This window comes from Streptomyces geranii (assembly GCF_002954775.1).
GTDB classification, from domain to species: Bacteria; Actinomycetota; Actinomycetes; order Streptomycetales; family Streptomycetaceae; genus Streptomyces; species Streptomyces geranii.
Genome location: NZ_PJME01000006.1, coordinates 171,082 through 286,424, shown reverse-complemented (window position 1 = coordinate 286,424; position 115,343 = coordinate 171,082). Strand labels below are relative to the sequence as shown.

92 protein-coding genes, 1 tRNA gene, 2 pseudogenes and 1 riboswitch (2 of these 96 only partly in view) are annotated in these 115,343 nt (G+C 71.2%); of the genes and pseudogenes, 46 read left to right on the top strand and 49 right to left on the bottom strand.

Annotated elements, in window-relative coordinates; genetic code table 11:
* Window positions 1-2,964: the 5' portion of a family 43 glycosylhydrolase gene (locus tag CW359_RS11910; RefSeq protein WP_105969833.1), read on the bottom strand. It extends 2,256 nt beyond the left edge of the window; the window shows 2,964 of its 5,220 coding nt (coding positions 1-2,964); it begins with the start codon at window positions 2,962-2,964; the stop codon falls past the left edge of the window.
* Window positions 2,965-3,258: 294 nt separating this feature from the next.
* On the opposite strand from CW359_RS11910, the gene CW359_RS11905 reads away from it, so the two are divergent.
* The gene (locus tag CW359_RS11905) at window positions 3,259-4,746 is read left to right on the top strand and encodes a family 43 glycosylhydrolase (protein ID WP_105969832.1); all 1,488 of its coding nucleotides are present in this window, start codon (window positions 3,259-3,261) and stop codon (window positions 4,744-4,746) included.
* 72 nt (window positions 4,747-4,818) lie between these two features.
* Here CW359_RS11905 and CW359_RS11900 read toward each other — a convergent pair whose 3' ends face one another.
* From CW359_RS11900 to CW359_RS11885, 4 genes are all read right to left on the bottom strand, one after another.
* On the bottom strand, window positions 4,819-5,883 hold the full coding sequence (locus CW359_RS11900; protein WP_105969831.1) for an iron-siderophore ABC transporter substrate-binding protein: 1,065 nt from the start codon (window positions 5,881-5,883) through the stop codon (window positions 4,819-4,821).
* A complete protein-coding gene (locus CW359_RS11895; RefSeq protein ID WP_105969830.1) occupies window positions 5,883-7,712 on the bottom strand; it encodes an ABC transporter ATP-binding protein in 1,830 nt (609 codons plus the stop codon). Before CW359_RS11895 ends, CW359_RS11900 begins: the two co-directional genes overlap by 1 nt.
* On the bottom strand, window positions 7,709-9,406 hold the full coding sequence (locus CW359_RS11890) for an ABC transporter ATP-binding protein (protein ID WP_105969829.1): 1,698 nt from the start codon (window positions 9,404-9,406) through the stop codon (window positions 7,709-7,711). Before CW359_RS11890 ends, CW359_RS11895 begins: the two co-directional genes overlap by 4 nt.
* A 119-nt stretch (window positions 9,407-9,525) precedes the next feature.
* On the bottom strand, window positions 9,526-10,878 hold the full coding sequence (locus tag CW359_RS11885; protein WP_105969828.1) for a lysine N(6)-hydroxylase/L-ornithine N(5)-oxygenase family protein: 1,353 nt from the start codon (window positions 10,876-10,878) through the stop codon (window positions 9,526-9,528).
* An 84-nt stretch (window positions 10,879-10,962) separates the two neighbouring features.
* Between CW359_RS11885 and CW359_RS11880 the strand changes: the two are divergent.
* Window positions 10,963-11,783, top strand: a pseudogene (locus CW359_RS11880) (methionyl-tRNA formyltransferase); the annotation flags it as partial.
* 370 nt (window positions 11,784-12,153) lie between these two features.
* On the opposite strand, the gene CW359_RS11875 reads toward CW359_RS11880, so the two are convergent.
* Genes CW359_RS11875 through CW359_RS11865 form a run of 3 tightly spaced genes read right to left on the bottom strand, consistent with a single transcriptional unit; the run spans window position 12,154 to window position 15,212 of the window.
* The gene (locus CW359_RS11875; RefSeq protein WP_105969937.1) at window positions 12,154-12,990 is read right to left on the bottom strand and encodes an ABC transporter ATP-binding protein; all 837 of its coding nucleotides are present in this window, start codon (window positions 12,988-12,990) and stop codon (window positions 12,154-12,156) included.
* A 58-nt stretch (window positions 12,991-13,048) separates the two neighbouring features.
* Window positions 13,049-14,185, bottom strand: coding sequence for a FecCD family ABC transporter permease (locus CW359_RS11870; RefSeq protein ID WP_232838355.1), 1,137 nt, complete (start codon window positions 14,183-14,185; stop codon window positions 13,049-13,051).
* Window position 14,186: 1 nt separating this feature from the next.
* Window positions 14,187-15,212, bottom strand: coding sequence for a FecCD family ABC transporter permease (locus CW359_RS11865; protein ID WP_105969827.1), 1,026 nt, complete (start codon window positions 15,210-15,212; stop codon window positions 14,187-14,189).
* A gap of 132 nt (window positions 15,213-15,344) precedes the next feature.
* Between CW359_RS11865 and CW359_RS11860 the strand changes: the two genes are divergently transcribed.
* The 3 genes from CW359_RS11860 to CW359_RS11850 are packed head-to-tail and all read left to right on the top strand — an operon-like array spanning window position 15,345 to window position 17,434.
* Window positions 15,345-15,584, top strand: a complete 240-nt coding sequence (locus CW359_RS11860) for an MbtH family protein (RefSeq protein WP_105969826.1) — start codon at window positions 15,345-15,347, stop codon at window positions 15,582-15,584.
* A 6-nt stretch (window positions 15,585-15,590) separates the two neighbouring features.
* Complete coding sequence (locus CW359_RS11855) at window positions 15,591-17,165, top strand: amidohydrolase (protein ID WP_105969825.1); 1,575 nt, start codon at window positions 15,591-15,593, stop codon at window positions 17,163-17,165.
* On the top strand, window positions 17,162-17,434 hold the full coding sequence (locus CW359_RS11850) for a hypothetical protein (protein ID WP_105969824.1): 273 nt from the start codon (window positions 17,162-17,164) through the stop codon (window positions 17,432-17,434). Before CW359_RS11855 ends, CW359_RS11850 begins: the two co-directional genes overlap by 4 nt.
* Window positions 17,435-17,463: 29 nt before the next feature.
* Here the strand turns inward: CW359_RS11850 and CW359_RS11845 are convergent, their stop codons facing one another.
* Complete coding sequence (locus tag CW359_RS11845) at window positions 17,464-18,054, bottom strand: isochorismatase family protein (protein ID WP_232838354.1); 591 nt, start codon at window positions 18,052-18,054, stop codon at window positions 17,464-17,466.
* Window positions 18,055-18,155: 101 nt separating this feature from the next.
* Between CW359_RS11845 and CW359_RS11840 the strand changes: the two genes are divergently transcribed.
* Window positions 18,156-20,273, top strand: a complete 2,118-nt coding sequence (locus CW359_RS11840; RefSeq protein ID WP_105969823.1) for a penicillin acylase family protein — start codon at window positions 18,156-18,158, stop codon at window positions 20,271-20,273.
* A gap of 14 nt (window positions 20,274-20,287) precedes the next feature.
* Here CW359_RS11840 and CW359_RS11835 read toward each other — a convergent pair whose 3' ends face one another.
* The 6 genes from CW359_RS11835 to iolC form a co-directional block, all read right to left on the bottom strand.
* The gene (locus tag CW359_RS11835; RefSeq protein ID WP_105969822.1) at window positions 20,288-21,073 is read right to left on the bottom strand and encodes a GntR family transcriptional regulator; all 786 of its coding nucleotides are present in this window, start codon (window positions 21,071-21,073) and stop codon (window positions 20,288-20,290) included.
* A gap of 49 nt (window positions 21,074-21,122) precedes the next feature.
* Window positions 21,123-22,616 (bottom strand): CoA-acylating methylmalonate-semialdehyde dehydrogenase, encoded by a 1,494-nt coding sequence (locus CW359_RS11830; RefSeq protein ID WP_105969821.1) that lies wholly within the window; start codon window positions 22,614-22,616, stop codon window positions 21,123-21,125.
* A 54-nt stretch (window positions 22,617-22,670) separates the two neighbouring features.
* Window positions 22,671-24,557, bottom strand: a complete 1,887-nt coding sequence (gene iolD, locus CW359_RS11825; RefSeq protein WP_105969820.1) for a 3D-(3,5/4)-trihydroxycyclohexane-1,2-dione acylhydrolase (decyclizing) — start codon at window positions 24,555-24,557, stop codon at window positions 22,671-22,673.
* On the bottom strand, window positions 24,557-25,453 hold the full coding sequence (gene iolB / locus CW359_RS11820) for a 5-deoxy-glucuronate isomerase (RefSeq protein WP_105969819.1): 897 nt from the start codon (window positions 25,451-25,453) through the stop codon (window positions 24,557-24,559). The genes iolD and iolB overlap by 1 nt, the downstream gene beginning before the upstream one ends.
* 195 nt (window positions 25,454-25,648) lie before the next feature.
* Entirely contained in the window at window positions 25,649-26,527 is an 879-nt protein-coding gene (locus CW359_RS11815; protein WP_105969818.1) for a Cgl0159 family (beta/alpha)8-fold protein, read from the bottom strand.
* 178 nt (window positions 26,528-26,705) lie between these two features.
* Entirely contained in the window at window positions 26,706-27,686 is a 981-nt protein-coding gene (iolC, locus tag CW359_RS11810; protein WP_105969817.1) for a 5-dehydro-2-deoxygluconokinase, read from the bottom strand.
* A 283-nt stretch (window positions 27,687-27,969) separates the two neighbouring features.
* On the opposite strand from iolC, the gene CW359_RS11805 reads away from it, so the two are divergent.
* The 5 genes from CW359_RS11805 (at window position 27,970) to CW359_RS11785 (ending at window position 33,030) form a co-directional block, all read left to right on the top strand.
* On the top strand, window positions 27,970-28,983 hold the full coding sequence (locus tag CW359_RS11805; RefSeq protein WP_105969816.1) for a sugar ABC transporter substrate-binding protein: 1,014 nt from the start codon (window positions 27,970-27,972) through the stop codon (window positions 28,981-28,983).
* Window positions 28,984-28,988: 5 nt separating this feature from the next.
* A complete protein-coding gene (locus CW359_RS11800) occupies window positions 28,989-30,062 on the top strand; it encodes an ABC transporter permease (RefSeq protein ID WP_105969934.1) in 1,074 nt (357 codons plus the stop codon).
* 4 nt (window positions 30,063-30,066) lie between these two features.
* Entirely contained in the window at window positions 30,067-30,981 is a 915-nt protein-coding gene (locus tag CW359_RS11795; RefSeq protein ID WP_105969815.1) for an ATP-binding cassette domain-containing protein, read from the top strand.
* A complete protein-coding gene (locus CW359_RS11790) occupies window positions 30,978-31,880 on the top strand; it encodes a sugar phosphate isomerase/epimerase family protein (RefSeq protein WP_105969814.1) in 903 nt (300 codons plus the stop codon). The genes CW359_RS11795 and CW359_RS11790 overlap by 4 nt, the downstream gene beginning before the upstream one ends.
* A gap of 130 nt (window positions 31,881-32,010) precedes the next feature.
* The gene (locus CW359_RS11785) at window positions 32,011-33,030 is read left to right on the top strand and encodes a Gfo/Idh/MocA family protein (protein WP_105969813.1); all 1,020 of its coding nucleotides are present in this window, start codon (window positions 32,011-32,013) and stop codon (window positions 33,028-33,030) included.
* A gap of 33 nt (window positions 33,031-33,063) precedes the next feature.
* On the opposite strand, the gene CW359_RS11780 is transcribed toward CW359_RS11785, so the two are convergent.
* From CW359_RS11780 to CW359_RS11770, 3 genes are all read right to left on the bottom strand, one after another.
* Window positions 33,064-34,068: a Gfo/Idh/MocA family protein gene (locus tag CW359_RS11780; protein WP_105969812.1), complete on the bottom strand. Its 1,005-nt coding sequence runs from the start codon at window positions 34,066-34,068 to the stop codon at window positions 33,064-33,066.
* A gap of 73 nt (window positions 34,069-34,141) precedes the next feature.
* On the bottom strand, window positions 34,142-34,918 hold the full coding sequence (locus CW359_RS11775; protein ID WP_105969811.1) for an SDR family oxidoreductase: 777 nt from the start codon (window positions 34,916-34,918) through the stop codon (window positions 34,142-34,144).
* Window positions 34,919-34,931: 13 nt separating this feature from the next.
* On the bottom strand, window positions 34,932-36,122 hold the full coding sequence (locus tag CW359_RS11770) for a phytanoyl-CoA dioxygenase family protein (RefSeq protein WP_105969810.1): 1,191 nt from the start codon (window positions 36,120-36,122) through the stop codon (window positions 34,932-34,934).
* Window positions 36,123-36,299: 177 nt separating this feature from the next.
* Here CW359_RS11770 and CW359_RS11765 point away from each other — a divergent pair, with 177 nt between their 5' ends.
* A complete protein-coding gene (locus CW359_RS11765; protein ID WP_105969809.1) occupies window positions 36,300-37,322 on the top strand; it encodes a LacI family DNA-binding transcriptional regulator in 1,023 nt (340 codons plus the stop codon).
* A 104-nt stretch (window positions 37,323-37,426) separates the two neighbouring features.
* Here the strand turns inward: CW359_RS11765 and CW359_RS11760 are convergent, their stop codons facing one another.
* Entirely contained in the window at window positions 37,427-38,584 is a 1,158-nt protein-coding gene (locus CW359_RS11760) for a Gfo/Idh/MocA family protein (RefSeq protein ID WP_105969808.1), read from the bottom strand.
* A gap of 111 nt (window positions 38,585-38,695) precedes the next feature.
* Between CW359_RS11760 and CW359_RS11755 the strand changes: the two genes are divergently transcribed.
* Complete coding sequence (locus CW359_RS11755) at window positions 38,696-39,706, top strand: LacI family DNA-binding transcriptional regulator (protein WP_105969807.1); 1,011 nt, start codon at window positions 38,696-38,698, stop codon at window positions 39,704-39,706.
* Window positions 39,707-39,737: 31 nt separating this feature from the next.
* Here CW359_RS11755 and CW359_RS11750 read toward each other — a convergent pair whose 3' ends face one another.
* Window positions 39,738-41,498 (bottom strand): helix-turn-helix domain-containing protein, encoded by a 1,761-nt coding sequence (locus tag CW359_RS11750; RefSeq protein ID WP_198655185.1) that lies wholly within the window; start codon window positions 41,496-41,498, stop codon window positions 39,738-39,740.
* 207 nt (window positions 41,499-41,705) lie between these two features.
* On the opposite strand from CW359_RS11750, the gene CW359_RS11745 reads away from it, so the two are divergent.
* The 5 genes from CW359_RS11745 (at window position 41,706) to CW359_RS11725 (ending at window position 47,327) form a co-directional block, all read left to right on the top strand.
* Entirely contained in the window at window positions 41,706-43,445 is a 1,740-nt protein-coding gene (locus CW359_RS11745; RefSeq protein WP_105969805.1) for an FAD-dependent oxidoreductase, read from the top strand.
* Window positions 43,446-43,486: 41 nt separating this feature from the next.
* The gene (locus tag CW359_RS11740) at window positions 43,487-44,383 is read left to right on the top strand and encodes an intradiol ring-cleavage dioxygenase (RefSeq protein WP_105969804.1); all 897 of its coding nucleotides are present in this window, start codon (window positions 43,487-43,489) and stop codon (window positions 44,381-44,383) included.
* Window positions 44,384-44,418: 35 nt separating this feature from the next.
* Window positions 44,419-45,459 carry a maleylacetate reductase gene (locus CW359_RS11735; RefSeq protein WP_105969933.1) on the top strand — a complete coding sequence of 347 codons (1,041 nt, stop codon included), beginning with the start codon at window positions 44,419-44,421 and terminating at the stop codon, window positions 45,457-45,459.
* A 71-nt stretch (window positions 45,460-45,530) separates the two neighbouring features.
* The gene (locus CW359_RS11730) at window positions 45,531-46,442 is read left to right on the top strand and encodes a YceI family protein (protein ID WP_105969803.1); all 912 of its coding nucleotides are present in this window, start codon (window positions 45,531-45,533) and stop codon (window positions 46,440-46,442) included.
* 117 nt (window positions 46,443-46,559) lie between these two features.
* Window positions 46,560-47,327, top strand: coding sequence for an NPP1 family protein (locus CW359_RS11725; RefSeq protein ID WP_232838353.1), 768 nt, complete (start codon window positions 46,560-46,562; stop codon window positions 47,325-47,327).
* A gap of 23 nt (window positions 47,328-47,350) precedes the next feature.
* On the opposite strand, the gene CW359_RS11720 is transcribed toward CW359_RS11725, so the two are convergent.
* A complete protein-coding gene (locus tag CW359_RS11720; RefSeq protein ID WP_105969802.1) occupies window positions 47,351-47,818 on the bottom strand; it encodes an excalibur calcium-binding domain-containing protein in 468 nt (155 codons plus the stop codon).
* Between the two features lie 169 nt (window positions 47,819-47,987).
* Between CW359_RS11720 and CW359_RS11715 the strand changes: the two genes are divergently transcribed.
* Window positions 47,988-48,061 (top strand) — tRNA-Pro (locus CW359_RS11715).
* A gap of 73 nt (window positions 48,062-48,134) precedes the next feature.
* On the opposite strand, the gene CW359_RS11710 is transcribed toward CW359_RS11715, so the two are convergent.
* The 11 genes from CW359_RS11710 to CW359_RS47310 form a co-directional block, all read right to left on the bottom strand.
* Window positions 48,135-49,535 carry an NtaA/DmoA family FMN-dependent monooxygenase gene (locus tag CW359_RS11710; RefSeq protein WP_105969801.1) on the bottom strand — a complete coding sequence of 467 codons (1,401 nt, stop codon included), beginning with the start codon at window positions 49,533-49,535 and terminating at the stop codon, window positions 48,135-48,137.
* Window positions 49,532-50,635, bottom strand: coding sequence for an LLM class flavin-dependent oxidoreductase (locus CW359_RS11705; protein ID WP_105969800.1), 1,104 nt, complete (start codon window positions 50,633-50,635; stop codon window positions 49,532-49,534). The genes CW359_RS11710 and CW359_RS11705 overlap by 4 nt, the downstream gene beginning before the upstream one ends.
* Before the next feature lie 313 nt (window positions 50,636-50,948).
* Window positions 50,949-51,437 carry a beta-class carbonic anhydrase gene (locus CW359_RS11700; protein ID WP_105969799.1) on the bottom strand — a complete coding sequence of 163 codons (489 nt, stop codon included), beginning with the start codon at window positions 51,435-51,437 and terminating at the stop codon, window positions 50,949-50,951.
* Window positions 51,428-51,646 carry a hypothetical protein gene (locus CW359_RS45195; RefSeq protein WP_157968523.1) on the bottom strand — a complete coding sequence of 73 codons (219 nt, stop codon included), beginning with the start codon at window positions 51,644-51,646 and terminating at the stop codon, window positions 51,428-51,430. The genes CW359_RS11700 and CW359_RS45195 overlap by 10 nt, the downstream gene beginning before the upstream one ends.
* A gap of 96 nt (window positions 51,647-51,742) precedes the next feature.
* Window positions 51,743-53,713, bottom strand: coding sequence for an alpha/beta hydrolase domain-containing protein (locus CW359_RS11695; RefSeq protein WP_105969798.1), 1,971 nt, complete (start codon window positions 53,711-53,713; stop codon window positions 51,743-51,745).
* Window positions 53,710-54,744 (bottom strand): LLM class flavin-dependent oxidoreductase, encoded by a 1,035-nt coding sequence (locus tag CW359_RS11690; protein ID WP_105969797.1) that lies wholly within the window; start codon window positions 54,742-54,744, stop codon window positions 53,710-53,712. Before CW359_RS11690 ends, CW359_RS11695 begins: the two co-directional genes overlap by 4 nt.
* Entirely contained in the window at window positions 54,741-56,414 is a 1,674-nt protein-coding gene (locus CW359_RS11685; RefSeq protein ID WP_105969931.1) for a dipeptide ABC transporter ATP-binding protein, read from the bottom strand. Before CW359_RS11685 ends, CW359_RS11690 begins: the two co-directional genes overlap by 4 nt.
* A gap of 53 nt (window positions 56,415-56,467) precedes the next feature.
* On the bottom strand, window positions 56,468-57,415 hold the full coding sequence (locus CW359_RS11680) for an ABC transporter permease (RefSeq protein WP_105969796.1): 948 nt from the start codon (window positions 57,413-57,415) through the stop codon (window positions 56,468-56,470).
* Window positions 57,412-58,371 carry an ABC transporter permease gene (locus CW359_RS11675; protein ID WP_105969795.1) on the bottom strand — a complete coding sequence of 320 codons (960 nt, stop codon included), beginning with the start codon at window positions 58,369-58,371 and terminating at the stop codon, window positions 57,412-57,414. Before CW359_RS11675 ends, CW359_RS11680 begins: the two co-directional genes overlap by 4 nt.
* 3 nt (window positions 58,372-58,374) lie before the next feature.
* Window positions 58,375-59,994: an ABC transporter substrate-binding protein gene (locus CW359_RS11670; protein ID WP_105969794.1), complete on the bottom strand. Its 1,620-nt coding sequence runs from the start codon at window positions 59,992-59,994 to the stop codon at window positions 58,375-58,377.
* Window positions 59,995-60,207: 213 nt separating this feature from the next.
* Window positions 60,208-60,324 carry a putative leader peptide gene (locus CW359_RS47310; RefSeq protein ID WP_332874970.1) on the bottom strand — a complete coding sequence of 39 codons (117 nt, stop codon included), beginning with the start codon at window positions 60,322-60,324 and terminating at the stop codon, window positions 60,208-60,210.
* Between the two features lie 34 nt (window positions 60,325-60,358).
* Window positions 60,359-60,472: riboswitch (SAM riboswitch) on the bottom strand.
* 131 nt (window positions 60,473-60,603) lie between these two features.
* Here CW359_RS47310 and CW359_RS11665 point away from each other — a divergent pair.
* The 6 genes and pseudogenes from CW359_RS11665 to CW359_RS11645 all read left to right on the top strand — a co-directional run bounded on the left by CW359_RS11665 (window position 60,604) and on the right by CW359_RS11645 (window position 67,591).
* A complete protein-coding gene (locus tag CW359_RS11665) occupies window positions 60,604-60,840 on the top strand; it encodes a hypothetical protein (RefSeq protein ID WP_198655183.1) in 237 nt (78 codons plus the stop codon).
* A gap of 17 nt (window positions 60,841-60,857) precedes the next feature.
* Window positions 60,858-61,142 (top strand): antibiotic biosynthesis monooxygenase, encoded by a 285-nt coding sequence (locus tag CW359_RS11660; protein ID WP_232838352.1) that lies wholly within the window; start codon window positions 60,858-60,860, stop codon window positions 61,140-61,142.
* 46 nt (window positions 61,143-61,188) lie between these two features.
* Window positions 61,189-61,299: pseudogene (locus CW359_RS47795) on the top strand (DUF427 domain-containing protein); the annotation flags it as partial.
* Between the two features lie 337 nt (window positions 61,300-61,636).
* Window positions 61,637-62,866 (top strand): dipeptidase, encoded by a 1,230-nt coding sequence (locus CW359_RS11655; RefSeq protein WP_105969791.1) that lies wholly within the window; start codon window positions 61,637-61,639, stop codon window positions 62,864-62,866.
* 88 nt (window positions 62,867-62,954) lie between these two features.
* Complete coding sequence (locus CW359_RS11650) at window positions 62,955-65,822, top strand: helix-turn-helix transcriptional regulator (protein WP_105969790.1); 2,868 nt, start codon at window positions 62,955-62,957, stop codon at window positions 65,820-65,822.
* A gap of 140 nt (window positions 65,823-65,962) precedes the next feature.
* The gene (locus CW359_RS11645; protein WP_105969789.1) at window positions 65,963-67,591 is read left to right on the top strand and encodes a S53 family peptidase; all 1,629 of its coding nucleotides are present in this window, start codon (window positions 65,963-65,965) and stop codon (window positions 67,589-67,591) included.
* Between the two features lie 72 nt (window positions 67,592-67,663).
* Here CW359_RS11645 and CW359_RS11640 read toward each other — a convergent pair whose 3' ends face one another.
* Together CW359_RS11640 and CW359_RS11635 are read right to left on the bottom strand one after the other, a co-directional pair.
* Entirely contained in the window at window positions 67,664-68,800 is a 1,137-nt protein-coding gene (locus tag CW359_RS11640; protein WP_105969788.1) for a sensor histidine kinase, read from the bottom strand.
* Complete coding sequence (locus CW359_RS11635; RefSeq protein WP_232838351.1) at window positions 68,797-69,483, bottom strand: response regulator; 687 nt, start codon at window positions 69,481-69,483, stop codon at window positions 68,797-68,799. Before CW359_RS11635 ends, CW359_RS11640 begins: the two co-directional genes overlap by 4 nt.
* Window positions 69,484-69,692: 209 nt before the next feature.
* Between CW359_RS11635 and CW359_RS11630 the strand changes: the two genes are divergently transcribed.
* The 5 genes from CW359_RS11630 to CW359_RS11610 all read left to right on the top strand — a co-directional run bounded on the left by CW359_RS11630 (window position 69,693) and on the right by CW359_RS11610 (window position 75,504).
* Window positions 69,693-71,801 carry a xanthine dehydrogenase family protein molybdopterin-binding subunit gene (locus CW359_RS11630; protein WP_105969786.1) on the top strand — a complete coding sequence of 703 codons (2,109 nt, stop codon included), beginning with the start codon at window positions 69,693-69,695 and terminating at the stop codon, window positions 71,799-71,801.
* Window positions 71,802-71,878: 77 nt separating this feature from the next.
* A complete protein-coding gene (locus CW359_RS11625) occupies window positions 71,879-72,358 on the top strand; it encodes a (2Fe-2S)-binding protein (RefSeq protein WP_105969785.1) in 480 nt (159 codons plus the stop codon).
* Window positions 72,359-72,616: 258 nt separating this feature from the next.
* Window positions 72,617-73,144 carry an RNA polymerase sigma factor gene (locus CW359_RS11620; RefSeq protein WP_105969784.1) on the top strand — a complete coding sequence of 176 codons (528 nt, stop codon included), beginning with the start codon at window positions 72,617-72,619 and terminating at the stop codon, window positions 73,142-73,144.
* A gap of 91 nt (window positions 73,145-73,235) precedes the next feature.
* Window positions 73,236-73,853, top strand: coding sequence for a hypothetical protein (locus tag CW359_RS11615; RefSeq protein WP_105969783.1), 618 nt, complete (start codon window positions 73,236-73,238; stop codon window positions 73,851-73,853).
* 82 nt (window positions 73,854-73,935) lie between these two features.
* A complete protein-coding gene (locus CW359_RS11610; protein WP_105969782.1) occupies window positions 73,936-75,504 on the top strand; it encodes an ABC1 kinase family protein in 1,569 nt (522 codons plus the stop codon).
* Between the two features lie 8 nt (window positions 75,505-75,512).
* Here the strand turns inward: CW359_RS11610 and CW359_RS11605 are convergent, their stop codons facing one another.
* The 3 genes from CW359_RS11605 to CW359_RS11595 all read right to left on the bottom strand — a co-directional run bounded on the left by CW359_RS11605 (window position 75,513) and on the right by CW359_RS11595 (window position 79,191).
* Window positions 75,513-76,820 (bottom strand): aspartate aminotransferase family protein, encoded by a 1,308-nt coding sequence (locus CW359_RS11605; protein WP_408647472.1) that lies wholly within the window; start codon window positions 76,818-76,820, stop codon window positions 75,513-75,515.
* The gene (locus tag CW359_RS11600) at window positions 76,817-77,929 is read right to left on the bottom strand and encodes an SDR family oxidoreductase (RefSeq protein ID WP_105969781.1); all 1,113 of its coding nucleotides are present in this window, start codon (window positions 77,927-77,929) and stop codon (window positions 76,817-76,819) included. The genes CW359_RS11605 and CW359_RS11600 overlap by 4 nt, the downstream gene beginning before the upstream one ends.
* A gap of 122 nt (window positions 77,930-78,051) precedes the next feature.
* Window positions 78,052-79,191: an acyl-CoA dehydrogenase family protein gene (locus CW359_RS11595; RefSeq protein ID WP_105969780.1), complete on the bottom strand. Its 1,140-nt coding sequence runs from the start codon at window positions 79,189-79,191 to the stop codon at window positions 78,052-78,054.
* 180 nt (window positions 79,192-79,371) lie between these two features.
* Here CW359_RS11595 and CW359_RS47305 point away from each other — a divergent pair, with 180 nt between their 5' ends.
* From CW359_RS47305 to CW359_RS11580, 4 genes are all read left to right on the top strand, one after another.
* Window positions 79,372-79,491, top strand: a complete 120-nt coding sequence (locus tag CW359_RS47305) for a putative leader peptide (protein WP_332874969.1) — start codon at window positions 79,372-79,374, stop codon at window positions 79,489-79,491.
* 109 nt (window positions 79,492-79,600) lie between these two features.
* Entirely contained in the window at window positions 79,601-80,470 is an 870-nt protein-coding gene (locus tag CW359_RS11590) for a glutathione S-transferase C-terminal domain-containing protein (protein WP_105969779.1), read from the top strand.
* 205 nt (window positions 80,471-80,675) lie between these two features.
* A complete protein-coding gene (locus CW359_RS11585; RefSeq protein ID WP_105969778.1) occupies window positions 80,676-81,875 on the top strand; it encodes an LLM class flavin-dependent oxidoreductase in 1,200 nt (399 codons plus the stop codon).
* Between the two features lie 22 nt (window positions 81,876-81,897).
* Window positions 81,898-83,274: an NtaA/DmoA family FMN-dependent monooxygenase gene (locus tag CW359_RS11580; RefSeq protein ID WP_105969777.1), complete on the top strand. Its 1,377-nt coding sequence runs from the start codon at window positions 81,898-81,900 to the stop codon at window positions 83,272-83,274.
* A gap of 186 nt (window positions 83,275-83,460) precedes the next feature.
* Here the strand turns inward: CW359_RS11580 and absR1 are convergent, their stop codons facing one another.
* Window positions 83,461-84,546 carry a beta-glucuronidase AbsR1 gene (gene absR1 / locus CW359_RS11575; protein ID WP_105969776.1) on the bottom strand — a complete coding sequence of 362 codons (1,086 nt, stop codon included), beginning with the start codon at window positions 84,544-84,546 and terminating at the stop codon, window positions 83,461-83,463.
* 99 nt (window positions 84,547-84,645) lie between these two features.
* Between absR1 and CW359_RS11570 the strand changes: the two genes are divergently transcribed.
* Complete coding sequence (locus CW359_RS11570) at window positions 84,646-86,472, top strand: LuxR family transcriptional regulator AbsR2 (protein WP_105969929.1); 1,827 nt, start codon at window positions 84,646-84,648, stop codon at window positions 86,470-86,472.
* 252 nt (window positions 86,473-86,724) lie between these two features.
* Here the strand turns inward: CW359_RS11570 and CW359_RS11565 are convergent, their stop codons facing one another.
* Complete coding sequence (locus CW359_RS11565) at window positions 86,725-89,331, bottom strand: CHAT domain-containing protein (RefSeq protein WP_105969775.1); 2,607 nt, start codon at window positions 89,329-89,331, stop codon at window positions 86,725-86,727.
* A gap of 185 nt (window positions 89,332-89,516) precedes the next feature.
* Here CW359_RS11565 and CW359_RS11560 point away from each other — a divergent pair, with 185 nt between their 5' ends.
* From CW359_RS11560 to CW359_RS11550, 3 genes are all read left to right on the top strand, one after another.
* Window positions 89,517-90,959, top strand: a complete 1,443-nt coding sequence (locus CW359_RS11560) for a S8/S53 family peptidase (protein ID WP_105969774.1) — start codon at window positions 89,517-89,519, stop codon at window positions 90,957-90,959.
* 41 nt (window positions 90,960-91,000) lie between these two features.
* Complete coding sequence (locus CW359_RS11555; RefSeq protein WP_105969773.1) at window positions 91,001-91,645, top strand: RNA polymerase sigma factor; 645 nt, start codon at window positions 91,001-91,003, stop codon at window positions 91,643-91,645.
* Between the two features lie 65 nt (window positions 91,646-91,710).
* The gene (locus tag CW359_RS11550) at window positions 91,711-92,244 is read left to right on the top strand and encodes a hypothetical protein (RefSeq protein WP_105969928.1); all 534 of its coding nucleotides are present in this window, start codon (window positions 91,711-91,713) and stop codon (window positions 92,242-92,244) included.
* Between the two features lie 60 nt (window positions 92,245-92,304).
* Here CW359_RS11550 and CW359_RS11545 read toward each other — a convergent pair whose 3' ends face one another.
* The 6 genes from CW359_RS11545 to CW359_RS11520 form a co-directional block, all read right to left on the bottom strand.
* Complete coding sequence (locus CW359_RS11545; RefSeq protein ID WP_105969772.1) at window positions 92,305-93,333, bottom strand: ABC transporter ATP-binding protein; 1,029 nt, start codon at window positions 93,331-93,333, stop codon at window positions 92,305-92,307.
* A gap of 106 nt (window positions 93,334-93,439) precedes the next feature.
* Window positions 93,440-94,477: an ABC transporter ATP-binding protein gene (locus CW359_RS11540; protein ID WP_105969771.1), complete on the bottom strand. Its 1,038-nt coding sequence runs from the start codon at window positions 94,475-94,477 to the stop codon at window positions 93,440-93,442.
* A complete protein-coding gene (locus CW359_RS11535) occupies window positions 94,470-95,438 on the bottom strand; it encodes an ABC transporter permease (RefSeq protein ID WP_105969770.1) in 969 nt (322 codons plus the stop codon). Before CW359_RS11535 ends, CW359_RS11540 begins: the two co-directional genes overlap by 8 nt.
* A 4-nt stretch (window positions 95,439-95,442) precedes the next feature.
* The gene (locus tag CW359_RS11530) at window positions 95,443-96,474 is read right to left on the bottom strand and encodes an ABC transporter permease (protein WP_105969769.1); all 1,032 of its coding nucleotides are present in this window, start codon (window positions 96,472-96,474) and stop codon (window positions 95,443-95,445) included.
* Entirely contained in the window at window positions 96,471-98,198 is a 1,728-nt protein-coding gene (locus tag CW359_RS11525) for an ABC transporter substrate-binding protein (protein WP_105969768.1), read from the bottom strand. Before CW359_RS11525 ends, CW359_RS11530 begins: the two co-directional genes overlap by 4 nt.
* 57 nt (window positions 98,199-98,255) lie before the next feature.
* Window positions 98,256-99,152 carry a proline iminopeptidase-family hydrolase gene (locus CW359_RS11520; protein WP_105969767.1) on the bottom strand — a complete coding sequence of 299 codons (897 nt, stop codon included), beginning with the start codon at window positions 99,150-99,152 and terminating at the stop codon, window positions 98,256-98,258.
* Between the two features lie 267 nt (window positions 99,153-99,419).
* Here CW359_RS11520 and CW359_RS11515 point away from each other — a divergent pair, with 267 nt between their 5' ends.
* A complete protein-coding gene (locus CW359_RS11515; protein ID WP_232838350.1) occupies window positions 99,420-100,133 on the top strand; it encodes a FadR/GntR family transcriptional regulator in 714 nt (237 codons plus the stop codon).
* Window positions 100,134-100,209: 76 nt separating this feature from the next.
* On the opposite strand, the gene CW359_RS11510 is transcribed toward CW359_RS11515, so the two are convergent.
* Window positions 100,210-102,429: an NADP-dependent isocitrate dehydrogenase gene (locus tag CW359_RS11510; RefSeq protein ID WP_105969765.1), complete on the bottom strand. Its 2,220-nt coding sequence runs from the start codon at window positions 102,427-102,429 to the stop codon at window positions 100,210-100,212.
* 234 nt (window positions 102,430-102,663) lie between these two features.
* Between CW359_RS11510 and CW359_RS11505 the strand changes: the two genes are divergently transcribed.
* A complete protein-coding gene (locus CW359_RS11505) occupies window positions 102,664-104,226 on the top strand; it encodes a M1 family metallopeptidase (RefSeq protein ID WP_105969764.1) in 1,563 nt (520 codons plus the stop codon).
* Between the two features lies 1 nt (window position 104,227).
* Here CW359_RS11505 and CW359_RS11500 read toward each other — a convergent pair whose 3' ends face one another.
* From CW359_RS11500 to CW359_RS11490, 3 genes are all read right to left on the bottom strand, one after another.
* Window positions 104,228-105,331 (bottom strand): mechanosensitive ion channel family protein, encoded by a 1,104-nt coding sequence (locus CW359_RS11500; protein ID WP_105969763.1) that lies wholly within the window; start codon window positions 105,329-105,331, stop codon window positions 104,228-104,230.
* Window positions 105,332-105,532: 201 nt separating this feature from the next.
* Window positions 105,533-106,720: a GTP-binding protein gene (locus CW359_RS11495; RefSeq protein WP_105969762.1), complete on the bottom strand. Its 1,188-nt coding sequence runs from the start codon at window positions 106,718-106,720 to the stop codon at window positions 105,533-105,535.
* A gap of 77 nt (window positions 106,721-106,797) precedes the next feature.
* A complete protein-coding gene (locus CW359_RS11490) occupies window positions 106,798-107,760 on the bottom strand; it encodes a lysylphosphatidylglycerol synthase transmembrane domain-containing protein (protein WP_105969761.1) in 963 nt (320 codons plus the stop codon).
* Between the two features lie 143 nt (window positions 107,761-107,903).
* Here CW359_RS11490 and CW359_RS11485 point away from each other — a divergent pair, with 143 nt between their 5' ends.
* From CW359_RS11485 to CW359_RS11460, 6 genes are all read left to right on the top strand, one after another.
* Window positions 107,904-109,790, top strand: a complete 1,887-nt coding sequence (locus CW359_RS11485; RefSeq protein WP_198655190.1) for an ABC transporter ATP-binding protein — start codon at window positions 107,904-107,906, stop codon at window positions 109,788-109,790.
* Window positions 109,791-109,941: 151 nt separating this feature from the next.
* Window positions 109,942-112,239 carry an MMPL family transporter gene (locus tag CW359_RS11480; RefSeq protein ID WP_105969759.1) on the top strand — a complete coding sequence of 766 codons (2,298 nt, stop codon included), beginning with the start codon at window positions 109,942-109,944 and terminating at the stop codon, window positions 112,237-112,239.
* 129 nt (window positions 112,240-112,368) lie between these two features.
* Window positions 112,369-113,646, top strand: a complete 1,278-nt coding sequence (locus CW359_RS11475) for a sensor histidine kinase (protein ID WP_105969758.1) — start codon at window positions 112,369-112,371, stop codon at window positions 113,644-113,646.
* Window positions 113,643-114,323 (top strand): response regulator, encoded by a 681-nt coding sequence (locus CW359_RS11470; protein ID WP_105969757.1) that lies wholly within the window; start codon window positions 113,643-113,645, stop codon window positions 114,321-114,323. The genes CW359_RS11475 and CW359_RS11470 overlap by 4 nt, the downstream gene beginning before the upstream one ends.
* Window positions 114,324-114,496: 173 nt before the next feature.
* Window positions 114,497-114,916 (top strand): aspartate 1-decarboxylase, encoded by a 420-nt coding sequence (gene panD / locus CW359_RS11465; protein ID WP_105969756.1) that lies wholly within the window; start codon window positions 114,497-114,499, stop codon window positions 114,914-114,916.
* 100 nt (window positions 114,917-115,016) lie between these two features.
* Window positions 115,017-115,343: the 5' portion of a GNAT family N-acetyltransferase gene (locus CW359_RS11460; protein WP_105969755.1), read on the top strand. It continues 18 nt past the right edge of the window; 327 of the gene's 345 nt are visible here — the first part of the coding sequence; it begins with the start codon at window positions 115,017-115,019; the stop codon falls past the right edge of the window.

Here is a 115,343-nt window from a genome sequence, read left to right as displayed (position 1 = left end):
CGTCTCGGTCGCGCCGTCCAGCGTGACGGTGACGTGCTGCCACTGGCCGGCCGTGAGCGGGGAGCCGCCGATCATCTGCTTCTCACCGGACCAGGTGGCCTTGGTGATCGCGGAGAACAGCTTGCCGCCGCCGTTGGACGGGGTGGCGAACAGGTACTTGTTGCTGTCCGGGCCGAGGCCGAACAGCCACTGGAAGTTGTCGCCGCCCTTCCACTTCACGTACGTGGAGACGGTGACGCTGGTGGTGTCCTTCAGCACGCCGCCCGGAATCTTGACGTACGGCGAGCTGGAACTGCTGTTGCCGCCGGACATCTTGAAGGAGCCGCCCTCGACTCCCGTACCGAAGTCGGGAGTTCGGACGTAGGTGCCGTGGTAGCCGTGGCCGCTGGAGTCGCGGGCGATGCTGCCGCCGGTCTCGTCGAAGTCGTAGTGCAGGAGCAGGTCGGCCGGGACGTCCGGGCCCTCGGCGGAGACCGTGACCTCGGCGCTGACCGCGATCGCGGAGTCGCCCGCGAGGTCGCCCTTCACCGTGAAGGTGCCGGCCTGTGCGTACTGCGAGGCGTCGACTGCCGCCCAGGTGACGGCGACGGGCCGCTTCACACCCTCCGCCGACTCGGCGATGACGGTGGCGGGCAGGACCGGGGCGTCACCGATGCGCGTGACGACCTTGACGTCCTCGGCGCTGGTGATGATCTGGTCCGGCTGGTAGGTCTTCAGCAGCCGGTCGTACTCGGCCTGCGTGACCGGAAGTACCGTGCCGTGGCGGGGCTTTGACGGCAGGTCGTAACTGGTGGACGGGGTCCAGACGCCGGACGCCAGGTCCGTCGTCTCGAAGGGGATGTAGCCGCGACCGCCGAACTCGTCGAGGAACGCGTACCACTTCTCCTCGGTGTTCGACTTGAACACCAGCGGACCCTCGGCCGCGCTCATCGCGCCCTTGCCGATGCCCTCGGCGACGGCGGTGTAGGACGGGTTGAGGATCGAGTCGCTCTTCTCCTCGAAGATGAACTTGCTGTTCGGCGTCGAGGAGCTGTTGTTCCGCTCGTCCTTGGAGAGCCGGTAGTAGGTGTCCTTGTCCTTGATCATCGTGGAGTCGATGACCGAGTAGCCGCGGTCGATCCACACCTTGGGCGCGCTGAAGGTGCGGAAGTCACGGGTCGTCGCGTACATCATGCGGTTGTACGTGTCGCCGGAGTGGTCGGCGTTGTCGTACAGCTTCGACGCCCAGAAGACGACGTACGAGCCCAGCTCGTCGTCGTAGAACGCCTCCGGCGCCCAGGTGTTGCCCGCCGAGTCGGGGGAGACCTTCACCAGGCGCTGGTCGGTCCAGTGGACCAGGTCGGTGGACTCCCAGACCATGATCGACTTGCTGCCGGTGCGCTGGGAGGCGTCCCAGTCGCCGTTGCCGTAGATCCGCAGGTCGGTGGCGATCTGGTAGAACTTGTCGCCCTCGGGGGAGCGGATGATGAACGGGTCGCGCAGACCCTTCTCACCGAGCGTGGAGGTCAGGACGGGCTTGCCGTCGTTCAACTCCCGCCACTTCAGCGGGTCGTTGCCCTTGCTGAGGGCCGCGTAGAGCTGCTCGCCGTCCGAGGTGCCCTCGCCGGTGAAGTAGCTGAACATGTAGCCCTTGAGGGCTTCCTTCGCGGGGAGTTCGGGGACCTTCGCGGTGAACGTGCGGGTCGTGGTGGCCGTGCCCTTGGTGATGGTCGCGGTCAGGTCGGCCGTCGTACCGCCGGCGCCGTGCGCGGGGCGGTGGACCACACCGTCGGCCGAGATGACGTCCGGGTTCGCCGAGGACCAGGCAACCGCCGTGCCGTAGGCGCCCGTTGAAGGCAGCGTGATGTTGCCTCGTACGTCGTCGATGTTCGGGACGGTCAGCGCGTCCGAGGCCTGCTGGACGGCCGTCGTGTCGTCGAAGGTGGCCGGGACCGTGACGTCGAAGGTCTTGGTGTCGCTCACCGGGCCCTTCTTCAGGGTCGCCGTGAGCGTCGCGTGGCCGTCGGGCTGCCCTGCGGCCGGGCGGGTCACCGTGCCGGTCGCGGAGACCACGGAGGCGTTGTCGGTCGCCCAGGTGATGGCGGAGCCGCCGGCCGGGCCCGCGCTCGGCAGGGTGAGGTCGGTGATGACCGCGCTGGTGTCGCCCAGGGTCAGGGCCGACTTGTCGGCGGCGACGCCCTGCGTGGCGACGGGGAGGGAGAGTTCCTCGACCTCTGTGGTCGCCAACGCCCGGTCGTAGACCCGGAAGTCGCGGATGTTGCCCTTGAAGAGGTTGTCGCCGGGGTAGACCGACTTGCCTATGTAGTTGGCGGTGGTCGTGCCCGAGCCGATGGAGCCGGGGGTGAGGGTGACCGCCGTGTTGCGGCCGACCTCCACGCCGTCCTCGTACAGCACGCCCGTGTTGCCGGTCTGGGTGTAGGTGATCTGCTTCCAGACGGCGCGCTGGAGGTTGGTGCCGGCGGTCCGGGTCGTCTGCTCCGTCGACCAGTTGCCGCTGGCGATGGAGGTCCGGTAGGAGTTGCCCGTGGTGAACAGGTAGCCGTTGCCGACCGTGCCGCTGGTGTTGCCGAAGCCGTAGATGAAGTACGGGTTGGACTGCGTCGAGTCGATCTTCACGTCCATCGAGACGGTGATCGAGTTGAGCCCGCTCATGATGTTGTCCGGCACCTTGACGTAGGTGTCGGAGCCGTTGAAGGCAAGGCCCTCACCGGAGTTGGTCCAGCCGGCGGTGCCGTTCAGCGTGCCCGTACGGCCGTTGCCCGAGGCGTCGGTGACGGTGGTGCCGGAGGCGGCGTCGAGCTTGTACCAGAGGGCCAGACCGTCGGTGATGTCCGACGCGGCGGCCTGGGCGGGGGCCGACATCGTCAACGGGCCTGCCAGGCCCAGCAGAAGCGATGCGGCGGTCAGTCCGGCGAGCCGTTGTGACCAGGGTCTTGTACGGCCGCGCGATCTCGGGAGGTGCATCGTTTCGGCTTCCTCTGCTCAGGCACGGGGGTGTCAACGGAGGTGCTCAGATTTCATCTGTGTGTCCTCGCGTTGCGAGAGTGTCAATCGGTGCGACCAGGGCCGTCAAGAGTTTTCGAACAACGTTCGGCAGGCCGGACAACTTGTTGTTTACCTAATGGATACCAATCGGGACCGATGCTGTCGCAAGCGTTGACGTGTGCACCCCACGTACCTATGTTCTGGTCGAAGTTACGTACAGAGTCCGGGATTTCGAACAATGTGAATGCTGTGGCCACGAGAAGGGGACCTTCTGTGTTCCGTACCCGTCACTGGTTGACGCTCCTGGCAGCGCTGGTGGCGCTGCTCGTGCCCGTCGTGGGCATCCAGCCCGCCGCCGCGGCCGAGGGGCGCCCGTACACGAACCCGGTCAAGTCCCAGAAGGGCGCGGACCCTTGGCTCGAGTACTACGACGGCAACTACTACCTGGTCACCACGTCCTTCACCGGCGTGCTGACCATGCGCAAGTCGCCGACCCTGGCCGGGCTGTCGACGGCGCCGAGCGTGCAGGTCTGGAGTGACACCACCTCGACCCGCAACAACAACTTCTGGGCGCCCGAACTGCACTTCTTCGACGGCCACTGGTACCTCTACTACTCGGGCGCCCCGAGCGGAGCCGCCTGTTGCGACCTGCAGCGGACCTATGTCGTGGAGAGCGCCGGCACCGACCCGATGGGCCCGTACACCTTCAAGAACCAGCTCACCGGGTCCAACCTCGACCCGGGCGGCTGGCTCATCGACGCCACCGTGCTGAAGTACAACAGCAAGCTCTACCTGGTCGGCAGCGGCGCGATCGGCGGCAGCAAGCAGAGCCTGGTCATCGCCCCGATGACCAACCCGTACACGGTCAGCGGCTCCACCTTCAGCCTCATCTCGCAGCCGACGCTGGCCTGGGAGACCTCCGGGGCGCCCGTCAACGAGGGCCCCGAGCCGCTCTACCACGACGGCCGGACCTTCCTCACCTTCTCCGCGAGCTACTGCCAGACCGCCGACTACAAGCTCGGTCAGCTCGAACTGACCGGCACCGACCCCCTGTTGGCGTCCTCCTGGACGAAGAAGCAGACGCCCGTCTTCCAGCGCGACGACGCCGCCGGGGTCTACGGGCCTGGCCACAACGGCTTCTTCACCTCGCCGGACGGCACCGAGAACTGGATCGTCTACCACGCCAACAACACCGCGAACGGCGGCTGCGGCAACGGCCGTACGACCCGCGCCCAGAAGTTCACCTGGAACGCGGACGGCACCCCGAACTTCGGCACCCCGGTCGCCCTCGGCACCACGCTCCCCGGCCCGGCCGGCGAGACCGCGGTGACGCCGACCGCGTACACCCTGGTGAACCGCAACAGCGGCAAGTGCCTGGACGTGGAGGGCGGGAACACCGCCGACGGCACCAACATCTTCCAGTGGACCTGCAACGGCGGCGCCAACCAGAAGTGGCGCATCGAGGACCAGGCCAACGACACCAGCAGGCTCGTCAACGTCGCCACCGGCAAGGTGATGGACACCGCCGACTGCGCCACGGCCGACGGCACCGATCTGCGCCAGTGGTCGTGGCTCAACAACAACTGCCAGAAGTTCAGGCTGGTTTACACGGCCACCGGTGACTACGTCCGCATCGTGAACGAGTCCACCGGCAAGGTCGCCGACGTCGCCAACTGCTCCTCCGCGAACGGCGCCGACGTACGCCAGTGGACCTGGCTCAGCAACAACTGCCAGCAGTGGCAGCTCAGGCCCACCACGTGAGCCGGTAGGGGATTGATCTATGGGTGTGGCCCGGCCGGAACTCCGGTCGGGCCACACCCACATGACGAGGTGTCAGCCGGTCGGCTCGGTCACCTTGGTGTCCGTCCTGCCGTCGACGGCCGCCTGGAGCTGCGGGACGAGCCGCTCCAGCATGTACGGCAGGCTCAGGACCGACACGAACGACACGGAGTTGCCGTAGTCGCTGCTTTCCTTGACGAAGACCTCACGGTCTTCCTTGGCCACCTTCAGGTCCGCGTACAGCGGGTCCTTGCGCAGGGTCGCCCTGTCCTTGGTGGTGTCGGAGACGATCCACACGATCGCGTCCGTGTCCAGCAGGTCGGTGCGCTCCTTGCTGATGTTGGCGCCGAACCGGTCACCGATGACCTTGTCCAGGTCGGTGGGCAGCTTGAAACCGAGGTCCGTGAGGACGCGGGAGCGCGGGTCCTGGCTGCCGTAGACGAAGATGCCCTCGTACGGGGTCGCCATCAGGCCGGTCGCGCCCGCGAACTCGGGGTGCTCGGCCGCCGCCTTCTTGAAGTCGCCCTCGACGCCGGAGACCAGCTCCTTCGCCTTGGCCTCCTGGCCGAGCGCCTTGCCGATGATCTCGGTCTGCTCCTGCCACGGCACGCCGTAGTCGTTGTACTCCTTCGGCTGGGCCACCACCGGGGCGAACTTCGACAGCGTGTCGTACTGCTCCTTCGTCAGACCGCCGTAGACCGCGAGGATCAGGTCGGGCCTGAGCGCGGCGATCTTCTCGGTCTGCGGACCCGTGCCGGTGTCCTTGAGGACGGTCGGGACCGCCGCGCTGCCCAGCTTGTCCGCCGCCCACGGGCCGATGGCGCCCTTGTAGCCGCCCAGCCACTCGGTCGTACCGACCGGCACCTTGCCCAGCGCGAGCACGGAGTCCTGGTCGGTCAGGCCGACCGTGACGATCCGCTTGGGCTCGGACTCGATGGTGGTGCTGCCGAACTTGTGCGCGATGGTCACCGGGAAGGCGGAGTCGGTCGACGAGTCGGTGGCGGCGGGGGCCGCCGTGTCGGAGTCGCTGTCGGAGCCGCAGGCGGTGGCGGTACCGAGGAGGAGCAGCACGGAGGTGAGCGCCGCGGCGAGCCGAGTACCTCTGGGAGAGCCGAACATCAGTGGTCCTTCATGGTGGTGGTCGTTCCGGTGCTGGGACGCGTGGGGGGCTTCTCGGCTGTCGTACGGGTGCCGGACCAGGCCTGCCAGAGGGAGGCGTAGGTGCCGGCCGCCGCGCACAGCTCGTCATGGGTGCCGCTCTCCACGATCCGGCCGCCGTCCATGACGACGATCCGGTCCGCGTCCGCGGCCTGGGTGAGCCGGTGGGCGACCACGAGGGCCGTACGGTCCTCGATCGCCCGGTCGGCCGCCTTCTCCAGCAGCCGTGCTCCCGTGCTGCCTGCCTCGGCGGTCGCCTCGTCCAGCACGGCGACCGGCGGATCGGCCAGCACCAGCCGGGCCAGGGCGAGTTGCTGCACCTGGGCGGCGGTGAGCCGGTGCCCGCCCTCGCCGACGACGGTGTCCAGACCCTCGGGCAGCGCCGACACCCAGTCCAGCGCGTCCACTTCGGTCAGGGCCTTGCGCAGGGCCTCGTCCGACGCGTCGGCGCGGGCGAGCCGCAGATCGTCGGCGAGGGGGCCCGCGAAGACGTGTGTCTCCTGGGTCACCAGGGCAACCTGGAGGCTGTCGGCGGTAGTTGAGGCGCCGGTGAGGTGGACCGTGCCGGAGGTCGGCCGGTGCACTCCGGCGATGAGCTTGGCGAGCGTCGTCTTGCCCGCGCCGCTCGGCCCGACCAGCGCGACCCGCTCCCCGGCCGCCAGCGTGAGATGCACGTCCCGCAGGACGGGACGCCCGGGTACGTACTCGTGGTGGACGCCGGTCACCGTGACCGTGCCGGGCTCCCGGTGCTGGGCCGTGGGCGCCGGGGGAGCGGACTCGGGGACCGGTACGTCCGCGACGCCGACCAGCCGGGCCAGCGCCGCCGTGGCCGACTGGGCGTCGTCGAGCAGGGCGAGAGCCTGGTTGATTGGTCCGAAGAGGCTGTGGAAGTAGAGCGCGGCGGCCGTGGCCGTACCGATGGACACCGAGTCGGCGCGCACCAGCAGGAACCCGGTCACCAGGACGGCGGCCAGACCGGTGTACTCGGCGATGTGCAGCCGGTTGTAGAAGCCGAGCACCAGGCGCACGCCCCGCATCGTCAACGCCACGGCGGTGGAGGACCGTTGGGTGACGGACTCGGTGTGTGGCTCCTCCAGCCGGAACGCCCGTACGGTTCCGGCACCCGAGATGGTGTCCAGGAGCTGTTGCTGCTGGGCGCCCATGGCGATGCGCTGCTCGGCGTACAGGGGGACGGCGTTGCGTACGTACCAGCGCGCGGTCCCCGCCTGGACGGGCACCGCGAGGAGCGCGGCCAGCAGGAAGCGCCAGTCCAGGGCGGCCAGCGCGGCGAAGGTCAGCACGATCGCGAGCAGGGAGCGGGCCAACTCGGGCAGCGCGCCCCGCACCGCCTCGCCGACCACCGAGACGTCTCGGGTGACCCGGGCGTTGAGGTCGCCGGACCCGGCCTTCTCGACCTGCTCCAGGGGCAGTTGGAGCGCTCGCTCGACGAACCGCTCGCGCAGCTGGGCCAGTACGGTCTCGCCGAGCCGGGACACCAGGGGCAGCCCGAGTGCGGTGGTGCCGCCCTGGGCGACGGCCACCAGGACCAGCAGGACGGCGGGCAGGGTGAGTTCGTCCGGCGGGCGGTGGTCGGCGACCAGGTCCACCATGCGGCCCAGCAGTGGCTGGACGAGGAGTCCGATCGCGGTCGCGGCGACCATCACGGCGAAGGCGCCGACGGCGAGCCCACGGCGCGGGCGGACGAGTTCGCCGACGGCGGCCCGGGTGCGCCGGGGCGTCGCCGTGGGCAGCAACTCCCTTGTGGAGAAGGGAAGTTCGAGGTCGCTCATGACAGCACCGCCGCTCGGTAGGTCTCGTGACGGTGTATCAGCTCGACGTGCGTGGCCGTGTCGGTCACCCGCCCGTCCTCAAGGAGGACGACCCGGTCGGTCACCGACAGCAGTGCGGGACTGTTGGTCACCAGCACTGTCGTACGGCCCTTGCGGATCTCCCGTACTCCGGTGGCGATGCCCGCCTCGGTCACCGCGTCGACGGCGGTGGTCGGGTCGTGGACGACGAGTACGGGCCGTTCGGCCGCCAACGCCCTGGCCAGTGCGACGCGTTGGCGCTGCCCGCCGGAGAGGGAGCGGCCCGCCTCGCTCACGGCGGTGTCCTCGCCGTCCGGGAGGGTCTGGGCGACCTGGGTCACCCCGGCCGCCGTCATCGCCGCTTCCGGGTCGGAGGTGTCGGGGGCGGCTGCCGTGACGTTGCTGCGGACGGTGCCCTCGAAGAGGTCCGCGTCGTGCTCGGCCACCAGCAGCGCGGTGCGCAACTCGGCCGGGTCCAGGTCCCGCAGGGGCACGCCGTCCAGTTCGACGGTGCCCGCCTCCGGGTCGGACCGGCGGGCCAGGCAGCGCAGCAGGTCGGTGGCGTGCGCGGGGTCGGTCGCGACGACGCCGAGCAGCTCGCCCGGCGCGATGTCGAGGTCGAGGTCCCGGAGTCCGCCGAGGGTGACGCCGGTGAGGCGGACGGCGCCGCGCACCGGCTCGGTGAGGGTCGCCGTGCCCGGGGTGACGGCGGGCGGGGCGGCCAGCACCTCCGCTATCCGGGTGGCCGAGGCCCGGCCCTGGGCCAGTTCGGCGTTGACCCACGCGAGGACTTCGAGCGGGCCGAGAAGGAAGAGCGCGAGGCCGACCGCCGACACCAACTGGCCGAGGCTGATGTCCCCTTGGGCGGCGAGCCGGCCGCCGACCAGGGCGACGGCCGCGATCAGACAGCCGGTGAGGGCGAGCACCATGCCGCTCTGGAAGGCCTGTGCGCGGGCCGCCTTGAGGGTGGCCCGGAGGGAGTCGCGGCTGGTCGTGCGGTAGCGGGCCAGGGCGGTCGACTCACCGCCGATGCCCTTGAGGACACGCAGCCCGGTCACCAGGTCGGCGGCGACGGCCGAGGCGTGCGCGGCCCGCTCCTGCTCGGCCTCGCTGCGCTCCTCCAGCGGCTTGCTCAGCAGATGGCCCAGCCACAGCAGTACCGGCGTGCCGAGCAGCACGACCAGGCCGAGTGTGACGGACATCCGCAGCAGCACGACCGCGCTGACGACGACACCGGCGAGGGCCGAAACTCCGGCCGTGGCGGCCAGGTTGACAGCGCCGACGCGTTTGGCGTCCTCGGTGGCGATGTTGGCGAGGGCGCCGGGCAGCCGACCCTCCTCGGCACCGCCGCCGGGTGCCAGGACCCGGCGTACGAGGGAGATCCGGAGGGTGTGTTCGGCCTGGGCGGCGGCCCGCTCGGCGCACCAGGCGCTGTGCCGCCAGCTCAGCGCGAGACCGACGTAGCCGACGGCGAGGACGACCAGCCAGCTCACCAGGGAGCCGGTGTCGGAGCCGCTGACGGCGCGGTCGATGACCAGACCGATCAGCACCGGGACCATCGCCTCGCCCAGTTGGTGGCCGGAGCCGAGGAGGGAGCCGAGGGCGACGTCACGACGTTGCCCTCTGACCGACTGCCGCAGGACGTCCCGCCCCGACAGCTGTGAAGGACTACTCACCCGCACCCCTCCGGGGATCGGACTTCGGTCGGAGCCGGTAAGGCCGATCGAGATCAGTAAGTCCTGTCCGAGCGCGTGCGCTTCCACTCAGACAGGCCCATGACTTAGGTGAGGCTACCCTAATTAAATGACGGCTGCCCGGAGGTCGGACCCTCCTCGCTCGTGCGGCGGGTGAGCAGGGAGTCCAGGATCTCGCCCGAGCGCACGGCGGTCGTCGACAGCAGGGTCGAGGTGAGGCCGTGCGTGTGCTCGGTCGCGCCCTGCAGATAGATGCCGGCGGTGACTTCGGGCGCCGCCTCGACCCGGTGGTCGCGGCCGACCCGGACGGCGTCGTTGTCGTCCCGCAGGCAGAGTTTGGCGGCCCGGCCCAGCGTGGCGTCGAGGTCCCGGGGGCGATAACCGGTCGCGTGCACGAGCACGTCGCAGGAGAGCACCTCCCGCTCGCCGGTGGGGAGATACTCGACGGTCACGTCCAGCCGGTCGTCGTGCTGCTCGACGTCCCGGATGCGGGAGACGTTGCGCATCTTCAGCCGCTCGTGCCCCTGGACCTTCTCGCGGTACATGGTCGCGTACAGCGTCTCGATCAGATCCATGTCGACCACCGAGTAGTTGGTGGACCGGTGGTAGTCGTACAGGGACTGTTTTATTTCCGGCCGGGACCCGAAGTAGATGTCCACCGCCTCCGGGTCGAAGATCCGGTTGGCGAACGGGCTGTCGTCGGCGGGCGTGTAGCCGTATTTGGCGAAGACCGCGCAGACCTCGGTGTCGGGGAAGGAGCGGTGCAGATAGTCGACCGCCTCGGCCCCGCTCTGGCCCGCGCCGAGCACGAGGATACGGTCCACCGCGGCACCCCTGCCGGTCAGTTCACGGGTGCGGGGGACCAACTCGCTGTTGTGCCAGATGCGGTCCGACAGCGCGGTACCGGGCGGCACGTGCGGTTCGAGACCGACGGCGACCGAGATGTTGCGGGCCCGCCGGACCACCGTGCGCTCCGGCTCGCCGGGTACGCGGCTGGTGACGTCGAACCAGTGGACCTCGCCGGTCTCGGTCAGCACCGGCTCCACGGACACGACCTCCGCGTCGTACGTGACCTGGTCCGCGACCCGGGCCGCCGCCCACTCGAAGTACTCGTGGAACTCGATCCGCAGCGGGAAGAGGGTCTTCGCGTTGAGGAAGTCCACCAGTCGGCCGCGGTCCCGCAGGAAACACAGGAAGCTGAAATCGCTGGTCGGGTTGCGCATGGTGACCAGGTCCTTGAGAAAGGACACCTGCATGGTCGCGTCGTCGATGAGCATGCCGCGGTGCCAGCCGAACCGTGGCTGGCGCTCCAGGAACTGGGCGTGAATTCGCTCCTCGGGCGCGGCTTGTGCGTTGTGTTCCGCAATGGCTATGGCCAGTGCCAGATTTGACGGGCCGAACCCAATACCGAGCACGTCATGGACTGCGTCCGGTTCGTCGTGCAGTGCGTTCACCGCAACTTCCCTTCCCCTAGGCCCACCGATATTAAATAAGGTTAGCCTTACCTTGCAACGGTGTGTCCTGCGGAAGGATCGGTTATACGGGTCGCCATGTTCGGCTACCAGACCTGGGGGCACCGTACGCTCCAGGCTCTGCTGGACTCCGATCGCGACGTGGTCATGGCGGTCGCCCACCCCAGGAGCGATCACGCATACGAGAAGATCTGGGACGACTCGGCGGCCGACCTCGCCGAGAAATACGGCATCCCGGTAGTGCTGCGCAACCGCCCCGACGATCCCGAACTCCTAGGCACACTAAGGGAGTTGGCGCCGGACCTGATCGTGGCCAACAACTGGCGGACAGCCCTGCCCCCGAGGCCGTCGACCTCCCGAAGCACGGCACGCTCAACATCCACGACTCCCTGCTCCCGGCGTACGCGGGCTTCTCCCCCCTCGTCCGGGCGCTCATCAACGGCGAACGGGAGGTCGGTGTCACCGCCCACCGCATGAACGCGGAGTTGGACGCCGGTGACGTGCTGTTGCAGCGGGCGGTGCCGGTGGGTCCCCGTGACACGGTGACAGACCTGTTCCACCGCACTGTGGACTTGATCACACCGGTGGTCCACGAGTCCCTCGCGCTCATCGCGTCGGGCCGCGCGGAGTGGATCCCGCAGGACCGCAGCAGGGCGAGCTTCTTCCACAAGCGGTCGCCGGAGGGCAGCCGCATCGACTGGAGCTGGCCGGCGGAGTCCCTGGAACGCCTGATCCGCGCCCAGTCGGACCCGTACCCGAACGCCTTCACCCACCACAAGGGCCAACGGATCCGCATAGTCGAGGCAGGGGTGTCGGAGGGCTGCTACGGCGGCACCCCCGGCCGCGTCTTCATCCGCGAGGGCGACGGGATCGTGGTCGTCGCGGGGGTTGTTGGTTAGGCGGGTACTTGACGGCGCGCCCCTGAGGTCGGGGGGATCTCGCCCCCGCCGCCCCTACCCGTCCCATCCCCAGGGGCTCCGCCCCTTCAACCCCACCAGGGGGCGCCGCCCCTTCGCCCCCGGGCGGGGACTGCGTCCCCTGCACCCCTGTTTCGGGGGCTCCGCCCCCAAACCCCCGCTCCTCAAACGCCGGAGGGGCTGGATGGTGCCGGACGGGGCTTGATCTTTCAGCGCCGGTCCGCATCTCCAGCCCGTCCGGCGTTTGAGGACGAGGCCCGTTCAGGGCCGACAGCGGGGGTCTGGGGGCGCAGCCCCCAGGAAGGGATGGGACGGGTAGGGGCGGCGGGGGCGAGAAAACCTACCGATCCCGGTGATGGCGCCCCATCGGAATCACCATCGGGGTGTTGCTCACCGGGTCCAGCGTGATCCGGCAGTTCAGGTCGAAGACACTCTCCACCGTCTCCTCCGTGATCACCTCCGCCGGCGTCCCCTCCGCCACGATCCGTCCCGACTTCATCGCGACCACGTGATCGGCGTACCGGCAGGCCTGGTTGAGGTCGTGCAGGACCATGACGACCGTGCGATTCTCGCGGCGGTTCAGGTCCGTGATCAGGTCCAGTACGTCGATCTGGTGGGCCAGGTCGAGATACGTCGTCGGCTCGTCGAGGAGCAGGACGGGCGTGCCCTGGGCCACCGCCATCGCGATCCACGCCCGTTGCCGCTGGCCCCCGGACAGCTCGTCCACCGGGCGGTCCGCCAGGTCGGTCATGTCGGTCGCGGCGAGGGCCTCGTGGACGGCCTGTTCGTCGGCCTTGGACCACTGGCGCCACCAGGTCTGGTGCGGTGAACGGCCTCGGTTCACCAGGTCGATCACCGTCAAACCCTCGGGTGCCGTGGGGCTTTGGGGCAGGATGCCCAGGCGCTGTGCCAACTCCCGCGTGGGGATGGACTGGAGGGCACGGCCGTCCAGCTGCACCGCACCCGCGCGGGGCGCCAGGAGTCGCGCCAGGGCACGCAACAGCGTTGACTTGCCGCACGCGTTGGCGCCGACGATCGCCGTGATCCGGCCCGGGGGTACGGCCAGGTCGAGGCCGGCCACGACCACCCGGTTGTCGTACGACAGGCGCAGTCCCGTCGCTCTCAGGTCCGGGTCGTGAGCCGGTTCCCCGGGCGTTGGCAGGGGATCGGCGGGCATGACCTCGGCCGCCGTGGACAGGGCGTCAGCCGGCGTCATGGGGTCCGTCGACATGGGATCAGCCTCCTGAACCCGCGCGGTTGGCGCGGACGAGCAGCCAGAGCAGGATGGGTGCGCCGAGCACACCGGTGACGATGCCGACCGGCAGTTCCGTGCCGGAGATGAGCGTACGGGCGATCAGGTCGCTGCCCAGGACCATCAGCGCCCCGGTCAGCCCGGAGGTCAGCGTGGGCGGCCAGGCGGTGCGGGCGAGCCGCTGGGCGATCTGCGGCGCGGCCAGCGCCACGAAGGCGACCGGTCCGGCGGCGGCCGTCGCGAAGGCGATCAGGCCGACGCCGGACAGCAGGATGGCGAGGCGCACCGGCTGGACTCGGGTGCCGAGGCCGGTCGCCACGTCGTCGCCCAGCTGGAGCGTACGCAGCAGCCGGCCGAGCAAGAGGGAGGCCGGCAGCAGCACCACCAGCGCGAACGCCAGCGGCCCTACCTCCGACCACGTACGGCCGTTGAGGTTGCCGACCAGCCAGCCCGTCGCGGCCTGTGCCTCGAACCGGCCGCCCTTGGCGACCAGGTAGTCCGTGGCGCTCGTACAGATCCAGGCGACGCCGATACCGACCAGGATGATCCGGTAGCCGGTGGTTCCGCCCCGCCAGGCCAGCACGTACACGACGAACGCCGAGGCCAGCGCGCCGAGCAGGCCGAGCGACTGGGTGCCGAGGCCGCCGTCCCAGCCCAGGACTATGCCCGCGACCACGAACAGGCCCGCGCCCTGGGTGAGGCCGATCATGTCGGGGCTGGCCAGCGGATTGCGGGTCATGGTCTGGAAGAGCCCGCCGGACGCCCCGAAGGCGATCCCGGCCAGTAGTCCCACCAGCGAGCGCGGCAGGCGCAGTTCCTGCACGACGAGTACGGTCCCGGGGTCGCCGGAGCCGACCAGGGCCCGTACGACATCGGTGAAGGCGATCGGGTAGTCGCCGATCGTCAGGCTCCAGCAGAAGAGGAGGAACGTGCCTACGGCGAGCAGCGCGCCGACCGTCATCAGGCGCGGGCGGAGGATGCCGGAGACCGGGGGGACCGTCAGGCGGAAGGTGCGCTGGGTGCGGAGGGGCGGGGGAGCGGGCGCGGCGGTGGCCGTCGTGTCCACAGGGTCCGCAGGGTTCGTAGGGCCGGCGATGTCTGCGGTCTTGGGGTTCGTCATCTCACACCTCCGCCAGTTTCCGGCGCCGTACCAGGGCGATGAGGAAGGGCCCGCCGATGAACGCGACGATCACCCCGGCCTGCACCTCGATGGGCCGGGCGATCAGGCGTCCGATGATGTCGGCCGTGAGCAGCAGGATCGGCGCGAGGGCGGCGGAGAGCGGCAGCAGCCAGCGCTGGTCGGGGCCGATGCCCGCCAACTGGGCCAGTACCCGGGCGACATGGGGCACCACGAGGCCGATGAAGACGACCGGGCCGATGACCGCGACGGCGGCCCCGGTCAGCAGCGTGACCGCTGTCACGCCCTGGAGCCGGACCAGGCCGAGGCGGCGGCCGAGCGAGGCGGCCACGTCGTCGCCGAGGGCCATGCTGTTGAGGGCGGGCGCGCCGGCGAGGGCCAGCACCGCGCCGACGGCGAGGAAGGGCAGGATCCGCAGCACGGTCTCGCCGTCCTGGTCGGCCATCGAACCGGCCGACCAGAAGCGGTAACGGTCCAGGGCGTCGGGGTCGGTCAGCACGATCGCGCTGGTCAGGGAGGAGAGCAGGGAGGTCACCGCGATACCGGAGAGCGCGAGTTTGACCGGGGTGAGCCCGGACCGCCCGAGCCTGCCGAGCAGGTACACGACGACGCTGGCCACCATCGCACCCGCGAACGCGAACCACACGTACCCGTAGAACGAGGCGATCCCGAACACCCCGACGGCCACCACGATCGCGAACGAAGCCCCGGCGCTCACCCCGAGGATGCCCGGGTCCGCGAGCGGATTGCGGGTCAGCGCCTGCATGAGCGCGCCCGACAGGCCGAGCGCCGCCCCGGCGGTCAGCCCGAGCGCCGTACGGGGTACCCGTGCCGACCAGATGACGTTGTCGACGAACCGGCTGGGCGCGTCACCGAACAGTGCCCGCACCACCTGATCGGGCGGAATGCTGGCCGCGCCGAGGGCGAGAGACAGAAGACACAGTCCGAGCAGGACGGCGCCCAGCACCGCCACCAGAAGAACGGGGCGAACCCTTCTGGCCCGCGTCATCGTGCGGTCTCCAACGGACAACTCCCTTAGGTTAGGCAGACCTTAATCGTAGTGGTGAGAAGAGGGGCTGCCGGGAATTAGAGTCCCTTAGTTAGGTAATCCTTACTTTAGTTACTGAGAGAGGAACACTCCATGAGTGACCCCTTCGAGAGCCCCGACGGCGTCTACTCCGTGCTCGTCAACCACGAGGGCCGGCACAGCCTTTGGCCCGACTTCGTCGGCGTACCGGCGGGCTGGACCGTCGCCCACGGCCCAAGAGCCTGGTCGAGCGAATGGAGAAGGCAGGCTGAAGCCCGATTCGGATCCCATCGCAGCGGGCCCCATCTCAGCGGATCCGATCGGATCGGCTTCGGAACCGGAACGAGAGACTGACTACCCATGCTCACCACGCGACTGACCAACGCCCGCTTCCTCACCATGGACCCCGACCATCCCGTCGCCCACGACCTGGGCATCTGGCGGGGCCGGATCGTGGGCCTGGACGAGGCGGTGACCGGGCTGCCCGCCGAGCGGGTCGTCGATCTCCAGGGCGCGACCGTGCTGCCCGGGTTCATCGACAGCCATGTGCACCTGGCCTGGACGGGGTTCAAGGCGGCCACACCCACGGTCGCGCCGTGCGTCCGGGTCGAGGGCGTGCTCGCGGTCGTGGCCGAGGCAGCGGCGCGGGTGGCGCCCGGCGGCTGGGTCGATGTCGCGGGGTACGACCAGCGGGGGCTCGGCCGGCATCTGACGCTCGCCGAGCTGGACAAGGCCGCCGTCGGTCGCAAGGTGCTCCTGATGCACGACTCCGGACACGGCTGCGCGGTCAGCAGTGCGGTGCTGGACCTGTTGCCCGGCGTCGTTCCGCACGAGGGCGCCTTCCTCGCCGAGGGAGCGATGGGCGCGGCTCGGGCGCTCCGACTCCCGCACTCCCAGGAGGAGTTGGCGGAGGCGATCGGACGGGCCGCCCGTTCCTGTCTCGCCGAGGGAGTCACCGCGTGCGCCGAGGCGGGCATCGGCGGCGCGCTCCTCGGCAACAGCCCGGTCGAACTGGGTGCGTATCAACTCGCCCGGGAACGCGGCCTGTTGCCCCTGCGGATCCAGCTGATGGTGGCCGCCGACCGGCTGCACTCCGTCACCGCGCACGAGGACGACGGCATCCCGCGCGCCATCGACCTCGGCCTGCGCACCGGCCTCGGCGACGACTGGCTGTCCGTCGGCGCCCTGAAGGTGTACACCGACGGCGGCATGATGGCCCGTACCGCCGCACTCACCAGCCCCTACGAAGGGCTGGACACCGCAGGGCAGTTGCAGGACGACCCCGAACTCCTGCACCGGACCATCGTGGACGGGCATCTCGCGGGCTGGCAGTTGGCGGTGCACGCCATCGGTGACCGCGCGGCCGACGTCGCGATCGAGGCGCTGGAGGAGGCGCAGCGGCTGCGGCCCCGGCCGGACGCCCGGCACCGGATCGAGCACGCCGGGCTGATCCGGCCCGATCAGCTGCCCCGGCTGGCGGCGCTCGGCGCGACGGCCGTCGTACAGCCCAACTTCCTGCGGTACTTCGGCGACGACTACGCCTCGATCATGGGGGAGGAGCGGGCGCCCTGGATGTACCGGGGGCGCGGGTTCCTGGAGCACGGCATCCGGCTTGTGGGGAGTTCCGACCGGCCGGTGGCGGACGGGTCGCCGCTGCGGGCGATCCAGTTCATGGTCGAACGGGCCTCGCTGTCGGGGCAGTTGATCGGTCCGGACGAGGGCATCACCGTGGACGAGGCGCTGCGCGCGTACACCGTGGACGGCGCCTGGGCCTGCCACTGGGAGGACAGCGTGGGCAGTCTCACGCCGGGCAGGCGTGCCGATGTCGTCGTTCTGGGAGACGATCCCAGAAGCGTCGACAGCTCGCGCATCGGGGACATCGAGGTCGTGGCGACACTCGTCGACGGCCGGGAGACCGAGGAGGGAACGCTGTGAGCGCTCCGGCGACGAACGGCATCGGTGACATCGGTGGCGTCAGCGGGATCACCGGGATCACCGGGTACGCGCCGCTGTGGGCGGAGTCGCCCCACGCGCCCCGCTGGGTGCTCTGGGACACCGCCGGTGACGTCCTGGTCTTCGACCGGGACGTCAACTGCCCCTTCCACATCGACGACGAGACGGTCCGGGACGAGGTGCTGCGCCGGATGCGCGCGATGGGCGTACCGGAGAGCGCGGAGTATCCGGGACGTCCTTGCTCCCATTAGCCGTACGGGCACGGCATGCTGACGTACCGTCAAAATCCCTGCGCGGCGGCCTGTCCGTGCAGGAGTTCCCGCAGCAGTTGGTCGGTGGCGCACACGACGCCCGTGCGTGCCACCCATTTGAGGGCCATCGCGTGGTCCTCCGCGCAGAAGTCGGCCACCGCGTCGGCGACGATGAACGGCTGGATGTCGTGCATGAAGGCATCGGCTGCCGTCAGCAGTATGCCGAGGTGGGCGCGGACCCCGCACAGGATGAGCTGGTCCCGGCCCGCCTCCCGCAGCAGTCGGCCCAAGTGGCTGCGCAGGAAGGCGTTGTGACGGACGTTCAGCAGCAGATGCTCGCCCACGCGCGGCGCGAGCCGCGGGACGATCGAGGCCGCGCCGGTCTCCGTACTGAAGATGACGGGCATGCCCAGCGTGCCGGCCAGCTCGCGCAGCGTGGCGATGTTCTCGACCAGCTCCACGACGGGCGAACAGCCCGCGGGGAACGCCTGCACGAACGGATTCTGCATGTCGTGGACGAGTAGCGCGGCACGTGTCGGATCGATGGCCCAAGGGTGGGCCGAGCGTGGCACGGCGGAGCCTTCGGGCATCGGATAGGAGTCGACGACTGATGCGCCCATGGAGTGGTACCTCCCCCTGACGGCGTACATGACACGAGCCGCTTCCCGTGAAGTTAGCTTAGCCTAAGCTAACTATCTGCGTTGTTGTTAAGGGGTATCCAGTGCCGAGCCGAAGTCGTACCTACCGCGACGCCTGGGGCGTCCCGCATCTCCGGGCCGCCGACCCCCTCCAACTCGCCTACGGACAGGGCCGGAACGCGGCTCGTGACCGGGCGTGGCAGATCGAGGTCGAGCGCCACCGCTCCCAGGGCACCACCGCCGCCTACCTCGGCCCGCCCGCCCTCTCCTGGGACCTCCTCGCCCGCCGGGCCCGCCTCGACGACACCGCCCGGCGCTGCTACGACGCCCTCGACCCCGAGGCCACCGCCTGGGTCACGGCGTACGTCGACGGAGTCAACGCCGGTCTGGAGCAAGGGGCCGCCGCCGCACCGGAGTTCGCGGCGAGCGGACTCACGCCGACACCCTGGCAGCCCTGGACACCGCTCGGCGTCTGGCTCGCCCACCACATCCTCTTCGCGGGCTTCCCGACCAAGCTCTGGCGCGAGGAGGTCGCCCGCCGCCTCGGCGGCCACGCCCTCGAACTCTTCGCCACGGACGGCCCCGGCACCGCCGGCTCCAACGGCTGGCTCGTCCCCGGCCACCGCACCGCGTCCGGCGCCCCGATCATCGCGGGCGACCCCCACCGCCCCATCCAGAACCCCGGTTTCTACCAGCAACTCCACCTCTCCTGCCCGGAGTTCGACGTCGTCGGCTTCGCCGTTCCGGGCGTCCCCGGCATCGCCCACTTCGGCCACACCGGCACGGTCGCCTGGGTCATCACCAACGCCATGGCCGACTACCACGACCTGTATGAGGAGCAGTTGCGCGGCACGGGCGACGGCCGGGTGGTGGCGCTCGGCCCCGACGGCCCGCGCCCCGTGCTCCACCGGCACCGGGAGACGGTCCAGGTCGCGGGCGGCGACCCGGTCGACGTCGACGTGATCGAGACCGAACGCGGCCCGGTCGTCATCGGCGACACCGGGGACCTCGACGGTACGGACGGTGAGGCGACCGTCATCAGCCTGCGCTACCCGCCCCGCGTCACCGCCGACCTGGGCTTCGCCGCGATCCCGGCCCTGCTGCGCGCCCGTACCGTCGGCGACGTCGACCGGGCCTTCGACCGCTGGATCGAGCCGGTGAACGTCGTCCACGCCGCCGACACCGAGGGTGGTCTGCTGCACCGCGTCGCCGGATACGTCCCGGTCCGCCACCGCGACAACTCGCTGCGGGTCGTGCCCGCTTGGCAGTCGGGGCATGACTGGCAGGGTCGCAAGGACACCCCGCGCGCCGAGGTCGACGACCTCGCCGTCATGGCCAACGCCCGGGGCATCGCCACGCCCCTCGGCACGGAGTTCGCCCCGCCGCACCGCGCCGACCGCATCACCGAACTGCTCCGCCGGTCCCACGACTGGACGGCACCGGAGATGACGACCGTCCACATGGACACCCGGCTCCCGGCCACCACACCCCTGTTGGACCTCGTTGCGGCAGCCGACCCCGACACCCCGGCCGCAGCCCGCCTGCGCGACCGCCTCCTCGCCTGGGACCGCCGGATGGACGCCGACAGCACGGCCGCCGCCGACTACGCACGCCTGCGCTCGGCTGTCGTACGCCGGATCGCCGCCGCCCCGCAACTGGAGGGCCTCGCGGGGCCGTTGCCGTATCCGCCGGTGTTCGAGCCCTGGCTGAACCTCACCGGCAAGGTCGCGTTCGCGCTGGAGAACCTCCTGACCACCGACCTGTTGCCCGGCCTCGACGTCCAGGGCATCGTCGCCGACGCGCTGGCGGAGACCGCCGGAGCGGACCCGGTGACTTGGGGCGAACTGCACCTACTTGCCCCGCTGCGAGCTTTCCCCAGCAATGGCAACGGTCACAGCAGCGGCAGCGGCAGCGCTAGCGAGCAGTGGCCGGGTGTCGGTGGCGACCACGACTGCGTCCTCGCCACCTCCAGCGTGCCCGGTCTCACCGACCTCAGCTCACGCGGCCCCTCTGCCCGGTACGTCTGGGACCTCGCCGACCGCGACAACAGCCTCTGGATCGTCCCCCTCGGCGCGAACGGCGTCACCGGGGACGTACACCACCGGGACCAACTGCCCCTCTGGGTGACCGGCCGACTCGCCCCCGTCGTCACCGACTTCGCGCTGCTCACGGAAGAGGGTGACGGCGAGGGGGAGAGGTAGGGAGCGGCCGGGACTCAGGGGCGCATCAGCAGCTGGAAGTCGAAGGCGTAGCGCGACGCCCGGTAGATGTGGGTGCCGTACTCCACGGCCCGCCCGGTGTCGTCGTACGCCGTGCGCTGCATGGTGAGCAGGGCGGCGCCCTCCGGTTCCTCCAGGCGTTTGGCCTCCGGCTCGGTGGCCGAGCGGGCGCCGACGGTCTGGCGGGCGCTGTGCAGGGTGATGCCCGCCGTACGCAGCATCCGGTACAGGCCCGTCGACTGCAGCCGGGCGGCGTCGAGTTCGAGGAGTCCCGAGGGCAGGTAGTTGCAGAGGAACGCCACCGGTTCGCCGTGCGTGCAGCGCAGCCGCTCCAGTACGACGACCTCGCTGCCCTCCTTCACCCCGAGGGCGGCGGCGACCTCGGCGGACGCCGGCTGCCGTTCGTTGCGCAGGACCTGGGTGGTGGGACCCTGCCCGGCCGCCTCCAAGTCGTCGTACAGACTGCTCAGTTCGAGCGGACGCTTGACCTGGCTGTGCACGACCTGCGTACCGACGCCCCGACGGCGTACGAGCAGGCCCTTGTCCACCAGGGACTGGATCGCCTGGCGGACAGTGGGTCTGGACAGGCCGAGCCGGACCGACAGGTCGATCTCGTTGCCCAGGAGATTGCCCGGCGCCAGGACTCCGTGCTCGATCGCCGCCTCCAACTGCTGGGCCAGCTGGTAGTAGAGGGGGACCGGGCTGGAGCGGTCCAGCGTGAAGTCCAGGGTGTCGAGCGGGGAGCCGGACACCGCACGGGTGCGATCACCTGGTGTCGCCACCGGGGCACCTCCCTTCAGATAATGACGATGCGTCAGAAGTGATGATGGGTCAGGAATGGCTGGGGAAGCCGAGGTTGATACCGCCGTCGGACGGATCGGGCCAGCGCGTGGTGATGACCTTCCCCTGCGTGTAGAAGGCGATGCCGTCGTTGCCGTAGATGTGCAGATCCCCGAAGAGGGAATCCTTCCAGCCACCGAAGGAGTGGTAGCCGACGGGTACCGGGATCGGCACGTTCACGCCGACCATCCCGGCCTTCACCTCCAGCTGGAAGCGGCGGGCGGCGCCGCCGTCCCGGGTGAAGATCGCCGTGCCGTTGCCCCAACGCGAGCCGTTGATCAGGGAGATGGCCTCGTCGTACGTCTCCGTGCGTACCACGCACAGCACCGGGCCGAAGATCTCGTCCCGGTACGCGTCCGCCGTCACCGGCACCTTGTCGAGCAGCGATACGCCGAGGAAGAAGCCGTCCTCGTGACCTGCGACCGTATAGCCGGTGCCGTCGACCACGACCTCCGCACCCTGCGCCGCCGCGCCCGCCACGTACGACGCGACCTTGTCGCGGTGCTCGCGCGTGATCAGCGGCCCCATCTCGGAGTTGGGGTCGGTGCCGGGGCCGATGCGCAGGCCCTTCGCGCGCTCGGCGATCCGGCCGACCAGCTCGTCGCCCGTGTCACCGACCGCGACGACGACCGACACCGCCATACAGCGCTCGCCCGCCGAACCGTAGGCCGCGTTGATCGCCTGGTCGGCGGCGTAGTCGAGGTCGGCGTCCGGCAGGACCAGCATGTGGTTCTTGGCGCCGCCCAGCGCCTGGACGCGCTTGCCGTGCTCAACTGCCTTGAGCTGGATGTACTTCGCGATCGGCGTCGAGCCGACGAACGACACCGCCTCGATGTCCGGGTGCTCCAGGATGCGGTCCACGGCCACCTTGTCGCCCTGCACGATGTTCAGCACACCGTCCGGAAGGCCCGCCTCGGAGGCCAGTTCGGCCAGCCGGAACGACGCCGACGGGTCCTTCTCGGACGGCTTCAGCACGAAGGTGTTCCCGCAGGCGATGGCCAGCGGGAACATCCACATCGGCACCATCGCCGGGAAGTTGAACGGCGTGATGCCCGCGACGACCCCCAACGGCTGCCGGATCGAGGAGACATCGACCCGGGTCGCCACCTCCGTCGACAGCTCGCCCTTCAGCTGCACACTGATCCCGCAGGCCAGCTCGACGATCTCCATCCCGCGCGCCACCTCGCCGAGCGCGTCGCTGTGCACCTTGCCGTGCTCGGCGGTGATCAGCGCCGCGATCTCGTCGCGGTGCGCGTCCAGCAGCTCCCGGTACCTGAAGAGCACCGCCGTCCGCTTGGCGAGCGAGGCCGCGCCCCAACTCCCGTACGCGGCCTTGGCGGAGGCGACGGCCGCGTCCACCTCGTCGACCGACGCGAAGCCGACCTGCTTCTCCTGCGCTCCGGTCGCCGGGTCGTAGACGGCGCCGAAACGGCCGGACGTGCTCTCGACGGGCTTGCCGTCGATCCAGTGGGTGATGGTCTTCATCGTGCGGGCCTTTCCGGGGGGTTCGGCCCCTCCAGGGGGAGAGGGGCCGGTGACTCAGAGGTGCCTGCAGCGGTCGGCGACCTGACGGTCGTACTCCTCGCGGGCCCGTACGGCGGACTCGCGGGTGGCCGTCTCGGCGACCGGTACGTCCCACCAGGCCGCCGCCGGGGGAGCGGCCTGCGCCGTGCTGTCGGTGTCCGTCTCGACGTACACGCAGGTCGGCCGGTCCGACTCGCGGGCCGTCGCCAGGGCCGTACGCAGTTCGGCGACCGTCTTGGCGCGCAGGACGTCCATGCCGAGGCTGGCCGCGTTGGCGGCGAGGTCGACCGGGAGCGGGGCGCCGGTGAAGGTGCCGTCGGCGGCCCGGTAGCGGTAGGGGGTGCCGAAGCGCTCGCCGCCGACCGACTCGGAGAGGCCGCCGATGGAGGCGTACCCGTGGTTCTGGATGAGGACCAGGTTGACCGGCAGGCCCTCCTGGACGGCGGTGACGATCTCGGTCGGCATCATCAGGTAGGTGCCGTCGCCGACCAGCGACCAGACCGGGGTGTCGGGCGCGGCCTGCTGGACGCCGATCCCGGCGGGGATCTCGTAGCCCATGCAGGAGTAGCCGTACTCCAGGTGGTACTGACGGGGGCTGCGGGCCCGCCACAGCTTGTGCAGGTCGCCGGGGAGCGAACCGGCCGCGTTGATGATCACATCGTCGTCCCCGACGACCGAGTCCAGGGCGCCCAGCACCTGGGTCTGGGTGGGTACGGCGTTCTCGTCGGCGGCGCTGAACGCGGTGTCAACAACCTGCTCCCAGCGAGCCTTCCCGGCGCCGTACTCGGCCTCGTAAACCGAGTTCACACGGTGACCGGACAACGCCTCCGTCAACGCTGTGAGCCCCGCACGCGCGTCGCACACCAGCGTCCGCGCCGCCAGCTTGTGAGCGTCGAAAGCGGCGATGTTCAGGTTGACGAACCGAACGCCCGGGTTCTGGAACAGCGTGTTCGAGGCGGTCGTGAAGTCCGTGTAGCGGGTGCCCACGCCGATGATCAGATCAGCCGTGCGGGCCAGATCGTCGCTGACGGCCGTACCGGTGTGGCCGATACCGCCCAGGTCGGCGGGGTGGTCGTAGCGCAGAGAACCCTTGCCCGCCTGCGTGGACGCCACGGGGATGCCGGTCGCGTCCACCAGCGCCTTCAGCGCGTCCTCGGCCTGGCTGTGGTGGATGCCGCCGCCCGCGACGATCAGCGGGCGCTCGGCGGCCCGGATCGCCCGCACCGCCTCGGCCAGCTCGTACGGGTCGGGCGCGGGACGCCTGACGTGCCAGACGCGCTCGGCGAAGAACTCCTCCGGCCAGTCGTACGCCTCCGCCTGCACGTCCTGCGGCAGGGAGAGGGTCACGGCACCGGTCTCCACCGGGTCCGTGAGCACGCGTACGGCGTTCAGTGCGGACGGGATCAGCGCCTCGGGGCGGGTGACCCGGTCGAAGTAGCGGGAGACCGGGCGCAGGGTGTCGTTGACGGACAGGTCCGCCTCGACCGGGTGCTCCAGCTGCTGGAGCAGCGGGTCGGCGGTGCGGGTCGCGAAGTAGTCGCCGGGGAGCAGGAGCACCGGGAGGCGGTTGATCGTCGCGAGGGCGGCGCCGGTGACCAGGTTGGTGGCGCCGGGGCCGATGGAGGTGGTGACGGCCTGGGTGGAGAGGCGGTTCAGCTGGCGGGCGTAGCCGACGGCCGCGTGGACCATCGACTGCTCGTTGCGGCCCTGGTGGAACGGCATCGCGTCCTCACCGGCCTCAAGCAGCGCCTGTCCGAGGCCCGCCACATTGCCGTGGCCGAAAATGCCCCACGTGCCGGCGATCAGGCGGTGGCGTACGCCGTCGCGCTCGGTGTACTGGACGGACAGGAACCGCACCAGCGCCTGGGCGACGGTCAGACGGCGGGTAGGGGTGGTGCTCATCAGGACTTCTCCGGGGCCGTGTAGAGGGGCAGACGGGGGTCGACGGGCTGTTCGGGCCAGGTACCGCGGACCCAGGCGTGATCGGGGTGGTCGCAGATCAGCCAGGCACGGTCGGCCTCGGGGCCCGCCATGACGTTCAGGTAGTACATGTGGTGGCCGGGCACGGCCATGGAGGGCCCGTGCCAGCCGTCGGGGATGAGGACGACGTCCCCGCCGCGCACCTCGGCCAGCACGTCGGTGTTCCGGCCCTGGCCGGAGGGGGAGACGCGCTGGTAGCCGAGGCCGGGCGTGCCCTCGTGGTCGGCGAACTCGAAGTAGTAGATCTCTTCGAGCACGGACTCCTCGCCGGGGCGGTGCTCGTCGTGCTTGTGCGGCGGGAAGGACGACCAGTTCCCGCCAGGTGTGATCACCTCCACGGCGATCAGCTTGTCGCACTCGAAGACACCGGCCGCGCCGAAGTTGTTGACCTGCCGGGAGGAGTTCCCGGTGCCGCGCAGCTCGACGGGGACGGAGGAGGCGGGCCCGTAGCGGGCGGGCAGCCGGCGGGTGCAGCGGGCGCCGGTGAGCGCGAAGCGGCCACCGGTGGGGGAGGTGATGGTCGAACCGGCGTCGCGTGGCACGTACACGAAGTCACTGACGCCGCTGAACACGCTGTCGCGGCCCTGTACCTCGAAGGTGGAGTGGCCGAAATCGTCTGTCGTGTCCACTGTGCAGGCGCCGCTGAGGGAGAGCACGATCCACTCGCTGTCGCCGGTGGAGAAGGAGTGCGAGCCGCCCGGGGGCAGCTCCAGCACCCGGAGGCTGGAGTAGCCCCAGCCTGCCTTCTCGGGGTTCACATCGACGACGTACGGGCCGCCGAGGGCCTTGCCTGCCGGGAGGTGGTAGGCGGTGGTCATGGTCTGTCACTCCTGTTCACGGCGGATTCCGGTTCGGTCGAGTTCACAGCGGGACCCGCTGCGTCGGGGGTCGCCTGTTGACCCTGTTCACACCCTTGCTCGCGCTGTCTCGGTTCACGGCCACGCCTTCGCGGTGTCGATTCACGGCCACGCCCTCGGGATCTCGGTTCACGGCGAACCTGCCGTTGACTCGGTTCACAGCAGACCCACCGCCGTGTCCACGGCCGTCTCCACAGTGCCCGAAGACGGGTAGAGCAGCGACCTGCCCACCACCAGACCCTGCACCGTCGGCTGCCGCAACGCCTTGCGCCACTTCTCGTACGTGCCCTCCTGGTCGTCGCCGACTTCGCCGCCCAGCAGCACCGCCGGCAGCGTCGACGTCTCCAGCACCTCGGCCATGTCGTCCGGGTCGTCGGTGACGGGGAGTTTCAGCCAGGTGTAGGCGGAGGTGCCACCGAGGCCCGACGCTATGGCGATCGAGCGGGTGACCGCCTCGGCGGACAGGTCGTTGCGGACCCGGCCGTCGACCCGGCGGGACATGAACGGCTCGACGAACAGCGGAAGTCGGAGCGCCGCCATCTCGTCGACGGCCCGGGCGGTGGACTCCAGGGTGGTGAGCGAGCCCGGGTCGGCGTAGTCGATGCGCAGCAGCAGTTTGCCTGCGTCGAAGCGCAGCCGGGCGATGTCCTGGGCGCGGTGGCCGGTGAAGCGGTCGTCCATCTCGAAGGCCGCGCCGGCCAGGCCGCCGCGGTTCATCGACCCCATGACAACCTTGTCGTCGAGCACGCCGAGCAGCAGCAGGTCGTCCAGGATGTCGGCGGTGGCCAGCACCCCGTCCACTCCGGGCCGCGACAGTGCCACGCACAGGCGTTCGAGTAGCTCGGCACGGTCGGCCATGGCCAGCGGGCGGTTGCCGACGCCCAGGGCGCCGCGCGCCGGATGGTCGGCGGCCACGATCATGAGCCGCCCGCTGTCACCGATCAGGGGCCGCCTGACCCGGCGGGCGGCGGCCTCCGCGACAGCCTCCGGGTGCCGGGCTCTCAGGGTGGCGAGATCGGCGATGCTGATGGTCAAGACGGGCTCCGTTCGAGGGTCGGGGGCGTCCGCTCGGCCGCCGCCGGGGTCGTAGGACTCGCGGGGGCCGACGGGATCGCAGAGATCACCGGGATCGCAGCCGTTCCGTGCACGTTCGTCGGCGTCACCGGCGTCACCGGCGTCACCGGCGTCACCGGCGTGCGCTGCTTCGGCGGATTCATCGGAGCGCTCCGCTCGCCAGCAGGCCTTCCACCTCGGACTCGGTCGGCATCGCGGACGAGCAGGCGAGGCGGGAGGCGACGAGGGCGCCGGCGGCGTTGGCGTACCGCATGGTCCGTTCCAGGTCCCAGCCGGACAGCAGGCCGTGGCAGAGGGCGCCGCCGAACGCGTCGCCGGCGCCCAGGCCGTTGACCACCTCGACGGGGACCGGCGGGACCTCGGCGACGGTGCCGTCGCGGTGCATCGCCAGCACGCCCTTGGGGCCCTGCTTGACGACGGCCAGTTCGACCCCGGAGGCGAGCAACTCCTCGGCGCAGGCGCGGGGTTCGCGTACGCCGGTGGCGATCTCGCACTCGTCGAGGTTGCCGACGGCCACGGTCGAGTGGCGCAGGGCCTCGGCGTAGTACGGGCGGGCCTCGTCCGGATCCGCCCAGGCTGCGTCACTCCAGAGCGCCGGGCGCCAGTCCAGGTCGAAGACCGTGGTGCCGGCCCGGTCGCGGGCCTTCAGGGCGGCCAGGGTGGCCGAGCGGCTCGGTTCCTCGCTCAGGCCGGTGCCGGTGATCCAGAAGACGCGGGCGGCGCGGATGCCGAAGAAGTCCAGCTCGTCCGTGTGGAGCTGCAGATCCGGGGCGGTCGGCTGACGATAGAAGTACAGCGGGAAGTCGTCCGGCGGAAAGAGTTCGCAGAAAGTGACCGGGGTCGGCAGGCCGGCCACTGGCTTCACCCAGCGGTCGTCGACCCCGAAATCCCTCAGCTCCCGGTGCAGATAGTCGCCGAAAGGATCGGCCCCGGTCCGGGTCACGACGGCCGAGGAACGGCCCAGACGGGCCGCCGCGACCGCGACGTTGGCCGCCGACCCACCGAGAAATTTTCCGAACGTCTGCACTAGGGTCAGCGGTGCGCCGGACTGCAGCGGATAGAGATCAACTCCGATGCGGCCCATGGTGACCAGGTCGAAGGGCGGGGCTGACTCGGTCATGCGATGCTCCTTCGAGCTGCGGAGGATGCGGGTCCCGAGGGGCCTGTCGTCTCCCAGGTGTAGGACTCGGAGGGCAACGCTGTCAAGGGTTTGTTCTTACATTCTGACCTGCTTGTGAAATGATGTCTTAACAAAGTATTGACAGCGGACAGTTCCAAGCATTTGGATTCGGTCCCAACACGACTGCCGTGTTCGCGGCACACGGCCCGGACCTCCGGGACCCGGGCCCGGGATCGCTAAGATCCCCACCCTCTCCCCGGTCGCACAGTGAGGTGCAGGAAAGATGGACCGTTCTTCTCGCTCCCGCAGAATCGCCCCCGTTGTTGCCGCTGCCGCGGCAGCGGCCCTGGTCCTGGCGGGCTGCTCCAGCAGTTCCGGCGGCAAGGACTCGGAGGAGGACGGCACCGACGCCTCTGCGGGCAAGGCCAGCACTCCTCAGATGACCGTCGCCCTGGTCACGCACCAGGCGCCCGGCGACACCTTCTGGGACATCGTTCGCAAGGGCGCTCAGGCCGCCGCGGACAAGGACAACGTCAAGCTCATCTACTCGGCCGACCCGAACGCGGGCAACCAGGCCACCCTCGTCGAGAACGCGATCGCCCAGAAGGTCGACGGTATCGCCATCACGCTGGCGAAGCCGGACGCCATGAAGGACGCCGTGGCCAAGGCGACGGCCGCCGGCATCCCCGTCGTCGGTCTCAACTCCGGTCTGAGCGACTGGCAGAGCCTCGGTCTCCAGCAGTTCTTCGGCCAGGACGAGACCGTCGCGGGCGAGGCGTTCGGCAAGAAGCTGAACGAACTCGGCTCCAAGAAAGCCGTCTGTGTGATCCAGGAGCAGGGCAACGTCGGTCTCACGCAGCGCTGTGACGGCGTGAAGAAGACGTTCACCGGCACGGTGGAGGTCCTCAACGTCAACGGCACCGACATGCCGTCCGTGAAGTCGACGATCACCGCAAAGCTCAACCAGGACAAGGCGATCGACTACGTGGTCACGCTCGGCGCCAGCTACGCGCTGACCGCGGTGCAGTCGGTGAGTGACGCCGGCAGCAAGGCGAAGGTCGCGACGTTCGACCTCAACAAGGAGATGACCGACGCCATCACGAAGGGCGACGTCCAGTTCGCGGTCGACCAGCAGCCCTACCTCCAGGGCTACTTGGCCGTCGACGGCCTGTGGCTCTTCAAGAACAACGGCAACTACAGCGGTGGTGGCGAGCAGCCCGTCCTGACCGGTCCGGCCTTCGTCGACAAGTCCAACGTCAAGGAGATCGCCGCGTTCGCCGCCAAGGGCACTCGGTGATGTCGATGAGTCAGACAACGGCACCGGCGGCGAGTTCCTCGCCGCCGGCTCCGCCGGCCACTCAGAAGGACGGCCGCACCAGTCAGCGGTCGCTGGGGCGCAGGCTGCTGGCCCGCCCCGAGGTCGGCGCCCTCATCGCCGCCATCGGTGTGTACCTGTTCTTCTTCGCGGTGGCGCCTTCCTTCCGGGAGACCAGCGCGCTGGCGACGGTGCTCTACCAGGCCTCGGTCATGGGCATCATGGCCCTCCCGGTGGCCCTGCTGATGATCGGCGGGGAGTTCGACCTCTCCGCCGGTGTCGCGGTCACCACCTCCGCCCTGACGGCCGCGATCCTCAGCTTCCAGCTGTCGATGAACGTGTGGACGGGCGTGATCGTCGCGCTGGTCGTGTCGCTGGCGGTGGGCGCGTTCAACGGCTGGCTGCTGATCAAGACCGGGCTGCCGAGCTTCCTGGTCACCCTGGGCTCGTTCCTGATCCTCCAGGGCGCCAACCTCGCCGTCACGAAGATCTTCACCGGCAACGTGGCGTCCGACTCCATCTCCGACATGGACGGCTTCGACCAGGCGAAGAGTGTCTTCGCCTCGGAGTTCTCCATCGGCGACGTCAACTTCAAGATCACGATCGTGTACTGGCTGGTCTTCGCGGCCATCGCGACCTGGATCCTGCTGCGCACCAAGTTCGGCAACTGGATCTTCGCGGTCGGCGGCAGCCAGGACAGTGCCCGCGCGGTCGGTGTCCCGGTCAAGTTCACGAAGATCGCCCTGTTCATGGGCGTCGGCGCGGGCGCCTGGTTCGTGGGCATGCACCTGCTGTTCTCGTTCAACACGGTGCAGTCCGGCGAGGGCGTCGGCAACGAGTTCCTGTACATCATCGCGGCGGTCATCGGCGGCTGCCTGCTGACCGGCGGCTACGGCTCCGCGGTCGGACCGGTCATCGGTGCCTTCATCTTCGGCATGGTCTCCCAGGGCATCGTCTACGCCAACTGGAACCCGGACTGGTTCAAGGCGTTCCTCGGCGTGATGCTCCTGGTCGCCGCCCTCGTCAATCTGTGGGTCCGCCGCCAGGCGACCCGGAGGTGAACGCATGACAACCAACGAAACCTCCCCCAACGGCACGCTCACCAAGGACAGTTCGCCCGAGGACAACACGCCGATCGTCGAACTGCGCGACACCGGCAAGTCGTACGGCAACATCCGCGCCCTGCACGGCGTGAACCTCGCCGTCCGCTCCGGCCAGGTCACCTGCGTCCTGGGCGACAACGGCGCCGGCAAGTCCACGCTGATCAAAATCATCTCCGGGCTGCACCAGCACACCGAGGGCGAACTCCTCGTCGACGGCAGCCCCGTGCACTTCGGCACGCCGCGTGAGGCGCTCGACGCCGGCATCGCGACGGTCTACCAGGACCTGGCGACCGTCCCGCTCATGCCGGTGTGGCGCAACTTCTTCCTCGGCTCCGAGATGACCAAGGGCCCCTGGCCCGTACGCCGTCTCGACATCGAGAAGATGAAGCAGACCGCGGACGCCGAACTGCGCAACATGGGCATCGTGCTGGACGACCTCGACCAGCCCATCGGCACCCTCTCCGGCGGCCAGCGCCAGTCCGTGGCCATCGCCCGCGCCGTCTACTTCGGCGCCCGCGTCCTCATCCTGGACGAGCCGACCGCCGCCCTGGGCGTCAAGCAGTCCGGTGTCGTGCTGAAGTACATCGCCGCCGCTCGCGACAAGGGCCTCGGCGTCATCTTCATCACCCACAACCCGCACCACGCCTACATGGTCGGCGACCACTTCAGCGTGCTGCGCCTGGGCACCATGGAGCTGAGCGCGGCCCGCAGCGAGGTCAGCCTCGAAGAACTCACCAACCACATGGCGGGCGGCGCCGAACTCGCGGCACTCAAGCACGAGTTGGCCCAGGTGCGCGGAGTCGACGTCGAGGAGCTCCCCGAGGCCGAGGACCTCCAGGCCCCGGTGGCGACCACCCCGGAAGGGACGAAGCCATGACGACTCCGCTCGACCGCATCCGCGTCGGCTCGGCACCCGACTCCTGGGGTGTCTGGTTCCCCGAGGACCCGGTCCAGGTGCCGTGGGAACGGTTCCTGGACGAGGTCTCCGAGGCCGGCTACCGCTGGATCGAACTGGGCCCGTACGGCTATCTGCCGACCGACCCGGCCAGGCTCACGGACGAGATCGTCAAGCGCGACCTGAAGGTGTCGGCCGGCACCGTCTTCACCGGCCTGCACAAGGGCCCGTCCGTGTGGGAGTCGACCTGGGAGCACGTCAGCCAGGTCGCCGCGCTCACCCAGGCGATGGACGCGAAGCACCTGGTCGTCATCCCCTCGTTCTGGCGGGACGACAAGACCGCCGAGATCCTGGAACCGGCGGAACTCACCGCCGAGCAGTGGGGTCACCTCGCCCGGGGCATGGAACGCCTCGGCCGTGAGGTGAAGGAGAAGTACGGCCTCGACATCGTCGTCCACCCGCACGCGGACACCCACATCGACACCGAGGCGCATGTCGAGCAGTTCCTCGACGCGACCGACTCCGACGTGGTCAACCTGTGCCTGGACACCGGGCATTACGCCTACTGCGGCGGCGACAGCGTCAAGCTGATCGAGACGTACGGTGAGCGGATCGGGTACCTCCACCTCAAGCAGGTGGACCCGGCGATCCTCGCCGACGTGGTCGAGAACGGGGTGCCGTTCGGGCCTGCCGTGCAGCGCGGGGTCATGTGTGAACCGCCCTCCGGGGTGCCGGAGTTGGGGCCTGTGCTGACTGCGGCTCAGAAGCTGGGGGTTGATCTGTTCGCGATTGTCGAGCAGGACATGTACCCCTGTGAGCCGGACAGGCCGCTGCCCATCGCTGTGCGGACTCGGCAGTTCCTTCGGTCCTGCGGGGCGTAGGCGCGGGTGGTTCGTCGGGTGCGGGTCCGTCGTGGCTTGTCGCGCCCGCGCGGCGGAGCCGCAAATGTCGGAGCCCCGCGCCCCTAGGTGGGTGACCATGCCCCCAGCTGAAAAGGGGCATTGTTTCTCCATGAAGAGCCATGACTCGCTCGGCGTCGCTGTCATCGGTACCGGGAAAATGGGTGCCGATCACGTTCGCCGTATTCAGGAAGTCATCAGCGGCGCCCGTGTGACGGCCGTCGTGGACGTCGACCCCGAGCGCGCCCAGTCGGTCGCGGCCGGGGTCGACGGCTGTACGGCGTACCCGGACGCGGCGCTCGCCATGGCATCGCCCGATGTCGACGCCGTGCTCATCGCCTCGCCCGGGGCCGCTCACGAGGCGGCCCTGCTCGCGGCGTTCGCCCATGACCTGCCCGTACTGTGCGAGAAGCCGCTCACGCCCGACGCGGCCTCCGCGCTGCGGGTCGTGGAGGCCGAGCGGCGGCTCGGGCACCGCAGGGTGCAGGTCGGGTTCATGCGGCGGTACGACGCCGAGTACCTGAAGCTCAAGTCGCTCCTCGACACAGGGGAGTTGGGGCGACCCCTCATGCTGCACAACCGGCATCGCAATCTGGCCTCGCCGCCCTGGTGGACCAGCGCGATGCACATCAACGACTCCGTGGTGCACGAGATGGACGTGACCCGGTGGCTCCTCGGGCAGGAGATCACCGCGGTCACCGTGCTGTGTCCGAGGCCGTCCGCGAACGCGCCGGAGGGGCTGCGGGACCCGCAGTTCGTCGTGATGGAGACCGACGGCGGCGCGATCGTCGACGTCGAGATCAACGTCAACTCCGGCTTCGGGTACCAGGTTCAGGCCGAGGTCGTCTGCGAGCGCGGGACCGCGCGGATCGGCGACGGGCACGGCATGGTCGTCAACTCGGGCGGCCGGTGGGGCGGGGCCATCGCCCAGGACTTCATCGAGCGTTTCGCGGACGCGTACGACCGTGAGGTGCAGGCCTGGGTCGACGCCACCAGGCGTGGCGAGGTCACCGGGCCCGGTGTCTGGGACGGTTACGCGGTGGCCGCGGTCTGCGAGGCCGGCGTACGGGCGCAGAGCGAGGGCCGGCGGGTCGAGGTGGAACTCGTCGAACGGCCCGCGCTGTACAGGTGAGTTGACAGCGCGGGCCGTTCGAGTCGCGACGGCTCAGACCGTGCGTACTTCCTCGATGCGCACCGGACGGTGCTCCCGGAGCGAGAGCGTGCACGCGTCCGCGATCCAGCCCGCCTCCAGCGCCTCGGCGACCGTGCACGGGGACTTGCGGGTGCCCGCGACGACCTCCGTGAACGCCGTCAGCTCGGCGCGGTAGGCCGGGATGAAGCGGTCCATGAAGAAGTCGTGCGGGACGCCCGCCGGGAAGGTGACACCCGGCTCCACGGAGCGCAGCGGGAGCTTGTCCTCCAGGCCCACCGAGATGCTGTCCTTGAAGCCGTGCACGTCCATGCGGACGTCGTAACCCCGGGCGTTGTGGCGGGAGTTGGAGACCACGGCGATCGTGCCGTCGTCCAGGGTGAGGATCGCGCCGGTGGTGTCGGCGTCACCCGCCTCCTTGATGTAGTCGGCACCCCGGTTGCCGCCGACCGCGTACACCTCGGTCACCTCGCGGCCCGTCACCCAGCGCAGGACGTCGAAGTCGTGCACCGAACAGTCCCGGAAGATGCCACCGGAGGCGGCGATGTACGCGGCCGGCGGCGGCGCCGGGTCCAGCGTGGTCTGCCGGATGCTGTGCAGGAGGCCCAACTCGCCGCTCTGGACGGCGTTACGAGCGGCGGTGAAGCCCGCGTCGAAGCGGCGCTGGTAGCCGATCTGGATCTCGACGCCGCTGTCCTTGACCGCGTTGAGCACCGCGACGCCCTCGGCCATCGAGCGGGCCACCGGCTTCTCGCAGAACACCGGGATGCCCGCCTCGACGGCGGCGAGGATCAGGGACGGGTGGGCGTCCGTCGCGGCGGCGACGACGACACCGTCGACACCGGCGGCCAGGAGGGCCTCGGGGGAGTCGGCCACCTGTGCGCCGAAGCGCTCCGCGGCGGCCTTGGCGGCCTCCGCGAACGGGTCGCTGACGACGAGGGAGTCGACGGCGTCGAGACCGGAGAGGGTCTCGGCGTGGAAGGCGCCGATGCGGCCGAGGCCGAGGATTCCGATACGCATGGGGTGTGCTGCTCCTTGGTGGGTGGTGCGGGTGTCTTGCCGGGGGAGAGGGATGCTTGTGTGGAGGTGGGGGTCAGTCGAGGCCGCCGAGGACGTTCTGGTCCCAGTCGATCACCGAACCGGTGACCACGCCCGACCGGTCGGACAGCAGGAGGACCACGAAGTCGGCGATCTCGTCCGGCTGGCCGAGCTTGCCCATGGGCAGGCGTTCGGCGGCCTCGTCGAGCCAGCCGTCGTCCGCGCCGTGGAAGGCCCGCTGGGTGGCGTCCTCGCCCTCGGTCGCCGTCCAGCCGATGTTCAGGCCGTTGATCCGGACCCGGTCCCAGCGGTGCGCGTGCGCCGCGTTGCGGGTCAGGCCGATGAGGCCGGCCTTGGCGGCGACGTACGGGGCGAGGAAGGGCTGACCGCCGTGCGCCGACGACGTGATGATGTTGACGACCGTGCCGGGCGCCTTGCGCGCGACCATGTCGGCCACCGCCGCCTGCATGGCGAAGAACGGCGCCTTGAGGTTGATCGCGATGTGCGCGTCGAACAGCTCGGGCGTGGTGTCGAGGAGCGTGCCGCGCGAGGTCAGGCCCGCCGAGTTGACCAGGCAGTCGATCCGGCCGTGCGCGGCGACGACCTCGGCCACGGACGCCTTCGCCTGGGCGGCGTCCGCGAGGTCGGCGCGTACGAACATGGCCTTGCCGCCCGCCGCCGTCAGCTCCGCGACCAGCGCCTCGCCCGGCTCCGGGCGCCGTCCGCTCACCGCGACGACGGCGCCCTCGCGGACGGCGGCCCGGGCGATGGCGGCGCCGACGCCCTGGCTGCCGCCGTTGACGAGGACGACCTTGTCCTGGAGTAGTCCCATACCGTTCGGTTCCTCAGCTCTCGTAGCGGCTGTCACGTCGTTCGGCGCCCGCCCGCAGTGCCTCGCGGAGCGCCTCGGGGGTCCATTCCTCGCGCAGCGCGCGCCGTACGAGGTCCGCCTGCGAGGGCGGGGCCAGGCCGTCGACCGGCGGGTCCCGGTCGAGGTTGGTGGGGAAGGGGTAGCCCTCGGCGGAGGCCGCGACGACCGCGTCCAGCCAGGCGTCGTCCGCGCCCTCGGCCCTGCGGGCGAGCAGCACCGGGTAGAGCGCGTTGACGGTCGCCTCCCGGTCCACGGTCTCCATGGCCCGCCCGAAGGCGGAGGACACCTGGAGGAGGTTCGCCATGCGCCGGATATCCGTGGAACGGTTGGTGCCGGCCGCGTGGAAGAGCGCCGGGTTGAAGAACGCGGCGTCGCCCTTGGCCAGCGGCAGCTGTACGTGGTGGGTGTCGAAGTACTCGACGAACTCCGGCCGCCGCCAGGCCAGATAGCCGGGCTCGTACGACTGCGAGTACGGCAGGTACAGCGTCGGCCCCGACTCCACGGGCATGTCGCAGTGGGCGACCGCGCCCTGGAGCGTCAGCACGGGGGAGAGGCGGTGGACGTGCGCCGGGTACGCGGCTGCCGTCTCGTTGGAGAGGAAGCCGAGGTGGTAGTCGCGGTGCGGGCTCTGCGCGGCGCCGCCCGGGTTGACGACGTTGATCTGCGAGGTGACCTGGTAGCCGGGGCCGAGCCAGGCCGTCGAGATGAGGGCGATCATGTCGTTGGCGTAGTAGTCGGCGAACGCCTCGGGCGCGCGCAGGGCCGTCTTCTCCAGGGCGTTCCACACCCGGTCGTTCGCGCCCGGCTTCGCGAAGTGGTCGCCCGCGACCGTCCCGGCGGCCCGCTGGTCGGCGATGAGCCCCTCGAAGGCGGCGGTCGCCCGGTCCACGACCGTCAGCTCGGCGAAGGCCCGCTTGAGGACCACGATGCCGGGCCCGTCGGTGAGCGCCCGGACCAGCTCCGCCATGACCTCCCGGCGTCCGCCGGGCGCGCTGACGGCGGAACGCAGCCGCTCACTGTCGTAGACGAGGACGTTCCGCTCGACGGCGGACGCGTGCGGGTAGTCGGCGGCGTCGGTCGTTCGTTCGACCTCGGCGCGGAAGGCGTCGAGATCGCAGTCCTGCTCGGACAGCCACGCGGGGCGGTGTGCGGCGGTGAGGGACATCGTCGTCCTTCTCTCGGTCTTCGCTGGGTCTTCTCTGGTGTCTTCTCTGGGTCTCTCGCGAACTTTTCTCAGTCATCGACGGCGACCTGTCGCTGTCATTGTTGTCATGACAAACTCGTCAAACAACCAGCAGACGGCCATCAAAAACCCCTCAAGACGAAGCCGAGGAACGTCCCCATGGGCCACCCCTATCCGATCCGGGAGATCGCACGTCAGGCGGGCCTCAGCGAGGCCACGGTCGACCGTGTCCTCAACGGCCGGGGAGGGGTCCGCGAGAGCACCCAGCGGGAGGTACGGCAGGCCATCGCGGACCTCGACCGGCAGCGCACCCAGGTCAGGCTGGTCGGCCGTACGTTCATGATCGACATCGTGATGCAGGCACCCGAGCGGTTCACCACGGCCGTCCGGGCCGCCCTGGAGGCCGAGCTGCCCGCCCTCCACCCGGCCGTCGTACGCTCCCGCTTCCACTTCCGCGAGACCGGCCCGGTCGCGGAACTGGCGGCGACCCTCGACCGCATCGCCCGGCGCGGCTCCCAGGGCGTCATCGTGAAGGCACCGGACGTACCCGAGATCGCGGCGGCCGTCGGCCGACTGGTGGCCGCCGGCATCCCGGTCGTCACCCTGGTGACCGACCTGCCCTCCAGTGCCCGTCTCGCCTATGTCGGCATCGACAACCGGGCCGCCGGCGCGACCGCCGCGTACCTCATGGGCCAGTGGCTCGGCGACCGCCCCGGCAACGTCCTCACCAGCCTGAGCAGCGGTTTCTTCCGCAACGAGGAGGAGCGGGAGATGGGCTTCCGGGGCGCGATGCGGGCCCGGCACCCCGAGCGCGCCCTCGTCGAGATCACCGAGGGACAGGGCCTGGACGCCACCCAGTACGACCTGGTCCGCGACGCCCTGAAGCGGGACCCGGACATCCGCGCGGTCTACTCGATCGGCGGCGGCAACATCGCGACGCTACGGGCCTTCGAGGACCTGGGCCGCGAATGCGCGGTCTTCGTCGCCCACGACCTGGACCACGACAACACCCGCCTCCTACGAGAACACCGCCTGTCCTGCGTCCTCCACCACGACCTCCGCCAGGACATGCACGAAGCGTGCCGCACGATCATGCGCTCCCACGGCGCCCTACCCCCAGCGACCCCGACCGCCCCGTCAGCAATCCAGGTGGTCACCCCGTACAACATGCCTCCACGGTGACCCACCCAGGGGAACCGGCAGTCAAACAAACAAGGCGCGCTCACAAGGGGCGCGAGGAACTGCGCGACCAGCCCCCACCCACCCGCACCCAACAACCCACCCCCCTATCCCCCCACCCCCTCCCAACCCCCCGACACCACAGACCGACTCATCGCATCCAACGCCGCAGCGCTCCGCACCGCATCCCCCAACGTCGCCCCATACGGCACCCCTTCAGCCACAGACCGAACAAACCGCTCAGCCTCGATCACCTTCAGATCGTCGTACCCCATCGCATTGGCCGCCCCCGGCTGAAACGCCCCGAACTCCCCATCCCCAGGCCCGACAAACACCGTACTCACCGGCTGATCCTGATACGACGCCCCCACACTCACCCCCAACTCGTTCATCCGCCGGAAGTCCCAGAACACCGCACCCTTCGTCCCGTGCACCTCGAACCCGTAGTTGTTCTGCTCACCGACCGACACCCGGCACGCCTCCAGCACTCCCCGAGCCCCGGAGGCGAACCGCAGCAGACACGACACGTAGTCCTCGTTCTCCACAGGCCCCAACTCACCCCCCACCGCCCGCGCGTGCCCGGCCGTCGCCCCCGTGGGACGGGCCCGCTCCGGCACGAACACCGCCGTGTCCGCGATCAGCGCGGAGATGTCACCGAGCAGGAAACGGGCCAGGTCCGCCCCGTGCGAGGCAAGATCCCCCAACACCCCACTGCCCCCGCGGTCCCGCTCGTACCGCCAGGTCAACGCCCCGTCAGGATGCGCCGCGTAGTCGCTGAAGAGGCGGACGCGGACATGCGTGACCGTCCCGATCTCGCCGGAGGCGATCAGCTGCCGGGCCCGCTCGACGGCAGGCGCGTTGCGGTAGTTGAAGCCGACCGTGCCCTGGACGCCGGCCTTCGCGACCGCGTCGGCGACGGCGCTCGCGTCGGCCGCCGACAGACCCACCGGCTTCTCGATCCAGATGTGCTTGCCCGCCTCGGCCATCGCGACCCCGATCTCCCGGTGCAGGAAGTTCGGCGCGGTGATGCTCACGGCCTGCACGCGCGGGTCGGCGGCCACGGCACGCCAGTCACGGGTCGTCGAGGCGAACCCGAACTGCGCGGCGGCCTCCTCGGCCCGGCCCGGGACCTCCTCGGCGACCAGGACCAGTTCGGGGCGCAGGCCGAGCTGCGGGAAGTGGTGCGCCAGGCGGACGTACGCCTGTGTGTGCACCCGTCCCATCCAGCCGAACCCCACGACGGCGACACCGAGCGTACTTGCCATGACAGCCCCTCTTTGGACCGGTCCAGAACATTTCCCACCCACCCTCGGTGCCTTCCACCTTTGCTGTCAACCCTTTGACAGGACATGGCGGACTGTGGAACGGTCCAAGACATGAGACCGCCGACCATCAGAGACGTCGCCGAACGAGCCGGTGTGTCGAAATCCCTGGTCTCGCTGGTGCTGCGCGGCTCCGAACAGGTCCGGGCCGAGAAACGTGACGCCGTTCTCCTCGCCGTACGGGAACTCGGCTACCGGCCGAACGCCGCCGCGCGCAGCCTCAGCGAGCAGCGCACCCGTACCGTCGGCGTCCTCCTCAACGACCTGCGCAACCCCTGGTTCGTCGACCTGCTCGACGGTCTCAACTCGCTCCTCCACGACAACGGCCTGCACATGCTGCTCGCTGACGCCCGCCTCAACCGGCGCAGCGGCCAGGACCTCACCGGCCCCTTCCGCGACCTCGGCGTCGACGGTCTGGTCGTCGTCGGCACCCTGCCCGACCCCGCCGTCCTCGGCACCCTCGCCGAGCGCATCCCGGTCGTCGTCGCGGGTGCCCGCGAGCCCGAGCTGCCCGGCGTGGACGTGGTCGCCAACGACGACGAGCACGGCGCCCGGATCGCCACCGAGTACCTGATCGGGCTCGGGCACCGCAGGATCGCGCACATCGCCGGGTACGGCGCCGTCGGCGAACTCCGCCGGCGCAGCTTCGAGGCGACGATGCGCGCGCACGGTCTGGCGGACGGCGCGCTCGTCGAGGCCGGCGACCTCACCGAGGAGGGCGGCTACCGCAGCACCGTCCGGCTGCTCGGCGCCCCCGCGAACCGGCCCACCGCCGTCTTCGCCGTCAACGACATGACGGCCGTCGGCGCGATCTCCGCCGCCGAGGAGCTTGGGCTGAGCCTGCCCCGCGACCTGTCCGTCATCGGGTACGACAACACGAACATCTCGCGCCTGCGCCACGTCTGGCTGACCACGGTGGACAACGCCGGCCACGAGGTCGGCCGCCGAGCCGCCCGCTGCCTCCTGGCCCGCCTCGACCTGCCCACCAGCCCGGTCAGCCTCCACCTCGCCGCGCCCACCCTGGAGATCCGGGGGACGACCGCACCGCCGTCCCAGGGCCTGTGAAGAGGCCTCAGCCCCTGAGTCCCCCAGCCCCTCAGACCCGGTACTCGCGCAGCTTCCGATAAAGCGTCGCGCGGGCGATGCCCAGGGCCGTCGCCGTGCGGGCCTTGTTGCCGCCGTTGCGGCGCAGGGCCTCCAGGATGGCGGTGCGTTCGGCGTCCTCCATCGGGCTGAGCGGGCGCGCGGCCGGGCCTTCCCGCACCGGGTCCGGGAGTTCGGAGCGGCGGACCGGGCCCGACGCCCGCCGGGTCTCCGCCAACGTCCTTACGAGGTGGGCGAGTTCGGTGAGGTTGCCGGGCCACGGGTGCCGTTCCAGTGCCCGCAGCGCGTCCAGGGTCCAGGTGAGCGGCGGTGTGCCGTCGACCGGCTTCGGGGTGAGCGCCGGGAGCAACTCCCTGATGTCCTCCGGGCGTTCACGCAGCGCGGGCAGGGTCACCGAGCGGGCGGCCAGGGTGTCCAGGAGTCGCTGAAGGCAGGGTCCCGGGGGAGTGCCCGGGGTGTACGTGGCCAGCAGCCGGACGTCCGGACGCTCCTCCAGGAGACCGTTCAGTGCGGCGACATCCGGCTGGGCGAGCCGCTCGGCGTGCCGGAGGAGCAGTGGGCGGTCGCCCGGCAACTCGTCGCCGTCCAGGCCGAGTTCGGGTGCCTCGGCGGCGTCCAGGACCAACGGTTCGGCGCCGCCGAGCAGCTCGCGGGCCAGCGCGGTCTTGCCCGAGCCGCGCTCCCCGGTCAGCAGGAGCGGTTCGACGCCGTGCGCCAACTCCCGTGCCCGGCCCACCGCGTGGCGCCACGGCACCGAACTCCCGGCCAGCCGCCCCGCCGCCGGACGAGGCAAGGCCCGTACCGCCGCATCCTCGGCGACCGGCTCCAGCACGGCGACGATCCCCAGCACCCGGCCACCGCCCTGCTCCCGCACCGGACGGAACTCGGCGGTGCAGCCCGCCCCTTCGGGCAGCGCGATGTCGTACGACTCCACAGGCGCCGCCGATCGCAGCAGTGCCCGCGCTCCCCGCTCCAGGGACTCCAGCACCTGCGGCGACAGCAGCCGTACCGCTGCCTCGCCCACCAGCCGGCTGCGTCCGTCGAGCGCCACCACCGCGCGCTCCTGGCCGCCTGCTTGCCCGGCTCCCGAGCCGCTCTCCGGACTGTGCGCCGCGCGGGCGTAGGCGTCGAGGAGGGTCCGTTCCGGTGAGCGGGAGCCGGCCAGCAACTCCGCCTCCACGGCCGCCGCTGCCGCCTCCGCCAGGGCGGCGCCCGGATGCGGGCCCTCGCCGGTGCACAGAGCGGAGGCGACGGTGATCGTGCCGAGGGGACGGCCCGAGTCCGGGGCGAACACCGGCACACTGACCGCCGACACGTCCTGCCACACGTCGAGGAAGTGCTCGGGGCCGTGCACCTCGGCGCGTCGCCGGGTGCGCAGGGCGAGCGCCGCGCTGTTGTGCCCGACCTCCCGCTCGGCCAGATCCTGGTGCGGCTCCCCGCACGGGGCGCCGCCCGCCGCCCACAGCACCCGCGGCCGTTCGTCGGTGAGCAGCAGCGACGTGCCGTCGGCGACGAGCGCCGGGGCGAGCCGTTCGAGGACCGGACCGGCCGCGGCGAGCAACGGCGACGCGACGGCGCCGCCGCCGACCGGGGCGGACTCGCGGACATCGTGCCGTACGCCGAGGAAGCGGGCACGCCGCCAGGCGGCGACGGTCTCGTCGGGGACGTCGTCGGGCAGCGGGCGCCCGGTCAGGAATCGCTGACGCGCCTGACTGAGCAGGAGGAGCGCGGGAGATTCTTCAACTGTGGTCATAGCGCCACTCACCGTATCGGGCCGGGTCCGGAGACCGTCCAAGAGGTTCCCAGAGATTCCCAGAGGTTCGGAGAGGTTCCAAGAGGTTCGGCGAGGCTTGGGCGAGGTGCTGAGAAGAGTGAAGTGTCTCGTATTGAGACACCCGGAAATCGCCGTTCCGCCCCACGATCATGGGTGGCCGTCCGTCCGGAACCTGGAGCGTCTCCCGTGCACACCGTTGTCGACACCGACGTACTGATCGTGGGCAGCGGCCCGGCCGGGGCGTCCGCCGCGCTCGCGCTGAGCACTTATGGTGTGCCCAACATTGTCGTCACCCGGTACGCGAGCCTCGCCGACACGCCCCGCGCGCACATCACCAACCAGCGCACGATGGAGGTCCTGCGCGACCTCGGCGTCGAGGCGGACGTGGTCGCCAAGGCCACGCCCCAGCAGCTGATGGGCAACACGACCTTCTGCACCAGCCTGGCGGGCGAGGAGTTGGGCCGGGTCCGCTCCTGGGGCAACGACCCGCTCGTCCAGGCCGCGCACGAACTGGCCAGTCCCACCCGTATGTGCGACATGCCGCAGCACCTGATGGAGCCGGTCCTCGTCGACGCGGCCGTCGCACGCGGCACCCAACTCCGGTTCCAGACCGAATACCTGACGCATACTCAGGACGCGACCGGCGTCACGGCCACCGTCCGCGACCGGCTGCGCGGCGACACGTACGAGATCCGGGCCCGCTATCTGATCGGCGCCGACGGCGGTCGTTCCAAGGTCGCCGAGGACGCCGGACTGCCCATGGGCGGCCAGATGGGCGTCGCGGGCAGTATCAACATCGTCTTCGACGCCGACCTGACGAAATACACGGCTCATCGGCCCTCCACCCTCTACTGGGTGCTCGCGCCCGGCGCCACCGTCGGCGGCATCGGTGCGGGGCTCGTCCGCAACGTCCGTCCCTGGAAGGAGTGGATGATCGTCTGGGGCTACGACGTCGCCGCCGGCGCCCCCGACCTCACCACCGAGTACGCGGAGTCGATCGTCCGCAGGCTGGTCGGCGACGACGACATCCCCGTCACCATCAAGTCGTCCTCGGCCTGGACGGTCAACGAGATGTACGCCGAGAACTACGCCAACGGGCGTGTGTTCTGCGCCGGTGACGCCGTCCACCGGCACCCGCCGTCGAACGGGCTCGGCTCGAACACCTCCGTCCAGGACGCCTACAACCTGGCTTGGAAGCTGAAACTGGTCCTCGACGGAGCCGCCGCCCCCGCGCTCCTCGACACCTACACCGCCGAACGCGCCCCCGTCGGCAGGCAGATCGTCACCCGCGCCAACAAGTCCATCGCCGAGACCGCCCCCATCTTCGAGGCGCTCGACGGGCTCTCCCCGCAGACCCCCGAGGAACTGTGGGCCAACATCGCCGCCCGCAAGGACGCCACCGAGGCCGCAGCCAAGCAGCGCGCCCGGCTGCGCGAGGCCATCGCCGCCAAGGTGTACGAGTTCAACGCCCACGGCGTCGACCTCAACCAGCGCTACACCTCCGCCGCGATCGTCCCCGACGGCACCCCGGACCCCGGCTTCGCCCGTGACCCCGAACTGCACCACCAGCCCTCCACCCGCCCCGGCGCCCGCCTCCCGCACGCCTGGCTCACCTCCGGCACCCGCACCCTGTCCACCCTCGACACCGTGGGCCGGGGCCGCTTCACCCTCCTCACCGGCATCGGCGGCGACGCCTGGGTGCGCGCGGCGAAGGCCCAGCCCCTCGACATCGCCACGGTCGTCGTCGGGCCCGGCCAGGAGTACGAGGACCCGTACGGCGACTGGGCGGGCCTGAGCGAGGTGTCCGACGCGGGCGTGCTCCTCGTACGCCCGGACGGGTTCGTCGCCTTCCGACACGCCGAAGCGGCCGAGAACGCCGAACAGTTGCTGACGGACGCGCTGCGGCAGATCCTCGGACATGCCTGAGGGGACAAGGCGAACGGGACGGCCGGAACGAGGAGCACGGAATGACCAGCACGGAAACCGCCACGGGTGACGGCGCCGCCGGATTCACGACGGCCGTCACCGACGCAGTCGTGGACAGCATGAGCGGGACCGCCGACCCGCGCCTGCGTGAACTGCTCACCGCCCTCGCCCGGCACCTGCACGCATTCGTACGGGAGACCGAGCCGACGATGGCCGAGTGGGAGCGGGCCATCGGCTTCCTCACGGCGACCGGGCAGACCTGCACCGACACCCGGCAGGAGTTCATCCTGCTGTCGGACGTCCTCGGCGTCTCGATGCTCGTCGAGACCATCAACGGCCACGGCGACCCGGGCGCCACCGAGTCGACCGTGCTGGGCCCCTTCCACATGACCGAGTCGCCGGTACGCGAACTCGGCGCCGACATCGACCTGGTGGGCACCGGCGAGCCGTGCGTGGTCAGCGGGCGCGTCCTCGACCGGGACGGAACTACCTTGCCCGGAGCCCTGCTCGACGTCTGGCAGGCCGACCCCGAGGGCTACTACGACGTCCAGCAGCCGGACGTACAGCCGCCGGGCAACGGCCGCGGCCTCTTCACCGCCGACGGGGAAGGCCGCTTCTGGTTCCGCACCTGCGTACCGAGCCCGTACCCGATCCCCACGGACGGCCCGGTCGGCGACCTGCTCAACGCCACCGGACGGCACCCCTACCGCCCCGCCCACATCCACTTCATCGCCACGGCCGACGGCCACGAGCCCGTCACCACCCACATCTTCGTGGCGGGCAGCGACTACCTCGACTCGGACGCCGTGTTCGCGGTGAAGGAGAGCCTGGTCCAGGACTTCACCGAGACCCACGACCCGTCCCTGGCAAGGGAGTTCGGCGTACCGAACCCCTTCCGGCACGCGCGCTTCGACCTCGTGCTGGAGAAGAAGTCGTGATCCACGCCACGGACTTCGTGTACGAGGCCCAGCCGATGCGGGTCGTCCTGCGGGCCGGGGCCGCCGTGACCGCGACCGCCGGGGAGGCCGAACGGCTCGGACTGCGGCGGGTGTTGGTGGTCTGCGGCGCACGCGGCAAGGACACCGCACAGGCCGTCGCCGACTCGCTCGGACCAGCCCTGGCCGGACTGCACGACGAGGCGCGGATGCACGTACCCGTCGAAGTCGCCGACCGGGCCGTCGAGATGGCGCTCGCGGTGGGCGCCGACGGGTGCGTGGCCGTCGGCGGCGGCTCCGCGATCGGGCTCGGGAAGGCCATCGCCCTGCGCACCGGGCTGCCGCTGATCGCCGTGCCCTCCACCTACGCGGGCTCCGAGATGACCCCCGTCTGGGGCCTGACCGAACACGGCGCGAAACGCACCGGCCGCGACCGGACCGTCCTGCCGCGCAGCGTGGTCTACGACCCCGAACTGACCCTCTCCCTCCCGGTCCCGCTCTCCGTCACCAGCGGGATCAACGCGATCGCGCACGCGGTGGAGGCCCTGTACGCGCCCGACGCCTCGCCGATCGTCTCCCTGATGGCGGGGGAGGGCGTGCGGGCGATGGCCGAGGCCCTGCCGGACGTGGCCGCCGATCCCGGGTCCCTCGACGCGCGCGGCCGGGCCCTGTACGCGGCGTGGCTGTGCGGCTCCTGCCTCGGCGCGACCACCATGGGCCTGCACCACAAGCTGTGCCATGTCCTCGGCGGCACCTTCGGCCTGCCGCACGCCGAGACCCACACCGTCGTCCTGCCCCACGCCCTGGCCCACAACGCGCCCGCCGCACCGGCCGCGGCCGACGCCGTCGCCCGTGCACTGGGCGCCGCCGAGGACGCCCCAACCGCCCTGTGGGAGCTGGCCGGACGCCTCGGCGCCCCGCGCTCCCTCGCCGAACTCGGGCTCAACGAAGCCGACTTGACGGTGGCGGCGGACCTGGCCACCGCCCAGCCGTACCCGAATCCGCGCGAAGTCACGCCCGAGGGCGTACTCGGGGTGCTGCGGGCGGCATACCGGGGCGTGGCACCGGGCACGGACTGAGGCAACCGGGACCTCTCCCGCCTCATCCACCTCATCCCGGTCAACCAGCACAGCAACAGAAAGGTGTTCCCATGGCCCTCGCACTGTTCAGGCGCCTGCGGTCGGGCGGCGTCTCCGATCGCGCGGGCCTCTCCCTCGCCCTGCCGCCCGGCGCGGGTTCCCTCGGCTGCGAGGTGCTCGATCCGCTGGGCCAGCCGATGGGCGGCGCGGAGGTGACCGTGAGCAGGTCCGACGCCCACCAGGTGGTGGCACGCGGTACGACGGACCCGTACGGCTACTTCCTCGCCGTTCTTCCGGCGGGCAGCTACAGCCTGATGGTCTTCGCCGAGGGGCTGACGCCGCACCGCGAGACGGTCGATCTCCTCGACGGGGTGATGCTCCCGACGCAGCAGGTCCAGCTGGAGCCGGCCCGGCCGCTGGACCTCCCGGTGCCCGGGACCTGGCTCTTCGACCCGCCGCACACGGCGATCCGGTTCATCGCCAAGCACGTCGGCATGGGCCATGTGCACGGCCGCTTCGAGCGGTTCGAGGGCGGGATCCAGGTGGCGCAGTCGATGACCGACTCCCGGGTGCAGGTCCGTATCCACGCGGCGAGCATCACCACCGGCAACCGCACCCGGGACGACCATCTGCGGTCGGCGGACTTCCTGGACGTCAAGCGGTACCCGTACATCGACTTCATCAGCTCGCGTTTCGCCTACCGGGCCGGTGCGAAGTGGGTGGTGCAGGGCTCGCTCTCGATGCACGGGGTGAGCCGCTCGATATCGCTGGACACGACCTATCTGGGCTCGGTCAACGGCGGCTACGGCGAGGAGTTGCGCTGCGCGGCCCACGCGCGGGCGGAGCTGCACCGGGAGGACTACACCCTCAACTGGCGTTCCATGCTGGCCCGTGGCATCGCGGTGGTCGGTCCGACCGTCCAACTGGAGCTGGACGTACAGGCGATGTACCGGACCCACGACACGCCCACGCCGCCGGAGTAGCCGAAACGTCCGCCGGGAACCCCTGAACCTTTCCTTCCGAGTGACCCGTCCGTGATGCGGGCATGCCAATCTGGCCGAGCCCGTTCTCCCGCACGTCGTCGATCAGGAGGCCCCCAGGTGAAGAGACGTGTGCGCATCCGCAGAGCCTCGCTCGTCCTCGGCAGCGCACTCGCGCTGCTCGTCGCCTTTCCCGGCACCGCCCTCGCCGCCCCGCCCGGTGCCCTCCCGGCCAACGCGGACGGCACCGAGCAGACGTACCAACCGGCCTACGACTACGACACGGACGGCTGCTACTCCACCCCCGCGATCGGCCCCACGGGCACCCTCAACGGCGGCCTCAACCCGACCGGCGCCCTCAACGGCTCCTGCCGCGACGCCTCCGACCTCGACAACACCAACGGCTACTCCCGCTACAAGTGCAACAACGGCTGGTGCGCGATCATCTACGGCCTCTACTTCGAGAAGGACCAGGCCCTCGCGGGCAGCAGCCTCGGCGGCCACCGGCACGACTGGGAGCACGTGGTGGTGTGGGTGCAGAACAACGTGGCGCAGTACGTCTCCACGTCCAACCACGGCAGCTTCAGCATCTACCCCCGGTCGCAGGTCCGTTGGGACGGTACGCACCCGAAGATCGTCTACCACAAGGACGGCATCAGTACCCACTGCTTCCGCCTCGCGGGCACCAACGACGAGCCGCCGGAGAACCACAAGGGCACCTGGCAGTACCCGCCGCTGGTCGGCTGGAACGGCTATCCGTCAGGCATCCGGGACATCCTGACCAACGCCAACTGGGGCAGCGCCAACTTCGGCCTCAAGGACGGCAGTTTCAACTCCCACTTGGCGGCGGCCATGCCTGCGGGCATCACGTTCGACCCGAACGCCTGACGTCCGTACGGGACTTGCTCGACCTACTCGCAGCCCACGCCGTCACCGTCCCGGTCGAGATGCCGGCCGTAACCGGGATCACCGACCCGGACGGGGGCGGCACCGGCGGCGCGGGCGGCGGTGCAGTTCTGGTAGTACACGCTGTCGTCCCCGGAACCGGATCCGGAGCCGTCGTCGACCCCGGTCCCGGTCCCGGAGTCGGAGCCCGTGTCGGTGTCGGCCGCGGGTTCGGCCGTGACGGTCCGGGTCGCCAACACCGTGACCGTGGGCGCGGGTTCGGGTGCGGCCGTCTCGGTGACGGTGACCGTGGAGGTCGCGGTGGCCGTGACGGTCGCCGTGGGCCGCGGATCGGCGGCCACCGCCTCCTTGCCGTCATCGGCGGCACCGATGCCGACGCCTATGAAGAGCGCCAGCCCGAGCGCGGGCAGCACGAACCTCTTACGGGCCCATCTCGGGCCCGGTCCGCCGGAGGTGTTGTACGGGTTGCTCATGGTCGTCCCCCTGGTCTGTGTTTCGGGTGGGACGACGGTAGTGCTGCGGATGGGCCGGTAAGGGCCCCTTGATGCCTCGGTGACCGTTCCGTGACCGCTCGGAGGTAGGGGCGGGTGTGCGGTAGGGTTTGTCTGTGCGATCACGCGGGGTTGCCGTGGGTCGACGCATCGGGACGTGGCGCAGCTTGGTAGCGCACTTGACTGGGGGTCAAGGGGTCGCAGGTTCAAATCCTGTCGTCCCGACGGTGTGATGCGAGGGGCCTTCTCGGGTGCAAGCCCGCGGAGGCCCCTCGCGTTTCCGCCCTGGACGTCCTTCTCAGCCCGCCCGTCGGCGCTCCGGTGCCGACCGATGCGTGAGGGGCTCCCGCAGACCCAAGTGGTCGCGCAGGGTCGTGCCCGTGTACTCCGTGGGGTAGAGGCCGCGTTCCTGGAGTTCCGGGATCAGCAGGTCGACTATGTCGTCGAGGCCGTCCGGGATGAGGTACGGCGTGACGTTGAAGCCGTCCACCGCGCCGTGGCGTACGAAGTGGGCGAACTTGTCGGCCAGGCCGGACGGAGTGCCGACGTGGCCGCGCTGGGGGCCGAGGGCGATGACCGTCTCGCGCAACGACCAGCCGTGTGTCTCCGCCTTCGCCCGCCACTCCGCCACCACCTCGCGCGGGTCGGCGATGCGCCGGGCGCCGAAGGAACCGTCGTTCTCCGCGACGACCGGGTCCTCCTTGGGGAGTGGGCCGTCCGCGTCGTGGTCGGACAGGTCGATGCCCCACAGGAGTCCGGCGATCCCCAAGGCCGTTGCGGGCGTGACCTGTTGGAGGCGGATCCAGCGCTTCTTCTCCTGGGCCTCCTCCTCCGTGGCGCCGATGATGATCTCGGTGCCGGGCAGGATCCGCAGGTCGTCGTCGGGTCGGCCGACCGCCCGCAACCGGGTGCGGATGTCCTCGGCGAACGCGAGGGCGTCGTCGAAGTCGTTGCCGTGCGCGGAGAAGATGACGTCGGCGTTGCGGGCCGCGAAGTCGCGTCCCTCGGCGGAGTCACCGGCCTGGAAGATCACCGGGTGGCCCTGCGCGCTGCGCGGCAATGTCGGGGTCAGGTCGACGTCGAACTGCGGTCCCCGGTGGCGCACTTGGCGTACGGCATCGGGTGCGGACCAACTTGCCGCGTCGGTGGAGTCGGCGACGGCTCCCTCCTGCCAGCCGTCCCACAGGGCGCGGGCCACGGTCAGGAACTCCTCGGCACGCCGGTAGCGGTCGGCGTGGTCGAGGTAGCCGCCCCGGCGGAAGTTGGCGCCGGTCCAGGCGTTGTCCGTGGTCACCACGTTCCAGCCCGCCCGTCCCTCGGAGAGCAGGTCGAGGCCGGACAGGCGGCGGGCCAGGTCGGCGGGCTCGTTGAACGTGGAGTTGGAGGTGGAGACCAGGCCGATCCGCCGGGTGACCGCCGCCAGCGCGGCCAGTTGGGTGATCGCGTCGGGGCGGCCGGCCACGTCCAGGTCGTGGATGCGGCCGTCGACCTCGCGCAGCCGCAGCCCCTCGCCGAGGAAGAACGCGTCGAACAGGCCCCGTTCGGCGGTCTGGGCGACCCGGCGGAAGGACGCGGGGTCGATCTGGGAGCCGCTGTCGGGTGCGGACCAGATGGTCCAGTGGTTGACGCCCTGGAAGAACACCCCGAAGTGCAACTGGGCGTGCGGGCGCGGCACGTCGAGGGGGTCGGTGCGGGTCATCGGGCATCCTCCTGAACGGCCGCGACGGGTGCGAAGCGGTTGGCGGGGCGTTCCAGCCCCAGGGTCGAGCGCAGGGACGTACCCGGCAGCGGGCGGGCGACCAGGCGTCGCGCGGACAGGGCCGGCAGGACGAGGGAGGAGAGGACGGGCAGGTCCTCGTCCAGCACCAGCGGGTGTAGCCGTACGCCGTCGACGTGGTGGCTCAACTCGGCCAGTACGGCGACCAGTTGGTCGGCTGTGCCGATGTGTCGCAGTCTGCCTCGGTCGGTCCACTCCGTGTGCCGTTCCAGGTCGGCTACGCGCTCGGCGCCGGTCGCCTCCGTCGTGTCCAGCGCCACCTCGACCTCCGCGAAGACCCGGGGCGTGCCCGCGGCAGCCGCGGCCGTGGCGATTGCCGCGACGTCACGGCCTGCCACGAGGGCGACGTCGAGTTGTGCGGCGGGCACCCGGCCCGGATCGCCCAGCACGACAAGCTGCCCCTGGGGCGGGCGCGGCACGATCGCCGGGCCCTTCACCGAGTACGCCTCCCCGCTGAAGTCGACGTAATGGAGCCGGTCCCGGTCGAGATAGCGGCTCGTGGCCACGGACCGGATCACCGCGTCGTCCTCCCACGAGTCCCACAGCGCCCGCGCCACCTCCACCCCGTCCCGCGACTCCCGGGCCCGCGCGTCGGCGTCGGCGACGAGCGGGCGCCCCCAGGCGCGGGCCGCCTCGGGCAGTTCCTCCTCCGTCACCACCCATCCCGCCCGGCCGCCCGAGATGTGGTCCAGGGACGCCAACTGGCTGGAGACGTGGAAGGGTTCGGCGTACGTCACCGGCACGACGGGCGCGATGCCGACGGTGCTCGTGGCTGCCGCGACGAAGGCGGCGCGCTCCACTGCGCCGATCCGGCCCACGGGATCGGGCCCGGCGCCGGGCGGCAGTACGCCGTCGTCCAGGGTGATCAGGGTGAACCCGGCGTTCTCCGCGACGGCGGCGATCCGGGCCAGTCGGCGCGGGGTGAGCAACTGGTCGGGCGAGTGGGCGGCGCGGCGCCAGGCCGCGGGGTGGGCACCGTCGCCGTCGATCTCCACGGCCAGGTGCAGGGCGGGGCCGGACATGGGTCTTCCTTCCGAGGAACACGAGAACTCGAGGCCGCGAGCGGGCCGTGAATGGGCCGCGATGGGGCCACGACGAGACGGCCGACGGGAGCGTCGATGGGACGGGCCCGGGTCGGCAGGGTTCAGGCGTGTGAGGAAGGACAGACGGCAGAGGACGTACGGCAGTAGTCGACATGCCGCCGGGTGACCAGTCGCGCACCGGCGCGCACACCCTGGGGCGTCGCGCCGGATACGTGCATGAAAGGGCCTCCACCCGTGAGAGATCAGCGACCTCAACGTACGTCGCCCGCCCCCGCGAGTGTCAAGGGCGGTCTCACTCCACTTCGATGAGCCGTCCGGTGGCCACGTCGAAGACGAAACCGCGGACACTGTCCTTGTGTACGACGAACGGGTCCGCCTTGATGCGCGCGATCGACTGCCGTACGTCCGTGTCCAGATCGGCGAACGCCTCGGCCGCCCATGGCGGACGGATGCCGGTGTCCTTCTGTACGGAGTCCTTGAACCCGTCGTCCGTGAAGGTCAGCATGCCGCAGTCGGTGTGGTGGATGAGGATGATCTCCTCGGTGCCGAGCAGCCGTTGGCTGATGGCCAGCGAACGGATCTCGTCCTGGGTGATCACCCCGCCCGCGTTGCGGATGACGTGGGCCTCGCCGTCGTTCAGACCGAGGATCTCGTAGACGTTCAGCCGGGCGTCCATGCAGGCCACGACGGCGAGTTGCCGGGAGGGCGGCAGCGGGAGCGGGCCGGCGAAGGACTCGGCGTAGCGGGCGTTGTTGGCGAGCAGTTCATCGGTCACGGACATGACGGACCTCGGTTCTCTGCGGTGACGACTGGCACGGGGCCGAGGGCGGTGCGGAGCACCTTCAGCACGGCCCGGCTCCAGCATGCGTCGAAGACGGCGTGCGGAACATTGCGGCTCCGTGAAAAGACGACCAGGACGAGGGCGCCCTGGCGGACCCGTACGGTCGACGACACCTTCGACGACTGCTCATGCCGGAGCACCACGAGCACGACCGGGACACCCGCATCCGGCAGAAGGCGCGCCGGGACACCGGGGCCGAGCCCGGGACGGGCTGACGAGTCCGCCACGGGCAAGTCGCGGGCGGGTCAGGGGAGTTCGTAGCGGTGGCGCGGTGACGACCAGTCCGTCGCCGATGACACCGCCCGCTCCACGTCCTCCGCGAGCAGGAGCCGACGTGCCACGAGGTCCTCGGCGGCGGCCCTGATCGCGGCGGTGTACTCGGCCGCGTCCCGGTACCGCTTCTGGACGCTCGGGCGGGGGTCGCCGGTGATCAGGCGCTCGTCCTCCGTCGCCGCGAAGGGGAACGTGGAGCCGCTGAACTCGTGCAGCGCGCCGTGCCCTTGACCGGGCGCGCGGGTGTTCCAGCCGGTGTAGGTGGCGAGCGGGACCGCCACCATGGGCGCGTGGACGCCCGCCGTGTCGTTGCCGTCGGCGTCGACCGCCGGGACCAGCACCGTGTAGCGGGTCGACAGGTCCGCGACCGGCGGCACCGGCGAACGGTCCACCGCGTACAGCTCGTTGGGCCCGGCGGGCCGCAGCGCGGACGGCACCGCCGGGAACCGGGCCGACCACTCCTCCGCCGTCACCAACGTGCCGTCGGCGACCGTGGGCACCGCGCTCGGCGGCGGTTCGACGCTCTCGCTCACCCAGGCGTCGAGGGCCTCCAGGACGGCCCGGAAGAGGGCGGAGGTGGCGACCACGTTCTCCGGGTGGTTGCAGATCCCCTTCGCCGGGGCGCCCGCCGCCGGATCGGCCACGTGCTGGCTCGACGACCACAGATAGCCCCGTACGTTCGGCGGGAAGCCGAGGTCGCGGCCGTCCGTCGTGGTGTGCGTCAGCGAGCCCCGGCGCTGCCAGTACTCGGTCCCCGTCTGGGTGTGCAGCACCTTCGGGTCGGTCGGCCGCTTCATGATCGCGTCCCGTGCGCCGGTGAGATGGTCCACTGACTCGGCGTACGCGAAGGGGAAGGCGTCGGCGGCGGCGAGGTGGTCCTCGTACTGCTGGCCGCCCGGGACCGTCAGGTTGGTGAACCGTTCGAGGCCGAGGCGGCCGGCGCCGGAGACGTGCGGGAGGAGGCCGTCGAAGACGCGGCGGCCTTCGAGGTCCTCGTTGAAGCCCCGGTGGATGAAGTCACGGATCGCCCGGCCCGTCTGCGAACGCCCCCAGCCGTAGGCGTGGTCGAGGGGTCCGGCGGGCTGTGCGGGGTCGTGGCGGAGATGGCTGACGAGGTCGCGGACCGCCACCAGGCCCAGTCCCAGGACGAGCGGTTCCTCGGCCTCGTAGGTGAGTTCGTAGATCCAGCCGGGGTGGAAGCCGCCGTCCAGATGCACGTCCTGGCGGCTCGGGACCAGTGCCGTGGAGCGGCTCTTGAGGTCGCCCGCGCCGCCCTGTACTCGGGCGAACCGCCAAGCTCCGGTGGGGAGTTCCTCCGGTGCGCTGTGCGCGTAGCGGCGCCGGGTCAGGCGGGCCTCGCGCACGCCCCGCTCGCTGACCGGGTTGGACCGTGTGCTCGACCAACGGGACAGCGGGAGCGAGGCGGTGGGCTCCTCCACGATGAACTCGGCCGTCGTCAGGCCCCGTACGGGCTCGCCGTCGGCCCGTCGCGCGACCGGCAGGTCGAGCAGGAGCCGTCCGTCGCCCGGCAGCAGGTCGCCCTGCCAGGCGCCGAAGACGACCGTGTAGCCACGGCGGAGCAGGAAGCCGTTGCCCGAATCGGCCAGTGTGCGCGGGCGGTTGGTGTGCGGGGCGTCGCAGAAGTACTGCACGGCACGCTTGTTGCCGCGGTTGCCCCAGTCGAAGAACAGTCGACGGCGCCCGCCGTCCACCGGCCGCAGGATCTCCACGTCACCGCTGAACCGGACCAGGCCCGCACCGTCGCGCGGCGCCAACTCGATGTCCGGGACGGTGTGTTGGGCGGGCGCCTCCGGATCGGTGGCGTAGTGCGCGGTCGCGGTCAGCACCTCGTACGCCCCGCCGTCCGCGAAGCGGTGGCCGTCGGCGAACGGCTCGCGGGTGTGGACCTCCAGCCGGACCGCCGGTTCGCGTCGTGCGCTCATCGGGCCGCCTCCTGAACCACCGGGGAACGCCAGCCGAGTTCCGGCGCGATCAGCTGTCGTACGTCGTGCAGGATCTGCTCGTACTCCTCGCGGTGGAACTCGTACGGCAGCTCCAGGCGCAGTTCGGACACCTCCGCGAGGACCGGATCGGCGGTCAGCTGTTCGAGGATCTGTTCGGCGGTGCCCACGACGTCCGGGGCGAACAGGGTGCGCCTCGGGCCCTGCGGCGCCAGGGTGCGTTCGTGACGGCTCGCCGCGTACGCCCGGTAGCGGGCCCGGGTCGGCGCGTCCGCGCTGTCCAGCGGCACGATCACCCGGCCCAGGGCGACCCTTGGCGTCCGGTCCCCGGCCAGGGTGCGCCGGTACTCGGCGAGCAGGTTCAGCTGCGCCGTCGTGAAGTCGTCGGTGTCCTCGCCGGTGACGATGTTCCCGGACAGCAGTGCGAGACCCTGCCCGGCGGCCCAGCGGACCGAGCGCAGACTGCCGCCGCCGTACCAAATACGCTGCGCCAGACCGGGGTTGTGCGGTTGCAGCCGGGGGCGCTGTACGTTGCCCGGCGACTGGATCACCGTGTCCGGGCCGCCGAGGTAGTCGCCGCGCAGGTTCTCGACGACGCGCGTGATCCGGCCGTACGACAGGTCGAAGCCCCGCCAGTCGCCGTCGTACACCAGGTCGCCCAGCAGGTCGGCGTGCGGCATGCCGGTGCTGAAGCCGATCTGGAGGCGGCCCCGGGACAGTACGTCGGCCAGCGCGAGGTCCTCGGCGAGGCGGAAGGGGCTCTCGTAGCCGATGGGGATGACCGCCGTGCCCAGTTCGATCCGCTCGGTGCGCTGGCCCGCCGCGGCGAGGAACACCGCCGCCGAGCCGACCCCGTGTTCGAGATGGCGCTGGCGGATCCAGGCACCGTCGAAGCCGAGCCGCTCCCCGTACTCGAAGAGCTGGAGCGTCTCCTCCAGGCCCGGATAGGGGTCGTCGTCGGCGAAGTTGCCCGGGGTGAGGAAGGCCAGCGAGGTGATGATGGGTGTGGTCATGCCGGTCCTCGGCTCGTGATCGGTGCCGCGGCGGCGTCGGCGAACCGGCCGCCCGAGATCGCCGCGAGCAGCTCGCGGGTGTACTCGTGTCGGGGCGCGGAGAACAGCTCCTCCGGCGGGCCCGTCTCCACGACGCGTCCGGCCCGCATGACGGCGACCTGGTGCGCGATCTGCCGTACGACGGCCAGGTCGTGCGAGATGAACAGGTACGCCACGCCCGTGTCGGCCTGCAACTCGGCCAGCAGGTCCAGGACTTGGGCCTGCACGGACACGTCGAGCGCGGAGACCGGCTCGTCGCACACCACCAGGTCGGGGGAGAGGGCGAGGGCGCGGGCGATGGCCACACGCTGCCGCTGGCCGCCCGAGAGTTCCGCCGGGCGGCGCTCCAGGGTGGCGGCGGGCAGCGCGACCCGGTCCAGCAGTTCGCCGGCCCGGGCGAGCCGGGAGGCGCGGTCGCCGACCTTGAACGCCCGCAGCGGCTCGGTGATCACCTCGGCGATGGAGAAGCGCGGGTCGAGGGACGCGTACGGGTTCTGGTAGATCAGCTGGGCGCGTCGGCGCAGCTGTCTGACCTGGGCGCCCTTGGCTGCCGTGACGTCGGTGCCGTCGAACAGGAGCTGTCCGGCGGTCGGTTCGGTGAGGCGCAGGACCAGCCGGGCGGTGGTCGACTTGCCGGAGCCGGACTCGCCGACCAGGGCGAGGGTCTGGCCGCGCCGCAGGGTGAAGCCGACGTCGTCCACCGCGCGCAGGGTGCGGGCCTCGCCGCCGGTGCGCGGCAGCCTGAACTCCTTGACCAGGTTGCGCACTTCGACCAGGGGAGTCGTTTCTTCGGCCGGTGCTGCAGAGACGGGAGTGCGGGTGCGGGCCGTGGTCAGGCTCGGGGCGCTGGCCAACAGGCGGCGCGTGTACTCGTGTTGGGGGTCGGCCAGGACGGCACGGGTCTCGCCCGCCTCGACGACCCGGCCCTGTTCCATCACGACCAGTCGCTGGGAGCGGTCGGCGGCCACGCCGAGGTCATGGGTGACCAGCAGGATCGCCGTGCCCAACTCCTCGGTGAGATGCTGGAGATGGTCGAGGATGACGCGCTGCACGGTGACGTCGAGCGCGCTGGTCGGCTCGTCGGCGACGATCAGCCGGGGCTTGGCGGCTATCGCGATGGCGATCAGTACTCGTTGCCGCATACCGCCGGACAGCTCGTGCGGATACTGCCGGGCCCGGACGGCCGCGTCGGGCAGTCCCGCCCGGTCCAGCACCGCGACCGCCTCGGCAGCCGCCGTACGCCGGGTCGCCAGACCGTGGATGCGCAGCACCTCGGCGACCTGCTCGCCGATCCGCTTGACCGGGTTGAGCGAGACCGTCGGGTCCTGCGGGACCAGCCCGATCTGGGCGCCGCGCACCGCGCGCAGCTCCGGCTCGGAGAGGGTGGCCAGGTCGTGCCGGCCGAAGCGGACCGTGCCCGCGTCGATCGTGCCGTTCGCCGCCAGCAGCCGGGTCACGGCGTGCGCGGTGGTGCTCTTGCCGGAGCCGGACTCGCCGACCACGGCGGTCACCTGCCCGGGCCAGACGTCGAGGTCCACGCCCCGCACGGCCGGCACGGCCCCGCCCCGGGTGCGGTACGACACCGACAGGCCGCGGATCTCCAGCAGGGGTGCGGTCACGTCGTCGGTCATCTCGCCGTTCCCACCGTCGTCACTGTCGCCGCCGTTCTCGTGTCCATGGGTCGTCATCGCCGGGACCACTCGCCGTCCAGCGCCCTGGCGATCCGGTTGGTGGCCAGCACGGTCGCGGCGATGGCCAGACCGGGCAGCGCGGTCAACCACCAAGCGTTCGCCAGGTAGTTGCGGCCGTCGGAGATCAACGTCCCCCATTCCGGGGCCGGTGGCGGAGCGCCGTAGCCGAGGAAGCTGAGCGCCGACACCGCGAGGATCGAGGCGCCGAAGTCCAGCGTGGCCAGGACGATCACCGGGCCCGCCGCGTTGGGCAGCACATGCCGTCCCAGCACCGAGTACCAGTGGGCGCCGCTCGCGCGGGACGCCTCGACGAACACCGCCTGCCGTACCCGCAGTACCTCGGCGCGCGCCACCCGGGCGAAGGAGGCGACGCTCGCGATGCCCACCGCGACCGCGACCTTGACCGTCCCGTACCCGAGCGCGGTGACGAGGGCCAGGGAAAGGAACAGCGCGGGGATGGAGAGGAGGACGTCGACGAACCGCATCAGCACGTCGTCCACCCAGCGGCCCACGAAACCGGCGACCACCCCGAGCAGACCGCCGACCACGAACGCGACCAGGACCGCGATGATCGTCGCCTTGAGGGAGAGCTGGGCGCCGTGGACCACGCGGGAGAACACATCGCGGCCCAGTTCGTCCGTGCCGAACCAGTGACTGCCGCTGGGATCACGGAAGTTCTCGGACGGCACCCCCTTCAGCGGGTCCTGCGAGGTGAACAGGTCCGGCCAGAAGGAGGCCAGCACCACCAGCACCACGACGACCGCCGACAGCAGCAGACCGGGGCGGCGCAGCAGGAACCGCAGCACCTCCCGTACGTCGGTCCGGCGGCGGCCCGGCTCCGCGGGGGAACCGGAACCGGTGTCGACCGGGCGGGCCGGGCCGAGGGCGGCCTGCGCCGGGTCGGCGACGCCGTCGACGTCCTTGGCGAGACTCTGGCTCATGCGAAGCTCGCCCCCCGGTCCGAAGCGACCACGATCCGCGGGTCCAGGAGCGGATAGACGAGGTCGACGAGGAGATTCGTCGCCACGAAGATCAGCGCCCCGAACACCACCACCCCCTGCACCAGCGGGATGTCCTGCGAGGTGACCGCAGCCGCGGTCACCCGGCCCAGGCCGTCGCGCGAGAACACCGTCTCGACGACCACCGAACCGGCGACCAACTGCCCCACCAGCAGCCCGACGACGGTCAGCGCGGGCAGCGACGCGTTGCGCAGCGCGTGCCGCAGATGCACCCGCCATCTGCCCGCGCCCTTGGCCCGCGCGGTCTCCACATACGCCTGGTCAAGCGCCGTGAGCAGGCTCTTCGCCAGCACCTGCGCGACCTGCGCGCCGGTCGGGATCGCCAACGTCACGGCGGGCAGCACCAGCCCCTGGAAACCGTCGTTGCCGAACGCGGGAAACCACTCCAGCCGGAACGAGAACGTCTCGACGAGCAGCAGCCCCACCCAGAAGGTCGGCACCGACACCCCGAGCGGGGGCAGCGACAGCAGGAACTGCCGCAGCCACCGCTGCGAGGTGTACGTCGCCACCACCGCGAGCCCCGCGCCGAACACCACCGCGAGAAGCAGCGCGGTACCGGTCAGCTGGAGCGTCTGCGGCAGCGCGTCGGCCACGGTGGAAGCCACCGGGCGGCCGGTGGAGATCGCGTCACCGAAGTCCCCGCGCACCGCCCGCCCCAGATAGTCGGCGTACTGCGCGAGCACCGGCTTGTCGAAGCCGTACTCGTGCCGCAGCGCGGCGAGTTGGGCCGGGTCCACCTGCCCGGAGTCCATTCCCGCGCTGGCCATCGCGGTGACCGGGTCACCGGGCAGGAAGTCCAGCACCAGGAACGACACCGTGTACGCCGCCCACAGCACGCCGACCGCCTGCGCCAGCCGCTTGATCACATACCGGCGCATGTACTAGCCGATCCAGGTGTCGTGCAACTGGACCCGGCTGCCCGAGTCGAACGCGAGACCGTGCACCTTCTTCGTCACGGCGAGCTGCGTCTGCAGCTCCACCACCGGGATGTTGTAGGCGTTGTCCACGATCAGCTTCTGCGCCTCGGTCACCAGCTGCTGGCGCCCCGCGGCGTCCGTGGTCGCGGCCTGTCCGGCCAGCGCCGTGTCCAGCGAACTGGCGGGCAGGCGGTAGAAGTTGGCCAGCTTGCTGGAGAAGGAGCTGCGCAGGATGTCGGGGTCGGCCCGGGTCACGTTGCTCCACACCAGGTCGAAGTCGCCGCCCTGGAGGGTGGTCGCGAACTGGCTGACCTGGCCCTGCTTGAGGACCACGTCGACGCCGACGTCCTTCAGCTGCTGCTGGATCAGCTCCAGCGCGGGCTGGTTGGTGGCGGCGTTGGGGAACCAGGCGATGGTCAGGCTGAGCTTCTTGCCGTCCTTGGCCCGGATGCCGTCACCGCCCGCCTTCCAACCGGCCTCGTCCAGCAGGGACTTGGCCTTGGCCGCGTCGAAGGCGAGGTCGGCGGAGAGGTCCGTGTAGTCGGGCGTCGTGTGTGCCAGGACGCTGGTCGCCGGCTGGGTGCCGGTCGGGAAGACGGTGTCGGCCACCTGCTTGCGGTCGACGGCGGCCAGGATCGCCTGACGCACCTTGGCGTCCTTCAGCACCGGCCGCGAGTTGTTGACGCCCAGGCCGAACACCACCCCGGGGTTGGCCCGGCGCAGCAGGCTGACCTGACCGCCGCCGAGGGCCGCCTCGTTGGCCCTGCCGACACTGCTGATCGCGTCGACCTGCCCGGACTGGAGGCTGCCGGCCCGCACCCCCGCCTCGGGCACGACCTTGAACACCAGCTTGTCCAGATAGGCCTCGCCCTTCTTGGACCACAGCTCGGAACCCCAGTCGTACCCGGCCCGCTTGACCAGGGTGATCGACTGGTTCTGCACATACTGCTTCAGCACGAACGGCCCGGACCCGATCGCCCCCTCGCTGCACTTCTGCTGCGGGGACTTCTTCACGCTCGCCGACGACTCGATGCCCAGCGAGTGGGTCGAAGTCGCCTGCAAGAACTGCGCGTTGGGCTCCTTGAAGGTCACCTTCACGGTGAGCGGGTCCACCACGTCGGTGCTCTCGACGCTGCTCAGATAGCCCTGCGGCAGGCTGCCCAGCGCACCGAGCTTCGGCACCGCGTCGAAGTTGTCCTTGACGACCTGCGCGGTCAGCTTCGACCCGTCGCTGAAGGTGACGCCCGAGCGTAGATGGAAGGTGAACTGCGTCGCGTCGGCGTTGATGTCCCAGCTCTTGGCGAGCCACGGCACGATCTTGCCGGTCTCGGGGTCCTGGTCGGTCAGGGAGTCCACGGTCTGGCGTACCGAGTAGATGCTCTCGTTGCTGCCGGACTGCTGCGGGTCCACGCAGCCCGCGTCGGAACTCACCGCGAAGGTCAGGGTGCCGCCGGACTTCGGCTTGCTGCTGCCGCTGCCGGCGTCGTCACCGCCCGAACCGCAGGCGGTCAGCAGCACACCGGTGGTCAGCAGGGCGGTCAGGGGCGCCCAACGGGAGAGTCTGAAATCCGGAAGTGTGGTCACGGAGGGGTTTCTCCTACTCGTATCACCAGGCACGGGGTGCCGTGCGAGGCACGGCCGTGCATGGGCGTGCGGCCCCGGCCGGCTCGAACCGGCCGCAGGGGAGCGCTGTACAGAAAGGTGGTCAGGGAGAGGCGACACCGGGAGCGGTGGCAGGGGAGTGGCGCGAAGAGGCGCGGACCGGCGACGGACGTCAGCCGGCTCGGGCCGGGCTCGTCAGGATCGACAGAGGCAGCTGGTGGAGCGCTTCAGATCGATGTGGCGCCGGCGCGAGAGCCGGGAGAAGGGTGTGGCGTCGGCGAAGGAGGCAGGCAGGTCACCGCTGTGCCGCATACCGGTCCTCCCCACTCTCCGGCCCCGGACAGGGGCCACGCGCTTGCGGGAGTCGTCGGTGATCCCGCCGGGCTTTCACCTGGAGCACCCCACCGCGCGGGAGGGTTGCCGGTCAGCAAGCCAGGGCTTGACGCTGACACTCAATGCCGGACGCGATCGTACGGAGCGGTCTTGTCGTACGTCAATGCCGGAAAGGTGCGTCCTGCACGGGAAGGCGGTCCGTCTCACGTGCCGGGACGCGTGGTGGATGCACCTTGTTCCGTGTGTTTCGATCCGCTCATGGAGACCGCAGGTCAGGCACGCACCGCGCGGCTCGACCCGTTCTGGGCCGGCCGGACCCGCTACGTCACCACCCGTGCCGTCGACGGATTCGACATCGTGCCGCACCTGCTGCCGTCGTCGGTCACCGACATCGTCGACAAGCTCGTCCCGGAACTCCGGAGCCGGGGCGTCTACCCCACCGAGTACCTGGACCTGCCGCCGCTCACCGCCGCGGCCGTCCCTGTGACACCCTGATGTCTGTGATTGTCAGGGTGAGCGAGGCACACGTACGTCCTGAACGGTTCGAGGAGTTCCGCGACCTGATCGTCGCCGCGGTACGCGACTTTCCCGGCCGCCACCCGGGGCTCGTGGACCACGAGGTACTGCTCGCGCCGCCCGACTCACTGCTGTACGTCAGCCGCTGGCGCGACGAGCGGGACCTGGTCGCCTACGCCGGGGAGCGCTGGCGTGACGAGCCCGTGGTTCTGCCGGGCGAGGAGGAGTACCTCGTCGCACCCCTGCGGGTACGGCACTTCACCCTCGCGACGCTGGACTGATCCGGCCGGCCCCGACCGAGCGCAGCAACCCGAAGGAGAGCCGCCCATGGCCACGTTCCCGACCGCGAAGGACGTACGGACCACTCCGGAAGGCATCCTCTGGGAGCCCGCCGAGCGCTGGGTGCGCGGCCGGAAGGGCGAGGTCACCGTCGTCGAACGCCCTTGACGGCGGCAGAAGTTGATGTTCGTATTCTGCCAATGCGTTCATTCCGGCCACCGAGCCGGCGACACCCCTGGAGGACCGCGTGGCATCCGCCCCCGTGCTGTGCTCCCGGCGCCACGTCGATCTGCTGCCGGTCTGCGGCTGCCGCTGTCAGGGCTGACGGCTCCTCCCGCGCTCAGCCCTCCCGCGTTCACCCTTCACACCACCGCACGCGTCCGGCCCGTCCGTCGGGCCTGCCGGTCGCCGACCCGGTCGGACAGGCGCGCCGCAAGGACCGTCCCAGCGACACGATCGACGCCCTCGACACCTTCGACGAAGGAGTGGCAAGGCCATGACCGACGACACCACGGCCGATGTGGTCGACCAGGTACTGAGCAGCACCCCGGTCTTCGACGGGCACAACGACCTGCCGGTGGCGCTGCGGGTCCGCTCCGGCTACAGCGTCGAGGGCCTCGCCGAGGGCCGCCCCGACCTGCACACCGACCTGCCCCGGCTGCGCGCCGGTGGCGTCGGCGCCCAGTTCTGGTCGGTGTACGTCTCCTCGAAACTGCCCGAACCCGAGGCGGTGGTGGCCACCCTGGAGCAGATCGACGCCGTCTACCGGCTCGTCGCCCGCTACCCCGACACCCTGCGCATCGCCTACACGGCCGCCGACGTCGAACGCGCGACGGCCGACGGCCGCATCGCGTCCCTGCTCGGCATCGAGGGCGGCCACAGCCTCGCCGAATCAACGGGCGTACTGCGCTCGTTCGCCAGGCTCGGCGTCCGCTATGTGACGCTCACCCACAACGACAACACCTCCTGGGCGGACTCGGCCACCGACGAACCCGGCGTCGGCGGCCTGAACGACACCGGCCGCGCGATCGTCGCCGAACTCAACCGCACCGGCGTCCTCGCCGACCTCTCCCACGTCGCCGAGTCCACCCAGCGCGCGGCCCTCGCCACCTCCACGTCCCCCGTGCTCTTCAGCCACTCCTCCGCACACGCCCTCAACGGCCACCCGCGCAACGTCACCGACGGAGTCCTGGAACTGCTGCCCGCCAACGGCGGCGTCATCCAGCTCACCTTCGTCCCGTACTTCATCTCCGCCGAGGTCGCCGACTGGTCCCGGGACCTTCAGGCCGAACGCGAACGCCTCGGCCTGCCGGAGAAGACCTGGCCCTGGCCGCGCGCCCCCAGACCGGACGAGACCCCGGCGCAGGTCGCCGAGGAACTCACCGCGGTCTACGCCGAGCCGCTCGACGACCGCCTGCGCCGCTGGACGGAGGCCCACCCACGCCCCGAGGTGACGGTCGCCCAGGTCGCCGACCACGTCGACCACGCCCGCGAGGTGGCGGGCGTGGCCCACATCGGCCTGGGCGGCGACTACGACGGCGTGGACCACCAGCCCGTGGGCCTCGCGGACGTCTCCGGCTACCCGGTACTGCTGCGCGAACTGGCCGGCCGGGGCTGGTCCCGCACCGACCTGGAAGCCCTGACGGGCCGCAACGTCCTGCGCGTCCTGCGCGAGGCGGAACTCCGGGCGACCGAGCCGCTGTGGCCGACGGCACCGCTGCGATGAGCACATTGACAAGCGGAATCCACCGGGGCTGTCATGAGCACATGATCGAGCGCTCCGCGACCCGCCGCCCACCCCGGGCGCACCGCCGGTGACCGTTCGCCGTGAGCTGCTCGACACCGCCCGGGCAGCGCTGGCGGCCCGGCAGGGCGTGCTCCTGTACGGCCCCGAGGGCATCGGCAAGTCGACACTGGTGGCCGCCCTCATGGCGTCCGCCTCCGGAACCGTGCTGCACAGCTCGCCCGCTGCGGAGGACGCCCGGCTCCCGTTCGGTGGCCTCGTCGACCTGTTCGCGCGAGTGCCGCAGAGCTGCCTGGAAGCCCTCGCCCCCGAACCCCGGGCGGCGCTGCGGGCCGCCCTGCTGCACGAGCGCGGACCGGCCGACGACCGGAGCCGACTCGCGGTGCGCGTCGCCGTCCTCGAACTGCTGCGCGCGCTCGCCGCCACCGGTCCCGTCCTCCTGGTGATCGACGGCCTCCAGCACCTCGACGAGCCGACTGCCGAGGTGCTCGCCTTCGCCGTACGCCGCGCCATGGGCCCGGACTTGAAGGTGCTGGCCGCCGAACGGACCGCCGACGGCGAGCAGCCGGAACACCTGCGCCGCTGCCCGCCGGACACCCTCGAACTCCCCGTACCGCCGCTCGGCGACGACGAGGTGGCCCACCTCGTGGCCACCGCCCTCGGCGCCGACCTGCCGCCGAGCGTCCTGCGGGCCGTCCAGGACACCGCCGCCGGAAACCCCTCCTACGCACTGGAGTTGGCGCGAACCGCCCCGCGCGACCCGATGCCCTTCGGCCACCCGCTGCCCGTACCCCGCAGACTCCGCGCCCAACTCAATGACCGGACAAGCTCGTTGCCGCCCTCGGCCGCGCACACCCTCCTGGTCACCAGCGCCGCCGCCCACCCCACCCTCACTCTCCTGCGTGCCGCCGGGCTCCCCGACCCCGTCGCGGACCTCGCAGAAACCGAACGGCTCGGCATCGCGACCGCCGGCGCCGACGGCACCGTACGCTTCCGGCATCCGCTGCTGCGGGCCGCCGTCTACGCCGACGCACCCGAGTCCGGCCGCCGCGAGGCGCACACCCTGCTGGCCCGCGCCGTCACCGAACCCGTGGAGCGGGCCCGCCAACTCGCCCTCGCCCACCCGTACGAGGACGAGACCACCGCCCGCGCGCTGATGTCCGCCGCCGAGGTCGTACGCCGCGACGGCACCCCCGACGCAGCCTTCGAACTGGCCGGACTCGCCGCCCTGCGCACTCCCGCCGACCGCCCCGGCGACCGCGCCGACCGGCTGCTAGCCGCCGCCGAATACGCCTGTGACGGCGGACTGTCCGAGGAGGCCGGACAGGCGGCCGGGACCGTCCTCGCTGGGTCGGGCTCCGCACGGCAGCGGGCCCGGGCCCGGGTGATCCTGCTGCGCAACGCCGGACAGGCCCTGGAGGGCACCCGCGACCTCATCGAGGAGGGCCTGCACGACGCGGCGGGCGACCCCGAGGCGGAGGCCTGGCTGCACTACTGGGCGGCCGTACGAGGGCTGCTGTGCGGGGAGTTGGCCGACGCGGCCCGCCATGCCCGGCGCGCGGCCCGGCAGGCGGAACCGGCCGGTGACACCGACACCAGGATCGGTGCCCTCGCCACCCTCGCCCGCGTGCTGTCCCTGGCCGGCGAACCGGTCGCCGCCGACGCGGCCCTGGCGGAGGCGCTCGCCCTCGCCGGTGGCGCCGACGCGGGCCCCGACAGCTGGGGGCTGATCCGGATGCGGGCCATCCTCGCCCTGGACTCCGACAAGGTCACCGAGGCGGGCGAGCGGGTCGCCCGACTCCTCGCGGAAATAGGCGAGTTCGCCGGGGTCGAGGAGGCCGTGGCGACCCTGGTCGCACTGACCCGCATCCAAGTCCGCGCCGGACACTGCCGCGAGGCCCTGCGCACCGCCGCCCGCTGCGCACGCACCCTGGCAGGCACGGGCGTCCAGACCGCGCCCGCGCTGTACGCGGCGGCCCTCGCCGCCACCGCGGGCGGCACGGCGGCGGACGCCAGGCACCTCGCCGAACAGGCGGTCCGCGCCTCCGAGGCGGACGGCGACCGCCTGTTCCTGCTGCGCGCGCTCGCGGTCCTCGGCCAGGCCCAGCTCCTCGACGGCGACCCGCGCGGCGCAGCTGCCGCCGTCGAGACCCTGCAACGCGTCAAGCAGCTGGGCGAGTCGATGTGCGCGGCCGACCCGCCCCTGCTGCACTGGTACGCCGACCTCGCCGAGGCCCTCGTCGTCCTGGGCGAGACGGACGCCGCCGGAGCCGTCCTCCACGACGCCCGCACCCGGGTCTCCCGCGACGCGCCCGGCAGCGTACTCGCGGCCCTGGAACGGGCGGAGGGGCTGCGGGAGGCCGCGCTCGGCCGCGCGAAGGAGGGCGCGGTCCGGCTGCGTACCGCCGTGGAACGGCTGCGCCGGCTGCCGCTGCCCGTCGAGCTGGTGCGCGCCCTGATCGCCCTCGGCACGGTCGAACGCCGGGCCAGGCACCGGAGTTCGGCGCGGACGGTCCTGCGCGAGGCGGCGGAGACCGCGACCCGGATCGGCGCCGCGCCCCTCGCCGCGCGGGCCAGGGACGAACTGGTGCGGCTGGACGCCGGGGACCGCGCCGGTGAGACGGGCGGGCCCGAACTCACCCCCACCGAGGCGAGGATCGCCGAACTGGTCGGCGGCGGGGCCACCAACAGGGAGGTCGCCGCACGGCTGTTCATCAGCGTCAAGACGGTCGAGGGCGCCCTCTCCCGGGTCTACCGCAAACTCGGCGTCCGCTCCCGCACCGCGCTCGCCCACGCGATGGCGGTCGCCGTCCTCGCCTCCGGCGCCGCCGTGGGATACGGCGACAGCGACGACCAAGTCGGGCCCGTGGCACAGGAAGTGACGGTCAGTCAGCCAGGCCGTCTGCGCGCGTCCCGCTCGCTCGGCACCCGCCGCTGACACGGCCTCCGGGGCGGCACGACATGCGCAGTTAACACACAGAGCAAGGGTTCCCCCGCTTATGGGGGAGGGGGCGCCGTTCCTACGGTGAAGCCGTTCCGCTTTCGGGACAGCCACCCCCCACTCCTCGGAGGACGTCAGTGAAGTCACGCCTCAAACTGCTCGGCCTGGTGGCCGCACCGGTCCTGCTCGCCGCCGCCGTCCCCACCGCCTACGCGGCCAACATCGCGCAGCCGCACACCACTCGGGCGGCCGTCACCGGAGACGTCCTCAAGGGCCTGAACACCCACGCCACCCGCACCGGCAAGCTCGCCGCCGGCAAGCGCATAGCCGTGGCGATCAGCCTGGCCCCCAGAAACGACAAGGCGCTCGACACCTTCGTCGCCAAGGTCAGCGACCCCAAGTCCAGTTCCTACGGCCACTATCTGACGAAGAGTCAGTTCGCCTCCCGCTTCGGCCGGACCGACGCCGAGGTCAAGCAGCTCAAGGACTACCTGCGCGCCCAGGGCCTCACCGTCGGCAAGGTCCACTCGGGCAACCTGCTCGTCGACGCCAGCGGCACCGCCGCCCAGCTGGAGAAGGCATTCGGTACGAAGCTGTCGACCTGGAAGGACGCCAGGTCGGGCCGCGCGTTCTACGCCAACGACAGTGCACCGACCCTGCCGTCCGCCATCGCCTCCCTGGTCAGCGATGTGGCGGGCCTCAACAATCACACCCAGCTGCACCACCAGTCGACGTCCCGTGTCGCGCCCCGCAACGGCCCCGGCGGCGGCTACACCCCGGCCCAGCTCAAGGGCGGCTACAACGTCTCCGGCACCTACACCGGCAGCGGCCAGAAGATCGCGCTGCTGGAGTTCGACGGTTTCCAGCAGGCCAACATCACCAAGTACGACACCAACTACAGCCTGGGCTCGCCCACTCCGACCGTGTCCAAGGTGGACGGCGGCTCGGGCGCGCTCGGCGACGGCCAGGTCGAGGTCGAGCTGGACATCGAGGTCCTGCACGCCATCGCCCCCAAGGCCGACGTCACCGTGTTCGAGGGCCCCAACTCCGACGCCGGTGAGGTCGACACGTACCAGGCGATCGTCGACAGCGGCATCCCGACCACGTCGATCAGCTGGGGCGCCGCCGAGAGCGCCCGCACCACCTCCAACATCAACGCCGTGGACGCCGTCTTCAAGGCGGGTGCCGCCCAGGGCCTCGGCTTCTACGCGGCCTCCGGCGACGACGGCTCCGACGACGCGGGCGACGGCGGCACCTCCGTCGACTACCCGGCCAGCGACCCGTACGTCACCGGTGTCGGCGGCACCAAGCTGACCGTGACCTCGGCCAACGCCTTCAGCAAGGAGGTGGCCTGGTCCGGCGGCGGTGGCGGCAAGTCCTCCGTCTTCAAGATCCCGAGCTGGCAGACGGCCGTCCAGAAGAGCGCGGGCGGCGGCTACCGCCAGGTCCCGGACGTCTCGGCGCACGCCAACCCCAGCCCCGGCGTCTCCATCTACTCCCAGGGCTCGTGGGGCACGGTCGGCGGCACCAGCGCGGCGGCTCCCGAGTGGGCGGCCTTCGCGGCCCTCTACAACCAGCAGGCCAAGGCGGCGGGCAAGGCCAACCTCGGCTTCGCCAACCCGGCCCTCTACACGGCGAGCGGCACCGGCTTCCACGACATCACCAGCGGCAGCAACGGCGCCTACTCCGCCGCCACCGGCTGGGACTTCACCACCGGCTGGGGCTCGTACAACGCGGCGACCCTCGCCACCAAGCTCCTCGGCTGACCGAGCCGACCGAACAGCACAGCACTGCACAGCGCGGGCCGGGACAACTCCCGGCCCGCGCTGTGCTGTTCGCTACGACGCCGAACCGGCCGGCAGCCCGAGCCGGACCTCGTAGCCGCCCTCGGCGGTCGGCCCGGAGCGGAAGGTGCCGTGCAGGAGTTCGGCGCGCTCCCGGAGGCCGACCAGACCCTGATGGGAGCCAGGGAGGGGCAGCGACGGACGGGTCGGGGGCGTGTTCGTCACCGTCACACCGAAGGCGGTGCCGTCGTCCGCCCGCCACAGCCGTACGGTCGCGCGGGCGCCCGGCGCGTGCTTGCGGACGTTGGTGAGGGCCTCCTGCACCGTGCGGTAGACCGTGCGCTGGGCCGGAGTGCCGATGTCCGGGGGCAGTTCACCGGTCAGCTCGGTTTCGATGCCGCTCGTCGTGACCAGCCGGTGCAGATCGGCCAGTGTGGGCTGCGGAGTCAGCTCGGTGGCCCGGCCGCCCGAGGCCCGCAACAGGGTGACCATGTGCCGGAGTTCGTCGAGCGTGTCGACGCTCAGCGCGCGGATCGTCCGGGCGCCCTCCCTGGACTCCTCGTCCCGCGCGGCGACTTGCAGCGCCCCGGCCTGTACGGCGATCAGGCTGACCTGGTGGGAGACGACGTCGTGCATCTCCCGGGCCAGCTGGGCGCGTTCCCGGGCCAGCACCGCCTGGGAGTGCAGCAGCCGCTCGTGCTCCCGCGCCTCCTCGATCTCCACCAGCTGACGGGACAAGTCCCGGCGGGCCTGCAGCAGTTGGCCCAGGAGGACGGGCGCCGCGGCCGTGGCCAGCGTGTAGAAGAAGGAGACGACCGTCCAGGCGCGGTCGTGCGAGGTGAGGTCGTCCACCGGCCAGGGGGCCGCCGACGCGAGCGCGAACAGCAGCGCGCAGGCGGCCAGTCGGCGACGGTCCCGGGAGCGTTCGGCGAGCGTGAACAGGGCGGCGAACGGCGCGAACACGATGTCCAGCATCAGACTGGCGGGCAGGGTCAGCAGGAAGACCGTCAGCGGGAAGCGTCTGCGGAACGCCAGCGCCCCGCAGGCCAGCACGGAGGCCGCGACCGAGACCGGCGGTTCGCCGAACAGGCTGATCAAGGCGTCCACGGCCGCGACCGCTACGACGACCGCGTCGACGGCCCGCTCCGGGACCCGCGTCCACCACGCCGGGCGGGCATCGGCCCCGCTCACTGCCCGGACCCCGGCCCGTGCCCCTCGCCGGACGACCCGTCCAGCAGCCCGGCCCGCTGGGCGAGCAGCGCCGCCTGGACCCGGCTGCTCACCCTCAACTTCGTGAGAATCGCGCTGACATGGTCCTTCACCGTGCCCGCGCTCAGATGGATCCGGGTACCGATGTCCCCGTTGGACAGCCCCTCCGCGACCAGCACCAGAACCTCGCGCTCCCGCTCACTCAGCCGGCCCACCCGGGCCACCTCGGGGTCCTCGGCACGGGGGTCGGCACCGGGGTGGCCCTGCCAGAGGGCCCGCGAGGCCTTCGGTGACATCACGACCCCGCCCGCCACCAACGTCCGTACCAGCTGCGCGAGTTGATCCGGCTCCGTGTCCTTCAGCAGGAAACCGGCGGCGCCGGAGCGCAGGGCGGTCAGGATGTACTCGTCGGCGTCGAACGTCGTCAGCATCGCCACCACCGGGGGCTCCGGCAGCGCACGTACCTCCCGCAGCACGGTCAGACCGTCGACGTCCGGCATCCGGATGTCCAGCAGGACCACGTCGGGGCGCTCCCGCCGTACGGTGTCGACCGCCCCGGCGCCCGCCGTGGTCGCGACGACCTCGATGTCGTCGGCCGCGCTCAGGATCAGCTTGAAACCGGACCGCACCAGGGCCTCGTCGTCCACCACCACTACCCGGATCACGTACGTCCCGCCTCGCCCTCGATGTCGTCCCCCGACCTTAGAACGGCGAAAGCGCCGCCAGGCGCCGGACCCGGCGGCACGGCCACGCAACCACGAGGCCCCCCGGGCCCTCATACACAGCAGACAGAGCAGGGCGCGGCGGACGCGGCCGGACTCGACTCGGAGCGGCAGGGGTGGCGATGGAACGGCAGTTGTCCCGTCGGAGGTTCATGGTCTACTCGCTGGCCGCCTCCACCCTGACCGTGGCCGCACCCATCGGCTGCGACACGTCACCGGCAGAGGGCGCCGACCGCTCCACCCCTGACGCGGGCGCGCGCTCCGGTGTCGTGGTGACCGGTACGGACGACGAGATGCTCGTCCTGGAGGTCACCGCCGCCAACCGGGTCGTCGTCCGGCTGCCGCGCGTCGAGGTCGGCCAGGGCGTCACCACCGCCGTCGCCATGATGATCGCCGAGGAACTCGACGCCCGCCTCACCGACGTCGACATCCCGCTCGCCGACGCCCGCACCAAGGGCAGCCAGTACACCGGCGGTTCGAGTTCGGTCAGCTCGCTGTACGGTCCTGCCCGGGCGCTCGCCGCCACCGCGCGGGCCCGCCTGGTGACCGCCGCCGCCCGCCGCTGGCGCCTGCCCGCACGCACCCTCCGTACCCGCGACACCATGGTCGTCGCACCGGACGGCCGCACGGCCACCTACGGCTCGCTCACCGCGACCGCCGCACTCGTCACCCGCCCGGCGGTGTCCAGCAGGCCCAAACCGGCCTCCCGGCACAAGGTGATCGGCAGGCCGACGACCCGGATCGACGCCCGGGACCTCGTCACCGGCAAGGCGCGGTACGCCGGTGACCTGCGGGTGCCCGGCGCGAAGCCGACCGTGGTGGCCAGGCCGCCGACGCTCGGCGGGAAGATCCGCACCCTCGACGACCGGGCGGCCCGCGCCATGCCGGGCGTCCGCGCGGTCGTCCGGGTCGCGGGCGGGGTCGCCGTGGTCGCCGACACCTTCCACCACGCCTTCCAGGCCCGCGACGCCCTGCGTATCACCTGGGCCCCGGGCCCGCTGGCCGCGCTCTCCGACGCCGTCATCAGGTCCCGGCTGCGCGCAGCGGTCCCGCCGCTCGGAGCCGCGCCCGGCGGATCGACGCAGGTGACGGGCGAGTTCGAGTTCGCCTTCGTCAGCCACGCCCCGATGGAGGTGCTGACCACGGTGGCCGACGTCCGCGCCGACCGGGCCGAACTGTGGTTCTCCACCCAGACACCGATGGACGCCCGCGACAGCATCGCCTCGGCGGTCGGACTCCCCGCGTCGAAGGTCAAGGTCCATGTCATGCGCGGCGGCGGCTCGTTCGGCCGACGCCTGAACTACGACTTCGCCCTCGAAGCGGCCCTCGTCTCCAAGGCGGCCCGCCGACCGGTCAAGCTGATGTGGAGCCGAGCCGACGACCTGCGGCACGGCCAGATGCGTGCCGCGACCCACCACCGCGTCAGAGCCAGCCACGCGGGCGGCCGGGTGGTGTCCTTCGTCCACTCGACGGCCTCGGTGAGCGAGTCGTACGAGGGTCTCGCGGCGGCCGGCGGTGCGACCTCGTTGGCCGCACGGCCGGGGCGCGTCCGGGAGGCGGGCCCGCTGCCCAGCGACAGCGGGTTGTACAACTTCGGGCGGCTCGGCGGGGATTCGGGCGGTGTGGAGCTGGCCGCGATACCGCTGGGCGCCTGGCGCTCGGTGGACTCCGGCACGACCCGGACCGTCGAGGAGATCATGGTCGACGAGATCGCCCGCAGCCTCGGCAAGGACCCGGTCGCCTTCCGCCGTACGGTACTTCGCGGCAAGGCCGTGCGTGCCGTGCTCGACAAGGCGGCGTCCGCCGGGAGTTGGGGCCGGACCCTGCCCGCCGGACACGGACAGGGCGTGGCGGTCCACGAGGAGTACGGCTCCTGCGTGGCCTGCCTGATCGAGATCGACGCCACCGACCCGAAGAACCCCCGGGTGACCAGGGCGGTGATGGCGGCCGACGTGGGAACCGCCGTGAACCCGCGAGGACTTGAGGCCCAGCTCATGGGCACCACGATCGACGGCATCTCCACGATCCTGCGGGCCGGCCTGCACATCGACCGGGGCGCCGTCCGCGAGGGCAGCTTCGCCGACTTCCGCTACGCCCGCCAGCGGCACGCGCCCCTCCACTTCGAGGCGCACATCATGCCGTCCAAGGGCGAGCCGGGCGGCGCCGGAGAACTCGGCGTACCGGCCGCCGCGGGCGCCGTCGCCAACGCGTACGCCCGAGCCACGGGCACCAGGCCCCGCCGCTTCCCCCTCACCTTCTGACCGTCCGCCGCCCACCGATCGTCGACCGCCGACCCCGGCGTCACTCCACTCCCCAACTCCGCCCCCGAGAGGTCCCGATGCCCCGCTACACCTTCGTCCTCAACGGCGAGCCGGTCACCGTCGAGGCCCCGGCGGACATGCCGCTGCTGTGGGTGCTGCGCGACCTGCTGCACGTGACCGGACCCAAGTACGGCTGCGGGGTCGGCGTCTGCCGGGCCTGCACGAGCCATCTCGACGGCGCCGAGATCCAGCCCTGCGTCGTCCCGGTCGCCGACTGCGCGGACCGCACGGTCACCACCATCGAGGGGCTGGCCGACGGCGACACCCTGCACCCCGTCCAACAGGCGTGGCTCGACCAGGACGTGGCCCAGTGCGGCTTCTGCCAGCCGGGACAGATCATGGCCGCCGTCGCGCTGCTCCAGCGGACCTCCGAGCCGACCGACGCGGACATCGACGGGATCGAGAACGTCTGCCGCTGCGGCACGTACTGCCGTATCCGCGAAGCCATCAAACAGGCCGCCGCGGACAAAAGCAGGTCGGCCGGTATTGGCGGATAAAGTTCCTCGGTGGCCGATATGGGTATGCTGCACGAGATGATTGATTCGCTCCAGGGTTGATGTGACGTTTCTGCGCGAATTGACCGACCCGGCAGCGGCAAGGATTTTTATAGCACGACACATCGCACGCCGGAGCTGGTTCATACCTTTTCCATTCGGACGAGTGGTGCGCAATCGGCTCGGTTTGTCCGTGAGTTGACCCGGACAGTCCTTTCCCGTCGAGTCGGGGAACAGGAAAATTTCGGGGCCGTGTACTGCATGAATTCGGAAGACTGCGCGGACGAGTTAGTAATCTGGGAAGAGATCGCGGGCCATCGGGAACGGCTCATGCGGCTGGTCCGCCGGCGGCTGCCGAGCGCCCAGGACGCGGAGGACTGCGTCCAGGAGGCGATGCTGCGGGCGGCGGCCCACGACAATCTCGACCGGGACCGGATCGGTCCCTTCCTGACCGCGGTCGCGCTGCGACTGTGTGTCGACCACTACCGCGAACTGGAGCGCAGACGGCGCCTGGTGGGCCGTACCGCGCACGTCAGCAGGCCCGAGCTGCCGGACGAGGACGTGTGCGACGAGGACTTCGGACGCTGGCTGCTGCGCCAGGTCCAGCAGCTGCGGGGCCGCGAGCGCCAGGTCATGCTGGCCCGCGCCGACGGCATCTCCACGATGGAGTTCGCCCGTATGCACCAGATCTCACTGAAGGCGGCCGAGGGCGCGTTCACCCGTGGGCGGGCACGGCTGCGGCTCGTGTGCGCCCAGACGCTGGACGGGGTCGCCGTACATCCCAGGTGACGGACGGCCGAATTCATCCTCGGTTCATGTCCGGCCTCTCGTGAACGACTTCCGGATTACGGGAGTTGAGTCGACAGGGAAGGCAGTTGCAGTGGGCAGGAACAATACACAGGACACGATCAAGGACTTCATCGGCGATATCGCCGACAGTACGAAGAAGGCCTTCGATGACATTCTCGACCGAAGGGACGACTCCCGTGCCGTGGACTGGTTCACCGCGGCCAATCCCTACCAGGCGCTGAACGGATTGCCCGGGGATGTGCTGCGTACCGTCAGCGCGCTCTCCGCGCTCGGCGGGGTCGCCAATCCCGTGGCGGCACTGGCGAACGCAGCCAACGCCGCCGCCGGAATCGGCCCCGCCAATCCGCTCGCCGCGCTGACCGGCGCCGCTCCCAACCCGCTGGCCGCGCTGGCCGGCGCGGCCCCGAACCCCCTCGCCGCACTCGCGGCCGGGGGCGTGAACCCGCTCGCGGCGCTGGGCGGCGGGGGCGCGAATCCGCTGGCCGCGCTCGGACAGGTGGCGGGCGGAGCCGCGTCCGCCGCGTCCGGGGCGGCGGAGATGGCGGAGGGACTGGCGGCCCTGCCACGGCAGATCGCCCAGCTCTCCGAACTCGTCGCGAACCTGGTCGGCGTGCTGGAGAGCGTCCAGGGAGTCGCCGGAGCGGTTTCCGGCGCCGGCAGCCGGCCCTCGGCGGCACGCAAGAGCTGACGCGGGGTGCATGACGGCGGGGCGGGGCCGGACCCGCCCCGCCGGTCTCGGGAGACGCAGCACACACAGAAGGTCGTGACACATGGGCAGTGCCCTGCTCGGCAACCGGCTCCGGCTGGTCGTGAAGGTCCTGGGAGGTCTCGCCGCCGAGGAGGCGGGCCGACTGGCCCGGGACCGCCGCCGCACCCGGCGCGGAACCGGCGCGGAGCCCCCCGAGGACGGCGTGGACGGCGAGGACGGCGGCGACGACACCCGGCGGGCCAGAGCCGTACGGCACGCGCTCGAAAGCCTCGGCCCCTTCTACGTGAAGCTCGGGCAGATCCTCTCCACCCGCCCCGACATGGTCCCGGCGTCGATGATCGCCGAGCTGCAGAACCTGCACGACCAGGTCGACGTGCAGCCCTTCACCGTCTTCGAACCCGTCCTGCGCGAACAGCTCGGCCCCGACTGGAAGCGCCGCTTCGACGACATCGACACCGTACGACCGCTCGGCGCGGCCTCCCTCGCCCAGGTGTACCGGGTCACCCTGCCCGGCGGGCGCCCGGCCGTGGTGAAGGTGCAGCGGCCCGGCATCCGGGACGCGGTCCGCGCGGACATGGCCCTGATGCGCAGGGCGTCCCGGATCGTCGCCCGCACCGCGCCTCGCTTCAACGAGGTCATCGACATGGAGGCGATGCTCGGCTCGATCTTCGACGCCATGGAGCCGGAGCTGGACTTCACCGGCGAGGCCCGCAACATGGACGAGGCCCGCGAACACATCCGCCGCTATCCGACCCTCGCCGTGCCCCGGGTCGTCCACGCGACCCCCAAGGTACTGATCCAGTCGCTCGCCCCCGGTACCTCCGTACGGCACCTGGACCGGGGCGAGTTCAGTGACCGCGAGCGCACGGACATCGGCAAGGACCTGCTGCGTTTCATGTACCGGGGCTACTTCGTCGACCGCATGTTCCACGCCGACCCGCACGCCGGGAACGTCTTCGCGCTGCCCGGCGGCCCGGCCACGCTCATCGACTGGGGCATGATCGGCCGCCTCGACCGCCGTACGAGCCTGCAACTCCTGCCCCTCCTCATGGCGTTGGCCCAGAACGACGGCCACGGACTCGCCTGGGCCTGGGCCGACATGGGACGTGTCACGCCGTGGTCCAACCTGCCCGCGTTCGCCGCCGACATGGCCGCGCTGGTGCCCAAGGTCGCCACCGCCTCGCTGGCGGACATCAACTTCGGGGTGTCCCTGACGACCGTCCTGGAGAAGGCGACCAAGCGGGGCATCGGCTCGGCGCCCGCGATCTCCCTGCTGGGCAAGTCCTTCGCCAACCTGGAGGGTTCGGTGCGCTGCCTCGCTCCGGACATCGCCCTCTCGGAGGTCTTCCGGGCGGAGGCCCGGGGCATCGTCATGGCCCTGCTGCGCGAGTACTTCTCCCTCGACCAGGCGGCCCGCAACACCATGGACCTCCTGTCCTTCGCGGTGTCCGCCCCCGAGCAACTGCGCAGTGTCCTCTCCGACGCGGCGGGCCGGCAGTTCGCGCTCCAGCTGCACGAACCGCACACTCCGGCCGGGATGGGCGGGCAGCGGCCCTGGACGCCCTCGCGCGGCCTGCTGGCCCTCGGCGCCGCCGCCCTCCTCTTCGACCGCCGCCGCCCGTCCCACTGACCGGCGGGTCAGCCCGCCCGCCGCGCCACGTCGTCCAGCGACTCCGCGAGGGTCGTGAGGAAGAGCCCCACCTCTTCGTCGCCGACGATCGCGGGCGGGGTCAGGCGCAGCACCCGCGAGGCGTTGAGGGAGTGGTTCACCAGGACGCCCCGGCCGACGAGTTCGAGGATCAGCTCACCCACGGCCCGCTCCTCGGCGAACTCCAGCCCGATCAACAGCCCACGCCCGCGCACCTCCTGGACCAGCCCGCCGGTGTACGGCGCGCACACCGCCCGTACGCCCGCGAGCAGTTGCTCCCCGAGCCCGCGCGCCCGGGCGACGACGTCCTCCCGGGCCAGCGCGTCGACGGCGGCCCGCGCCGCCGCACAGGCGATCGGCGAGGCGGCGAAGGTGGAGGTGTGGAGGTAGGGGTCACGGGAGAACGGCCCGTACGCCGCGTCCGTCGCGACCATCGCCGCGACGGGCACGACCCCGCCGCTCAGCCCCTTCCCGACGAGGAGGACGTCCGGCGTGACCTCCCCGGCCTGCTCGACGCCCTCCTGCCCCTCCCCGTCCAGCCCCCACCACGAGCCCAGCCGCCCGAGCCCCGTCTGGATCTCGTCGACGATCAGGAAGGCGCCGTACGCCCGGCACAGCCGGCTCACCTCCGCCAGATAGCCCGGCGGCGGAATCCGTACGCCTCCCTCGCCCTGCACCGGCTCGACGATCACACAGGCCCGTTCACCGAGCGCGCCGAGCACCGCCGCCAGGGCCTCCGGGTCGCCGTACGGGACGACATGGCTGTCCGGGAGCAGCGGGCGGAACGGCTCCTGGTACTTGGCGTTGGCGGTGGCGGAGAGGGCGCCCAGGGTCTTGCCGTGGTAGCCGCCCGCCGTGCTGACCAGCGCGGTGTGCCCATGGGTGCGGGCCAGCTTCAGGCCCGCCTCGGTCGCCTCCGCACCGGAGTTGACGAAGTGCACCCGGTCGAGACCGGCCGGCGTACGGGCGGTGAGCGCCTCGGCGGCCCGGGCCGCGACCGGCTCCAGGAAGACCCGGGAGGCCAGCGGATGGGCATCGATCTGGCAGTGCACGGCGGCCGTCACGGCGGGGTGCCGGTGGCCCAGGATGAAGACCCCGTACCCGCCGAAGTCCAGGTAGCGGTGGCCGTCGTCGGTGAAGATCCACGCCCCGTCGGACGCCGTCTCCAGCATCCCGCCGAGCACGCCGCCCATGACGGCACGGCCGGAGGAGAGATGCTCGCGGTAGAGGTGGGTGACATGGGCGCGGCTGTCGGTGTCCGGGAGTGTCGTCGGCAGCTCGATCGGAACGCTGGTCAAGACGCCAACTCCCTTGCCTGGAATGTCTCTTGAGCTGTCGGTGCTGCGGTGACCGGCTGGACGAGCTGCCGTCCGCGCATCCCGCCGGGCCGGGCCGACCAGGCGACCAGATTGCGCACCAGGGCCTCGCGCAGCTCCTCCTTGGACACCGCCCGGCCGCAGTGCGGGGTGCCGAGCGACGACTCGAAGGGGAGGGCCCGCTGGAAGACCAGCAGCAGTTCGGCGTACGTGTGGAAGCGGCGCCGGAGCGACTCCGGGAAGGTCGGTCCCTCGATCAGCGGCAGCAGCAGCCGGTGCACCGACTCCAGCGGAATCAGCCGGGGCGGATGCGGCCGGGGTCCGTACCGCTCGGCGAACTCCAGGCAGGTGTCGATGACTTCGGTCTGCAGGAGCACCTCCGAACCGGCCGTCAGCCAGTACTCGCCGCCGGTGACCCCGCCGCGCATCAGGTCGCCGACCGCACGGGCGACGAGATCCTGCGGCACCATGTCGATCCGCGATTCCGGGCCGCCCGGCATGACCGGGACCTGACCCTTGACGATGGCCCCGAGCGCCCGCGTCAGCCCCTGCATCCCGGCGATCCGGCCGGTCACCGAGTCGCCCATCACCACCGACGGCCGCATGATCACCCCGGGCACCGGCGCCTCCCGTACCGCCTGTTCGGCGTCCTGCTTCGAGGCGAGATAGGCGGCGGCGCCCGGGAAACGCTCCTGTTCCTCCGGGGCGAGCGGGTTGGCGACGAAGGCGGTGCTCATGTGGAAGAAGGGCGCCCCGGCGAGGGCCGCGAGGTCGAGCATCGTGCGGGTGCCGTCGAGATTGGCGCGGCGGATCAGGTCGGGCTCCCACTGCCAGTTGGTGGCGGCGGCGGAGTGCAGCACGACGTCCACCTCGGCGGCGAGTCGAATGAACTCCGGCCCGGACATGCCGAGTTGGGGCTCCATCAGGTCGGCGCGGAACTCCCGCACCCCCGGTTCGTGCACCGGGGTGCGATGACGAAGACAGACGATGCGGAAGTCGGGCCGCAGCTCGTCGATCAGGGCTCTGCCGAGGACTCCGGTGCCGCCGGTGAGCAGGACGGTGGGCCGGGTGCCGGGTCGTGATGGAGGCATGGCGAAGTTCCCCTCGGTCGGGTGAGCGGTGAGCGGTGAGTGGTGCGATGCGGTTCGCGTCGGGTCGTGCGGCGCGCTGGGCCTCGTACGAAGAGGTCTGTACGGAAGGCCGGGAGAGGGGTTCAGGCGACCGTCAGCGGTGCCTCGGCCAGATACGCGGCCAGCGGGCCCGTCATCCGGGAGCGCGACGGCGGGTGCAGGGCGAGGCCGTTGACGCAGGCGGCGAGGTAGCCGACCTCGTCCGAGGTCATGAAGCCGGTGCCGCCGAGGAGTTCCACCGCGCGCGGGACGGTACGGGCCAGGGTGTCCTGCACGCTGTAGCGGACGTACAGGGAGTCGGCGAGCGCGGACTCGTCGGGGGCTCCCTCGTCCACCCGGCGGGCCAGGCCCTCCACGGCGGCCATCGCGCCCTCCGTCTCCACCACCAGCCGCACCCGCTCGCCCTCGGGCACCCGCTCGTCACGCAGCACCCGCTCCACCAGGGCGCTCGCGGCACCGAGATAGCTGCCGGTCATCAGCAGCTCGAACCAGACGAGCCCGGCCGTCTGCACCTCGTCGAGCCGGGCCCCGGCCGGGGACGCGGTGCGCACCAGCAGTTCCGGCGGCACGAGGACGTCGTCCAGCGTGACCTGGTCGCTCTCGGCGCCCGCGAGGAAGCTGCTCGCCCAGAAGTCGCTGACGCTCAGCCCCTCCGTCTCGGCGGGCACCAGCGCGACGGCCAGTTCCTCGCCGTCGCCGTCCTCGCAGGGCACCATCACGCTGGCGGTGAGCAGATCCATCGACCGGGCGAGGCTGCACGGCCGTTTCACGCCGGTGATGCGTACGCCCTCGGCGGTCACCGTCGCGGACATGGCGGGGGAGAGGATGCCGGTGCCGCTGCGGCCCTCCGCGAAGCCGGACGCCATCAGCCGGTTGTCGGCCGCGACCCCCTGCACGAGCATCCACTCCAGGCCCTCGCCGCCGCCGGACTCGCTGAGCCCGACCAGCGTCGCCATCGAGAAGTGGTGCATGGTCGTCGCCACGGCCAGCGACGGCGACCGGCTGCCCAGCGCCCGCTGCACCCGCACCGCTTCGAGGGCGGTGGCGCCCCGCCCCTGGAGGGCCGTCGGCGCCAGCAGCCCGGGCCCGCCGCACTCCCGGAACAGCCCGATCCCCGGACTCGCCGGGCTCTCCAGCGTCATCAGCGGCAGGGCCCGCAGCCCCTCGTCGAGGCCGGGCAGCAACTTGGTGAGGGCCGCGCGCTCGCGCTCCAGGAATCTCATGTCGTCCCCTGCTTCCTTGGTCCTCGGCTGCCATAAGCGCTTCGTTTCTCTCTTCACGAGCTTTACGAGCCCACCGCGAGGACCCCTCGGCACCGTCCGACGTACGAGACGCCCTTGACGTGCGCGTCGGCCCGATCGACACTCCCCATGGGAATCCTAGTGAAAAGGTAGGGAAACGTGATGAGCGTGGAGTCGAACGCCAGTCGGGTGGTCTTCGCACCCCGGCCGACCCCGCTGCTGACCTCCCGCCGCCACATCGACCTCCAGCGCCTCCGCAGCGCCATCAGCCTTCTGAGCTGAGCCCGGCCGGTCGACGGGAACTTGACGACAGGCCCTGGCAGCCGGACCGACGAGCCCGACTACGCCTTCCGCCGCGCGTACGTCTGCGCACCACATCCTGGGGAGACTCATGACCGTCACACCACTGGCCGCCACCTCCGCACGCCCCGCCCCGGCCTTCCGCGGCCGGCTCGGCCGGGACGCGCGCAGCGGCCACTACGCCGTGCCGCGCCGCTACCGCCTCCACCTGTCCTCGGCCGACCCCGACTGTCTCCGGATCGCCGTCACCCACAGCCTGCTCGGCCTCGCCGCCGCCTGCCCCGTGACCGAGCTGCCCGCCGTGCCCGACGCACCCGGCGGCGAACACTCCGCACTGCGCCCGCTGTACGAGGCGAGCGCGCACCGCTACTCCGGCGCCGCGACGGTGCCGGTGCTCAGCGACGACTGGTCGGGCCGGATCGTCAGCACGCACACCCCGGACATCCTGCGCGACCTGGCCCGGCACTTCGGCGGCGGCCGGCCCGCCCTCTACCCGTGCGGTCTGGAGGGCGAGATCGAGGCGGTCGAGCGACTCTGCGCCCAGAGCATCGACGCCGCCGCCCAGCGAGCCGGAGCGACCGACACCGAGGACGACGACCGCGCCGACGCACTCGCCTCCCTGCTGCGCACACTGGGCTCACTGAACGCCCGGCTCGCCGCGGACGAGTACCTCCTGGGCGAGCAACTGACCGCGGCGGACGTGGAGTTGTGGGTCAGCCTGGTACGCCTGGACACCGTGCACCGCTGGCACCTGGACGCGGCTGCCGTGCACCGCATCGCGGACCACCCGGCCCTGTGGGCATACGCCCGCCGCCTCGCCGCCCACCCGTCCTTCGGCCCCCACCTCGACCTCGACGCCATCGCCCGCCGCCACCACGCCGACTGCCGGGGCCTGGAGGCCGCGGGCGCCGCCGTGCAGATCCTGGACTGGGCGGCCTACGCCTCGCGTTCCGCCGGGTAGCCGCCCGGTGGGTGGTCGGTTCGCCGGTTGCGGGCCCGGTGGGGGCTGGTCACGCCCACGCGGTTGCCGGGCCCTCGCTTCGACTGTGGCGGTGTTCATCCGGCCGTCACAAAAGATCGGAACACACCGGGTTTGTGCCTTGTTGACCACATCGTGCTGAAGGCCATCCCTTCTTCGTACGGTCGCTCAGGAAGGCGTCATCTTCGTGTCCTCGTCACTTTCTCCACTGCACCTGGCCGTCGCCCTGGACGGCGCCGGCTGGCACCCCGCCGCCTGGCGTGAGCCCGTCGCCCGGCCGGGGGAGCTGTTCACCGCCCGGTACTGGGCCGACCTGGTCGCGGAGGCCGAGCGCGGCCTGCTCGACTTCGTGACCATCGAGGACGGCCTGGGCCTGCAGTCCTCGCATCCCATCGAACTGGACGGCCGCGCTGACCAGGTCCGGGGCCGACTGGACGCGGTCCTGATCGCGGCCCGTGTCGCTCCGCTGACCCGGCAGATAGGCATCGTCCCGACGGCCGTCACCACGCACACCGAGCCGTTCCACCTGTCCAAGGCCATCGCCACGCTCGACTACGTGAGTTCCGGTCGCGCGGGTCTACGAGTCCAGATCAGCGCCCGCCGGAACGAGGCCGCCCACTTCGGCCGCCGTACGATCCCGCACCTCGACCCGGTGAACGACCCGCACGCCTGGGAGACGGTCGGTGACCTCTTCGACGAGGCGGCTGACTACGTGGAGGTGGTGCGTCGGTTGTGGGACAGCTGGGAGGACGACGCGGAGATCCGGGATGCGGCGACGGGGCGTTTCATCGACCGGGAGAAGCTGCACTACATCGACTTCGAGGGCCCGCACTTCCGTGTGAAGGGCCCCTCGATCACCCCGCGCCCGCCGCAGGGCCAGCCGGTCGTGACGGCACTGGCGCACGAGACCATTCCGTACCGGCTGGTGGGCCGCGCGGCCGATGTCGGGTACGTGACGCCTTTCGACGCCGGCCAGGCGCGTGCGATTGTCGCGGAGATCCGGAGCGAGCAGGCGGCGGCCGGGCGTGCCGGTGAACTCGTGCATGTCTTCGGTGACTTGGTCGTCTTCCTCGATGACACGACGGCTGCGGCCGAGGCTCGTCGGGAGCGCTTGGATGGGCTGGCCGGGTACGAGTACAGGAGTGATGCCCTGATCTTTGCGGGTACGGCGGTGGAACTGGCCGATCTGCTGCAGGAGTTGGCGTCGGCCGGGCTGTCCGGCTTCCGCCTGCGTCCCGCTGTCGCCGGGCACGATCTCCCGGCGATCACTGGGAAGTTGGTGCCTGAGTTGCAGCGTCGGGGTGTGTTCCGGCAGTCGTACGAGGCCGACACTCTGCGTGGGCTGCTGGGGCTGTCCCGTCCCGCCAACCGCTATGCCGCTGTCTGAGCGGGAAGGATTCTCCGAGATCATGAGCAAGCCGCTGAAGCAGGTCCACCTGGCCGCGCACTTTCCCGGTGTCAACAACACCACCGTGTGGAGTGATCCGAAGGCCGGCAGTCATATCGAGTTCAGCTCCTTCGTGCATTTCGCGCGGACGGCGGAGCGGGCGAAGTTCGATTTCCTGTTCCTGGCCGAGGGGCTCAGGTTGCGGGAACAGGGCGGGAAGATCTACGACTTGGACGTCGTCGGCCGCCCCGACACCTTCACGATCCTGACCGCGCTCGCGGCCGTGACGGAGCACCTCGGTCTGACGGGGACGATCAACTCGACGTTCAACGAGCCGTACGAGGTGGCGCGGCAGTTCGCGAGTCTGGATCATCTGTCCGACGGGCGGGCGGCGTGGAATGTGGTCACGTCGTGGGATGCGTTCACGGGGGAGAACTTCCGGCGGGGCGGGTTTTTGCCGCAGGACGAGCGGTACTCGCGGGCGAAGGAGTTCCTGCAGACCACGAGCGAACTGTTCGACTCCTGGCGCGGGGACGAGATCCTCGCCGACCGGCAGACGGGCACCTTCCTGCGGGATGCGAAGGCGGGCGCCTTCGTCCACTCGGGCCGGCATTTCGACATCGAGGGCCAGTTCAACGTTCCCCGCTCGCCGCAGGGCCGGCCGGTGATCTTCCAGGCGGGTGACTCCGACGAGGGCCGCGAGTTCGCCGCCTCCACCGCCGACGCCATCTTCAGCCGGTACGCCACGCTCAAGGAGGGCCAGGAGTTCTACACGGACGTCAAGGGCCGCCTCGCCAAGTACGGCCGCCGTGCTGACCAGTTGCTGATCCTGCCCGCCGCGAGCTTCGTCCTCGGTGAGACGGACGCGGAGGCGGAGGAACTGGCCCGGGAGATACGCCGACAGCAGGTCAGCGGGGCCACGGCCATCAAGCACCTGGAGTTCGTGTGGAACCGTGACCTGTCCGCGTACGACCCGGAGGGTCCGCTGCCGGACATCGACCCGGATCTCGGCGAGCACACGGTCTCGCGGGGCCGGGCGCAGGTGCGCATGTACCGCGACCCGCTGGCGACCGCCCGCGAATGGCGCGAGCGTGCCGAGGCCAACAACTGGTCCATCCGGGACCTGGTGATCGAGACCGGCAATCGCCAGAACTTCGTGGGCACCCCGGCCACGGTCGCCGCCACCATCAACGACTACGTCCAGGCCGACGCCAGCGACGGCTTCATCCTCGTCCCGCACATCACGCCCGGGGGACTGGACACCTTCGCGGACACGGTGGTCCCGCTGCTGCAGGAGCGGGGCGTCTTCCGCACCGAGTACGAGGGCACCACCCTCCGCGACCGCCTCGGCCTCGCCCACCCCGATGCCGAGCCGGTGGGGGAGCGGGCCGCTTCCTGACGGGCTGTCTCCTGACGGGCTGCCTCCGGACGGACTGACGTGCTGCCCGACCGGTCGTCGGGCATGGCGTGGTCGAGGACGTCACCCTCCCCCATGAAGGTGACGTCCTCGACCGCTCCCCCGGGAGCCCGAAGGTGGTCTGATTCGTCCGCGTCGGCCGTCATGCGCTGGTCTCTGCCCCCAGCATCACCAGCACATGACGGCCGTTTCCCCCGATCCCCACGTGGAGTAGAGCCTGACGCGGACGAAGTATTGGCGGCCCTTGACGAGCCGAACCCTGACGTGGGCGTTGTGCGGGGTGCCGCCGTCGTCCTCCGCGGAGAGGTAACGGGGCTCGCCGTCGATCTCCTCGAAGACCGCGACGACCGTGTCGCTCTCCCCGAAGGTGCCCACGGTGTAGTCGCGGGTCTCCGGCGGTGCGATACCGAAGTCGGCCTGCTCGCCCGCGCCGAGCCGCAGCGGAGCGGACCGGAACGGCACCAGTTCGGCCGGCCTGCCCGTGCCCGTCGGCGGATACCAGCGGAGCACGAACTCCTTGTCGGCCGGGGAGAGCGTCCCCGGAGGCACGACCCCGGACCGGAACTCCTCCGGCTCCAGGATCAGCCCCGCCGAGAACGGGTACTCCATGATCGACAGCGGGTCCCAGACGGAGCCGTTGACCTCGTCCGGGTCGAGCTTGCGCAGGATGTTGAAGTACGTCTTGTCGCGGCCCCAGAAGTTCGGCGGCCCCGCCAGGTCGTCGTAGACCGCCTCGTCGTCCCAGTGGATGCCGGCGAAGGGGTTCTGGTGCTCGTGCAGCAGGCCCAGGGCGTGCCCGATCTCGTGCAGGGCCGTCGCGCGTTCCCCCGGCGCGGTCAGGTCCCACCCGAAATTCATCGTGCGCCGCCCCAGGCCCACCGACAGTGCGTCCCGCCCGACCGTGGAGTACGAACCGTCACCGGTCTGGAACCCGATGCGCAGTTCGGCCTCCGAGCGGTCGCGCACCTCCACGAAGGACAGCCCGATCCCCAGGTCGAGCCACTCCCGGAAGCAGTCACGGACGACGTCGCGCTGTGCCTCGGCGCCGACCCATGACTGCCACCGGGTCTCCCCGGTCCCCGGCAGGGGGATGACCGAGCCGTCGCTGTCCCGGTCGAAGAAGTAGTAGTGGAGCACGGTGCCGTTCACCCACATCAGGCGCCCGGAGAGGAGCGCACTGAGCCGCTCGGCCGGCAACCCCGGGGCGAACGTGGGGGCCGGTTGCTGCGGGAGTGAGCACAACCGTGCGTTCATGGGAACAGAGTGCAGCTCAGAGGCGGTCGGGCGCCTGAGTCGGGGGCTACTCAAGTCGGTGTGTATCAAAGCTGAGTAGCCCGGCTCTTGTACAACGTGATGACTTTCGAACGGGACGCGAAGACCCTCGAACTGCCCTGGCCGTTCACCGGCCGGGAGGGCGAACTGGAGCTGCTCCGCCACTCGCTGGCGGGCGAACGGCACGGTGTCGTGGTGACGGGCCCCGCCGGACACGGCAAGACCCGGCTCGTCACGGAGGCGGTCCGGGGCACCGACTGCGCCAAGGTGAGCGGCACGCCGGAGACCCGGGACATCCCCTTCGCCGCGTTCGCCCACCTCCTCCCGGAGGAGGTGTCCCTGCACCGCGCGGTCCAACTCCTCTCGGGCGTACGGACCTTGCTGGTCGACGACGCCCATCTGCTGGACGACTCCTCGGCCGCCCTGGTCCACCAGCTGGCGGTGCACGGCCGCACCCGCCTGCTGGTGGTGGCGACGGACGGCGCCCAGGCACCCGGCGCGGTGTCGCGCCTCTGGACGGGCGAAGTCCTGCCCCGGCTGCCCCTGAAGCCGCTGCCCCGCGAGGAGACCGCCCAGCTGATCGCCGCCGGCGCCGGAAGCCCGGTCGAACCCCTCACCGCCCGCCGACTGCACCACCTCTGCCAGGGCGACCTGCGCCTGCTGCGCGACTTGGTCGGCGCGGTCCGGGAACGCGGCGAACTGACCCTTGCCTCGGACGAGTTGATGTGGCGGGGCCCGGTCCCGGTGACACCGGCGGTACGCGAACGGGCGGGCGAGGCACTGCTGAACCGCGCCACCACCGAGGAACGGGACACGCTGGACCGCCTGGCATTCAGCGAACCCCTCCCGCTGTCCCTGGCCACCCTGCCCTTGGGGACCCTGGAGAGCCTGGAGGCCGACGGCCTGATCCGGGTGGACGCCGAGTCCGAGGTCCGCCTGGCCCACCCCCTGCACGGCCCTGTGCTGCGCGCGAGCGCGGGCCAACTCCGGGCGAGGCGCCTGTCCCGCACCCCGGCTGAGTGCGCGGCGGCGCTGACCGCGGAGCAGGCGGAACTGGCCGACCGGATCGAGCGCACGGACGTCCAGGACCAGGCGGGCCCGGTAGGGGACTGGCTCGCGTCCGAACAGGCGGTACCCGCCTCCTACGCGACCGTCCGCTCCCGCTTCGCCCGACTGCGCGGCGAACTCCGCGAGGCCCTGTCCTGGGCCAGGGAGGGCCTGCGAGGCACCCCGGACGACCCGTCCTGCCGTACGGAACTGGCGCTGGCGTCAGCCCAGTTGGGCGAGGCGTCCCCCGGCCGGGCGACCACGTGGCAGCGGGCGGCGGACGGCGACATCGCGGGAGCGCTGCGGTCGGCGACGGCCCCCGAGGACAGGGGCGAGGGGGAGGCGTACGTCCTGTACGACGCCGTACGCCTGGGCGCCCCGCACCTGGTGGCGGACCGACTGGCCCAACTGCCGCCCGAGGAGGCGGAACCCCTGGCCCGGCACGCGGACGCCCTGGTCCGCCAGGACGGCCCCGCCCTGGACCGCGCCGCCGAACTCCTGGAGCGCAGGGGCCTGTTGCTCTTCGCCGCCGAGGCACACGCCCAGGCGGTCCCGGTGCACCGCGACCCGCGCGCGGCCCGCAGATCCCGCTCCCGGGCGATGACCCTGGCCCGCCGCTGCCAGGGCGCCCGCACCCCGGCCCTGTCGGGCCTGGTCCTGGGCGAACTCACCGCCCGCCAACTCCAGATCGTCACCCTGGCGGCAGCTGGCCTGACCAACCGAGAAATCGCCGACCGCCTGACCCTGTCGATCCGCACGGTGGGAAACCACCTGTACAGCGCGTACACCCGCCTCGGCGCCAACGACAGGGCGGCCCTGCCCTGGCTCCTGGAGGAGCCCCGGGCGGCACAGCCGGCGTGACGGACGGCTGAGGCGAGTCGGGGCTGCCCGGGTCCGGCCGGGCAGCCCCGCGGGGCCCTCGACCGCGTCGTCGCCCGGCACCGCGTCCAGCCCGCGTTCCGGGTGACCGCGGGCAAGGAGCCACGGCCACCCACCCCCGCCCCACGCCCACCCACTTCGCCTCCGGCACGGAACCCGCTCGATGAACCGAGCGCCACCCCGATCCCGCCCAAGCCGCCCCGACCCCCGCTCAAGCTCCCGGCCAGGGTCCGCTCAGGCCGACCCGAACGCCGAGAACGCCCACCCCGTCGCCTGATGCGTCGCGTCGCTCGGCAGTGCCGCGCGGGCGTCTCGCAGGGCCTCCGCCAAGGAGAGGCCCGCGCTCAGGCCCTTGTGGAGGGCCAGCATCAGGGGGACCACCGCCGCGTCGTTGACCGGTGCGCTGCTCGCCACCACGCCCGCCGTGCCCAGGGGGAGCAACGCCGTGACCAGGCCCAGGAGTTCGTCCGCGCCCACCGTCGCCAGACGGCCGGTGTCGCAGCTGGAGAGGATGATGCGGTACGGGCTGCGGCCCAGGCGTTCGAAGTCGTGCACGATCAGCGGGCCGTCGGCCATGCCCAGCGACGAGAACAGGGGGCTGTCCGCGCGGAAGGTGCCGTGGGCCGCGATATGGGCCAGCGCGGCGCCGTCCAGGGCGTCAAGTACCGCCGGGACCCGCGCGCCCTCGTGCTCCAGGACCGTCGGTCTGCCGTACCGGTCGACCAGGTCGGGGACCTCCGCCCCGCCGCTCGCCAGGCCCGGACCCCGTACGAGGACGTGCCGGCCGCCCGGCGGAGGGCCGGTCTCCTGGGCGCGGAGCCAGCTGCTCGCCGACGGGGACACACTGAGCACCCGCTCCCGCAGGGACGGGAGTAGCGCCCAGGGCACCCGGTGCAGGCGGCCAGGCGGGACCACGACCACCGGGCCGGTGCCCAGGTGCGGTACCGCCGCGCCCAGCAGCAGCCGCTCCAGCTTGCGGCCCGATGCCTCCAGGAGCGGCAGCCTGCCCTCGGCCCCCGGGTGCGCGAGCCGGCGGAGTGCCGCCTGGACGTGCTCGGCCTCCGTCACCGCGTCCGCCAGCAGGCCCGCCTCGAAGCGGCGCACCCGGCCCTCGCCGCACAACAGCACCTGCACCTGGCCGTCGACGACCGCGATCTCGATCAACCGCCCGCCGCTGCCCAGCCGTTCGAGCAGCCGGGCCGGGTCGAAGCGCTGCCCGTCGCCGCCGGACCCGCCACGAATGTGCAGGGTGCGGGAGCGCACCTCCTTTTCCAGGCGCCGCTGTTCGCGCTCAAGGGCCGGCACCGGGCGGCCGTCGACCCGGGCCTCCTCCGCGCGCGCGGCGATCTCCCGGAACGCGGTGAGGCTCCGTACGAGCGCCGGGTCGTCCGGCGGCCGGGCGGGCGGCGCCGACAGGACCGTCGCCCGCCACCGCTCGCTCCACACCAGCAGCCGCCGGGGACCACCGGACTCCAGGGACGCCCGCTGCGCGAGGGCCGCCAGCTCGGCGCCCTGCGCCGTCGCCCGGGCCCGCAGTTCCGACGCGCCCAGCGTGGTCCGGTGGTCGTCCAGTACCGCCAGCCCCCGCCGGCACGCCTCCAGCACACCCCGCCCGGAACCGGCCGCCTCCGCGCGCAGCGCCTGCGCCGCCCAGCCCGTCATCCGCGCCAGCGGCGGACCGACCCGCCGGCTGCGGGCGGCCACCCGCAGATGCTTCTCCGCGTCCTCCGTCCACCCCAGCGCGAGGGCGATCCGCCCCGCGAGCAGCGACGCCTCAGGCGCGGACGGCGAACCGAACGCGGCGAGCCGGTCGGCCAGCGCCGCCGCGTCCGCGACCAGCCGCCCCGATTTCCGCCCGGTCGCGACCCGCGCCTCGATCAGCACCAGCCGGGCATGCGCCTCCCACCAGCTGCGCCGCTGCCCCGCGAACAGGCGTACGGCCACGGCCGCGCGGGCGATCGCGGTGTGCGGATCGTCCGCGAGCCGCGCCGCCTTCGCGGCGGTCAGCAGCAGCTCCGCCTTACGGGTGCTCTGCCCGCCGATCCCGTCCAGCACGGCGAGCGCCGCATCGGCCTCCGCGACCGCCTCGGGGGCGAGCCCGGCCGCCATCAGCACCTCGCAGCGCCGGATGTAGAACACGAAGATCGGCGTACCCAGCCGGGCGTACCGCTCGGCCGCCTCGTCGAACAGCCGCAGCGCCGCCGGAATGTCGCCCGCGCGGAACGCGGCCAGCGCCCGGCTCTCCACGACGTCCGCCTTGTCGTGTTCCTGGCCGGTGGTGTCCCACATCTGCTCGGCGGCAGTGAAGTCGGCGTCCGCCCGCTCCGGGCGCCCCAGCGCCAGATGCACGGTCGCCCGCAGGGTCAGCGCCCGTGCCGTCCAGATGGTGTCGTCCGCCTGCCGCAGCACCGGAATCGCCCGCCGTACGTCGTCCAGCGCCTCACGGTGATGCCCCAGCACCCACCACGCGTACGCCCGCCGGTACAGCACGCGCGCGCGTGTATGCCCCGTACCCCGGTCGACCCCTTGCTCGAACGCCTCCAGGCCCTGCCGGGTACGGCCCGCGTGCACCAGCGCCACCCCGAGCGTGCCGAGGACGTCCGCCTCGCGCTCCGCGGAACCCGCGTCCGCCGCCAGATCGCGAGCGCGCCGCAGATGACGCAGGGCCACGCGCATGTCGCCGAAGTCCCGCTGCCACAGACCGATCACCTGATGGGCGACAGACGCGTGCAACGGCGTCGGATCGTCGCCGAGGACGGTCTCCGCCCGAGCGAGCGCGTCCTTCGGGCGGGCGAACACCATCGGCAGAAGTTCCAGAACCGTGTCGCTTCCCGCAGTCACTCAACGGATGGTAGTGCTCCGCGCCTCTCGTCACACAGGTTTGGCCATGGATAACTCGCTGTCCATCGCTGATCGATCCCTGTATCAAGAAACATGCCGCGGCCCCTGTATCACGCGGCGGCCCTGTTGCTCTCCATATCGGCAACAAAGGCAAGAGGGGATCGGTTCAAGGGGGAGGACATTCCATGGCACCGCAGCGTTTCCAGGAGCAGTTCGACCACATCCAGCGCTCCATGCCCGGCGTCGAGCTGGCGATGGGGCCGGACGACGCGGCCGAGTTCATCTACGAGAAGGGCGTCGTCCTCGCGCGTGACGGCGAGGAGGCGCGGATCGTCGAGGACACCGTCCGCGCGCACTTCACGACGTTCGCGGGACTGACCGCCGACGAGGTCCGCCGGGACAGCCCGGAGACCAACCGCTCGGGCATCACCCGCATCCGCGTGGGCGACCCCGCCCGGGGCGACCGGCGCGGCGACCGCGCGGTGGCGGGCGCGCTGCGCGCCCTCCGGGAGACCGAGGGCAACGCCCGTCGGCGCCTGGTCAGCCGCAACCACGTGGTGCACATCGCCCCCGTCAACGCCTGCCCCGGCGACGAGCCCGTCCCCGTCCCGAACAGCGCGGGCCCCAACCCGACGCTCGCCGAGAGCGGTTACGACGAGGACAGCGCCGTGGGCGTCCTCGTCATCGACACCGGCCTCATGCACGACTACGCCTCCTACCCGGCCATGGCCCACGTCCAGGGCGACACCCAGATCGACGAGTGCGACGCGAACGGCGTGCTCCAGCAGTACGCCGGACACGGCACGTTCATCTCCGGGCTCGTCGCGGCCGTCGCCCCCAACACGAACATCGTCTCCCGCAACACCCTCAACGACGCGGGCGCCATCCTGGAGTCCGAGTTCGGCGACAAGCTCTTCGAGGCCGTCGAGCGCGACGGCTGGCCAGCCCTGATCAGCCTCTCCGCCGGCACGTCGAACGGCAGCTCGGAGGGCCTGCTCGGCCTCACCGCGTTCATGGAGGCACTCCGCGAGCAGCCGCGCACCCTGCTGGTCGCCGCCGCCGGGAACAACGCCAGCGCCACCCCCTTCTGGCCCGCCGCCTACGCCGACAAGCCCGAGTACGCGCAGTCGGTGCTCTCCGTCGGCGCCCTGCGCAGCGACGGCGAGTTCGGCGCCTGCTTCAGCAACCACGGCCCCTGGGTGAAGGTCTACGCCCCCGGCGAGCGCCTCACCGGCGCCCTCACCGGCTTCCAGACCCCGGTGCCGTACACCTACCAGCACAGCACGTACGACTCCTGCCGCCACGAGTTCACCTACGCCTGCACCTGCCAGTACCCCAAGCACCTCGGCGTGCTGACGGGGGAGTACGAGACGACCTCCGGCACCCCGGACGAGGTGGAGTTCTCGGGCTTCGCGCAGTGGAGCGGCACCTCGTTCGCCACCCCGCTGGTCGCCGCACTGGTCGCCGCCCACATGACCGCCCACAAGGAGACCGACCCGCGCGCCGCCAGGCAGCAGCTCCTCGCCGCGAACACCGGCCTCGCCGAGGTCCGGGGCGCGGTCGTACCCGCGCTGCGCCCGCCCACCTGGAGCCCGGTTCCGGTCGTGAACATGCCGTCCACCCCATGAGGTCAACAGGCCTCCGTAAAAGGACATATCGAGTGAGGACCATGCGCAGGACGAGTGGAGCACCCCCTTCCACGGCGTACGATGACTGGCCGTACACGAGGGGTGGGGACGTGGACCGAGCTGCGGTCGGCGCATTGGTCCAGTCCGCCGTCGACGGCGACGCGGCGGGCTGGAAGGCGCTGGTGGAAGGGCTGAGCCCGCTGGTGTGGTCGGTGGCGAGAGCCCACCGGCTGTCGGACGCGGACGCCCACGAGGTCTACTCGACCGTCTGGTTCCGCTTCGCCCAGCATCTGGGCCGGATCAGGGAACCGGAGAAGGCGGGCTCGTGGCTGGCGAGCACCGCCCGGCACGAATGCCTCAAGGTCATCAAGAGCAGCCACCGGATGACCCCGACGGACGACGCGCAACTCCTCGACCGGATCAGTGACGACCGTACGCCCGAGCAGTGGGTGATCGAGTCCGAGGAGGCCTCGGCCGAGGCGGAGCGCATCCGGCAGTTATGGCAGGCGTTCGAGGAACTCGGCGCCCGCTGCCGCCAGTTGCTGCGCATCCTGATGTCCTCCCCGCCGCCCAGCTACCAGGAGATCTCCGCCGGCCTCGGCATCGCCGTGGGCAGCATCGGCCCCCTCCGCCAGCGTTGTCTGCGCCGGCTGCGGGTCCGGCTCTCCGCCCGGGGGGTGCTGTGAACAGCGACGCGCACGACAGCGACGGACCACCCCACGACTCCGACGACTTGGACGGCACGGCCGACATGAACAGCGCTGACGGCACGGACGACACGGACGGCTTCGACGACGAACTGGACGGCGAGGCCGACGACTTAGCGGAGTTCGAAGGCGACGACTCGCTGGACAACGACTTGCTGGAGGAGACCCTGCGCCAGGCCGCGGCCATAATGGACCCGGTCCCGGCGCAGCTCCAGCAGACCGCGGTGGAGGCCTACACCCTCTACTCGCTGGACACCCGACTCGCCGAGCTGACCTTCGACTCGCTCGTCCACGGCATCCCGGTCAGGGGAGTCCTGGACGCCCCCCGCATGCTGACCTTCCGCACGGACGAACTGACGGTCGACGTCGAGGTGACCGCACACGGCCTGATGGGCCAGGTGCTGCCACCCCAGGAGGCGAGGATCGAGGTGCTGAGCGGCCCGCAGCTCAGCTCACCGCCCACCCTGACCGCCGACGACATGGGCCGCTTCACCGGCGATCTGCGGGTCAGCGGCCCGTTCGCGCTCCGGCTGCGCACGGACGCGGAGGTCGTCATGACGGAGTGGCTGCGCGCCTGAGCCACGCGGGACACGGCCGGCAGGGGGCAGGTCCGACCGGGCCTGCCCCCGCTGCCGCTGTCACCCGGCGGCGACGAGCGGATAGTGACAGGCGACGGCCCGCCCGGAGGGCGTGACGGCCAGCCGGGGCCGCTCCACCGCACACAGCTCCCGCGCGTACGGACACCGCGTGTGGAAGGCACAACCGGCCGGTCTGGCCACCGGATCGGGTACGTCCCCGGTGAGCACGATCCGCTCCCGGCGCGGCGCCTGAGGGTCGCCGGTCCCGTCGTCGATCTCGGGCACCGCCGACATCAGCGCCTCGGTGTAGGGGTGCGCGGGAGCCCCGTACAGCGTCTCCGTGTCGGCGAGTTCGACGATCTCGCCGAGGTACATGACGGCGATCCGGTCCGACACATGGCGGACCACGCCGAGGTCGTGCGCGATGAAGACGTACGTCAGCCCGAACTCGTCCTGGAGGTCGGCGAACAGGTTCAGCACCTGCGCCTGGATCGACACGTCGAGCGCGGACACCGGTTCGTCGGCGACGATCAGCTTCGGGGAGGTCGCCAACGCCCGCGCGATACCGATGCGTTGACGCTGGCCGCCGGAGAACTCGTGCGGGTAGCGGTCGAGATGGGCCGCCGACAGCCCCACCACGTCGAAGAGTTCGGCCACCCGGCGCCGCACGGCGGCCGAGTCCCCGTACCGGTGGATGAGCAGCGGCTCGGCGACGATGTCCCCGGCCCGGCGGCGCGGGTTCAGGGAGGCCTGCGGGTCCTGGAAGACGAGCTGCATGCCCGGCCGTACGGGCCGCAGCCGGCGCGCGGACAGCGTGGTGATGTCCTGCCCGTCGAACTCGACCCGCCCGCCGGTGATGTCGGTGAGGCGCACCAGACAGCGCCCGAGCGTCGACTTCCCGCACCCGGACTCACCGACGATCCCGAGGGTCTCACCCCCGCGCACCTCCAGCGAGACCCCGTCCACGGCCCGCAGCACCTTGCGCCGCCGGGTGAGGGAGTCGCCGCGCAGGGCGTAGTGCTTGGTGACGTCCGTGGCGCGCAGCAGTACGCCGGGGTCGTCGGTTCGGGGCCGGGGGTCGGTGGTCACGGCGCGGCCTTTCTGCCGAGGGTTTGCGCGGTGGGCGTCGTTCCGCGTCCCGCAGCCGGCAGTCCGCAGCTCTGTGCGTCGCCGGTTCGGGGCCGGGAGTCCGTGGTCACGGCGCCGCCCTCCTGTTGAGTGCGCCGGGTGCCGAGTGCGCCGCCGCACGGGCCGACTCGCGCTCCCCGGCCGGCAGCCAGCAGGCGTCGCGGTGTTCCGACTCCCCGCTGAGGAACGGGCGTTCGTCGCACCGGTCGTGCCGTGCCGGGCAGCGGGGCGCGAACGCGCAGCCCTCAGGGACGCTCTCCGGCGACACGGGTACGCCCGCGATGGTGGGCAGTCGGCTGAGGCGCGGGCCGCCGACCCGGGGTACCGAGTCGAGGAGCCCCCAGGTGTACGGATGCCGGGGACCGTGGAAGACGGCCCGGCGCGGGCCCTCCTCGGCCGCCCGGCCGCCGTACATGACCAGCACCCGGTCGGCGACCTCCGACACCACACCCATGTCGTGGGTGATGATGACGACCGCCGAGCCGCGCGCGTTCAACTCCCGCATCAGGTCCAGTATTTGGGCCTGGATCGTCACGTCGAGCGCGGTGGTCGGCTCGTCGGCGATCAGCAGCGCCGGGCCGCAGGCGAGGGCCATCGCGATGACCGCCCGCTGCCGCATCCCGCCCGAGAACTCGTGCGGGTAGGCGTTCACACGCGAGCCGGCATCAGGGATGCCCACGTCCGACAGCAAGCCGACCGCCCGCGCGAGCGCCTCCTTCTTGGACATCTTCTCGTGCGCCCGGATCTGCTCGGCGATCTGCCAGCCGACCGTGTAGACCGGCGTCAGCGCGGTCATCGGGTCCTGGAAGACCATGGAGATCTCCCGGCCGCGCACCGACCGCATCTCCTTGTCGGGGAGGGTGAGCAAGTCCCGTCCACGGAAGAGGACTTCGCCGGTGACGGTGACGTTCGGGTTGGTCAGCAGCCGCAGCACCGCCAGCATCGACACGCTCTTGCCGGAGCCCGACTCGCCGACCACGCCCAGGATCTCGCCGGGCGCGACCGAGAAGGAGAGCCCGTCCACGGCGGTGACAGCGCCGGTGCGGGTGCGGAAGGAGATCCGCAGGTCCCGTACGTCCAGGAGGGGTTGCGATGGCTCAGGCATGGCGGGCCCTCGGGTCGAGTCGGGCGTACAGGATGTCGACCAGGGCGTTGGCGAGGACCACGAAGAACGCCGCGTACAGGACCGTGCCCATGATCACGGGCAGGTCCAGGTTCTGCAGCGCGTCGAAGGTGAGCTTGCCGACGCCGGGCAGGCCGAAGACGACCTCGGTGAGCAGGGCGGCCCCGCCCACCAGCGCGCCGAAGTCCAGGCCGAACAGCGACACGATCGGGATGAGTGAGCAGCGCAGCGCGTGCCGGACGAGGATGCGCCGCTCGGACAGGCCCTTCGCGCGGGCCGTGCGGACGTAGTCCTCGTTCAGCGCGCTCACCACCTCGCCGCGCAGCAGCCGGGCGTAGATGCCGGCGTACAGCAGGGCCAGGGTCAGCCACGGGAAGAGCAGATGCAGGGCCCACTGGCCGGGGTCCTGCCCCAGTTCGACGTACCCGGGTGGCGGTACCCAGGAGAAGACCGAGTCGTGCAGCCGCTTCTGGGTGAGGAGGTTGACGACCTCGCCGAGCCAGTAGGCGGGCAGCGAGACGCCCACGACGCCCACCAGCATGATCACCGGGTCCGCGGCCGTACCGCGCAGAGCGGCGGCGGCCGTACCCATGAGGATGCCGACCGTCATCCAGATGACCGCGGCCCCGATGACCAGCGACAGCGTCACGGGCATGGCCTGCACGATCTGCGGGACCACCTTCGAGCCGCGGTTGACGAACGACTCCAGGTCCCGGTCGATGAGCAGGTGCCGCATCATCAGCAGATAGCGGACCGGCAGCGGCCGGTCGAGGCCGAAGGAGTGGCGTACCTGGGCGAGGGTGGCAGGGTCCGCGTTGCGGCCCGCGATACGGGCCGCCGGGTCGACTCCCGGTGTGGCGAAGAAGATCAGGAACACCAGCACGCTGATCGAGAACATCACCAGCAGTGCGGAGAGAAAGCGCCGGAGCGCGAAGTACAGCATCGGATCACACCCCTCCCCGCAGCCGGGCGCTCGGGTCGAGGGCGTCGCGCACCCCGTCGCCGAGGACGTTGAGGGCGGCTGTCGTCAGCGCGATGAGCAGCCCGGGGGCGATCGTCACGGTCGGGCGGGTGTACAGCAGCCCGAGGCCGTCCTCGATGATCGTGCCCCAACTGGCGTCGGGCGGCTGGACCCCGACCGACAGGAAGGACAGCGCCGACTCGGTCAGCATCGCGAGCGCGGTCATCAGCGGCAGGAACACGATCGCCGTGGGCAGTACGTTCGGCAGCACCTCCCGCCGCATCACGCGCAGCGCGGGCGCACCCGACCCGATGGACGCCTGGATGAACTCCTTGTTCCGCAGCACCAGTACCTGCCCGCGCATCGGCCGTGCCACGTACGGCACATAGATCGCCGCGATGATCACGACCGGCAGCCACAGACTCCCGGCCTCGACGGTGACCGGTCCGAGGCTGAGCCCGTCGGTGAGCAGGACGACCGACAGACAGATCGCCAGCAGATACACCGGGAAGGCCCAGATGACGTCCAGGACACGGGAGATGACCGAGTCGACGACCCCGCCCGCGTACCCGGCGACGACCCCGACGGCCGTACCGACGACACAGCACAGCAGCGCCGCCGTGACCCCGATGAACAGGCTGGTACGACCGCCGTACAGCAGTCGCGCCATCACGTCCCGCCCCTGGTTGTCGGCGCCGAGGAAGTAGTGGCCGAAGTCCCAGGTGGGCCCGATGGGCGTGACCCCGAGCCCGAGTCCGGTGCTGCTGGGCGTGAGCACGGGCACGGTCCTGCCGTCCACGACGGTCGTCCCGGAGACATGGGACTGGAAGGGGTTGGTGTGCGCGATGTGGTCGGCGTACAGCGGGGCCAGCAGCGCCACGGTGACGACGACGAGCAGGACGAGGGCCGCCGCCACCGCCGACCGGTTGCGCGACAGGTCGGCGGCGGCGGTCCGCCAGGGGCCCGGCGAACGCCGCCGGGCCTCGGGGACGGCCAACTGGTCGGTGAGAGTGCTCACTTGACCCACAACTGCCCGACGAGCATGTAGAACTGCTTGCTGAACCGGTAGTTGCCGACCCGCTTCGACGTGAAGTCGATGATCTTCGGGTTGATCACCGGGACCACCGGCGACTGGGCCATGATGTCCTGGTCGATGGTCGCCCACTGCTGGTCGGCGGCCTTCTGGTCGGTCTGCCCGGTCTTCAGCGCGGTCTGCATCCGCGCGTCGATGCCCTTGTCGCAGAACCCGGAGATGTTGATGCTGGAGTCGCTGCCCGGGTGGTAAGAGGCGCAGGACAGCAGCACGTTGAGGAAGTCGGAGGCGGCCGGATAGTCCTGGTACCAGGACGTCAGCGCCAACTGCACCTTGTTCTTGGTGTTCTGGATGTACGTGAACTGGATGTTCGCGGAGAGCGGCTTGAGCGTCGCCTTGTAGCCGAGCTGGGTCAGCAGACTCTGCAGATACTGCCCGATCGATTTGTTCACCTCGTCGTCGCTGACAACGATGCCGACCTCCTGCCCGGCCGTCCCCGACTCCTTGACCAGCGCCTTCGCCTTGGCGAGATCGGGTGCCGACCAGGTGGCCCCGCCACCCTTGGTGTACTGGCACTTGTCGACGTGCCCCGGGAAGCCCGGCGGCAGGATCGTGCACGCGGGCGAGGCGAGGTTCTTGCCGCCGTACAGCCCGACCACCGCGTCCCGGTCGACCGCCCAGTTGATGGCCTGCCGCGCCAACTTGTTGTTGAACGGGGCCGAGTTGACGTTCAGCGTGACATACCAGAAGGCGGTCAGCGGATTGACGTGCGCCTGCGAGGCGTAGGTCGTGCCGATCTCGTTGAGCCGGTCGGCGGGCGGCGGGTCGAACATCCAGTCCGCCGAGCCGTTCTGGACGGCGGTCACCTCGGACTCGACGGTCTGCCCGAAGGTGTAGTCGACGTCGTCGGCGTAGGCCTGGGGCTGGGCGTCGCGCGACCACTCCTTGAAGTACGGGTTGCGCACCAGCTTCAGCGCCCGGTTCGGGTCGTACGAGGCCGCCATGTACGGTCCGGTCGTCGGCAGCGGAGTGGTCCCCGCGTCCTTCGCCGGCGAGTCCTTCGGCAGCACACTGGCGTGCGGGACGGCGAGCTTGTACGTGAACTCCGGGTCCGGCGCGGTCAGGTTGACGGTGACCGTGCCGGCCGCCGCGTCGCCGACGACACCCTTGGCGAGCGTGCAGGACGCCGGGGTCTTGAGACAGGCGTCGGCGCCGACGATGCCGTTGTAGAAGGTGCCCGCGGTCGGGCTGGACACCTTGAAGATCCGCTGGAAGGACGCCACCACGTCGTCCGTGGTCACCGCCTTGCCGGTGGAGAACTTGATGCCCTTGCGAAGCGTGAAGGTGTACGTCTTGCCGCCGTCGCTGACCACCGGCATGGCCGCCGCGAGGTCCGGCACGACGGTGAACGACTCCTGCCCGCCCGTCTTCTTGAACGCCAGCAGGCCGTCGTACATGGACTGGTACAACTGCCAGTACTGGAGCGTGTAGTTGACCTGCGGATCGAGGCTTCCGGCCGCCGCGTGGGCGACCAGCTTCAGCGTGCCGCCCTTGTGCGCGGGTTGGAAGGCGGCCGACTGCGCGTCGCCGCTCGCGGTGGACGTCGGGTCGGACGAGCCGCTGTCGTCGGAGGACGAACAGGCGGTCGCGGTGAGCGCGAGGGCGGCGGTCACGGCGGCGAGGACGGTACGTCTGGTGGTTCGGGGCATCGGGGAACTCCCAACGGTGGAGCGGGTGTTGAAGACGATGAAGGGTGAGGGGGTGACTCAGTCGGTGGAGTCGAGGAAGTCGCCGACGACCTGGAGGTACAGCTCCTCCTCCTCGACGTGCGGCATATGGCTGGAGTGCTCGAACATGTGCCAGCGCACATCGGGGATGAGATCGGCGAAGGGCCGCAGCGTGTCGGGAGTCGCCTCGTCGTGGCGGCCGGACACCAGCAGGGTCGGTGCCTCGATCAGACGCAGCCGGTCGACGACCGACCAGTCCTTCATCGTGCCGACGACATGGAACTCGTTCGGCCCGTTCATCGTGTGGTAGACGGTCGGGTCGGCCGCGATGTTGTCCCAGGTGGCCTGCACCTCGGCGGGCACCGGGACCGTACGGCACACATGGCGCTCGTAGAAGACCTGCTCGGCGGCCTGGTAGTCGGGGTGGTCGGTGGTCCCGGCGGCCTCGTGGGCGAGCAGGGTCTCCTGGACCTCGGGCGGAAGCGCGGCACGCAGTTCGGCGGCGCCGGCGAGCCACAGCTCCATGGAGGCGGGGGAGTTGGCGATGACCAGCCCCCGCAGCCCGGCAGGACGGCGCACGGCGTGCTCGGCGGCGAGCATGCCGCCCCAGGACTGGCCGAGCAGGTGATAGGAGTCGGAGATGCCCAACTCCCGCAGCAGATTGTCGAGTTCGTCGAGAAAGAGCTGCACGGTCCAGAAGTCGGCGCCCTTGTCGGGCAGATGGGTGGAGCGCCCGATGCCGAGCTGGTCGTAGTGGATGACCGGGCGGCCCTGCCGGGCGATGCCCGCGATGCGGAGCGTGTAGTCGTGCCCGGCGCCTGGTCCGCCGTGCAGGACGACCAGGGGTGTCCGGCCGGGTTCTCCGGTGGTCCGGTACCAGGTGGACCAGCCGTTGAAGTCGATGGTCCCGGTGTGGTTCGGTTCGGGGATGGCCACTGAGGAGTCTCCGAGGGCAGGCAGAATCAAGCCAGTCGACGTCTGAAAAGGGTTGGGTGTTGGTGGATGGCTGACATACTGTTTGGGTAAATGCTCAGTCCACAAGACCTTTTAAGTCCTTTTAGCGGTGGCCCGGTAGAAGTAACTGCGCGTTTACGCGCCCGGAACCCGCGACCGACCGGAAGGGCCGGACCACTGACTGACGAGTTCTCGCGGCTGCTCGACCGCGCCCTGTCCAGCGGCGCCCCCACGCCCGAACTGCGCCCGGTGCGGATTGCCTCTGCGGTGGACGAGGTCTCCGACCGGCTGCTCACCGCGATCGCCGTCGGCGACTTCCTGCCGGGGGAGCGGCTCCCGGTGGAGCGCGAGCTGATCACGCTGCTCGGGGTGAGCCGACCCACGGTGCGTGAGGCGGTGGGCCGGCTCCAGGCGGTCGGCGTCATCGAGATCCGGCGCGGCCGGAACGGCGGCGCCTACGTCCGCGACAGCTGGACCGAGTCCTCCGGCGCCGCCGTCCGCCGTACCCTGCTGCCGCGCTGGGCGGAACTGGAGCAACTCTTCGACCTGCGCGGCCTGGTGGAGGGCATGGTGGCGGCGACGGCGGCCAGGCGCCGACGCCCGGAAGACCTCGTACCCATGCGGGAGGCCCTGACGGCCTACCTGTCGGCGAGCGACCCGCGCGAGGAACGCGCGGCCGACAGCGCCTTCCACCGCAGCATCTGCGACGCCACGCACAACCCCCAGATCGCCATGCTCAGCCGCGACCTCCTGGCCCGCGCCAGCCTGGGCTTCCCGGTCGAACCCTGGGGCAAGGGCGAACGCACCCACTTCCACCTGGCCAGCGAGGACCACAAGGCCCTCTACGAGGCGATCGCCGCCGGCGACCCGGACCGCGCGGAGGAGATCGCCCGCGACCACTTCACGATCAGCGCGGACATGATCCGCGAGGTCTTGGCGAGGGTGAGGGACACAACGCCGTAAAGACGAACCCCGCGCCCCAAAGGGGCGCGGGGAACTGCGCGACCAGCCCCCACAGGCCGGCAGCCGTCAAACAGCCTTAACCCAGCGTCGCCAACGTCGAGTTCCAGGTAGCAGAAGGCCGCATGACCGTCTTCGCCTTCTCGACGTCCGGCTGGTAGTACCCACCAATGTCGGCGGGCTTGCCCTGAACGGCGATCAACTCGCCCACGATCGCCTCCGAGTTGGCAGTCAACGCCTCCGCGAACGAGGCGAACGCCTTCGCCAGATCCGCGTCATCCGTCTGCGCAGCCAGCTCCTGCGCCCAGTACAGCGACAGGAAGAAGTGGCTGCCCCGGTTGTCGATCCCACCCACACGACGGGTCGGCGACTTGTCCTCGTTCAGGAAGGTGGCCGTAGCCCGGTCGAGCGTGTCGGCCAGAACCTGCGCCCGCGCGTTGCCGGTCGTCGTCGCGAGGTGCTCGAAGCTGGCCGCGAGGGCGAAGAACTCACCCAGGCTGTCCCAGCGCAGGTAGTCCTCCTTGACGAGCTGCTGGACGTGCTTCGGGGCGGAGCCACCGGCGCCCGTCTCGAACAGCCCGCCGCCCGCCATCAGCGGGACGACCGACAGCATCTTGGCGCTGGTTCCCAGCTCCAGGATCGGGAACAGGTCGGTGAGGTAGTCACGCAGTACGTTGCCGGTCACCGAGATCGTGTTCTCGCCGCGCCGGATGCGTTCCACGGACAGCTTGGTCGCCTCGACCGGGTTCAGGACCCGGATGTCGAGACCCTCGGTGTCGTGCTCCGGCAGGTACGCGTTGACCTTGGCGATCAGGTTGGCGTCGTGCGCGCGGGTCTCGTCCAGCCAGAACACCGCCGGGTCGCCGGTGGCACGCGCGCGCGTGACGGCCAGCTTGACCCAGTCCTTGATCGGCGCGTCCTTGGTCTGGCAGGCGCGGAAGATGTCACCGGCGGCGACGGCCTGCTCGATGACCACGTTGCCGGCCTGGTCGACGAGGCGGACCGTACCGGCGGCCGGGATCTCGAAGGTCTTGTCGTGGCTGCCGTACTCCTCGGCCTTCTGCGCCATCAGACCGACGTTCGGGACCGAGCCCATGGTCGACGGGTCGTAGGCGCCGTTGGCGCGGCAGTCGTCGATCGCGACCTGGTAGACGCCGGCGTAGGAGGAGTCCGGGAGGACCGCCAGGGTGTCGGCCTCGGCGCCGTCCGGGCCCCACATGTGGCCGGAGGTGCGGATCATGGCCGGCATCGACGCGTCGACGATGACGTCGGACGGCACGTGCAGGTTGGTGATGCCCTTGTCGGAGTCGACCATGGCCAGCGCCGGACCCTCGGCCAGCTCGGCGTCGAAGGACGCCTTGATCGCGGCACCGTCGGGAAGGGACTCCAGGCCCTTGTAGATGCCGCCGAGCCCGTCGTTCGGGGTCAGACCGGCAGCGGCGAGGGTCTCGCCGTACTGCGCGAACGTCTTCGGGAAGAACGCGCGTACGACGTGACCGAAGATGATCGGGTCGGAGACCTTCATCATCGTGGCCTTGAGGTGCACGGAGAACAGCACGCCCTCGGCCTTGGCGCGGGCGATCTGCGCGGTGAGGAACTCACGCAGCGCGGCGACGTGCAGCACGGACGCGTCGACGACCTCGTCCGCGAGGACGGGTACGGACTCGCGCAGGACGGTGGTCGTGCCGTCCTCGCCCACCAGCTCGATGCGCAGCGAACCGGCCTCGGAGATGACCACGGACTTCTCGGTGGAGCGGAAGTCGTTCTGGCCCATGGTCGCCACGTTGGTCTTGGACTCGGGGGTCCAGGCACCCATGCGGTGCGGGTGGGTCTTGGCGTAGTTCTTGACCGAGGCGGGGGCGCGGCGGTCGGAGTTGCCCTCGCGCAGGACCGGGTTCACGGCGGAACCCTTGATCTTGTCGTACCGGGCGCGGATGTCGCGCTCCTCGTCCGACTTCGGGTCGTCCGGGTAGTCCGGCAGCGCGTAGCCCTGGCCCTGCAGCTCGGCGACGGCGGCCTTGAGCTGCGGGATGGACGCCGACACGTTCGGCAGCTTGATGATGTTCGCCTCGGGCGTCTTCGCCAGCTCGCCCAGCTCGGCGAGGGCGTCGGCGATGCGCTGGCCCTCCTCCAGGAACTCGGGGAAGACGGCGATGATGCGGCCGGCCAGCGAGATGTCCCGGGTCTCGACGTTCACCCCGGCCTGCGAGGCGTACGCCTGGATGACGGGCAGGAACGAGTGGGTCGCCAGGGCGGGCGCCTCGTCAGTGTGCGTGTAGATGATGGTCGAGTCAGTCACCGGGTGCTCCGCTCCACGTCTGCAACATTGCTCGACATCAAGATATCTCGTGATCGGGTCTCACTCGACAGCGGTCCGTACCGAACTCGAATGCAGTCGGTTCGGAACCCGATCGCAGTTCGTTCGGACAGGCGTGCAACCGATCCGGCCGATCTTGTGGTCTAGGTGGTAGATCCGCACATCCGACTGCGGCGGCCGGACCTGACCAGCCGGCCGCCCGAGCGAAAGCGACCCATGAGATATCGCACCAGACTGACGGCACCGGCGGCTGTTCTGCTCGGCACGGCCGCGGCGACCACGCTGGCTCCCGCCGCCCACGCGGCGGCCGGGACGACCACCAAGGGCGCTTCCGGGGGAAGCGCAGGCCCGGGCCCCGAGACCCTCGGTGACCCCGTCTACCCGAGCCTGGGCAACGACGGCTACCGCGTCTCCGACTACCACCTCGACCTCGCCTACGACGCCACGACCAAGCTGGTCGACGGCAGGGCGACCCTGCGCATCCGCACCACCCAGGCGCTGACCCGCCTCTCCCTCGACTCCCTCGGCCTGGACATCCGCTCCGTCCGCGTCGACGGCCGCACGGCCACGTACGAGCAGGTCGACGAGAAGCTGAGGATCACGCCCGCCCGTACGCTGCGCGCGGGCGCCCGGGCGACCGTCTGTGTCGAGTACGGCGCCGACCCGCGCCGCGTCCTGAGCCACACGGCCTGGGTCGCCACCCCGGACGGCTTCGCGGTGTGCCCGCAGCCCAACTCCGCGCACACCGTCTTCCCGTGCAACGACCACCCGGTCGACAAGGCCGACTTCACCTTCCGGCTCACCGTTCCGGGCAACCTGCGCGGAGTCGCCAGCGGCGCCCTCGTCCGCACCGAGAGCCTGAGTGGCGACCGGACCGCGTACACCTACCGCTCGCGCTCGCCCATCGCCACCGAGATCGTGCAGATCACCGTCGGCGACTACGTGATCAAGGACCGCCAGGGCCCGCACGGCCTGCCGCTGCGTGACGTCGTCCCGGTCGCGCGCGCCGAGGCCCTCGAACCGGCGCTGGCGCTCACCCCGAACCTGGTCGCCTGGATCGAACAGCGCCTGGGCGCCTACCCGTTCGAGACGTACGGTCTGCTGCCCGCCAACACCGACGACCCGGCCGCCTTCGACTTCACCGGCCTGGAGACGCAGACCCTCACGCTCTACAAGCCGAACTACCTGCTCCAGGAGGAGAGGTTCATCGGCTCGCACATGATGCACGAGCTGGTCCACTCCTACTTCGGCAACAGCGTCAGCCCCGGCACCTGGGCAGACCTGTGGATCAACGAGGGCCACGCCGACTTCTACGGGCTGCTCTACCGCTACGAGCGCGGCTGGGCCGACTCCATCGGCCTGACCACGATGGAAGCCCGGATGAAGAACACGTACGCGCGCGGCGACCAGTGGCGCCACGACTCCGGGCCGGTCGCCGCGCCCAACGAGGCCAACCTCTTCGACAGCCAGCGCTACCTGGGCGGCGTCCTCGTCCTCTACGCCCTGCGCCAGCTCGTCGGCGAGACCACCTTCACCGCGATCGAGCACACCTTCCTCGACCGCTACCGCAACGCCTCGGCGACGACCGAGAACTACATCTCGGTCGCCTCCGAGGTCTCCGGCCAGGACCTCTCCGGCTTCCTGCGGGACTGGCTGTACGGCACCACGACCCCGCGGATGCCCGGTCACCCCGACTGGACGGTCACCCCGGTCCGTACGGCACTGCGCACACCGCAGAACCGTACGGCCGGTCATCACGACAACTCGGCGACCCTCTGAGTCACCCCCGGTCGAGCCGGACGGGGGAGACCTCGCCCGGCTCGACCTCGGCGCCGCGCTGCTGCGGTATCACCACCGCGCCCTGCTGCAGCGCCACCGTGCGGGTGGGCGCCGGAATGCGGATGCCCTCCGCCTGGTAGCGCTTGTGCAGGCGCTTGATGAACTCGTGCTTGATCCGGAACTGGTCGCTGAACTCGCCGACGCCCAGGATGACGGTGAACCCGATCCGCGAGTCGCCGAAGGTGTGGAACCGGACGAGCGGCTCGTGGTCGGGGACGGCACCGGTGATCCCGGTCATCACCTCGGCGACCACCTCGATGGTCACCTTCTCGACATGCTCCAGGTCGCTGTCGTACGCCACCCCGGCCTGGACCAGGATCGTCAACTGCTGCTCGGGACGCATGAAGTTGGTCATGTTCGTCTTGGCGAGTTCCCCGTTGGGGATGACGACCAGGTTGTTGGAGAGGTTGCGGACCGTCGTCTGCCGCCAGTTGATGTCCTCGACATAGCCCTCCTCGCCGCTGCTCAGCCGGATGTAGTCACCGGGCTGGACGGTCTTCGAGGCGAGGATGTGGATGCCCGCGAAGAGGTTGGCGAGGGTGTCCTGGAGGGCGAGCGCGACGGCCAGACCGCCGACGCCCAGGGCGGTCAGCATCGGCGCTATGGACACGCCCAGCGTCTGCAGCACGACCAGGAAGCCCAGGGCGACGATGACGACCCTGATGATGTTGACGAAGATCGACGCCGAGCCGGCGACCGCCGCCCGGGACTGGGTGACCGTCCGCACCAGCGTGCCGACCACTCTGGCGACCGTCAGCGTCGAGACACCGATCAGCACCACGGTCAGCGTCTGGTTGACGTTGTGCCCGACCGTCTTCGTCAGCGGCAGCGCCGCGGCGGCGACGGCCGCGCCCCCGATGAACGCCGACCACGGCACCACCGAACGCAGCGCGTCCACCATGACGTCGTCCCCGCTCCAGCGGGTGCGGTCGGCGTGCCGGCCCAGCCAGCGCAGCAGCATCCGCAGCAGGAAGGCGGCCAGCAGGCCCACGGCCAGGGCGATGCCCGCGACGACCAGGTCGTCCACGGTGAGGTCTCGCTTCACCGGTCACCTCCGAGGAGTGGATCCGGGGCGCCCAGCGCCACCGACGGCCGGATGTGAAGTCTCGTCACGTGCCACCTGTTCGAAACGTCTTGAGAATGCGATCAAAGACCGGACGTCTGTACGAAGTCCGGTGATCACTCATCCTGCCGCATCCGAACTGCCCCTCAGCACCGAGCGGTTCGGAACCCGCCACCGAGCAGCTCAGGCGGGGAGCGCATCGCAGACGTCCGCCGGGTGCACCTCCCACGCGGGGAAGGGGTCCTCGTACGCCGTGTGTGCCAAGTCACCTGCGTACGTGGCCAGTTCCGCCTCCGTCAACAGGCACCGGGACAGCGCGAGCCGCAGCGACTGGCGCCGCAGGTCGGTGCCGATGAACACCAACTCCTGGCCCGCCACGGGGGGTTCACCGCCCTGTGCCAGCGGCTCGAAGCGGGCCACCGAACCCGCCTGCGACCACAGGCCCGTCGTGCCGGGACGGGAGGCGAGGGTGAAGAAGCCCTTGGAGCGCAGGACCTGGCCGTAGTCGCCCGCGTCGAGCGGTCCGGTGAGCAGGTCCCAGAGGCGGCTCGGGTGGAAGGGGCGCGGGTCGCGCAGCACGAGCGAGGAGATGCCGTACTCCTCCGTCTCCGGGACGTGGTCGCCGTTCAACTCGGCCACCCAGCCCGGTGCTTGCTCGGCCCGTTCCAGGTCGAACAGGCCCGTGCCGAGGAGTTCGGCGGGGTCGATCGTGCCCCGGACGGTGCGGTGTACGCGGGCGGCCGGGTTGAGGCGCCGCAGGGTCGCCTCCAGGCGGTCGGCCGTCTCCTCGGGGACCAGGTCCGTCTTGTTGAGGAGGATGACGTCGGCGAACTCGATCTGGTCGACGAGCAGATCGCTCACCGTGCGCTCGTCGCCCTCGACCGGGGTGATCCCGCGTTCCGACAGGTCGTCGCCGCGCGCCAGTTCGGGCAGGAAGTTCACCGCGTCCACGACAGTGACCATGGTGTCGAGCCGGGAGACGTCCAGCAGGCTCGCGCCGTCGTCGCGGGCGAAGGCGAAGGTGGCCGCCACGGGCATGGGTTCCGAGATTCCGCTGCTCTCGATGATCAAGTAGTCGAAGCGGCCCGCGCGGGCCAGCTTCCCGACCTCCTCCAGGAGGTCGTCCCGGAGGGTGCAGCAGATGCAGCCGTTGGTCATCTCGACCAGCCGCTCCTCCGTCCGGGAGAGGGCGCCGCCCTCCCGTACGAGGGGCGCGTCGATGTTGATCTCGCTCATGTCGTTCACGATGACCGCGACCCGCAGGCCCTGACGGTTGCCGAGAAGGTGGTTGAGCAGCGTCGTCTTTCCGGCGCCGAGGAAGCCGGAGAGCACGGTCACGGGCAGACGGGGACCGGCGGAAGTGGTGGGCATGCCTCCGCACGCTAGCTTATTGGAAACCATTTTCACAAACGACCCCCGGAGTGCGGTCCGGGCCGGGGAGGTGCCCCTCAGATCACCTTGAGCCGTACCAGCGCCCCGAGCGTCAACGCCCCCGGCACCAATGGCACCCAGACCGTGATGATCCGGAACCCGAGCACCACCGCCGTGGCGACCGCAACCGGCGCCCCCACCGCGACCAGGGCCACGATCAGCGCCGCCTCGACCGAGCCGATCCCGCCGGGCGTCGGTATCAGCGCCACGGCGACCGTCGCGGCGAGGTAGGCGAGCGCCATGTGCCAGGCCGGCACCGGCAGCCCCAGCGCCATCCCGACGGCGGCCAGTCCGGCGGCCTGCAGCGCCGGGAACGCCAGCGAACCGCCCCACAGTGCCAGCGCCCTGGCCGGACGCATGTGCACGGAACGGGCCTCGCCGAGCGCCGTACGCAGGAAGGAGAGCACGGCCGTGCGCAGCCGACGTACGCAGACCAGCGCGCCCGCCGCCACCAGTAGGACCGTGCAGACTCCGATGAGCAGCGGGCCGAGTGCCGTGTCGGGGACCAGGCCGCCGAGTTTCAGGGCGTGCGGGAACGCGATCAACAGCGCCGCCAGCAGGCCCAGTCGGCCGACGGCCTCCGCGAGCAGATACAGGGCGAGCGCCGCCGAGGAACGGGCCAGCGGCAGCCCGCACACCGTCATGAACCGGAGGTTGACCGCGCTCGCGCCGAGCCCCGTCGGGAGGAGGTGGTTGGCGGAGCCCGCCGCGAACTGCGTTGCCAGCAGCCGGAGTTTGGGCAGTCGCTCGACAACCGCACCCTGCCGACTGACGGCGGCTGCCACCCAGGTCAGACAGGTCGCACCGGCCGCCGCCAGCAGCCAGGGCCACTTGGCGCTCGCCAGATGGCCGAAGCCCGCGACGAGCACGTCCCGGTGGCGCACCGCGACCACGGCGACGAGGACGAGAGGGAGCAGGCAGAGGATCTGGCGCACCGGTATGCGTCGGCGCCGGGCCGGGGGAGGGGGAACCGCTGTCACAACCGGAGAGGTTCTCCGCACCGCGCCAACACGAGGTTGCGCGCGCACGGCCGCCGACTGTCCACCCGGGCAACGCCGGGCGAGGCATCCTTGTCCCAGTTGACCTCAACTTAACTTGAGGTCCTACGGTAACCGTCATGAGCATGGAGACCACCGCCTGGACGCAGCTGCAGAGCGTCATGACCGCCCATCAGGAGCGGCGCCCCTTCGCCCGCGCGACCCTGCGCCGGATCGCGGAGTTCGCGCGCCCGCACCGCCGCCGCATCAACCGTTTCCTCGTGCTGAGCGTGCTCACCGCACTGCTCGCCGTCGCGACCCCCGTCCTCGCGGGCCGGGTCGTCGACACGATCGTGTCCGGCGGCGACGAGAGCACGGTCGTCCGGCTCGCGCTGCTGATCGCGCTCATCGCGGTCGCCGAGGCGGCCCTCGGGATCCTCGGCCGCTGGCTGTCGGCGACCCTGGGTGAGGGGCTCATCCTCGATCTGCGGACGGCCGTGTTCGACCATGTGCAGCGCATGCCGGTCGCCTTCTTCACCCGCACCCGCACGGGAGCCCTGGTCTCCCGCCTCAACAACGACGTCATCGGCGCCCAGCGCGCGTTCAGCAACACCCTCTCCGGGGTGGTCAGCAACCTCGTCACCCTGGTGCTCACGCTCGCCGTGATGCTCACCCTCTCCTGGCAGATCACGCTCCTCTCCCTCGTCCTGCTGCCGGTGTTCGTCGTCCCCGCCCGCCGGATGGGCGGCCGGATGGCCCGCCTCCAGCGCGAGGCAGCCGACCTCAACGCCTCGATGGGCACCCGGATGACCGAGCGCTTCTCGGCCCCCGGCGCCACCCTCGTCAAGCTCTTCGGCCGCCCCGACGAGGAGTCCGCCCAGTTCGCGGCCCGCGCGAGCCGGGTCCGGGACATCGGCGTACGGACGGCCCTCGCGCAGTCCGCCTTCATCACCGCCCTCACCCTGGTGTCGGCCCTGGCGCTCGCCCTGGTCTACGGCCTCGGCGGCTGGTTCGCGCTGCGCGGCACCCTGGAACCGGGCGCGGTAGTCGCGCTCGCCCTGCTCCTGACCCGGATGTACGCGCCGCTCACGGCGCTCGCCGGGGCGCGCGTCGAAGTGATGAGCGCCCTGGTCAGCTTCGAGCGCGTCTTCGAGGTGCTCGACCTGAAACCCCTCATCGACGAGAAACCGGACGCCCGCGAGGTACCCGAGGGCCCGGTCGCGGTCGAGTTCGACAACGTCCGCTTCGCCTACCCGTCCGCCGACCGCGTCTCCCTCGCCTCCCTGGAGGAGGTCGCGGCCCTGGACACCCGGGGCGGTACGGAGGTCCTGCACGGCGTCAGCTTCCGCGCCGAACCCGGCCAGACCGTCGCCCTCGTCGGCTCCTCCGGCGCCGGAAAGTCGACCATCGGACAACTCCTGCCCCGCCTGTACGACACCGACGAGGGCGCCGTACGCATCGGCGGCGTCGACGTCCGCGACCTGAGCGCCGCCTCCCTGCGCGCCACCCTCGGCATGGTCACCCAGGACGGCCACCTCTTCCACGACACCGTCCGCGCCAACCTGGCCCTCGCCCGCCCCACCGCGACCGACGACGAACTGTGGGAGGCCCTCACCAGGGCCCGCCTCGACGACCTGGTCCGCGCCCTGCCCGACGGCCTGGACACCGTGGTCGGCGAACGCGGCTACCGCCTCTCCGGCGGCGAACGCCAGCGCATGACCATCGCCCGACTGCTCCTGGCCCGCCAGCGCGTAGTCGTCCTCGACGAGGCGACCGCCCACCTGGACAACACCTCGGAGGCAGCCGTCCAGGAGGCCCTGGCGGAGGCACTGTCCGACCGCACGGCCATCGTGATCGCCCACCGCCTCTCCACGATCCGCACGGCCGACCTGATCCTCGTCGTCGAGGCCGGCCGCGTCGTGGAACGCGGCACGCATGACGAGCTGTTGGCGGTGGAAGGACGGTACGCGCAGCTGTACCGGACACAGTTCGCACAGTCGTCCGGACCGACGCGGGCGCCGACGTATACCTGAGCAGGAGGCGGACGGCAGCGGACGTACTGCCGTTTCGGTAGGCGCTGCTGCCGTTTCGGTAGATCAAGTGCCAGTACCGGGACGACGACCCGGAGGCACTCCCCGGGACAGCCTTGGCGAGTACGTGAAACCCGAGGTGAGGTTCCCTGCCGTGGCTACTTTTCTGTATCGACTGGGCCGTCTGGCCTTCCGACGGCGTGGCTACGCCGTCCTGGCGTGGTTGGCCCTGCTGGTCGCCGTCGGACTGGGCGCCCTCCAGGCGCCGGGGGCCTCCGACGAGGAGTTCTCGATGCCCGGCATCGAGTCCCAGAAGGCGTTCGACCTGATGGGCGAACGGTTCCCCGGCGCAGCCGCCGACGGCGCCACCGCCCGCGTGGTGTTCGTCGCCCCCGACGGACAGAAGGTCACCGCCACCGAGAACAGGGCGGGGATCGAGGAGGCCGTGGACACCCTGGGCGACGGCGGTCAGGTCGCCGGTGTCGCCGACCCGTTCGAGGCGCGGGCGGTCAGCGAGGACGGCTCGACGGCGTACGCGACCGTCACCTACAAGGTCAAGTCGGCCGAGGTCACCGACGCCAGCCGGACGGCCGTCGAGAAGGCCGCCGACCAGGCCCGGGAGGCCGGACTGACCGTCGAGGCGGGCGGCGACGCCATGGACAGCGGCGCAGGACCCGGCGGGGTGGCCGAGATCATCGGCATCTCGGTGGCGGCCGTGGTGCTGCTGATCACCTTCGGCTCGCTCGCGGCGGCCGGGCTGCCGCTGCTCACGGCGATCCTCGGCGTCGGCGTCACCATGTTCACCGTCACCACCCTCGCCGACGCCTTCGGCCTGTCCACCAGCACCGGCACCCTCGCGATGATGCTGGGCCTGGCGGTCGGCATCGACTACGCCCTGTTCGTCGTCTCCCGCTACCGCGAGGAACGCGCCAAGGGGCGCACCCCGGAGGAGGCGACCGGGCTGGCCGTCGGCACAGCCGGATCGGCGGTCGTCTTCGCGGGCCTGACCGTGGTCATCGCCCTGGCCGGCCTCGCGGTGGTCGGCATCCCGATGCTCACCAAGATGGGCCTCGCGGCGGCCGGCGCGGTCGTCGTCGCCGTCCTCATCGCCCTGACCGTCGTCCCGGCGCTGCTGGGCTTCTGGCCGGGCGCAGTCCTGCCGAGGGCCGCGCGCAAGGAGCCGAAGAACAAGTCGGCGTCGCGGAAGGCGCCTTGGCGGAGGAGCAAGGCAGCCGTCTCCGAGGCGGCGGCCGGGTCAGGGCCGGGCGACGAGAACAACCTCGGCACCCGCTGGGCCCGCTTCGTGCTGCGCCGCCCGATCCCCGTACTGATCCTGGGCGTCCTGGGCCTCGGCGCCCTGGCGATCCCGATGACCTCCCTGCAACTGGGCATGCCGGGCGACGAGGCCAAGTCCACCTCCACCACCGAACGCCGCGCCTACGACGCCCTCGCCGACGGCTTCGGCCCCGGCTTCAACGGGCCCCTGACCATCGTCGTGGACGCCAAGGGAGCAACCGACCCGAAGACGGCCGTGGCGACCATCGGCGAGAAGATCGGGACCACCAAGGGCATCGTCTCCGTCACCGAACCTCACTTCAACGAGGCCGGGGACACGGCCGTGTTCACCGCGACCCCGTCCACCAGCCCCACCGACGAACGGACCAAGACCCTCGTCACGACCATCCGCGACGCCCGCCCCACCACCGAGGCGGCGGCGGACGGCGCCACCTTCGAGGTCACCGGCAGCACCGCCCTCAACATCGACATCTCCGAGAAGGTGCAGGCGGCGCTGGTCCCGTACCTCGTCACCGTCGTGGGCCTGGCGATCGTCCTCCTGCTCCTGGTCTTCCGCTCGCTCCTGGTCCCCCTGAAGGCGGCCCTCGGCTTCCTCCTCTCGGTCCTCGCGGCCCTCGGCGCGGTCGTCGTGGTGTTCCAGGAAGGCCACGGCGCGAGCCCCTTCGGCGTCGAGCAGACCGGGCCGATCATGAGCCTGATGCCGATCTTCCTCGTCGGCATCGTCTTCGGCCTCGCCATGGACTACGAGGTCTTCCTCGTCTCCCGGATGCGGGAGGCGTACGTCCACGGCGAGTCCGCCGAGCAGGCGGTCGTCTCGGGGTTCCGGCACAGCGCCCGGGTCGTGGTCGCCGCCGCGCTGATCATGATCGCGGTGTTCGCGGGCTTCATCGGCGAGCACGACTCCATGATCAAGATGATCGGCTTCGGCCTGGCCACCGCCGTCCTTCTCGATGCCTTCGTCGTCCGGATGGCCCTTGTGCCCGCAGTCCTCGCCCTGCTCGGCGACAAGGCCTGGTGGCTGCCGAAGTGGCTGGACCGCAGGCTGCCCCGCGTCGACGTCGAGGGCGAGGCCCTCACCCGCCGCCCGGCACCCGCCCCCGTACCGCACCCGCAGCCGGACCCGACCCCGGAGGAGCCCGCCGAGGCGCGCGTCTGACCGGTCGCCTCTCCCGGCACCCCACCCGTTCCGTCCGGGCCCCCGAGACCACCCCTCGGGCGGCCCGGACGGGCCGTCCACGGTCCGCGTCGGGGACCATGGAACCAGCCCCTCACCCGGAGACACACGATGACCATCAGCCCGGAGCGTGCCACGGGACGCCGTACCCGTGCCGTGGACGCGGCCCTCGCCCTTGCGCTGTGGGGCTGCTCCGTCCTGGGCGCCATGCTCTTCAGCGCCGGCTCCCGCGTGCCCGAGGAGGTGTGGCGCGCCGAACTCCTCTCCGCCATCGCCTGCCTCGCCGTGTACGGGGCCCGCCGCCGCCCGCGCACCGCCGTCGTCGTCTCCACCGGCTGTACGGTCACGGCCGGCGCCCTCGGCTACCTGCTCACCCCGCTGATGCTGGCGCCCCTGATGGCCGCCCTGTTCTGGCTCGCCTACCTCACCGGACCGAGGACCACGCGCGCGTACGGCGCGGTCGCCACGGCGATGGTGGTGGTCACCGGCGTCCTCGACAACCCCACCGACCACACGGTGCTGCTGCGCACCGTCGGCCCCGTGCTGTGGCTGCTCCTGCCGCTGGCCGCAGGCAGCAAGGGCCGGCTCCGGCAGGCGTACCTGGAGTCCATGCACGCGCGTGCCGCCCACGCGGAGCGCACCCGCGAGGAGGAGGCCCGGCTGCGGGTCGCCGAAGAGCGCCTGCGCATCGCCCGCGAACTCCACGACGTCGTCGCCCACCACATGGCCGTCGCGCACGCCCAGGCAGGCACCGCCGCCCACCTCGCGCCCACCCACCCCGGCCAGGCCCAGAAGATCCTCGCCGAACTGGCCGGGACCACCGCCTCGGCGCTGCTCGAACTCCAGGCCACCGTCGGCGTCCTGCGCCAGTCCGACGACCCCGACTCCCTGGAACCCTCCCCGGGCCTCGCCCGCCTCCCCGAACTGCTCACGGCCTGCGCGTCGGCGGGCCTGGAGGTCACCGTCACCACCGAGGGCGAGCAGCGGCCCCTGTCACCCGGGGTGGACCTGACGGCGTACCGGATCATCCAGGAGGCCCTCACCAACGCCACCAAGCACGCGTCCGACCACACGGCACGCGTCCTGCTCACCTACTCCGCCTCCCGGCTGCTCATCAAGGTCACCAACGACGGCACCGCCACCGCCCCGGCGCTCCCGGGCGGCGGCTTCGGCCTGATGGGCATGCGCGAGCGCGCCCACTCGATCGGCGGCGACCTGCGCGCAGGACCCGGCCCCCGGGGCGGCTTCGAGGTGACCACGGCACTCCCGCTGCACACCCAGTTCCTGGAAGCGGCCCTGGAGGCGTTCCCGGCGACCGGCCCGGCCGACGCCCCCACGGACGTCCGCCGAACGACCGCACTCCGCACAGAAGACGAGGCCACCGCGTGACCATCCGTGTCCTGCTCGCCGACGACCAGGCCCTGCTGCGGGGCACGTTCCGGCTGCTGATCGACTCCTGCGCCGACATGGAGGTGGTCGGCGAGGCCGCCAACGGCAACGAGGCGGCCGAACTGGCCCGCGTCCACCACCCGGACGTCGTCCTCATGGACATCCGGATGCCCGGCTCGGACGGACTCGCCGCGACCGCCGCGATCTGCGCCGACCCCGAACTGGCCGGCACCCGCGTCCTCATCCTCACGATGTTCGAGACGGACGAGTACGTCGCCAAGGCCCTGCGCGTCGGAGCCAGCGGCTTCCTCGGCAAGTACGTCACCACCGGCGCCCTCCTCACCGGCATCCGCACGGTCGCCTCCGGCGAGGCCCTGCTCTCCCCCGGCGCCACCCGCGCCCTCATCACCCGCTTCCTCACCACCCCGGCCCCCGGCGGCCTCCTCGCACCCCCGGAACGCCTCGCCGACCTCACCCCCAGGGAACGCGAGGTCACCGCCCTCGCCGCCCACGGCAAGTCGAACGCCGAGATCGCCGAGGACCTGGTCCTGAGCGTCCTGACCGTCCGCACCCACATCCAGCGCTCCCTGACCAAGCTGGGCGCCCGCGACCGCGCCCAGCTGGTGGTCATCGCCTACCAGACGGGCCTCGTACGGCCTGCGGTGCGCGATCTCTGACGCGACGCGCGGCGGCCCGGCAGAACAAGGGCCCGCAGTGGTGAGGGTCACGGAGACGGACGGAGGCCGGTGCGTAGGCTGGTCGCAATCGACCCGCGGGCCCTCATCAGGGTGAGGGCCCAGCCCTTGACCTGCACATACGCAGGCAGGGAGCCCAGCCTCGGGAGTGCTTCATGCTGCGCACCATGTTCAAGTCCAAGATCCACCGAGCCACCGTCACCCAGGCCGACCTGCACTACGTCGGCTCCGTGACCATCGACGCCGACCTCCTCGACGCCGCCGACCTGCTGCCCGGCGAACTCGTCCACATCGTCGACATCAGCAACGGCGCCCGGCTTGAGACGTACGTCATCGAGGGCGAGCGGGGGTCCGGGGTCGTCGGGATCAACGGGGCCGCGGCCCACCTCGTGCATCCCGGAGATCTGGTGATCATCATCAGCTACGCTCAGGTGACCGACGCCGAGGCGCGGGCGCTGCGGCCGAGGGTGGTGCATGTGGACCGGGACAACCGCGTCGTGGCACTGGGCGCCGACCCGGGCGAGCCGGTGCCGGGCTCGGACCAGAGGCGCAGCCCGCAGGCGGTCACCGCCTGACGGTCTGGGCCCCCGGCGAATCGACGTATCGGCGTAGCTACGAACTGGCGCAGCGACCTACCGCCCTACCGACGTATCGACGTATCGACGAGGAGTGTCCATGAGTGACATCGAGATCCGGGACGACCGGGCGGCGGGCCGCCTTGAGGCGGTGGCGGCCGGTGAAGTCGTGGGCCGTATCGAGTACTTCGTGCTGGCCGCCCGTGGCCGCGCGCTGGTCCCCGTCCACACGATCGTCGAACCCACGCACGAGGGGAAGGGCATCGCGGGCTCGCTCGCCCGTGAGCTGTACGCCATGGCCGCCCGCGAGGGCATCGTCGTGGCCCCGCTCTGCCCGTACGTCGTGAAGTGGGCCGAGCGTCACCCCGCCGAGGCCCCGGCGGCCGACCCCGTGCTGCTCCAGGCCGCCAAGGAGTGGCTCGCGGCG

What these genes read in the sequence shown, in the direction of transcription:
- CW359_RS11735 (WP_105969933.1), top strand. Translation starts at nt 44,419, where the DNA reads ATGCGGGTCGTCCTGCGGGCCGGGGCCGCCGTGACCGCGACCGCCGGG.
- CW359_RS11765 (WP_105969809.1), top strand. Translation starts at nt 36,300, where the DNA reads ATGGGCCACCCCTATCCGATCCGGGAGATCGCACGTCAGGCGGGCCTC.
- CW359_RS11710 (WP_105969801.1), bottom strand. Translation starts at nt 49,535, where the DNA reads ATGACCCGCACCGACCCCCTCGACGTGCCGCGCCCGCACGCCCAGTTG.
- CW359_RS11580 (WP_105969777.1), top strand. Translation starts at nt 81,898, where the DNA reads ATGAGCAAGCCGCTGAAGCAGGTCCACCTGGCCGCGCACTTTCCCGGT.
- CW359_RS11540 (WP_105969771.1), bottom strand. Translation starts at nt 94,477, where the DNA reads ATGCCTGAGCCATCGCAACCCCTCCTGGACGTACGGGACCTGCGGATC.
- CW359_RS11865 (WP_105969827.1), bottom strand. Translation starts at nt 15,212, where the DNA reads ATGACGCGGGCCAGAAGGGTTCGCCCCGTTCTTCTGGTGGCGGTGCTG.
- iolC (WP_105969817.1), bottom strand. Translation starts at nt 27,686, where the DNA reads ATGACCGAGTCAGCCCCGCCCTTCGACCTGGTCACCATGGGCCGCATC.
- CW359_RS11630 (WP_105969786.1), top strand. Translation starts at nt 69,693, where the DNA reads ATGGTCTACTCGCTGGCCGCCTCCACCCTGACCGTGGCCGCACCCATC.
- CW359_RS11700 (WP_105969799.1), bottom strand. Translation starts at nt 51,437, where the DNA reads ATGTCCGTGACCGATGAACTGCTCGCCAACAACGCCCGCTACGCCGAG.
- CW359_RS11680 (WP_105969796.1), bottom strand. Translation starts at nt 57,415, where the DNA reads ATGAGCCAGAGTCTCGCCAAGGACGTCGACGGCGTCGCCGACCCGGCG.
- CW359_RS11525 (WP_105969768.1), bottom strand. Translation starts at nt 98,198, where the DNA reads ATGCCCCGAACCACCAGACGTACCGTCCTCGCCGCCGTGACCGCCGCC.
- CW359_RS11610 (WP_105969782.1), top strand. Translation starts at nt 73,936, where the DNA reads ATGGGCAGTGCCCTGCTCGGCAACCGGCTCCGGCTGGTCGTGAAGGTC.
- CW359_RS11590 (WP_105969779.1), top strand. Translation starts at nt 79,601, where the DNA reads ATGACCGTCACACCACTGGCCGCCACCTCCGCACGCCCCGCCCCGGCC.
- CW359_RS11560 (WP_105969774.1), top strand. Translation starts at nt 89,517, where the DNA reads ATGGCACCGCAGCGTTTCCAGGAGCAGTTCGACCACATCCAGCGCTCC.
- iolD (WP_105969820.1), bottom strand. Translation starts at nt 24,557, where the DNA reads ATGAGCACCACCCCTACCCGCCGTCTGACCGTCGCCCAGGCGCTGGTG.
- CW359_RS11620 (WP_105969784.1), top strand. Translation starts at nt 72,617, where the DNA reads ATGAATTCGGAAGACTGCGCGGACGAGTTAGTAATCTGGGAAGAGATC.
- CW359_RS11855 (WP_105969825.1), top strand. Translation starts at nt 15,591, where the DNA reads ATGCTCACCACGCGACTGACCAACGCCCGCTTCCTCACCATGGACCCC.
- CW359_RS11760 (WP_105969808.1), bottom strand. Translation starts at nt 38,584, where the DNA reads ATGGCAAGTACGCTCGGTGTCGCCGTCGTGGGGTTCGGCTGGATGGGA.
- CW359_RS11625 (WP_105969785.1), top strand. Translation starts at nt 71,879, where the DNA reads ATGCCCCGCTACACCTTCGTCCTCAACGGCGAGCCGGTCACCGTCGAG.
- CW359_RS11555 (WP_105969773.1), top strand. Translation starts at nt 91,001, where the DNA reads ATGCGCAGGACGAGTGGAGCACCCCCTTCCACGGCGTACGATGACTGG.
- CW359_RS11790 (WP_105969814.1), top strand. Translation starts at nt 30,978, where the DNA reads ATGACGACTCCGCTCGACCGCATCCGCGTCGGCTCGGCACCCGACTCC.
- CW359_RS47310 (WP_332874970.1), bottom strand. Translation starts at nt 60,324, where the DNA reads ATGCGGCACAGCGGTGACCTGCCTGCCTCCTTCGCCGACGCCACACCC.
- CW359_RS11705 (WP_105969800.1), bottom strand. Translation starts at nt 50,635, where the DNA reads ATGTCCGGCCCCGCCCTGCACCTGGCCGTGGAGATCGACGGCGACGGT.
- iolB (WP_105969819.1), bottom strand. Translation starts at nt 25,453, where the DNA reads ATGACCACCGCCTACCACCTCCCGGCAGGCAAGGCCCTCGGCGGCCCG.
- CW359_RS11730 (WP_105969803.1), top strand. Translation starts at nt 45,531, where the DNA reads ATGGCCCTCGCACTGTTCAGGCGCCTGCGGTCGGGCGGCGTCTCCGAT.
- CW359_RS47305 (WP_332874969.1), top strand. Translation starts at nt 79,372, where the DNA reads ATGAGCGTGGAGTCGAACGCCAGTCGGGTGGTCTTCGCACCCCGGCCG.
- CW359_RS11750 (WP_198655185.1), bottom strand. Translation starts at nt 41,498, where the DNA reads ATGACCACAGTTGAAGAATCTCCCGCGCTCCTCCTGCTCAGTCAGGCG.
- CW359_RS11685 (WP_105969931.1), bottom strand. Translation starts at nt 56,414, where the DNA reads ATGACCGACGACGTGACCGCACCCCTGCTGGAGATCCGCGGCCTGTCG.
- CW359_RS11600 (WP_105969781.1), bottom strand. Translation starts at nt 77,929, where the DNA reads ATGCCTCCATCACGACCCGGCACCCGGCCCACCGTCCTGCTCACCGGC.
- CW359_RS11805 (WP_105969816.1), top strand. Translation starts at nt 27,970, where the DNA reads ATGGACCGTTCTTCTCGCTCCCGCAGAATCGCCCCCGTTGTTGCCGCT.
- CW359_RS11595 (WP_105969780.1), bottom strand. Translation starts at nt 79,191, where the DNA reads ATGAGATTCCTGGAGCGCGAGCGCGCGGCCCTCACCAAGTTGCTGCCC.
- panD (WP_105969756.1), top strand. Translation starts at nt 114,497, where the DNA reads ATGCTGCGCACCATGTTCAAGTCCAAGATCCACCGAGCCACCGTCACC.
- CW359_RS11740 (WP_105969804.1), top strand. Translation starts at nt 43,487, where the DNA reads ATGACCAGCACGGAAACCGCCACGGGTGACGGCGCCGCCGGATTCACG.
- CW359_RS11800 (WP_105969934.1), top strand. Translation starts at nt 28,989, where the DNA reads ATGAGTCAGACAACGGCACCGGCGGCGAGTTCCTCGCCGCCGGCTCCG.
- CW359_RS11795 (WP_105969815.1), top strand. Translation starts at nt 30,067, where the DNA reads ATGACAACCAACGAAACCTCCCCCAACGGCACGCTCACCAAGGACAGT.
- CW359_RS11505 (WP_105969764.1), top strand. Translation starts at nt 102,664, where the DNA reads ATGAGATATCGCACCAGACTGACGGCACCGGCGGCTGTTCTGCTCGGC.
- CW359_RS11570 (WP_105969929.1), top strand. Translation starts at nt 84,646, where the DNA reads ATGACTTTCGAACGGGACGCGAAGACCCTCGAACTGCCCTGGCCGTTC.
- CW359_RS11770 (WP_105969810.1), bottom strand. Translation starts at nt 36,122, where the DNA reads ATGTCCCTCACCGCCGCACACCGCCCCGCGTGGCTGTCCGAGCAGGAC.
- CW359_RS11695 (WP_105969798.1), bottom strand. Translation starts at nt 53,713, where the DNA reads ATGAGCGCACGACGCGAACCGGCGGTCCGGCTGGAGGTCCACACCCGC.
- absR1 (WP_105969776.1), bottom strand. Translation starts at nt 84,546, where the DNA reads ATGAACGCACGGTTGTGCTCACTCCCGCAGCAACCGGCCCCCACGTTC.
- CW359_RS11550 (WP_105969928.1), top strand. Translation starts at nt 91,711, where the DNA reads ATGAACAGCGCTGACGGCACGGACGACACGGACGGCTTCGACGACGAA.
- CW359_RS11900 (WP_105969831.1), bottom strand. Translation starts at nt 5,883, where the DNA reads ATGTTCGGCTCTCCCAGAGGTACTCGGCTCGCCGCGGCGCTCACCTCC.
- CW359_RS11535 (WP_105969770.1), bottom strand. Translation starts at nt 95,438, where the DNA reads ATGCTGTACTTCGCGCTCCGGCGCTTTCTCTCCGCACTGCTGGTGATG.
- CW359_RS11785 (WP_105969813.1), top strand. Translation starts at nt 32,011, where the DNA reads ATGAAGAGCCATGACTCGCTCGGCGTCGCTGTCATCGGTACCGGGAAA.
- CW359_RS11690 (WP_105969797.1), bottom strand. Translation starts at nt 54,744, where the DNA reads ATGACCACACCCATCATCACCTCGCTGGCCTTCCTCACCCCGGGCAAC.
- CW359_RS11720 (WP_105969802.1), bottom strand. Translation starts at nt 47,818, where the DNA reads ATGAGCAACCCGTACAACACCTCCGGCGGACCGGGCCCGAGATGGGCC.
- CW359_RS11675 (WP_105969795.1), bottom strand. Translation starts at nt 58,371, where the DNA reads ATGCGCCGGTATGTGATCAAGCGGCTGGCGCAGGCGGTCGGCGTGCTG.
- CW359_RS11475 (WP_105969758.1), top strand. Translation starts at nt 112,369, where the DNA reads ATGACCATCAGCCCGGAGCGTGCCACGGGACGCCGTACCCGTGCCGTG.
- CW359_RS11830 (WP_105969821.1), bottom strand. Translation starts at nt 22,616, where the DNA reads ATGAAGACCATCACCCACTGGATCGACGGCAAGCCCGTCGAGAGCACG.
- CW359_RS11895 (WP_105969830.1), bottom strand. Translation starts at nt 7,712, where the DNA reads ATGAGCGACCTCGAACTTCCCTTCTCCACAAGGGAGTTGCTGCCCACG.
- CW359_RS11775 (WP_105969811.1), bottom strand. Translation starts at nt 34,918, where the DNA reads ATGGGACTACTCCAGGACAAGGTCGTCCTCGTCAACGGCGGCAGCCAG.
- CW359_RS11755 (WP_105969807.1), top strand. Translation starts at nt 38,696, where the DNA reads ATGAGACCGCCGACCATCAGAGACGTCGCCGAACGAGCCGGTGTGTCG.
- CW359_RS11655 (WP_105969791.1), top strand. Translation starts at nt 61,637, where the DNA reads ATGACCGACGACACCACGGCCGATGTGGTCGACCAGGTACTGAGCAGC.
- CW359_RS11485 (WP_198655190.1), top strand. Translation starts at nt 107,904, where the DNA reads ATGGAGACCACCGCCTGGACGCAGCTGCAGAGCGTCATGACCGCCCAT.
- CW359_RS11780 (WP_105969812.1), bottom strand. Translation starts at nt 34,068, where the DNA reads ATGCGTATCGGAATCCTCGGCCTCGGCCGCATCGGCGCCTTCCACGCC.
- CW359_RS11845 (WP_232838354.1), bottom strand. Translation starts at nt 18,054, where the DNA reads ATGGGCGCATCAGTCGTCGACTCCTATCCGATGCCCGAAGGCTCCGCC.
- CW359_RS11665 (WP_198655183.1), top strand. Translation starts at nt 60,604, where the DNA reads ATGGAGACCGCAGGTCAGGCACGCACCGCGCGGCTCGACCCGTTCTGG.
- CW359_RS11875 (WP_105969937.1), bottom strand. Translation starts at nt 12,990, where the DNA reads ATGCCCGCCGATCCCCTGCCAACGCCCGGGGAACCGGCTCACGACCCG.
- CW359_RS11495 (WP_105969762.1), bottom strand. Translation starts at nt 106,720, where the DNA reads ATGCCCACCACTTCCGCCGGTCCCCGTCTGCCCGTGACCGTGCTCTCC.
- CW359_RS11870 (WP_232838355.1), bottom strand. Translation starts at nt 14,185, where the DNA reads ATGACGAACCCCAAGACCGCAGACATCGCCGGCCCTACGAACCCTGCG.
- CW359_RS11860 (WP_105969826.1), top strand. Translation starts at nt 15,345, where the DNA reads ATGAGTGACCCCTTCGAGAGCCCCGACGGCGTCTACTCCGTGCTCGTC.